General features: G+C 71.6%; 115 protein-coding genes, 1 pseudogene and 2 riboswitches (2 of these 118 running past the window's edge). Of the genes and pseudogenes, 59 read left to right on the top strand and 57 right to left on the bottom strand.

Annotated elements, in window-relative coordinates:
• From KV100_RS13460 to lon, 8 genes are all read right to left on the bottom strand, one after another.
• On the bottom strand, window positions 1-210 hold the start of the coding sequence (locus KV100_RS13460) for a MarR family winged helix-turn-helix transcriptional regulator (RefSeq protein ID WP_220343537.1). Its footprint begins 324 nt before the window's first position; only the first 210 of its 534 coding nucleotides appear in the window; its start codon is at window positions 208-210; the stop codon falls past the left edge of the window.
• Window positions 211-383: 173 nt separating this feature from the next.
• The gene (locus KV100_RS13455; RefSeq protein WP_220343536.1) at window positions 384-1,196 is read right to left on the bottom strand and encodes a DUF3027 domain-containing protein; all 813 of its coding nucleotides are present in this window, start codon (window positions 1,194-1,196) and stop codon (window positions 384-386) included.
• Window positions 1,197-1,248: 52 nt separating this feature from the next.
• Entirely contained in the window at window positions 1,249-1,644 is a 396-nt protein-coding gene (locus tag KV100_RS13450; RefSeq protein WP_220343535.1) for a cold shock domain-containing protein, read from the bottom strand.
• A 54-nt stretch (window positions 1,645-1,698) separates the two neighbouring features.
• Window positions 1,699-2,340 carry an HAD family hydrolase gene (locus tag KV100_RS13445; RefSeq protein WP_308291437.1) on the bottom strand — a complete coding sequence of 214 codons (642 nt, stop codon included), beginning with the start codon at window positions 2,338-2,340 and terminating at the stop codon, window positions 1,699-1,701.
• Window positions 2,341-2,611: 271 nt separating this feature from the next.
• Window positions 2,612-5,233 (bottom strand): FtsX-like permease family protein, encoded by a 2,622-nt coding sequence (locus KV100_RS13440; RefSeq protein WP_220343534.1) that lies wholly within the window; start codon window positions 5,231-5,233, stop codon window positions 2,612-2,614.
• Entirely contained in the window at window positions 5,230-5,973 is a 744-nt protein-coding gene (locus KV100_RS13435; protein WP_220343533.1) for an ABC transporter ATP-binding protein, read from the bottom strand. The genes KV100_RS13440 and KV100_RS13435 overlap by 4 nt, the downstream gene beginning before the upstream one ends.
• Complete coding sequence (locus KV100_RS13430) at window positions 5,970-6,530, bottom strand: PadR family transcriptional regulator (protein ID WP_220343532.1); 561 nt, start codon at window positions 6,528-6,530, stop codon at window positions 5,970-5,972. The genes KV100_RS13435 and KV100_RS13430 overlap by 4 nt, the downstream gene beginning before the upstream one ends.
• Before the next feature lie 143 nt (window positions 6,531-6,673).
• The gene (gene lon, locus KV100_RS13425; RefSeq protein WP_220343531.1) at window positions 6,674-9,013 is read right to left on the bottom strand and encodes an endopeptidase La; all 2,340 of its coding nucleotides are present in this window, start codon (window positions 9,011-9,013) and stop codon (window positions 6,674-6,676) included.
• Between the two features lie 140 nt (window positions 9,014-9,153).
• Here lon and KV100_RS13420 point away from each other — a divergent pair, with 140 nt between their 5' ends.
• From KV100_RS13420 to KV100_RS13405, 4 genes are all read left to right on the top strand, one after another.
• The gene (locus tag KV100_RS13420) at window positions 9,154-9,744 is read left to right on the top strand and encodes a TetR/AcrR family transcriptional regulator (protein ID WP_220343530.1); all 591 of its coding nucleotides are present in this window, start codon (window positions 9,154-9,156) and stop codon (window positions 9,742-9,744) included.
• Between the two features lie 73 nt (window positions 9,745-9,817).
• Complete coding sequence (locus KV100_RS13415; protein WP_255560871.1) at window positions 9,818-10,867, top strand: ABC transporter permease; 1,050 nt, start codon at window positions 9,818-9,820, stop codon at window positions 10,865-10,867.
• Window positions 10,864-11,691, top strand: a complete 828-nt coding sequence (locus KV100_RS13410; RefSeq protein WP_220343528.1) for an ABC transporter ATP-binding protein — start codon at window positions 10,864-10,866, stop codon at window positions 11,689-11,691. The genes KV100_RS13415 and KV100_RS13410 overlap by 4 nt, the downstream gene beginning before the upstream one ends.
• Entirely contained in the window at window positions 11,688-12,551 is an 864-nt protein-coding gene (locus KV100_RS13405; protein ID WP_220343527.1) for an ABC transporter ATP-binding protein, read from the top strand. Before KV100_RS13410 ends, KV100_RS13405 begins: the two co-directional genes overlap by 4 nt.
• Before the next feature lie 7 nt (window positions 12,552-12,558).
• Here KV100_RS13405 and KV100_RS13400 read toward each other — a convergent pair whose 3' ends face one another.
• Together KV100_RS13400 and KV100_RS13395 are read right to left on the bottom strand one after the other, a co-directional pair.
• Window positions 12,559-13,593 (bottom strand): YihY/virulence factor BrkB family protein, encoded by a 1,035-nt coding sequence (locus KV100_RS13400; protein ID WP_220343526.1) that lies wholly within the window; start codon window positions 13,591-13,593, stop codon window positions 12,559-12,561.
• Window positions 13,594-13,665: 72 nt separating this feature from the next.
• Entirely contained in the window at window positions 13,666-14,049 is a 384-nt protein-coding gene (locus KV100_RS13395; protein ID WP_308291436.1) for a VOC family protein, read from the bottom strand.
• A gap of 201 nt (window positions 14,050-14,250) precedes the next feature.
• Here KV100_RS13395 and KV100_RS19665 point away from each other — a divergent pair, with 201 nt between their 5' ends.
• Window positions 14,251-14,727, top strand: a complete 477-nt coding sequence (locus tag KV100_RS19665) for a CGNR zinc finger domain-containing protein (RefSeq protein WP_255566139.1) — start codon at window positions 14,251-14,253, stop codon at window positions 14,725-14,727.
• Window positions 14,728-14,743: 16 nt separating this feature from the next.
• On the opposite strand, the gene KV100_RS13385 is transcribed toward KV100_RS19665, so the two are convergent.
• Window positions 14,744-15,232 carry a type II toxin-antitoxin system PemK/MazF family toxin gene (locus tag KV100_RS13385; RefSeq protein WP_255559642.1) on the bottom strand — a complete coding sequence of 163 codons (489 nt, stop codon included), beginning with the start codon at window positions 15,230-15,232 and terminating at the stop codon, window positions 14,744-14,746.
• 50 nt (window positions 15,233-15,282) lie between these two features.
• Between KV100_RS13385 and KV100_RS13380 the strand changes: the two genes are divergently transcribed.
• From KV100_RS13380 to KV100_RS13355, 6 genes are all read left to right on the top strand, one after another.
• Window positions 15,283-17,148: a helicase-associated domain-containing protein gene (locus KV100_RS13380; protein WP_220343524.1), complete on the top strand. Its 1,866-nt coding sequence runs from the start codon at window positions 15,283-15,285 to the stop codon at window positions 17,146-17,148.
• Window positions 17,145-17,993 (top strand): thioesterase family protein, encoded by an 849-nt coding sequence (locus KV100_RS13375; protein WP_308291435.1) that lies wholly within the window; start codon window positions 17,145-17,147, stop codon window positions 17,991-17,993. Before KV100_RS13380 ends, KV100_RS13375 begins: the two co-directional genes overlap by 4 nt.
• 176 nt (window positions 17,994-18,169) lie before the next feature.
• Window positions 18,170-18,760 (top strand): CGNR zinc finger domain-containing protein, encoded by a 591-nt coding sequence (locus KV100_RS13370; RefSeq protein WP_220343522.1) that lies wholly within the window; start codon window positions 18,170-18,172, stop codon window positions 18,758-18,760.
• Complete coding sequence (locus tag KV100_RS13365; RefSeq protein ID WP_220343521.1) at window positions 18,757-20,391, top strand: DNA repair helicase XPB; 1,635 nt, start codon at window positions 18,757-18,759, stop codon at window positions 20,389-20,391. The genes KV100_RS13370 and KV100_RS13365 overlap by 4 nt, the downstream gene beginning before the upstream one ends.
• A gap of 295 nt (window positions 20,392-20,686) precedes the next feature.
• Window positions 20,687-21,274, top strand: coding sequence for a TIGR03086 family metal-binding protein (locus KV100_RS13360; RefSeq protein ID WP_301022139.1), 588 nt, complete (start codon window positions 20,687-20,689; stop codon window positions 21,272-21,274).
• Window positions 21,275-21,350: 76 nt separating this feature from the next.
• Complete coding sequence (locus KV100_RS13355) at window positions 21,351-21,920, top strand: calcium-binding protein (RefSeq protein WP_220343520.1); 570 nt, start codon at window positions 21,351-21,353, stop codon at window positions 21,918-21,920.
• 3 nt (window positions 21,921-21,923) lie between these two features.
• Here the strand turns inward: KV100_RS13355 and pflA are convergent, their stop codons facing one another.
• Window positions 21,924-22,733, bottom strand: a complete 810-nt coding sequence (gene pflA, locus KV100_RS13350; protein WP_220343519.1) for a pyruvate formate-lyase-activating protein — start codon at window positions 22,731-22,733, stop codon at window positions 21,924-21,926.
• On the bottom strand, window positions 22,733-25,000 hold the full coding sequence (pflB, locus tag KV100_RS13345; RefSeq protein WP_220343518.1) for a formate C-acetyltransferase: 2,268 nt from the start codon (window positions 24,998-25,000) through the stop codon (window positions 22,733-22,735). The genes pflA and pflB overlap by 1 nt, the downstream gene beginning before the upstream one ends.
• A 186-nt stretch (window positions 25,001-25,186) precedes the next feature.
• On the opposite strand from pflB, the gene KV100_RS13340 reads away from it, so the two are divergent.
• From KV100_RS13340 to KV100_RS13265, 16 genes are all read left to right on the top strand, one after another.
• Entirely contained in the window at window positions 25,187-25,876 is a 690-nt protein-coding gene (locus tag KV100_RS13340; protein WP_220343517.1) for a GntR family transcriptional regulator, read from the top strand.
• 107 nt (window positions 25,877-25,983) lie between these two features.
• On the top strand, window positions 25,984-27,165 hold the full coding sequence (locus KV100_RS13335; RefSeq protein ID WP_220343516.1) for a branched-chain amino acid ABC transporter substrate-binding protein: 1,182 nt from the start codon (window positions 25,984-25,986) through the stop codon (window positions 27,163-27,165).
• 67 nt (window positions 27,166-27,232) lie between these two features.
• Complete coding sequence (locus KV100_RS13330; protein WP_220343515.1) at window positions 27,233-28,126, top strand: branched-chain amino acid ABC transporter permease; 894 nt, start codon at window positions 27,233-27,235, stop codon at window positions 28,124-28,126.
• A 4-nt stretch (window positions 28,127-28,130) separates the two neighbouring features.
• Window positions 28,131-29,303 (top strand): branched-chain amino acid ABC transporter permease, encoded by a 1,173-nt coding sequence (locus KV100_RS13325; RefSeq protein ID WP_220343514.1) that lies wholly within the window; start codon window positions 28,131-28,133, stop codon window positions 29,301-29,303.
• Window positions 29,300-30,100, top strand: a complete 801-nt coding sequence (locus KV100_RS13320; RefSeq protein ID WP_220343513.1) for an ABC transporter ATP-binding protein — start codon at window positions 29,300-29,302, stop codon at window positions 30,098-30,100. The genes KV100_RS13325 and KV100_RS13320 overlap by 4 nt, the downstream gene beginning before the upstream one ends.
• Entirely contained in the window at window positions 30,097-30,807 is a 711-nt protein-coding gene (locus tag KV100_RS13315; protein ID WP_220343512.1) for an ABC transporter ATP-binding protein, read from the top strand. The genes KV100_RS13320 and KV100_RS13315 overlap by 4 nt, the downstream gene beginning before the upstream one ends.
• Before the next feature lie 104 nt (window positions 30,808-30,911).
• Window positions 30,912-32,090, top strand: coding sequence for an FAD-binding oxidoreductase (locus KV100_RS13310; protein ID WP_220343511.1), 1,179 nt, complete (start codon window positions 30,912-30,914; stop codon window positions 32,088-32,090).
• Window positions 32,087-32,416, top strand: a complete 330-nt coding sequence (locus KV100_RS13305; RefSeq protein ID WP_301022241.1) for a (2Fe-2S)-binding protein — start codon at window positions 32,087-32,089, stop codon at window positions 32,414-32,416. Before KV100_RS13310 ends, KV100_RS13305 begins: the two co-directional genes overlap by 4 nt.
• A 1-nt stretch (window position 32,417) precedes the next feature.
• A complete protein-coding gene (locus KV100_RS20195) occupies window positions 32,418-33,863 on the top strand; it encodes an FAD-dependent oxidoreductase (protein WP_220343510.1) in 1,446 nt (481 codons plus the stop codon).
• A complete protein-coding gene (locus tag KV100_RS13295; RefSeq protein ID WP_220343509.1) occupies window positions 33,860-34,774 on the top strand; it encodes a dihydrodipicolinate synthase family protein in 915 nt (304 codons plus the stop codon). The genes KV100_RS20195 and KV100_RS13295 overlap by 4 nt, the downstream gene beginning before the upstream one ends.
• Before the next feature lie 48 nt (window positions 34,775-34,822).
• Complete coding sequence (locus KV100_RS13290) at window positions 34,823-35,824, top strand: proline racemase family protein (RefSeq protein WP_220343508.1); 1,002 nt, start codon at window positions 34,823-34,825, stop codon at window positions 35,822-35,824.
• Window positions 35,825-35,832: 8 nt separating this feature from the next.
• Window positions 35,833-37,320 carry an aldehyde dehydrogenase (NADP(+)) gene (locus KV100_RS13285; RefSeq protein WP_255566138.1) on the top strand — a complete coding sequence of 496 codons (1,488 nt, stop codon included), beginning with the start codon at window positions 35,833-35,835 and terminating at the stop codon, window positions 37,318-37,320.
• Window positions 37,320-38,369 (top strand): proline racemase family protein, encoded by a 1,050-nt coding sequence (locus tag KV100_RS13280; RefSeq protein WP_220343506.1) that lies wholly within the window; start codon window positions 37,320-37,322, stop codon window positions 38,367-38,369. Before KV100_RS13285 ends, KV100_RS13280 begins: the two co-directional genes overlap by 1 nt.
• Window positions 38,366-39,346, top strand: a complete 981-nt coding sequence (locus KV100_RS13275; protein ID WP_220343505.1) for an ornithine cyclodeaminase family protein — start codon at window positions 38,366-38,368, stop codon at window positions 39,344-39,346. Before KV100_RS13280 ends, KV100_RS13275 begins: the two co-directional genes overlap by 4 nt.
• A 10-nt stretch (window positions 39,347-39,356) precedes the next feature.
• Window positions 39,357-39,929 (top strand): metal-dependent phosphohydrolase, encoded by a 573-nt coding sequence (locus tag KV100_RS13270; protein ID WP_220343504.1) that lies wholly within the window; start codon window positions 39,357-39,359, stop codon window positions 39,927-39,929.
• A 29-nt stretch (window positions 39,930-39,958) separates the two neighbouring features.
• Window positions 39,959-40,318 carry a hypothetical protein gene (locus KV100_RS13265; protein WP_220343503.1) on the top strand — a complete coding sequence of 120 codons (360 nt, stop codon included), beginning with the start codon at window positions 39,959-39,961 and terminating at the stop codon, window positions 40,316-40,318.
• An 8-nt stretch (window positions 40,319-40,326) separates the two neighbouring features.
• On the opposite strand, the gene KV100_RS13260 is transcribed toward KV100_RS13265, so the two are convergent.
• The 8 genes from KV100_RS13260 to KV100_RS13225 all read right to left on the bottom strand — a co-directional run bounded on the left by KV100_RS13260 (window position 40,327) and on the right by KV100_RS13225 (window position 48,957).
• Window positions 40,327-41,100, bottom strand: coding sequence for an SRPBCC family protein (locus tag KV100_RS13260; RefSeq protein ID WP_220343502.1), 774 nt, complete (start codon window positions 41,098-41,100; stop codon window positions 40,327-40,329).
• Entirely contained in the window at window positions 41,100-41,954 is an 855-nt protein-coding gene (locus tag KV100_RS13255; protein WP_220343501.1) for a xanthine dehydrogenase family protein subunit M, read from the bottom strand. Before KV100_RS13255 ends, KV100_RS13260 begins: the two co-directional genes overlap by 1 nt.
• Window positions 41,951-44,428 (bottom strand): xanthine dehydrogenase family protein molybdopterin-binding subunit, encoded by a 2,478-nt coding sequence (locus tag KV100_RS13250; RefSeq protein ID WP_220343500.1) that lies wholly within the window; start codon window positions 44,426-44,428, stop codon window positions 41,951-41,953. The genes KV100_RS13255 and KV100_RS13250 overlap by 4 nt, the downstream gene beginning before the upstream one ends.
• Window positions 44,425-44,934 carry a (2Fe-2S)-binding protein gene (locus KV100_RS13245; RefSeq protein ID WP_220343499.1) on the bottom strand — a complete coding sequence of 170 codons (510 nt, stop codon included), beginning with the start codon at window positions 44,932-44,934 and terminating at the stop codon, window positions 44,425-44,427. Before KV100_RS13245 ends, KV100_RS13250 begins: the two co-directional genes overlap by 4 nt.
• 222 nt (window positions 44,935-45,156) lie before the next feature.
• Window positions 45,157-46,290, bottom strand: a complete 1,134-nt coding sequence (locus KV100_RS13240; RefSeq protein WP_220343498.1) for an XdhC family protein — start codon at window positions 46,288-46,290, stop codon at window positions 45,157-45,159.
• Window positions 46,291-46,317: 27 nt separating this feature from the next.
• A complete protein-coding gene (locus tag KV100_RS13235; RefSeq protein ID WP_220343497.1) occupies window positions 46,318-47,412 on the bottom strand; it encodes a VWA domain-containing protein in 1,095 nt (364 codons plus the stop codon).
• A gap of 3 nt (window positions 47,413-47,415) precedes the next feature.
• Window positions 47,416-48,297, bottom strand: a complete 882-nt coding sequence (locus KV100_RS13230) for a MoxR family ATPase (RefSeq protein ID WP_301022390.1) — start codon at window positions 48,295-48,297, stop codon at window positions 47,416-47,418.
• Window positions 48,298-48,306: 9 nt separating this feature from the next.
• The gene (locus KV100_RS13225; protein WP_220343496.1) at window positions 48,307-48,957 is read right to left on the bottom strand and encodes an NTP transferase domain-containing protein; all 651 of its coding nucleotides are present in this window, start codon (window positions 48,955-48,957) and stop codon (window positions 48,307-48,309) included.
• Between the two features lie 57 nt (window positions 48,958-49,014).
• On the opposite strand from KV100_RS13225, the gene KV100_RS13220 reads away from it, so the two are divergent.
• Entirely contained in the window at window positions 49,015-50,277 is a 1,263-nt protein-coding gene (locus KV100_RS13220; protein WP_301022388.1) for an ArgE/DapE family deacylase, read from the top strand.
• A gap of 45 nt (window positions 50,278-50,322) precedes the next feature.
• On the opposite strand, the gene KV100_RS13215 is transcribed toward KV100_RS13220, so the two are convergent.
• Complete coding sequence (locus tag KV100_RS13215; RefSeq protein WP_220343494.1) at window positions 50,323-50,460, bottom strand: hypothetical protein; 138 nt, start codon at window positions 50,458-50,460, stop codon at window positions 50,323-50,325.
• A gap of 37 nt (window positions 50,461-50,497) precedes the next feature.
• Here KV100_RS13215 and KV100_RS13210 point away from each other — a divergent pair, with 37 nt between their 5' ends.
• The gene (locus KV100_RS13210) at window positions 50,498-51,310 is read left to right on the top strand and encodes an N-acetylmuramoyl-L-alanine amidase (protein WP_220343493.1); all 813 of its coding nucleotides are present in this window, start codon (window positions 50,498-50,500) and stop codon (window positions 51,308-51,310) included.
• Between the two features lie 2 nt (window positions 51,311-51,312).
• Window positions 51,313-52,185, top strand: a complete 873-nt coding sequence (locus KV100_RS13205; protein WP_301022386.1) for a metallophosphoesterase — start codon at window positions 51,313-51,315, stop codon at window positions 52,183-52,185.
• Here the strand turns inward: KV100_RS13205 and KV100_RS13200 are convergent.
• From KV100_RS13200 to KV100_RS13190, 3 genes are all read right to left on the bottom strand, one after another.
• Entirely contained in the window at window positions 52,140-52,799 is a 660-nt protein-coding gene (locus tag KV100_RS13200) for an FMN-binding negative transcriptional regulator (protein WP_220343491.1), read from the bottom strand. The two genes, KV100_RS13205 and KV100_RS13200, sit on opposite strands and share 46 nt — an antisense overlap.
• A gap of 86 nt (window positions 52,800-52,885) precedes the next feature.
• Window positions 52,886-54,517: a chaperonin GroEL gene (gene groL, locus KV100_RS13195; RefSeq protein WP_220343490.1), complete on the bottom strand. Its 1,632-nt coding sequence runs from the start codon at window positions 54,515-54,517 to the stop codon at window positions 52,886-52,888.
• A 225-nt stretch (window positions 54,518-54,742) separates the two neighbouring features.
• Window positions 54,743-55,660: a LysR family transcriptional regulator gene (locus KV100_RS13190; RefSeq protein WP_220343489.1), complete on the bottom strand. Its 918-nt coding sequence runs from the start codon at window positions 55,658-55,660 to the stop codon at window positions 54,743-54,745.
• 74 nt (window positions 55,661-55,734) lie between these two features.
• Here KV100_RS13190 and KV100_RS13185 point away from each other — a divergent pair, with 74 nt between their 5' ends.
• The 4 genes from KV100_RS13185 to KV100_RS13170 all read left to right on the top strand — a co-directional run bounded on the left by KV100_RS13185 (window position 55,735) and on the right by KV100_RS13170 (window position 58,886).
• The gene (locus tag KV100_RS13185; RefSeq protein ID WP_220343488.1) at window positions 55,735-56,625 is read left to right on the top strand and encodes an EamA family transporter; all 891 of its coding nucleotides are present in this window, start codon (window positions 55,735-55,737) and stop codon (window positions 56,623-56,625) included.
• A 22-nt stretch (window positions 56,626-56,647) separates the two neighbouring features.
• A riboswitch (TPP riboswitch) is annotated at window positions 56,648-56,732 on the top strand.
• Window positions 56,733-56,740: 8 nt separating this feature from the next.
• Window positions 56,741-57,898: a glycine oxidase ThiO gene (thiO, locus tag KV100_RS13180; RefSeq protein ID WP_220343487.1), complete on the top strand. Its 1,158-nt coding sequence runs from the start codon at window positions 56,741-56,743 to the stop codon at window positions 57,896-57,898.
• A complete protein-coding gene (gene thiS, locus KV100_RS13175; protein ID WP_220343486.1) occupies window positions 57,895-58,095 on the top strand; it encodes a sulfur carrier protein ThiS in 201 nt (66 codons plus the stop codon). The genes thiO and thiS overlap by 4 nt, the downstream gene beginning before the upstream one ends.
• A 5-nt stretch (window positions 58,096-58,100) precedes the next feature.
• Window positions 58,101-58,886 (top strand): thiazole synthase, encoded by a 786-nt coding sequence (locus KV100_RS13170; protein ID WP_308290291.1) that lies wholly within the window; start codon window positions 58,101-58,103, stop codon window positions 58,884-58,886.
• Between the two features lie 27 nt (window positions 58,887-58,913).
• Here KV100_RS13170 and KV100_RS13165 read toward each other — a convergent pair whose 3' ends face one another.
• The 5 genes from KV100_RS13165 to KV100_RS13145 all read right to left on the bottom strand — a co-directional run bounded on the left by KV100_RS13165 (window position 58,914) and on the right by KV100_RS13145 (window position 62,580).
• Window positions 58,914-59,189 carry a MoaD/ThiS family protein gene (locus KV100_RS13165; RefSeq protein ID WP_220343484.1) on the bottom strand — a complete coding sequence of 92 codons (276 nt, stop codon included), beginning with the start codon at window positions 59,187-59,189 and terminating at the stop codon, window positions 58,914-58,916.
• Between the two features lie 13 nt (window positions 59,190-59,202).
• Entirely contained in the window at window positions 59,203-60,477 is a 1,275-nt protein-coding gene (gene thrC / locus KV100_RS13160) for a threonine synthase (protein ID WP_220343483.1), read from the bottom strand.
• Between the two features lie 9 nt (window positions 60,478-60,486).
• Window positions 60,487-60,628: riboswitch (SAM riboswitch) on the bottom strand.
• 72 nt (window positions 60,629-60,700) lie between these two features.
• A complete protein-coding gene (otsB, locus tag KV100_RS13155; RefSeq protein WP_220343482.1) occupies window positions 60,701-61,549 on the bottom strand; it encodes a trehalose-phosphatase in 849 nt (282 codons plus the stop codon).
• A 119-nt stretch (window positions 61,550-61,668) separates the two neighbouring features.
• The gene (locus KV100_RS13150; protein ID WP_220343481.1) at window positions 61,669-62,217 is read right to left on the bottom strand and encodes a LytR C-terminal domain-containing protein; all 549 of its coding nucleotides are present in this window, start codon (window positions 62,215-62,217) and stop codon (window positions 61,669-61,671) included.
• 9 nt (window positions 62,218-62,226) lie between these two features.
• A complete protein-coding gene (locus KV100_RS13145) occupies window positions 62,227-62,580 on the bottom strand; it encodes a DUF3263 domain-containing protein (RefSeq protein ID WP_220343480.1) in 354 nt (117 codons plus the stop codon).
• An 89-nt stretch (window positions 62,581-62,669) separates the two neighbouring features.
• Here KV100_RS13145 and KV100_RS13140 point away from each other — a divergent pair, with 89 nt between their 5' ends.
• Genes KV100_RS13140 through KV100_RS13130 form a run of 3 tightly spaced genes read left to right on the top strand, consistent with a single transcriptional unit; the run spans window position 62,670 to window position 65,858 of the window.
• Window positions 62,670-63,686 carry a Gfo/Idh/MocA family protein gene (locus KV100_RS13140; RefSeq protein WP_220343479.1) on the top strand — a complete coding sequence of 339 codons (1,017 nt, stop codon included), beginning with the start codon at window positions 62,670-62,672 and terminating at the stop codon, window positions 63,684-63,686.
• 53 nt (window positions 63,687-63,739) lie between these two features.
• On the top strand, window positions 63,740-65,215 hold the full coding sequence (locus tag KV100_RS13135; RefSeq protein WP_220343478.1) for a trehalose-6-phosphate synthase: 1,476 nt from the start codon (window positions 63,740-63,742) through the stop codon (window positions 65,213-65,215).
• Window positions 65,216-65,267: 52 nt separating this feature from the next.
• Window positions 65,268-65,858 (top strand): GNAT family N-acetyltransferase, encoded by a 591-nt coding sequence (locus KV100_RS13130; protein ID WP_220343477.1) that lies wholly within the window; start codon window positions 65,268-65,270, stop codon window positions 65,856-65,858.
• A 4-nt stretch (window positions 65,859-65,862) separates the two neighbouring features.
• On the opposite strand, the gene KV100_RS13125 is transcribed toward KV100_RS13130, so the two are convergent.
• The 3 genes from KV100_RS13125 to KV100_RS13115 form a co-directional block, all read right to left on the bottom strand.
• Window positions 65,863-67,071, bottom strand: a complete 1,209-nt coding sequence (locus KV100_RS13125; protein WP_220343476.1) for an MFS transporter — start codon at window positions 67,069-67,071, stop codon at window positions 65,863-65,865.
• Between the two features lie 98 nt (window positions 67,072-67,169).
• Window positions 67,170-68,114: a hypothetical protein gene (locus KV100_RS13120; protein WP_220343475.1), complete on the bottom strand. Its 945-nt coding sequence runs from the start codon at window positions 68,112-68,114 to the stop codon at window positions 67,170-67,172.
• A complete protein-coding gene (locus KV100_RS13115) occupies window positions 68,111-68,617 on the bottom strand; it encodes an RNA polymerase sigma factor (protein ID WP_220343474.1) in 507 nt (168 codons plus the stop codon). Before KV100_RS13115 ends, KV100_RS13120 begins: the two co-directional genes overlap by 4 nt.
• A 152-nt stretch (window positions 68,618-68,769) precedes the next feature.
• Between KV100_RS13115 and KV100_RS13110 the strand changes: the two genes are divergently transcribed.
• The 5 genes from KV100_RS13110 to KV100_RS13090 all read left to right on the top strand — a co-directional run bounded on the left by KV100_RS13110 (window position 68,770) and on the right by KV100_RS13090 (window position 72,854).
• On the top strand, window positions 68,770-69,444 hold the full coding sequence (locus KV100_RS13110; RefSeq protein WP_308289437.1) for a uracil-DNA glycosylase: 675 nt from the start codon (window positions 68,770-68,772) through the stop codon (window positions 69,442-69,444).
• Between the two features lie 18 nt (window positions 69,445-69,462).
• On the top strand, window positions 69,463-70,638 hold the full coding sequence (locus tag KV100_RS13105; RefSeq protein ID WP_220343472.1) for an AI-2E family transporter: 1,176 nt from the start codon (window positions 69,463-69,465) through the stop codon (window positions 70,636-70,638).
• A gap of 346 nt (window positions 70,639-70,984) precedes the next feature.
• On the top strand, window positions 70,985-72,013 hold the full coding sequence (locus KV100_RS13100) for an iron-containing redox enzyme family protein (protein WP_220343471.1): 1,029 nt from the start codon (window positions 70,985-70,987) through the stop codon (window positions 72,011-72,013).
• A complete protein-coding gene (locus tag KV100_RS13095; RefSeq protein ID WP_220343470.1) occupies window positions 72,010-72,252 on the top strand; it encodes a CDGSH iron-sulfur domain-containing protein in 243 nt (80 codons plus the stop codon). Before KV100_RS13100 ends, KV100_RS13095 begins: the two co-directional genes overlap by 4 nt.
• 131 nt (window positions 72,253-72,383) lie before the next feature.
• Window positions 72,384-72,854 carry a DUF6328 family protein gene (locus tag KV100_RS13090; RefSeq protein ID WP_220343469.1) on the top strand — a complete coding sequence of 157 codons (471 nt, stop codon included), beginning with the start codon at window positions 72,384-72,386 and terminating at the stop codon, window positions 72,852-72,854.
• Here KV100_RS13090 and KV100_RS13085 read toward each other — a convergent pair.
• Window positions 72,810-73,544 (bottom strand): GAF and ANTAR domain-containing protein, encoded by a 735-nt coding sequence (locus KV100_RS13085; protein ID WP_220343468.1) that lies wholly within the window; start codon window positions 73,542-73,544, stop codon window positions 72,810-72,812. The genes KV100_RS13090 and KV100_RS13085 overlap by 45 nt on opposite strands.
• Before the next feature lie 102 nt (window positions 73,545-73,646).
• Window positions 73,647-74,567 (bottom strand): glycosyltransferase family 2 protein, encoded by a 921-nt coding sequence (locus KV100_RS13080; RefSeq protein WP_220343467.1) that lies wholly within the window; start codon window positions 74,565-74,567, stop codon window positions 73,647-73,649.
• Between the two features lie 138 nt (window positions 74,568-74,705).
• On the opposite strand from KV100_RS13080, the gene KV100_RS13075 reads away from it, so the two are divergent.
• From KV100_RS13075 to KV100_RS13045, 7 genes are read left to right on the top strand one after another with little or no spacing between them, the layout of a single operon-like run.
• Window positions 74,706-75,785, top strand: coding sequence for a glycosyltransferase family 9 protein (locus tag KV100_RS13075; RefSeq protein ID WP_220343466.1), 1,080 nt, complete (start codon window positions 74,706-74,708; stop codon window positions 75,783-75,785).
• Window positions 75,782-76,981: a glycosyltransferase gene (locus KV100_RS13070; protein WP_220343465.1), complete on the top strand. Its 1,200-nt coding sequence runs from the start codon at window positions 75,782-75,784 to the stop codon at window positions 76,979-76,981. Before KV100_RS13075 ends, KV100_RS13070 begins: the two co-directional genes overlap by 4 nt.
• A complete protein-coding gene (locus KV100_RS13065) occupies window positions 76,978-77,577 on the top strand; it encodes an SIS domain-containing protein (protein ID WP_220343464.1) in 600 nt (199 codons plus the stop codon). Before KV100_RS13070 ends, KV100_RS13065 begins: the two co-directional genes overlap by 4 nt.
• On the top strand, window positions 77,574-78,953 hold the full coding sequence (locus tag KV100_RS13060; protein WP_220343463.1) for a PfkB family carbohydrate kinase: 1,380 nt from the start codon (window positions 77,574-77,576) through the stop codon (window positions 78,951-78,953). The genes KV100_RS13065 and KV100_RS13060 overlap by 4 nt, the downstream gene beginning before the upstream one ends.
• Window positions 78,954-78,989: 36 nt before the next feature.
• On the top strand, window positions 78,990-79,673 hold the full coding sequence (locus KV100_RS13055) for an SDR family oxidoreductase (protein ID WP_220343462.1): 684 nt from the start codon (window positions 78,990-78,992) through the stop codon (window positions 79,671-79,673).
• Entirely contained in the window at window positions 79,670-80,671 is a 1,002-nt protein-coding gene (locus KV100_RS13050) for a glycosyltransferase family 9 protein (protein ID WP_220343461.1), read from the top strand. The genes KV100_RS13055 and KV100_RS13050 overlap by 4 nt, the downstream gene beginning before the upstream one ends.
• Window positions 80,668-81,744: an NAD-dependent epimerase/dehydratase family protein gene (locus tag KV100_RS13045; RefSeq protein ID WP_255566137.1), complete on the top strand. Its 1,077-nt coding sequence runs from the start codon at window positions 80,668-80,670 to the stop codon at window positions 81,742-81,744. Before KV100_RS13050 ends, KV100_RS13045 begins: the two co-directional genes overlap by 4 nt.
• On the opposite strand, the gene KV100_RS20190 is transcribed toward KV100_RS13045, so the two are convergent.
• Window positions 81,647-83,188, bottom strand: coding sequence for an HAD-IIIA family hydrolase (locus KV100_RS20190; RefSeq protein ID WP_308291434.1), 1,542 nt, complete (start codon window positions 83,186-83,188; stop codon window positions 81,647-81,649). The genes KV100_RS13045 and KV100_RS20190 overlap by 98 nt on opposite strands.
• Entirely contained in the window at window positions 83,185-84,840 is a 1,656-nt protein-coding gene (locus KV100_RS13035; RefSeq protein WP_220343460.1) for a carbamoyltransferase C-terminal domain-containing protein, read from the bottom strand. The genes KV100_RS20190 and KV100_RS13035 overlap by 4 nt, the downstream gene beginning before the upstream one ends.
• A gap of 78 nt (window positions 84,841-84,918) precedes the next feature.
• Between KV100_RS13035 and KV100_RS13030 the strand changes: the two genes are divergently transcribed.
• The gene (locus tag KV100_RS13030; RefSeq protein ID WP_220343459.1) at window positions 84,919-86,223 is read left to right on the top strand and encodes a UDP-glucose/GDP-mannose dehydrogenase family protein; all 1,305 of its coding nucleotides are present in this window, start codon (window positions 84,919-84,921) and stop codon (window positions 86,221-86,223) included.
• Complete coding sequence (locus KV100_RS13025; RefSeq protein ID WP_220343458.1) at window positions 86,211-87,194, top strand: glycosyltransferase; 984 nt, start codon at window positions 86,211-86,213, stop codon at window positions 87,192-87,194. The genes KV100_RS13030 and KV100_RS13025 overlap by 13 nt, the downstream gene beginning before the upstream one ends.
• Here the strand turns inward: KV100_RS13025 and KV100_RS13020 are convergent.
• The 8 genes from KV100_RS13020 to KV100_RS12985 form a co-directional block, all read right to left on the bottom strand.
• On the bottom strand, window positions 87,169-87,444 hold the full coding sequence (locus KV100_RS13020; RefSeq protein WP_220343457.1) for a DUF4235 domain-containing protein: 276 nt from the start codon (window positions 87,442-87,444) through the stop codon (window positions 87,169-87,171). The two genes, KV100_RS13025 and KV100_RS13020, sit on opposite strands and share 26 nt — an antisense overlap.
• Window positions 87,444-87,734, bottom strand: a complete 291-nt coding sequence (locus KV100_RS13015) for a hypothetical protein (protein ID WP_220343456.1) — start codon at window positions 87,732-87,734, stop codon at window positions 87,444-87,446. The genes KV100_RS13020 and KV100_RS13015 overlap by 1 nt, the downstream gene beginning before the upstream one ends.
• 39 nt (window positions 87,735-87,773) lie before the next feature.
• Window positions 87,774-88,199 (bottom strand): ChaB family protein, encoded by a 426-nt coding sequence (locus KV100_RS13010; protein WP_220343455.1) that lies wholly within the window; start codon window positions 88,197-88,199, stop codon window positions 87,774-87,776.
• 24 nt (window positions 88,200-88,223) lie between these two features.
• A complete protein-coding gene (locus tag KV100_RS13005) occupies window positions 88,224-89,237 on the bottom strand; it encodes a DNA topoisomerase IB (protein ID WP_220343454.1) in 1,014 nt (337 codons plus the stop codon).
• Between the two features lie 11 nt (window positions 89,238-89,248).
• Window positions 89,249-90,064, bottom strand: coding sequence for a sigma-70 family RNA polymerase sigma factor (locus KV100_RS13000; RefSeq protein WP_220343453.1), 816 nt, complete (start codon window positions 90,062-90,064; stop codon window positions 89,249-89,251).
• Window positions 90,065-90,189: 125 nt separating this feature from the next.
• On the bottom strand, window positions 90,190-90,948 hold the full coding sequence (locus KV100_RS12995; protein WP_220343452.1) for an MBL fold metallo-hydrolase: 759 nt from the start codon (window positions 90,946-90,948) through the stop codon (window positions 90,190-90,192).
• A 22-nt stretch (window positions 90,949-90,970) separates the two neighbouring features.
• Window positions 90,971-91,525, bottom strand: coding sequence for a hypothetical protein (locus KV100_RS12990; protein WP_220343451.1), 555 nt, complete (start codon window positions 91,523-91,525; stop codon window positions 90,971-90,973).
• A 162-nt stretch (window positions 91,526-91,687) separates the two neighbouring features.
• Window positions 91,688-92,221, bottom strand: a complete 534-nt coding sequence (locus tag KV100_RS12985; RefSeq protein WP_220343450.1) for a MarR family winged helix-turn-helix transcriptional regulator — start codon at window positions 92,219-92,221, stop codon at window positions 91,688-91,690.
• 56 nt (window positions 92,222-92,277) lie between these two features.
• Between KV100_RS12985 and icmF the strand changes: the two genes are divergently transcribed.
• From icmF to KV100_RS12960, 5 genes are all read left to right on the top strand, one after another.
• Window positions 92,278-95,499 carry a fused isobutyryl-CoA mutase/GTPase IcmF gene (gene icmF, locus KV100_RS12980; RefSeq protein ID WP_220343449.1) on the top strand — a complete coding sequence of 1,074 codons (3,222 nt, stop codon included), beginning with the start codon at window positions 92,278-92,280 and terminating at the stop codon, window positions 95,497-95,499.
• A gap of 95 nt (window positions 95,500-95,594) precedes the next feature.
• Window positions 95,595-96,344 carry an MSCRAMM family adhesin SdrC gene (locus KV100_RS12975; RefSeq protein ID WP_220343448.1) on the top strand — a complete coding sequence of 250 codons (750 nt, stop codon included), beginning with the start codon at window positions 95,595-95,597 and terminating at the stop codon, window positions 96,342-96,344.
• Entirely contained in the window at window positions 96,341-97,135 is a 795-nt protein-coding gene (locus KV100_RS12970) for a helical backbone metal receptor (RefSeq protein WP_220343749.1), read from the top strand. Before KV100_RS12975 ends, KV100_RS12970 begins: the two co-directional genes overlap by 4 nt.
• A gap of 58 nt (window positions 97,136-97,193) precedes the next feature.
• Window positions 97,194-98,528: a M20/M25/M40 family metallo-hydrolase gene (locus tag KV100_RS12965; protein ID WP_220343447.1), complete on the top strand. Its 1,335-nt coding sequence runs from the start codon at window positions 97,194-97,196 to the stop codon at window positions 98,526-98,528.
• A 48-nt stretch (window positions 98,529-98,576) separates the two neighbouring features.
• The gene (locus KV100_RS12960; RefSeq protein WP_220343446.1) at window positions 98,577-99,920 is read left to right on the top strand and encodes an anaerobic C4-dicarboxylate transporter family protein; all 1,344 of its coding nucleotides are present in this window, start codon (window positions 98,577-98,579) and stop codon (window positions 99,918-99,920) included.
• 3 nt (window positions 99,921-99,923) lie between these two features.
• On the opposite strand, the gene KV100_RS12955 is transcribed toward KV100_RS12960, so the two are convergent.
• The 4 genes from KV100_RS12955 to KV100_RS12940 are packed head-to-tail and all read right to left on the bottom strand — an operon-like array spanning window position 99,924 to window position 101,482.
• The gene (locus KV100_RS12955; protein ID WP_220343445.1) at window positions 99,924-100,244 is read right to left on the bottom strand and encodes a hypothetical protein; all 321 of its coding nucleotides are present in this window, start codon (window positions 100,242-100,244) and stop codon (window positions 99,924-99,926) included.
• Complete coding sequence (locus KV100_RS12950) at window positions 100,216-100,377, bottom strand: hypothetical protein (protein ID WP_220343444.1); 162 nt, start codon at window positions 100,375-100,377, stop codon at window positions 100,216-100,218. Before KV100_RS12950 ends, KV100_RS12955 begins: the two co-directional genes overlap by 29 nt.
• Window positions 100,374-100,535 carry a hypothetical protein gene (locus KV100_RS12945; protein WP_220343443.1) on the bottom strand — a complete coding sequence of 54 codons (162 nt, stop codon included), beginning with the start codon at window positions 100,533-100,535 and terminating at the stop codon, window positions 100,374-100,376. Before KV100_RS12945 ends, KV100_RS12950 begins: the two co-directional genes overlap by 4 nt.
• 14 nt (window positions 100,536-100,549) lie before the next feature.
• On the bottom strand, window positions 100,550-101,482 hold the full coding sequence (locus KV100_RS12940; protein WP_220343442.1) for a hypothetical protein: 933 nt from the start codon (window positions 101,480-101,482) through the stop codon (window positions 100,550-100,552).
• Window positions 101,483-101,628: 146 nt separating this feature from the next.
• Here KV100_RS12940 and KV100_RS12935 point away from each other — a divergent pair, with 146 nt between their 5' ends.
• The 3 genes from KV100_RS12935 to KV100_RS12925 are packed head-to-tail and all read left to right on the top strand — an operon-like array spanning window position 101,629 to window position 103,342.
• Window positions 101,629-102,099, top strand: a complete 471-nt coding sequence (locus KV100_RS12935; protein WP_220343441.1) for a MarR family winged helix-turn-helix transcriptional regulator — start codon at window positions 101,629-101,631, stop codon at window positions 102,097-102,099.
• Entirely contained in the window at window positions 102,096-102,437 is a 342-nt protein-coding gene (locus tag KV100_RS12930; protein ID WP_220343440.1) for a hypothetical protein, read from the top strand. Before KV100_RS12935 ends, KV100_RS12930 begins: the two co-directional genes overlap by 4 nt.
• Window positions 102,438-102,478: 41 nt before the next feature.
• Entirely contained in the window at window positions 102,479-103,342 is an 864-nt protein-coding gene (locus tag KV100_RS12925) for an SDR family oxidoreductase (protein WP_220343439.1), read from the top strand.
• A 6-nt stretch (window positions 103,343-103,348) separates the two neighbouring features.
• Here the strand turns inward: KV100_RS12925 and KV100_RS19640 are convergent, their stop codons facing one another.
• The 8 genes and pseudogenes from KV100_RS19640 to KV100_RS12890 all read right to left on the bottom strand — a co-directional run.
• Window positions 103,349-103,684: a P1 family peptidase gene (locus KV100_RS19640; protein WP_255566240.1), complete on the bottom strand. Its 336-nt coding sequence runs from the start codon at window positions 103,682-103,684 to the stop codon at window positions 103,349-103,351.
• Window positions 103,633-103,770, bottom strand: a pseudogene (locus KV100_RS20380) (hypothetical protein); the annotation flags it as partial. The gene KV100_RS19640 and the pseudogene KV100_RS20380, both read right to left, overlap by 52 nt.
• Window positions 103,771-104,099: 329 nt before the next feature.
• Entirely contained in the window at window positions 104,100-104,774 is a 675-nt protein-coding gene (locus tag KV100_RS12915) for a response regulator transcription factor (RefSeq protein WP_139105428.1), read from the bottom strand.
• Complete coding sequence (locus KV100_RS12910; protein WP_220343438.1) at window positions 104,771-105,850, bottom strand: sensor histidine kinase; 1,080 nt, start codon at window positions 105,848-105,850, stop codon at window positions 104,771-104,773. The genes KV100_RS12915 and KV100_RS12910 overlap by 4 nt, the downstream gene beginning before the upstream one ends.
• A 17-nt stretch (window positions 105,851-105,867) precedes the next feature.
• Window positions 105,868-106,677, bottom strand: coding sequence for an ABC transporter permease (locus tag KV100_RS12905; protein ID WP_220343437.1), 810 nt, complete (start codon window positions 106,675-106,677; stop codon window positions 105,868-105,870).
• The gene (locus KV100_RS12900) at window positions 106,674-107,654 is read right to left on the bottom strand and encodes an ABC transporter ATP-binding protein (protein ID WP_220343436.1); all 981 of its coding nucleotides are present in this window, start codon (window positions 107,652-107,654) and stop codon (window positions 106,674-106,676) included. Before KV100_RS12900 ends, KV100_RS12905 begins: the two co-directional genes overlap by 4 nt.
• A gap of 908 nt (window positions 107,655-108,562) precedes the next feature.
• On the bottom strand, window positions 108,563-109,201 hold the full coding sequence (locus KV100_RS12895) for a P1 family peptidase (RefSeq protein ID WP_308291433.1): 639 nt from the start codon (window positions 109,199-109,201) through the stop codon (window positions 108,563-108,565).
• Between the two features lie 44 nt (window positions 109,202-109,245).
• Window positions 109,246-110,958, bottom strand: partial view of an acyl-CoA dehydrogenase gene (locus KV100_RS12890; RefSeq protein WP_220343435.1) — the 3' portion only. Its footprint extends 90 nt past the window's final position; the window shows 1,713 of its 1,803 coding nt (coding positions 91-1,803); its start codon lies off the right edge, out of view; the stop codon is at window positions 109,246-109,248.

Genomic DNA, 110,958 nt, shown 5'->3' with positions numbered 1-110,958 from the left:
CTGCCGGCTGATGACCGAGGCTGTCACGCACTGGGCGTCGGCGAGATCACTCACGCGCTGCTCACCGTGCCGTTTGAGCCGTCGGAGCAGGGTCAGGTCGCTGCCCCGCATGCCGACAGCAAGCTCCCACCGATGGCTGGACGAGCGCAGCGCCCGGTTGAGCGTGCCGAGCACGCCGACCATCCGTTCCGCCGTCTCGACCGTGAGCATCCGCGTTCCACCTCAACGTTAGTTGGTTGTGAAAGGCAACCTTAATTCGGATGCTTTCGTCACGCAACTAAGTGACCTCAAACGTTGCCACATCGCCCGAAAGGTCACCTCAGACAGCGAGGACGGAGGTCAGCGGGACAGTGCCTGATCCCGCTCGACGTGTCAGGTGGGGGTCAGACCGACTCGACGTCGGACATGTCGTCCGTGAGGGTGTCGTGCACGGTGGGGGCGACCGGCACGGTCGCCTGCTTCACCCGAGCCGCCGAGTGCGCTCCGCAACCGTGGTCGAAGGAGACCACGCCGCCGTCGTCGTTCGCCATCGCGTTGGCGCAGACCCCGAACATGGTGCCGAGCGGCGGCGAGAGCCACACCATGAAGCCGCAGGTGCGGCATCGCCCCGGCGCCTGACGAGACATCGGTGTGTCGGGTCCGTGGTCACCGTCGTACCAGCGCTGGGCGGCATCGTCGCGGCCCTGGATCGACAGCACTTCCGTACGGCCGAGGCCGACCTCGGCGGCGATCGGCCGGACCGACGTCGGATCGATCTCGGCATCGACCGCGTCGTCCCCCACGAACCATGCCGGCGCCAGACGGGAGTCGTCCTCCTCCGGAGGCAGGACGTCACCGGGGGTCATGTCGCCGGACCGCACACGGTCCTTGTAGGGGGTCCAGTCGGGCGCGAGGATCGCGTCGTCGCCCGGCAGCAGCACGATCTCGTCGACCGTGACCTTCTTCTGGCGCGGTGCCCGGGCGACGGTCACCGACCAGTGCCAGCCGCGGTATCCGGCCTGAGCCGTCTCGAACAGGTGGGTCACGACCCGATCACCCTCGGCACGCACGCCGAGGTGCTCGCCCACCTGTCGCTCCCCCACCTCGTCGACGAGGGCGTCGCGGGCGACGTCGACCGCGGCGGCAGCGACGGCGTCCAGCTTGGGCGCGCGCCCTGAGGACGCGCGGGAGCCCGCGGCACGACTGATGGGAGGCATAGCCTCATTCTTCCGTACGAGGCAAGTCTTCACCAGGCCGGGGGCAGCTCCCTCAGGAGGACAGCTCGTCGGCCAGCGCCCGCAGGAGCGCGGCCGTCTGCTTGGACGTCCGCCCCTCAGGGAACCGGCCGGCGCGGAACGTGCCTTCGAGCTGGTCGAGCAGGCGGATGGTGTCCTCGACGATGACGACCATGTCCTCCGGAGGCTTGCGGCGAGCCTTCGCCTGCTGCTTGGCGACCGACGGCGTCGGGTCCAGCACCCGGACCTGCAACGCCTGGTCCCCTCGGCGCCCGGCAGCGATCCCGAACTCGACCCGGGTGCCCGGCTTCAGGGTGGTCACACCGGCCGGCAGCGCGTCGGCGCGTAGGAAGACGTCGTCACCGTCCTCGCGGCTCACGAACCCGAACCCCTTGTCGGAGTCGTACCACTTGACCTTGCCAACAGGCACGGCTTGACCTCACCTTCGTCACGGGCGGCGACACCACAGGGACAGATTCCCAGCCTAGGCCACGGCGCGCGGCGGCCACACGGCGTCCAGGACCGCGGGCAGCTCCTCGAGCGAGCCGACGACACGCGACGCCCCTGCAGCCGCCAGCTCAGCAGGGGTGCACGGGCCTGTCGACACGGCGAGACCGGGGACGCCGGCGAGCTGCGCCGCCTCCATGTCGTGCACGTGGTCGCCGACGTAGGCCACGGCCCCCAGCTCGCTCAGCGCGTCGGCCTTCCCCGACCGCCACGCCCTGCCTCGGACCTCGTCGGCACGGAGCCCGAGGTGATCGAGGTGTCGGGCTGCGTCGGCGGTGTTCTTCGCCGTGATCACGGCGAGCCGTCCCCCACGAGCACGCACCGCCTCGAACGCCACGGCTGCACCCGGGAGCGGCCTCACTCGCTCGATCGCCAGGTCCGGGTAGAGCGCGCGATAGAGATCGGCCATCGCGGGGACGTCGGACGCCGCGAACCAGTGGCCGAGCTCGACCTCCACGGGCGGACCGAGCCGCGACACGACGAGATCGGAGTCGATCGCCACCCCGGTGCGGGCGGAGAGCTCGTCATAGACCGCCTTGATCCCCGGACGCGAGTCGATCAGCGTCATGTCGAGGTCGAAGCCGATGAGCGGAGAGGTCCCGAGATCTGTGGTGGGCACTCCCGCAGGCTACGCGGTCAGGACGAGGACTTGACCTCCCTGGTGACCCGCTCCGCGCCATCGGCGGCTGCCCGCCGGAGTGCGACCAGCTGCGCGATGCGCAGCCGTGCGGCCCTTCTCTGTCGTTCTGCAAGATCGATGTGCGACATCAGTGCCCCCTACACCTTGTGCCGTACCTTATGAACACTGTAAACGCGGCAGGTACTCAGATGCTGTCCGTTCCGCGATAACGGTTCTGTAACACCAAGTGACAGCGACGTGAGTGCCGACCTCATTGAGCGAGCCTGCGGGTGAGCGGAACCCGGCCACGGGTGACGATCGCGGACGCCACCGCGGCGATCAGCGGGACCACAAAGACGAGGGTCGCGAGGATCCCCCAAGGAACGTCGATGACCGGCCCGCTGCCGGTTCCCTCAAGCGCTCCCCACCGCCCGGAGGTCAACGGCCAGGCCGCCGCGAGCCCGGGCGCGAAGCCCACAAGGACGCCGAGCAGTGCCCCGAGAGCGCCGAGCACCACTGCCTGGGCGGCAGCGACTCCCCGACGAGTCCGAGGCCCGGCACCGACCGCCGCGAGCGTGGCGAAGTCCGGACGGGCATCGGCGAGCGCCAGGCCGGTCGCGCTGAGCGTGCCGATCAGGACCGCGATCCCACCGGCGCCGACCAGGAGCAGCAGCTGGACGGTGAACGTCCCGTCGAACCCCTGCTCGGTCCATGTGCTCTGCTCCCCGGGCAGCTCACGCAGGGCCGCGCGGACGTCGCGGAGCTGCTGGGCCGTGAGGGTCGAGTCGGCGAGCGCCCTGCTCCGCTCGTACGGGATGGCCTGGGCCTGCGCGGTCTGCGGGGCGATCACGGCGAGCGCGACGACGGGTTCGCGCCCTTGCGGTACCGCCCCCATGCCGAGGTCGGCGGCCGAACCGTCGAGCGCGACCGTGCGCGGGTCCTCCGAGGCCCCGTCGGACGTTTCCTCGTACGTCCCCAGCGTGACCCGCCCGTCACCATCGAGCAGGGAGGGTCCGGCGACCAGCGCGCCCCCGGTGCGAAGGGTCTCGCCCTGTTCGGGTGTCAGCTCGATCCCCCACCCGGCAAGCTCCTCGGGTGTCGCGACGGCGACCTCACGGGTGTCCCACCGACCCCAGTCCTCGGTCTCCACCGCGACGTCGATCCATCCCTCGCCGGCCGCGTCGCTCCCTCGTTGCCCGGCCGTCCCGATCGGGGTGAAGGTGACGCGGGCAGCCTCGCCGGCCGCCTGCGCCGCCGTATCGACCGGCCCGCTTTCTTCGCTGAGCATGGTCGTCCCGAGCGGATAGGTGAACTCGTAAGACCGGCGGTCGTGCTCGAAGTCGCTCGCGTTCGCGATCGCGAGCGCGGTGAGACCGGCGACGGTCGCCATCACGGCCGCGATGGCAGGCGTGCTGCGGGAGCGCTGCCGGGCAGTGTCGCGCACCGCCAGGCGAAGCGTCAGCGGCATGCGTCCACCGACCCTGCCCACCAGCCCAATGACCAACGGCGTGAGGAACACTGTGCCGAGGACGATCGCGACCGTGCTGGCGGCGACCGCCGTCTCGCCACCAGGCTGGATCCCTGCGGTGAAGCAGACACCCAGCCCGACGGCCACCAGCACGAGACCGACGAGCGGCCACCCGTTGCGCCGGCTCGGCGCGGCGCGGCGCCCGACAAGGGCGGCGGTGACGTCCTGGTTCGCGACCTGCCGCGCAGGGACCAGCGCCGCCAGCAGCGAGGCCACGACACCGAGGACGACGGTCACGACGACCGCCGGCCACATCACGTCGTACGGCCCGAACCCCTCATCGAACCATCGCGGCAGGACCGCGATCACGAGCGGAGACAACGCGAGCCCGAGCGCGGCACCGACGACGGACGAGCCCGCGCCCAGGACCGCCGCCTGAGCGAGCACCGTACGGCGGACGTCGGCAGGCGTCCCGCCCGCAGCGGCCAGGAGTGCGAGGTCGCGGCGCTGGCGTCGCGCTCCGACAGCGAACGCCGGACCCGCGAGCAGCACGACCTGGAGGAGCACCGCGGTCACGATGATCACGAGGACGGCTTCCGCGGATGTGTCCCGCCCCCCGTCCCACGCGTCGAGGTCGTACCGGGCCGACGCGGGCGGCGGGTTCTCGAGAACGTGCCGCGAGATGACCCAGAAGCCCTCGCTGTTGAGGCGCTTCACGTCCTCCCAGGTGACGGGCGCGTCACGGTCGACGAGGTACTCGCGCTCCGCGCCGTCGCTCTCGCCGAGGTCAAACGTGCCCGGGAACCCGACAGCGCCGGACGCAAAGGGATTCGGGTCGACCGACCCGAACGTCCCCACGCCGACCACGGTCACGTCCCGACCGGCGACGTCGACCGTCTCGCCGAGGGCGGCGTCCAGGCGGTCGCGCACGTGCGGCGTGAGCACGATCTCGCCGACGCGCTCCGGCGTACGCCCCTCGGTGAGGTCGACGAGGCCGTCGGCCATCGGAGGCGTGGTGTCGACCTCGCGGAGCCGGCCGGTGCCGGCTCGCCCGACGAAGGTGACGTACGTCGACCGCACCTCGAGGATCTCGGCTCCCGGCAGGAGCGCGCGGACGCCGCCCGGGCCCGGGTCGGGCTCAGGGGCGCGGTCCTCAGCGCTCGAGCCGCCACCTTCCTGGCCGTCCGGCGACTGCTCGATCGGGTAGCCGTGCCACGACAACCGCGCATCGGACGAGCCGAGCTGAGCGGTCATGTCCTCAAGCGGTGTGACGTCGTCGGTGGCGTAGAGCGTCGAGAGCATCACCGCGAGCATGACCGGCGTCCCCACCATCACGGCGACGAGAGCGCTGCGACCCTTGGAGCGCCGGACGTCGCGTCGGGCCATGCGCAGCGCGAGCCGCCAACGGGCGAGTGCGGCGCTCATGCGGGTGCCACCTCGCCAAGACCGGACAGGCTGCCGCGCACGGAGCTGTCGTCGACGACCAGACCGTCGCGGAGGAACACGACGCGGTCGGCCCACGCGGCATGGCGTGGTTCGTGAGTGACCAGGAGCCCGCCCGCACCGGCGTCGACGCGGGCACGCAGCACCGCGAGCACCTCCTCTCCCGTCTCCGAGTCGAGGGCACCGGTCGGCTCGTCCGCGAGGAGCACGCGACGCGGTCCGACGAGGGCGCGCGCGATCGCGACTCGCTGCTGCTGACCTCCGGACATCTCGTCGGGAAACCGCTCGGCGCTCGATGCCAGGCCGACCTCGTCCAGCGACCGCAGCGCCTCGGTACGGGCGTCCTTCGCCCGGACGCCGTCGAGCTCGAGCGGCAGCGCGACGTTCTCCGCAGCCGACAGGGTCGGGATGAGGTTGAGATCCTGGAAGACGAACCCGAGGCGCCGGCGCCGTACGCGGGCCAGCTCGCTGCGTCCGTACGAGCGCAGCGGCGTCCCCTCGACGACGACCTCCCCCGAGGTCGGCGCGTCCAGACCGCCGGCGAGGTTGAGCAGCGTCGACTTGCCGGAGCCGGAGGGGCCCATCACGGCGACGAGCTCCCCGGCACGCAGCGTCAGGTCGACACCCCGCAGCGCATGGACCGCCGCAGCGCCGTCACCGTGGGTGCGGTGCACGTCGCGCAGCTCGAGCAGGGTCTCCGGGTGGTGGGCAGCGGCGGTCATCGGTGTGTCTCCTCTACGGCAGGCGGGGCGGTCGTACGGCGGCGGGCGCGGCGGATCCGGGACTCCATGTGGTCGAGCCAGCGGACCTGCGCCTCTGTCGCGAAGATGGAGCGCTCGACGACGAGCTCCCGGGCGAGGTCGTCCGTGGCGACCGCGTCGCGCTTGTCGCGCGTCAGGGCCTGGAGGTGGCGCAGAGAGTCGGCGCGTTGGGTCTGGACGACCTCTCCGACGTCGACGTCGGAGAGGGTCACGCCGAGCGCGACTTTGATCGTGAGCTCGTCGCGCGGCGCGGAGTCCGGCGACACCGACGAGGCGAACCACTCCCCCACGGAGGTCCGCCCAGCGTCGGTGAGCCCGTACGTGATCCGACCTTCGTCGTCGCCCTCGCCGTCAGCCTCGACGAGGCCGTCGCGCTGGAGCCGGCCCAACGTCGTGTAGACCTGCCCGACGTTGAGCGGCCACGTGCCCGCGGTGCGGCGCTCGAACTCCGACCGCAGCTGCGCGCCGTACATCGGCTGCTCCGAGAGCAGCGCGAGCATGGCTTGGCGTATCGACATCCTGGCCCCCTATACCGAGTATTCATCCAGGTAGAGAGATGTATACCGGGTATACACCGCAGCCCGCAAGCGGCGAGACAGAACGATGAGACGTTCCGACCACCGGGTGGTCGGAACGTCTCATCTCGTGGAGGGGTCAGGCGTCAGGCCGCGACCTGGGACGTCCCTTCGGCCGCAGGCTCGAGCGCCTGGGCGACGATCTCGGCCACGTCCGTCATCGGACGGACGTCGATCGCCTCACGGACCTCGGCCGGGACCTCGTCGAGGTCGGGCTCGTTGCGGTGCGGGACGAACACCGTCGTGAGCCCAGCCCGCTGGGCGGCGAGCAGCTTCTGCTTCACGCCGCCGATCGGCAGCACCCGCCCGTTGAGCGTCACCTCGCCGGTCATGCCGACCTCGGAGCGGACCTTGCGGCCCGTCGCGGCCGACACGAGCGCCGTCACCATCGTCACGCCGGCCGACGGCCCGTCCTTGGGGATGGCCCCCGCCGGGACGTGGATGTGGACGTGGTGGTCGAAGAACGCCGGGTCGACCCCGAGCGCCTCGGCGTGCGAGCGGACGTAGGAGTGGGCGATCTGCGCCGACTCCTTCATCACGTCACCGAGCTGACCCGTGAGCGTGATGCCGGGCTTGCCGTCGGTCGGTGTCGCCTCGATGTAGAGGACGTCACCACCGAACCCGGTGACCGCCAGTCCGGTCGCCACGCCGGGGACCGCCGTACGCTCGTCGGACTCCGGAGTGAACCGTGGACGACCGAGGTACTCCTTCAGATCCGGCTCGTCGACGACGACGGTCTCCTGTCCCGTCGCGCCGGCCAGCTTCGTGGCCACCTTGCGGAGGATCTTGGCCAGCAGCCGCTCGAGCTGGCGTACGCCCGGCTCGCGGGTGTAGTCGGCCACGATCTTCGCGAGCGCGGCGTCGGTCAGCGTGACCTCGTCGGCGTCGAGCGCCGCGCGCTCCAGCTGGCGGGGCCAGAGGAAGTCGCGGGCGATCGCGGCCTTGTCGTCGGCGGTGTAGCCGTCGAGGGTCACGAGCTCCATCCGGTCGAGCAGCGCCTGCGGGATCTGCTCGACGACGTTGGCCGTCGCGAGGAACAGCACGTCCGAGAGGTCCAGGTCGAGGTCCAGGTAGTGATCGCGGAACGTGTGGTTCTGCGCCGGGTCCAGGACCTCCAGCAGCGCCGCTGCCGGGTCTCCACGGAAGTCCGCTCCGAGCTTGTCGACCTCGTCGAGCAGCACGACCGGGTTCATCGAGCCGGCCTCGTTGATCGCGCGGACGATGCGGCCCGGAAGGGCACCGACGTACGTACGACGGTGGCCGCGGATCTCCGCCTCGTCACGGACGCCGCCGAGGGCGACGCGGACGAACGTCCGCCCGAGGGCGCGGGCGACGGACTCGCCGAGCGAGGTCTTGCCAACTCCCGGCGGCCCGGCGAGCACCATCACGGCACCGGATCCTCGTCCGCCGACGACCTGCAGACCGCGCTGCGCACGACGCGACCGCACGGCGAGGTACTCGACGATCCGGTCCTTGACGTCGTCCAGGCCGTGGTGGTCGGCGTCGAGCACCGCACGAGCCGCCTCGACGTCGTCGTTGTCGTCGGTCTTCACGCTCCACGGGATCTCGAGGACCGTGTCGAGCCAGGTACGGATGTAGCCCGTCTCCGGGTTCTGCTCCGAGGACCGCTCCAGCTTGTCGACCTCGCGCAGCGCGGCCGTCCGGACGCCGTCGGGCAGGTCGGCCGCCTCGACACGCTCGCGGTACGAGTCGGCGCCGTCCGGCTCGTCCTCGCCGAGCTCCTTGCGGATCGCGGCGAGCTGCTGGCGCAGCAGGAACTCGCGCTGCGTCTTGTCCATGCCCTCGCGGACGTCCTCGGCGATCTTCTCGGCCACGTCGGCCTCGGCGATGGTGGCCTTGGTCCACGCGAGCAGCACCTCGAGGCGCTCGGCCGTGTCCGGCGTCTCGAGCAGCTGGCGCTTCTGGACGTCGGTGAAGTAGGGGGCGTAGCCGGCCATGTCGGCCAGCGCCGACGGGTCGGTGACCTTGTTGACCATGTCGACGACCTGCCAGGCGTCACGGCGCTGCAGGTTGGCGATCACGAGCGACTTGTACTCCTTGGCGAGCTCGGGGATGCGCTCGTCGTCGAGATTCTCGTCGACCTCCTCGGCCTCCACCCAGAGGGCGGCACCGGGGCCGGTCACGCCGGTGCCGATCCGGGCACGGCGCTCCGCCTTGAGGACGGCGGCGGACTCGCCGGACTGCGTACGGCCGGTCTGCAGGATCTCGGCCACGACACCGAACGAGGCGTAGCGGTCCTCGAGCCGGGGAGCGACCAGGAGTCGGTCGCCGGAGCTGGCGCGCGCGGCGTCGACCGCGGCGCGGGCAGCCTCGTCGAGCTCGATCGGCACCACCATCCCAGGGAGGAGGACGGGCTCGGTCAGGAACAGGACGGGCAGCTGCTGGGGGGTGCGTGGCTCAGTCATGAGCAACCTTTCAAAGTTGAGCGTGCCCTACTCAACCTCGCGTCGGCCCGGGGTGTTCCCGTCCCGCGCGCCACGACGTTCGCCCCGCGCGAACAAGCGCGCGAACGCGGCAGAAGGCGACTGCGCCCTAGGCTCGGCGCATGACCTCAGAGGAACCGGCACCCGCTCCGCGCGAGCCGGGCCGCGGCGCCCCCGGCGCCGCACGGACGTCGATCCTGCAGTCGGCCCGTGCCGAGTTCGCGCGCGTCGGGTACGGCGCGGCGACCGTCCGTGCGATCGCCCGCGGCGCGTCCGTGGACCCGGCGCTCGTGATCCACTACTTCGGCAGCAAGGAAAACCTGTTCGCCGCCACCATCGCCGACGCCGGCTTCGTCGCCGACCAGGTCCGAGCGGCCGTCGACGGTCCGTCGGAGGCCTTCAGCGAGCGGTTCGCCCGCGCCTACTTCGGCGCCTGGGAGCACCCGGACACCTCCCTGGTCCTGCACAGCGTCGTGCGCTCCGCAGCGAGCTCGTCGACCGCGGCCCGAGTCGTCAGGACAACCATCGAGAGCGCACTGTCCGTGGACGGGACGTCGCACTGGGCCCCCGAACGCCTCAACCTGCTGGGAGCGCAGGTCTTCGGGATCGCGATGGCGCGCTACGTCCTCGGCACCGAGCCGCTCGCCTCGATGGCCCTGGAGGACCTGGTCGCGACGGTCTGCGCTCCGCTCCAGGCTCTCCTGAACGACTGACCAGGCATCTGACCTGCTTCAACACCTGTTGAGGATCTGATGAACCTGTCGTAACGTGTCGTGGGTGAGAGCCATGATCATCAAGGAGTTCCGCGAGCTCGTCCGGGACCACCGGACCCTTGCGCTGCTGGTCGCGATGCCGCTGCTGCTGCTCGTCGTCTTCGGCTACGCGGCCAACTTCTCCGTCGACAGGGTCGACACCGCTGTCGTCGGGCCCGAGGCAGAGCAGGTCGCCGGCACCTTGCCGGGCTTCTTCGACGTCTCGACGACGGAGCCGTCGGAGGGCGAGGACGATGCGCGGGACCTCCTGCGCGACGACATCGTCGACGTGGCGCTGGTGACCGGCGCGGGCGGCACCCGAGCGCTCGTCGACGGCTCGAACCTGTTCGCCGCCCAGTCCGCGGTGGCCGCGCTCAAGACCTCGGGCCAGGGAATGACGGTCGAGGTCCTCTACAACCCCGACCTGAAGACGTCGTGGGTCATGATCCCGGCGATCATCGGACTGATCCTGACGTTCATCGGCACGATCATCACGAGCATCGGACTGGTCCGCGAGCGCGAAGCAGGCACGCTGGAGCAGCTGGCCGTGATGCCGATCCGTCCGAGCACCGTCATCCTCGGGAAGGTCACCCCGTACTTCGTCCTCGCCGCGCTCGACATGGCGGTCGTCACCGTCCTCGGGATGCTGCTCTTCGACGTCCCGTTCAACGGGCACGTCCTCACCTTCGCCCTGGGCGCGGTGCTCTTCCTGCTGGTGGTCCTCGGGATCGGCATCTTCATCTCGACGATCTCCCAGACCGCGGGCCAGGCGATCCAGAGCGCGTTCTTCGTGCTGCTTCCCCAGATCCTGCTGTCGGGGATGATCTTCCCGCTCGAGGCGATGGCAGCCGGCGTCAGGTGGATCGGCTACCTGCTGCCGCTCACGTACTTCACGATGATCTCGCAGGGCGTCATGCTGCGCGGCGCACCGATCACTGCCCTGTGGTTGCCCCTGGTGGTCCTGGCCGTCATGGCACTGGTCGTGTTCACCGCGGCCACGCTGCGCTTCCGTCGAGACCTCGCACCCGAGCGCAAGGTCAAGGACCAACCCCGGTCCACCGACCGTTCCCGGAGCCCGGCATGACGTACGGATTGGACTCGGTCGACGTGTCGTTCGGAGGCGTGCCGGCCCTGCACGGCGTCACGGTGGAGATTCCCGCGGGCGAGGTCGTCGCGATCGTCGGGGGCGACGGTGCCGGCAAGACGACGCTCCTCCGCACGTTGGTACGCGAGGTGGCGCCCGAGGCCGGCGAGGTCGACGCACCGCCGAAGGCGGAGATCGGCTTCCTGCCCGCCTCGTCCGGCAGCTGGGCCGCCCTGACCGTGACGCAGAACCTCGACTTCGCCGGCGGCGCGTACGGCGTCCGTGGCGCGGAGCTCGACGAGCGACGGACGACCCTGCTCGCCGCGGCGGGGCTGAGTCAGGCCGCCGACCGGCTCGCCTCCCAGCTGTCCGGCGGCATGCGGCGCAAGCTCGGCGTGTGCATGGCGATCGTCCACCGCCCGCGGCTGCTGGTCCTCGACGAACCCAGCACCGGCGTCGACCCGGTCAGCCGCGTCGACCTCTGGCGGATGGTCTCCGAGACAGCGGCGACGGGCTCGGCGGTGGTGATGTCCACGACGTACCTCGACGAGGCCGAGCGGGCGAGCCGTCTGGTCGTCCTCGACGCGGGACACATACTCGTCCAGGGCTCGTACGACGAGGTCCGCGCCGGTTTCCAGGGGACGGTGACCCGGGCCGACCCCAGCGTCCGCCCCGAGTGGTCATGGCGGCGAGGCCGGGAGCGGCACGAGTACTGGCCCGACGGTGACGCCCCTCCTCACCTGCCGGTCGTCGAGCCCGATCTCGAGGACATCGTGATCGCGCTCTCGCTGGTACGTCGCGCCGACCGCGGAGCAGCGGCATGACCGCCACGGTGCTCGAAGCGCGTTCGGTCACGAGGCGGTTCGGGTCGTTCACGGCCGTGGACGACGTGACCATGGACGTGGCGCCGGGGGAGGTCGTGGGACTGCTGGGGGCGAACGGCGCCGGCAAGACGACGCTGATGCGGATGCTCCTCGGGCTGCTCCCCACGACGGAGGGAACCGTCCAGATGCTCGGCGGACCTCCTCGTCGCGAGCGGCGTCGTCGGCTCGGCTACGTCCCTCAGAACCTCGGGCTGTACCGCGACCTCACGCTGACCGAGAACCTCGCCTTCGTCGCCGACGCGTACGGCACCACCACCCCGGTCCTGCCCGACGGCATCTCCCGGTACGCCGACGAGCTCGTCGCCGACATGCCCCTCGGCGCTCAGCGTCAGGGCGCCTTCGTCGCCGCGTTGTCGCACCAGCCGGAGGCGGTGCTGCTCGACGAGCCGACCTCGGGCGTCGACGCACTCGCGCGGGCCACGTTGTGGGACACCATCCGGACACAGGCCGACCGAGGTGTGGGGGTCTTGATCACCACGCACTACATGCAGGAGGCGCAGCAGTGCGACCGGCTGCTGCTGATGTCGCAGGGCAGGCTCGTCGCACAGGGCAGCGAGACCGACATCATCGGACCCACCCGCGCCCTCGTCGTACGGACCGACGACTGGGCCGCCGCGTTCTCCGCGCTCAACGACGCCGGGGCCGCGGTGATCCTGGACGGACGCACCGTACGCGTCGCCGATGCCGGACGCGACGAGATCACCCGGATCCTCACCGCCGCACGCGTCGACGCGTCGGTCGAGCCCGTACCCGCAACCATCGAGGAACGCATGCTCGTCCTCGCTCGCGAGGCGCGCTAACGCGCCCTCACTCGCGGACGGCAGGCCGGTCCGCGCGCTTCACGGGCGGCGGGAGCTCGACCCGGGGCCACTCCTCTGGCCGACCGAACATCACGCGGATCGACTCGAACCCCTTGTGACGCTGCGCCTTCGCGTAGTCGGAGTACGCCCGCTGGTCGGCCTTGGTGAGGTTGACGTTGTCGGTGAACGGCGTGAGGAGCGCGCGTGGATAGAGGCGCTTGGTCCTGACCACGTTGATCTGGACGCCGATCATCGCCATCACCGCACCGATGTAGATCAGCCCCATCATCCCGAGGACGACGGCGAAGATCTGGTTGAGGTTGCTCGATCGCCCGATCACGTTCTGGACGTACGCCGTCCCGGCCAGCTGCAGGCCCTGCCACATGACCGCGACCGCGAAGGCGCCCGGAGCCGCCGACCGGAAGCTGTGCTTGCGCGCCGACGCCAGCAGGAACAGCACCGTGAACGCAGCGCCGCTCAGCACCAGCGTGCCGCCGCGCACCAGCCATCCCGCCCAGGAGTGCTGGTCGTCGAACCACGGGTTGGTCGACAGGAACCCGGTCAGTGCGGCGATCACGAGCAGCGCGAGCCCGGCGAACCCGAGCATCACCAGGCTCACGCCGCGCCCGATGAACGGGTTCGGTCGCGAGTTGCGCGGGACGGCCCACGCCACGTTCATCGCATACTGCGACGACTGGCCGAGCCCGAGCACGCCGTACAGAGCGACGAGGGCTCCGAACACCACCGCGGTCGTCGAGCCGTGCAGGCCCTCGGTGCTCTCGATCTGGTCGGCGATGATCGGGAAGCTGCCGATCGCGGTATCGAGCAGCTGCTCACGGAGCTTGCCGTCGTTCTGGAGGAAGAAGCCGAGGATGCTCGACCCGATGAGCAGCAGCGGGAAGATCGCGACGAACGCGTAGTAGGTGACGGCCGCGGCGAGGTAGTTGCTCGAGTCGTCGAAGAACTTGTAGATGACAGCGATCGGGAACCCGACGAACGGGTGACTCCGCTGGAAGCGGTCGATCCGCTCGACAACTGACACCTGGCAAAACTACCCGTTGCCGGGACCGCATGTGTCGGCAGCGCTCGACTGGCTCCCCGCTCGAGGCCCGCCTCAGTCGCAGGTGCAGAGACAGAAGGGATGCCCTGCAGGGTCGGCGTAGACGCGGAAACCGCGCGAGAAGGAGGGGGTCGGAGGCTCGACGGGATCGAGCGGCGTGGCGCCGAGCGAGATCGCCAGCGCGTGCGGCGCCTCGTACGAGTCCACCGCCAGGTCGAGGTGCGCGTGCTGCGGGAGACCGTCCGGCCACCGGGGCGGCTCGTAGTCGGCGACACGCTGGAACGCCAGTGTGGGGCCGTCACCGGTGAGCTCCACCCACCGGTCGGTGCTGTCGTCGGCGACCGGGAGGCCGAGCATGCTCCCGTAGAAGCGGGCCAGCGCGAGCGGGTCGGGGCAGTCGAGGACGTAGGCGCCGATCCGGACCTCCGTCCCGCTCACAGGGCGCACCCCCTGGCCCGGGCGTGCCGGGACGGCGCTCTGGTCTCCGCCCGCCGTCGACGCTCCTCGCGGGCGAGGTAGTCCTGACTGATCAGATATGCGGCCCACGGGTGCATGGTGTCCCCTCCGTTAGTAACTGTCATACGGACTTTGCCAGTTAGTCGGATAAGGCGCAACCAGTCAAGCAAGTACGGTGGTTGCATGAGCGAGTACGAGGATGCCGGCGACGATCCCGCCGACCAGGTGGTGGCCTTCCTCAACACGCTCGATGTCGAGGACGGGGTCGACCGGCTCGCGACGACGTCGGAGTACGCCGACTGGTCGGGCCGACCGCAGACCGACCGTGACCTCGAGGTCGCGCGGAGCCTGCGCGACCACCTCCGGGCCCTCGCTGCCGGAGAGCCGCCACCGGAGGACCCTCTGCGGGTCCCGATCGAGGTGACGGTGGACGCAGGCGCTCGGCTCAGCGGAGCCGGAGTCGTGGGCGAGGTCGCCGCGGTAGCGGCGCGGCTCGCGATCGAGGGGAGGCTCGGGCGCGTCAAGATCTGCCCGGCCGACGACTGCCGCTGGGCGTTCTACGACCGCTCCAAGAACCACTCCCGCCAGTGGTGCTCGATGGAGGTGTGCGGCAACCGCGCCAAGGTCCGCAACCACCGGGAGCGCAGCGCGTCCACCTGAGGGCCGCCGGCCGCAGTCAGCCCACGTCGGCGTACTGGCGGACACCCGCGACGACGGCGTCGAAGCGCGGCCGGTCGAGCACCGCACCCTCCCGCCGGACGCGGCTCGGATCGACCGTGATCAGGCGGTCGAGCCGCACCTCGCTGGGACGCCGCCGAGGGTCCCACCCGCCGGCCCCGATGTCGAGCCACTGGCGTCCCCACCGGGCCTCGTCGGCAGCATCCCGGTCGTGGTCCTTGCTGCTCAGCATCACGCCGACCAGCCCGGGTCCGCGCCGGCCGACGACCAGCACGGGGCGGTCCTTGCCCTGACTCGGGTCATCCTCGTACGCGACCCACGTCCAGACGATCTCGCCCGGGTCGGGCCGTCCGTCCGGCGTCGGCCCGTAGGTCATGTCGAGAGCGCCTGACGCTCCTGCCGTGCTCTGCGACGTCCGCGGAGACGACGCGCGACCACGAGTCAGCGTGGAGACGAGACGGGACAGGAGGTCGCGCGTACGAGGCATGGGGGAAGCGTAGTGCGGGACGCTCCCGCCCCCGGACTACCGTGGGAGGGATGACGATGTCCGACGCCCCACCGCGCACCCTCGCGGACGACCTCCGGGCCCGTAGCGACGAGGCGCTGGTCGTCCTGCTGCGCGCACGTCCGGACCTTGGGGCGACCCCGCCGGCCGATATCGGACAGCTCGCGTCTCGAGCCGCCTCGCGACCCTCGGTGCTGTGGGCCCTGGACCGGCTCGACACCGCTCACCTCTCGACGCTCGCCGCGATGGCGGCCCTCGAGCCGCCGGTGTCGCTGGACGGACTGCGCCGGCAGGTCGACGCCGACGACGCCCGCATCGCGGCGATGGTGGCCCGTCTGCACGCGAGCGCACTGGTCTGGGGGCGTGACGGCGCGTGGCACGTCGTCCGCGAGGCGCGAGAGGTGCTGCGGACCTACGGGCCACGAGGCCCCTACGACGGGCCGCCGCCGGTGCGTACCCGCGAGGTCGACGACCGCCGTCATCGCAACGCGAGCGCGGGCACGGTGATGGAGGTCCTGCAACGTCTCGAGCACCTGCTCGGGTCGTGGGGCGAGAGTCCTCCACCGGTCCTCCGCTCCGGCGGGCGAGGCGTCCGCGACGTCCGCAACGCCGCCACAGCACTCGGCGTCACGGTCGACCACGTCGAGTTCCTGCTCGACCTCACCGAGTCCGCCGGTCTGCTGGGCCGCGCACCGGATGACGGCGCCGGTGAGGTGTGGGCCCCCACGACACTGTTCGACACGTGGCGCGACAGCCCGCCCGCCGCCCGGTGGGTGGCGGTCGCCACGGCGTGGCTCGCCGGCCCTGGGCGCCGGGTGCGGACACAGGTGCTCCGCGTGCTGTCGTCGCTCGACGGGGCCGCCTACGTCGACGCCGAAGAGGTCGTCGAGGCAGTGGCGTGGGCCGTGCCTCGGGCCGACGCCGATCGCGACGACCTGGTGCGACGAACGCTCGTCGAGGCGACCCGGCTCGGTGTCGTCACCCTGGATGCGTTGAGTCCTGCCGGCGCCGGTCTCGGGCTCCCGGACGCCGCGGCGGTCGTGGAAGGGCTGCTGCCGTCCCGGGTCGACCACGTTCTCGTTCAGGCTGACCTCACCGCGGTCGCCCCTGGCCCGCTCGAGCCCGCCGTCCGTGACCGGCTCGAGGACGTCGCCGACGTCGAGTCGCGCGGCGGTGCGACCGTCTACCGCTTCACGGCCGACTCCGTACGCCGCGCTCTCGACCGCGGTTGGCCGGCCAGCGAGATCCACGCCTTCGTCGAGCAGGTGTCGGTGACGCCGATCCCGCAGCCGCTGACCTACCTCGTCGACGACACCGCACGGCAGCACGGCCGGCTGCGGATCGGCGACGCGTCGGCGTACCTCCGCTCCGACGACCCCGCGGAGCTCGAGGCGCTGCTCGCCGACCCGACCATCGGCCCGATGCTGCACCGGATCGCCCCGACCGTCGCCGTCAGCACGGTCCGGCACGAGGTGCTCGCCGACCGGCTCTCGACCGCAGGGCACCGACCTGTCGGCGAGGAGCCGGGCGGCGTCCTTCGGGTGCGTCGTCGCGACCAGCGCCGCGCCGAGGTGGTCGACGCCGGCGTCCGGAGGATGGGCGACCCGGCCGAGGCCGTACGCGCGATCCGCGCCGGTGAGCGTGCGGCCTCGTTGCGACCGGTCGGCGGCCGCGACGAGCACCAGGGCTCGCTCGCGACCATGGCCCAGCTGCGGGAGGCCGCGGACGCGCAGGAGCCGGTCTGGGTCGCCTACATGGACCAGGCGGGCACCCGGACCGAGCGGGTCGTGGAGCCGCTGCGGGTGGACGCGGGATGGCTCACCGCCTTCGATCACCGTTCCCAGCGCGTGCAGCGCTTCGCGGTCCACCGGATCGTGCAGGTAGCGTCCGCTCCGTGAGCGAACTCTCCACGTCGAGCACCACGGTGCCGCTGCCCGAGCTCCCCGCCGCGAGCTTCTACGAGCGCGAGGACGACCACGCCTTCCGATCGACCGCAGCCACCGAGAGCCCGTGGGATCCCCGTGCGCAGCACGGGGGACCGCCGTCGGCGCTGCTCGCCCGCGCCATCGAGCACGGCGTGGACGACGCGTCGATGGCCGTGGCCAAGATCGACGTCGACTTCCTCGGCCCGATCCCGCAGGGCGTCTGCGAGGTCGCCGTCACGACGCTCCGCCCGGGCCGCCGCGTGCGGCTGGTGGAGGCGACGCTGACGGCGGACAGGCGGGCCGCCGCCAGCGCCCGCGCGTGGCTGGTGTCCCACGAGGATGGGCGCGCCCCCGCCACCGGCGCCACCGCCGCCGTGCCCGGACTCCCTGCCCCGCAGCCTCATCCGCCGATGGTCGGGGTGCGGCCGGACTGGGGGTACGGGCGGGCGATCGAGTGGCGGTACGTCGTCGGCGCACCGGACGGACAGGCGTCGGCCGACGACGGCGCGACCAGCGTCTGGATGCGCGCGCGGGTCCCGCTCGTGGCGGGCGAGGACACCTCGGCCCTCGCGCGGCTGATGGTGGTCGCGGACTCCGCGAACGGTGTGAGCGCGAACCTGGACCTGCGTGACTGGCTCTTCATCCCGCCAGGTCTCGGCGTGACGCTCCAGCGGCCGCCGTCGTCGGAGTGGGTGCACCTCGAGGCGGCCTCGTGGTCGCAGCCGCGCGGCACCGGGGTCGCCCACGCGGTCGCCAGCGACACGGACGGGCTCTGCGGCTTCGTGATGCAGCCGCTCCTGGTCGCGCCACGGCGCTGACGCCCCCGACCCCCGCACACGACATCACCCTCGCCATGTCGGGGGGGTACATCGGCGAGGGTGACGGGTAACAGGCATCTCTGCCGCTACGTCTTACATACTACCGGGCGGTAGGTGAGGTCCAAAGCGGCTTCCAGGCCTTACCGCCGACGGGAGTGCGCCAGTAGGATGGAGGGATGGACTTCGTCGGGTACGCCGAGCGCGCCGCCGAGCTCGTGAACGCCCGCCTGGTCACCGTCGACGACGTCCGCGCCCACCTCCGCGAGCGCCAGTGGCTGGTCCGGCAGGCCACCGAGCGCGACGTCCGCGCGCTCCGACGCTTCCAGCGCCGGCTGCGCACGGTCTTCGAGCAGGGCAGCGCCGGACAGCCCGACGCGGTGGTCTACTCCCTCAACGCACTGCTCGCGTCGCACCGGATCACGCCTCTCATCGTCCCCACCGACGCAACCGCCACCGACACCGCCACCGACACCACGAAGGTCGCCGACGGCGCCGCGAGCGGATGGCGGCTGCACGTCGCCGACCGCGCGGCCTCGGTCGCGGAGCTGCTGGTGGCCGAGTCCCTCATGGGGCTCGCCACGCTCGTCTGTGACCTGACGCCGGCGAGGCTCGGCGTGTGCGCCGCCCATGCGTGCACCAACACCTATGTCGACCTCTCACCCAACCGCTCGCGGCGATTCTGCTCCGAGCGGTGCTCCTCCCGCGCGAACGTCGCGGCCTACCGGGCGCGCCAGAAGTCGCGCCCGATCCCTGGAGGTATCGCATGACCGACGGACCGCTGATCGTGCAGTCCGACAAGACGCTGCTGCTCGAGGTCGACCACGAGCAGGCTGCCGAGTGTCGTCGGGTCATCGCGCCCTTCGCCGAGCTGGAGCGCTCGCCCGAGCACATCCACACCTACCGGATCACCCCGCTCGGACTGTGGAACGCCCGGGCCGCCGGCCACGACGCCGAGCAGGTCGTGGACGCCTTGATGGACTACTCGCGCTATCCCGTCCCGCACGCGCTGCTGGTCGACGTCGCGGAGACCATGTCTCGCTACGGCCGCCTCCGACTCGAGAACCACCCGGTGCACGGCCTCGTTCTCTCCACCACCGACCGGCCCGTGCTCGAGGAGGTCGTCCGTGCCAAGCGCATCCAGGGCATGCTCGGCGACCGCATCGACGACGACACCGTCGTGGTCCACCCCAGCGAGCGCGGGTCCCTCAAGCAGGCGCTGCTCAAGGTGGGCTGGCCCGCGGAGGACCTCGCCGGGTACGTCGACGGCGAGGCTCACGCCATCAGCCTGTCCGACGGCGAGTGGCACCTGCGGCCGTACCAGTCGGAGGCGGTCGAGTCCTTCTGGCACGGCGGGTCCGGCGTCGTCGTGCTGCCGTGCGGTGCGGGCAAGACGATCGTCGGTGCCGCGGCGATGGCCCAGGCCAGCTCGACGACCTTGATCCTCGTGACCAACACGGTCTCGGCGCGGCAGTGGAAGGAGGAGCTGCTCCGCCGTACGACGTTGACCGAGGACGAGATCGGTGAGTACTCCGGCGCCAAGAAGGAGGTCCGCCCGGTCACCATCGCGACCTATCAGGTGATGACCACGCGGCGGAAGGGGGTCTATCCCCACCTCGAGCTGTTCGACGCGCGCGACTGGGGCCTGATCATCTATGACGAGGTCCACCTGCTGCCGGCTCCGATCTTCCGGATGACCGCCGACCTGCAGGCGCGCCGCCGCATCGGCCTCACGGCGACCCTGGTGCGCGAGGACGGTCACGAGGGTGACGTCTTCAGCCTGATCGGCCCGAAGCGGTACGACGCGCCGTGGAAGGACATCGAGGCGCAGGGCTACATCGCCCCCGCGGACTGCGTCGAGGTGCGGGTGACCCTGAGCGACTCCGAGCGGATCGTCTACGCCACGGCCGAGGCCGACGTGCGCTACCGGCTCGCGGCCTCGACCGACCGCAAGACCGACGTCGTCGAGCGACTCGTGGAGGAGCACCGCGGCGAGCCGACGCTGGTGATCGGCCAGTACATCGACCAGCTGGACGACCTCGCCGAGCGCCTGGGCGCTCCGCTGATCAAGGGCGAGACGTCGGTCAAGGAGCGCGAGGCGCTGTTCGCAGCCTTCCGTACCGGGGAGATCGGGCTCCTCGTCGTCTCCAAGGTCGCCAACTTCTCCGTCGACCTGCCCGAGGCGTCCGTCGCGATCCAGGTGTCGGGCTCGTTCGGGTCGCGGCAGGAGGAGGCGCAGCGTCTCGGGCGCCTGCTGCGCCCCAAGGGCGACGGCCGTACGGCGCGCTTCTACGCCGTCGTCGCCCGGGACACCGTCGACGCGGAGTTCGCCCAGCACCGGCAGCGGTTCCTCGCCGAGCAGGGCTACGCCTACCGGATCGTCGACGCCGCCGACGTCTGAGCCGGCTCGCGCAGGCGGGGAGACATGGACCGGATCCACCGACCCCGAGGCTGTGGTCTTCGACATGCTGGGCACGCTGGTCGACGAGCCGAGCGGTCGCAGCAGTACATCGCGCAAGGACGCCGTGGGTACGTCAGCACCGAGGTCGTCGATCGCGAGACCGCGCAGCTCGTCGCCGACCTGACGGGCTGAGGGACTGATGGGCTGACGGACTGATGGGTTGGCGTGCCGATGATTTTGGGAGGCTTGCCGAGTCGGGGATGTGACCGGACCCGAAACGACGAGAGGCTCACCCGTGCCTGATCTTCTGGACCTCGGCCCCGCCGCCCGTCGCGTCAGCGCTCTGCTCGAGGGCGTCGACGACGGCGAGCTCGGTCGACCGACCCCGTGCGAGTACGACGTCGCGACCCTGCTGGACCATCTCGACGGACTTGCCCTCGCCTTCACGCTCGCGGCCCGCAAGTCCGACGACCCGGCGCTCGCCGCCCCACCGCAACCGTCGGACGCAGGTCTCTCCCCGGGGTGGCGAGAGCGGATCCCGCAGCGCCTCGATGCGCTCGCCGAGGCCTGGCGATCTCCGGAGGCGTGGACAGGTGAGGCGACGGCGGGAGGCGTCACGATGCCTGCGGAGATCGCCGGCGTCGTGGCCCTGGACGAGATCGTGCTGCACGGTTGGGACCTCGCCCGCGCCACCGGCCAGCCGTACGAGGTCGACCCGGAAGCCCTCACCATCGTCCACCGCTTCGTCGAGGAGTCGGCGGCGCCGGAGCAGGCCGAGGCGCGCGAGGGGTTGTTCGGGCCTCCGCTGCCGGTGGCTGCGGACGCTCCCCTGCTCGACCGGGTCGTCGCGCTCGCCGGGCGCTCTCCCTCCTGGCCTGACTGAGCCGTTCGTGCAGAGCGGCCCGATCGGGGGTTGTCTGGAGGGACAGCGACCAGATCCCCTGCCGAAGGAGAGACCCATGACTCGCACCAGCATCCGCCGCCGGAGCGCGGCCCTCGGAGCGGCATCCGTGCTCGGGATCGCCGGCCTTGCCCTCACGGCCGGCTCCGCGGACGCTGCCCAGGCAGCCACCTGCGGTGGTCTCCGGGCCACGATCGTCGGCACCGCCGGCGACGACAACATCCGCGGCACCGGTGGGCGGGACGTGATCGCCGGGCTCGGCGGCGAGGACGACATCCGAGGGCTCGGCGGCAACGACGTCATCTGCGGCGGCGCCGGCGAGGACGACCTCGAGGGCGGCACCGGCAGCGACCGCCTGTACGGCGGCTCCCGAGGCGACGACATCGAGGGCGGCTCCGGCAACGACCGCATGTGGGGCGGCTCCGGCAACGACGACCTGCAGGGCGGCGTGGGCAACGACCGTCTCCGCGGCGGGTCGGGCAACGACGACATCGAGGGCAACCGTGGGCGCGACCGCCTGTGGGGTGGCCCGGGCAACGACACGCTCGAGGGTGGTCCAGGCAGGGACGTCCTGCGGGGCGGCCCGGGACGCGACCGCCTCTACCAGGGCAGCGAGCGCGACGACTGAGGGTCAGCCGACGTACGTCGGCAGACCGTGCGCCTCGAACTGGCGGCGGACCCGCGCGACCAGCTCGGGTGAGGGCGGCGCGACGTCGGCGAGCGCGTACGGGGTGTCGAGCCGCTCCCACTTCCCGCGGCCCAGCTGGTGGAAGGGGAGGATCTCGACGCGGGTGACGTTGGGCCAGCGCTCGACGATCCGCGCCACGTTCTCGACGTTGTCGACAGCGTCGGTCAGCCCGGGAACGAGCACGAACCGCACCCAGACCTCGGTTCCCCGCGCTGCCAGGCGGTCTCCGAAGTCGATCGTCGGTCGGAGGGTGCGGCCGGTCGCACGCCGGTAGGTCTCCTCGTCCCCGGCCTTGACGTCGAGCAGCACCAGGTCGACGTCGTCGAGCATCTCGTCGGTCGCGGCGGCACCGAGGAAGCCCGAGGTGTCGAGCGCCGTACGCACCCCCAGCTGCTTCACCCCGCGCAGGACACGGGCGACGAACCGCGGCTGCATCAACGGCTCACCGCCCGACAGCGTGAGGCCGCCGCCGGTCGCCTCGAACACCGGCCGGTAGCGCGCGACGCGGGCGACCAGGTCGTCGGCGCGCACCTCCGTGCCGTCACGCATCCTCCAGGTGTCGGGGTTCTGGCAGTAGAGGCAGCGCAACGGGCATCCGGTCAGGAACGTCGTCATCCGGGTCCCAGGCCCGTCGACCGCCGTCACGAGCTCCCAGGAGTGGACCGCCCCCACCTCGCCGGAGCGCATCGCCGCCAGCCGCTCCTCGCGGTCGAGCTCGACCGCGGGGAGGTCGGCGAGAACGGTGGCGGTCATCAGGCGACGGCCCCGTGGAACGTGCGCGACAGCACGTCGAGCTGCTGCTCGCGCGTGAGGCGGACGAAGTTCACTGCGTACCCCGACACCCGGACGGTGAGCTGCGGGTACTTCTCCGGGTGCTCCATCGCGTCCTCGAGGGTCTCGCGGTTCAGGACGTTGACGTTCATGTGGTAGCCGTCGGAGCCGGTGTAGGCGTCGAGGAGGCCGACGAGGTTCGTGACCTGCTCCTCCTTCGTGCGACCGAGTCCCGACGGCACCACGGTGTTCGTCAGCGAGATGCCGTCCTGCGCGTCGTCGTAGGCGAGCTTCGCCACCGACAGCGCGCTGGCGAGCATCCCGTGGGTGTCACGCCCGTTCATCGGGTTGGCGCCCGGCGCGAACGGCTCGCCCCGGCGGCGTCCGTCCGGGGTGTTGCCGGTGGCCTTGCCGTAGACGACGTTGGACGTGATGGTGAGGACCGACTGCGTGTGAAGCGCGTCCCGGTAGGTCGGGTAGGCGCGCAGCTTCTCCATGAACCGCTCAACGAGGTCGCGCGCGATGGCGTCGACACGGTCGTCGTCGTTGCCGAAGGTCGGGAAGTCGCCGGTGGTGTCGAAGTCCACGACGATCCCTCGCTCGTCGAAGACCGGGACCACGCGTGCGTACTTGATCGCCGACAACGAGTCCGCGGCCACCGACAGCCCTGCGATGCCGCACGCCATGGTCCGCAGCACGTCGGTGTCGTGCAGCGCCATCTCGAGCCGCTCGTAGGCGTACTTGTCGTGCATGTAGTGGATGACGTTGAGCGCCTCCACGTACGTCCCGGCGAGCCAGTCCATCTCGGCGTCGAAGCGCTTCATCACGTCGCGGTAGTCCAGCGGTCCCTCGTCGACCGGCGAGGCGGCCGGTCCGACCTGCTTGCCGGTGATCTCGTCGCGGCCGCCGTTGATGGCGTAGAGCAAGGTCTTGGCGAGGTTCACCCGCGCGCCGAAGAACTGCATCTGCTTGCCGACGCGCATCGGGGACACACAGCACGCGATGGCCGCGTCGTCACCCCACCACTCACGGATGTGGTGGTCGGACTCGTACTGGATGGCCGACGTGTCGATCGAGACCTGCGCGGCGAAGCGCTTGAATCCCTCGGGGAGCCGGTCGCTCCACAGCACGGTGAGGTTCGGCTCCGGCGCGGGACCGAGGTTGTAGAGGGTCTGGAGGTAGCGGAACGTCGTCTTGGTGACCAGAGGGCGCCCGTCGTCGCCCATGCCCGCGAGCGACTCCGTCACCCAGGTCGGGTCGCCGCTGAACAGGGCGTCGTACTCGGGCGTCCGAAGGAAGCGGACGATGCGCAGCTTGATGACGAAGTCGTCGATCAGCTCCTGCGCCTGAGACTCGGTCAGGTCGCCACGGGCCAGGTCGCGCTCGAGGTAGATGTCGAGGAAGGTCGCCGTGCGACCGAGCGACATCGCGGCACCGTTCTGCTCCTTCACGGCGCCGAGGTAGGCGAAGTAGGTCCACTGGACGGCCTCACGGGCGTTCGTCGCCGGCTGCGAGATGTCGAACCCGTACGAGGCGGCCATCTGCCCGAGCTCCTGGAGCGCGCGGATCTGCTCGCTGTTCTCCTCGCGGGCGCGGATGATGTCCTCCGACGCAGGCTGGCGGTCGAGGAGGGCCCGGTCGTTGCGCTTGTCGGCGATGAGGGCGTCGACCCCGTACAGCGCCACGCGGCGGTAGTCGCCGATGATGCGGCCTCGTCCGTAGGCGTCCGGGAGGCCGGTGATGACGTGCGACGAACGGGCCGCTCGCACCGAGGGCGGGTAGGCGTCGAAGACACCCTGGTTGTGGGTCTTGCGGTACTCGGTGAAGACCTTCTTGAGCATCGGGTCGACCGGGTAGCCGTACGTCTCGAGGGCGTTCTCGACCATGCGCCACCCACCGTTGGGCATCATCGCCCGCTTGAGCGGAGCATCGGTCTGAAGCCCGACGATGAGCTCGTTCGCCCGGTCGATGTAGCCGGGCGCGTGGGCGGTGATGCCGGCCGGAGTGTGCCAGTCGACGTCGTAGACGCCCTTCTCGCGCTCCTCGGGGAAGAGACTGCTGACCCGGCGCCAGAGCGCGCTGGTCCGTTCGGTCGGGCCGGCGAGGAACGTACTGTCGCCGTCGTACGGCGTGTAGTTGCGCTGGATGAAGTCCCGGACGTCGATGCGGGTCTGCCACGGCCCGTCGACGAAGCCCTCCCAGCCGCGGCCACGGCCGGTCTCGGTGCGCAGTTCGGTCGCGATGGTCATGCCCTTTCCCCTCGTCGCTGGTGGGATGCTCTCGCTATGTCCAACGCCGGACGAATTGTTGTTCGAGTCGCCAAACGGTGTGGTGTTCGCCATATCCGGCACCTCTCGTCGAGATACGAGGACCAAGGTGCCCACGGTGCAAGGGTCGGTACTATGTGACGCATCACTGATCGAGGAGTGGGTCCATTGCCGACCTGGACGTCCCGCCGGATCGAGCCCGGTCACAGCCTGCGCGAGCAGATCGAGGAGTCGCTGACCGCGGCGATCGTCACCGGCCTCGTGGAGCCGCACGAGCTGCTCACCGTCCCTGTGCTCGCGTCACAGTACGAGGTGTCGGCCACGCCGGTGCGCGAGGCGATGCTCAACCTCGCTCGTCGCGGTTTCGTCGTCCCCGTGCGCAACAAGGGCTTCCGCGTCCGCGAGGTCGGGCGTGACGAGCTCTCCAACCTCGTACGGACCAGGCGCCTGCTGGAGTGCCCCACGATGCTCGACGTCGCCGAGCGGTTCACCGCGGCGGACCGGCCCGCCTTCGACGCGCTCGTCGTCCGCGTCCGCGACGCGGCCGACGCGCGGGACTTCCCGACCTACGTCCGGGCCGACAAGGAGCTTCACCTCGGTCTCCTCGCGCTCCTGGGCAACCCGATCCTCGTCGAGGTCGTCGGCAACCTGCGCGACCAGACACGCACGGTGGGCATCGCCGCCAAGATCACCCGCGAGCAGCTCCGGGCGTCGATCGACGAGCACGAGGCCCTCCTCGACTTCCTGGAGGCCGGCGACGGGGCGGCGGCGAGCGAGCTGATGTCACGCCACATCGGTCACGTCCTCGGCTGGTGGAGCGGTGTGGCGGAGGACACCACGCCGTCGGCGACGTTGTAACCCAACTGTTTTCCCTATTTACTTCCGCGTAATCCGCGTCACGTGATATGTAATATGTCACATATCAAGGCACGGCGATGACCCGCGCCGACGAGGAAGGAACACGCATGAAGAGCACTCGGTCCGCGTCGGTCTGGCGGCGCGCCCGCTATCTGGCCGCCAGCGTCGCTCTCGCGACTGCCGTCGCAGGTTGCGGCGGTGGCGTTGGTGGAAGCGACGACGAGAAGTCCGGCGACACGATCAAGTTCGGCATGCTCGCCCCCTTCTCCGGTACGGAGAGCGCGTTCGGCGACTACATGAAGAACGGCGCCGCCCTCGCCGTCGAGGAGATCAACGCCGACGGCGGCATCGACGGCAAGGACATCGAGCTCGTGACCCAGGACGACGGGTGCGACGCCACGACCGCCGTCGCGGCCGCCAACAAGCTCGTCTCCCAGGGAGTCGTGGCGTCGGTGGGCGGCTACTGCTCGGGCGCGACGCTCCCGACGCTCCCGATCTTCCTGCAGGCCGAGGTGCCGATGGTCATCCCGGCGGCCAACTCCAACGCGCTCGTCGAGGCCGACCAGGAGAACGTCTTCCTCATCAACGGCACCGGCACCCAGCAGGCCGCCGCCGCCGTCGCGTTCGCGAAGAAGGAGGGTGCCTCCAAGATCGCGGTGATCGACGACTCGACCGACTACTCCGTCGACCTCGCCGACTCGTTCGTCGAGCAGGCCAAGTCCGCCGGTCTCGACGTCGTGCTGGACGCGACCATGACGCCGAAGGAGAAGGACTACTCCGCCGAGGCCAACAAGCTCGTGAAGTCCGGCGCCGACTTCGTCTACTGGACGGGCTACTACCAGGAGGGCGGCCTGCTGAACCGCCAGTCCAAGGACGCCGGCTACAAGGGCACGTTCCTCGCCGGTGACGGCTCGGTCGATGCCAGCTTCGCGGAGATCTCCGGCAAGGACTACACCGACAACGTCTACGCGACCTTCACCCAGACGCCCGACATGCTCGAGGGTGCCGAGGACTGGATCGCCGACTACACGAAGAAGTTCGGCGACGAGCCTGGCCCGTACTCGACGCAGTCCTACGACGCGGTCCGGGTGATGGCCGAGGCGATCAAGAACGCCGACTCCACCGAGATGAAGGACATCGACGCCGCGCTGCGCGACCTCGACGGGTTCCCCGCCTTCTCCGGTCCGATCACCTTCACCGAGGAAGGCACCCTCGCCGAGGGCGGCTTCGCGATCGTGACGATCGGCGACGACGGCTCGTTCGTCCTGCACGACGACCTGCAGGGCTGACGTCTGAGAGGGGTCCCGGCTCCTGTGGGGCCGGGACCCCGTATCGCTGGATCACGATCGGAGCCTCATGTCGCAGATCATCATCAACGGCCTGTTCGTCGGGTCGTTCTACGCCCTCATCGCGCTCGGCTACAGCATGGTGTACGGGATCATCAAGCTGCTCAACTTCGCCCACGGCGACGTCTACATGATCGGTGCCTTCGTCGGCTTCGTCCTGCTGACGTCCTTCGGTGGCCTCGCCGCAGCGGCCACCATCCCGACACTCGTCCTGCTCGTGCTGGTCGCGATGATCTTCACCGGGCTGCTCGGGGTGACGGTCGAGCGCGTGGCGTACAGACCGTTGAGATCGTCACCACGGTTGGCGGTCCTCATCACCGCGGTGGGCATGTCCTTCACCCTCGAGTACGCGGTCCGCCAGATCTTCGGCCCGTCCCCCAAGGCGTACCCCGTGCGGGTCAGTGGAGGCAGCGTCGAGTTCATCGGCGCTCGCATCTCCACCGCACAGCTGGTGCTGATGGCCCTCGCCGCACTCCTGATGGTCGTGCTCGCGTTCTACGTGAACCGCACGCGGGAGGGCCGCGCGATGCGCGCCATCGCCCTGGACCCCGCGGCCTCGACCCTGATGGGCATCAACGTCAACCGCGTCATCTCGCGGGTCTTCTTCATCGGCTCGGCACTGGCCGGCGCCGCAGGCGTCATGGCCGGCGCCTACTACGGCTCGATCGACTTCCTCATGGGGTTCGTGATCGGCATCAAGGCATTCACGGCCGCGGTGATCGGCGGCATCGGGAACCTGTACGGCGCGATGCTCGGCGGACTGACGCTCGGTCTGCTCGAGTCCTTCGGGACCGCCTGGCTCGGAGGGGAGTGGCGCGACGTGTTCTCGTTCGCCTGTCTGATCATCTTCTTGTCGTTCAAGCCGACCGGCATCCTCGGTGCCCGCGTCGTCGAGCGGATGTGACCCGATGAAGACTCAGGCCTCCATCACCGCGCCCGCCCCGACCCGCGCCCGTCCCGAGCGTTCCCGTGGTTGGCGCAGCGACGACAGCGTGCTGCGGCTGCTCGGCATCGCCGCGTTCGCCTTCGTGCTGCTCCTGCCGTTCATCAACGCGTCGCCGTACACGATCTCGATCATGACCACAGCACTCATCTACGTGATGCTCGCGCTCGGTCTCAACGTCGTGGTCGGCTATGCGGGCCTCCTCGACCTCGGTTACATCGCGTTCTTCGCGGTCGGCGCCTACACGTCGGGCATCCTGACCACCCACTTCGGCTGGTCGATGGTCTTCGCCGTGCCCGGCGTCATCGTCGCCTGCATCATCGCCGGCATCGTCATCGGCGGTCCGACGCTGCGGCTGCGCAGCGACTACCTCGCGATCGTCACGCTCGGGTTCGGCGAGATCATCCGCCTCACGGCCAACAACCTGGAGATCACCGGGGGCCCGTCCGGCATCCACGGGATCCCCTCGTGGCAGCTCTTCGGCTGGGACCTCGCCGACGGCGTCACCATCGCGGGCATCTTCTTCAACGGCAAGGTCGTCTTCTACTACTTCGTCGCCGTGATCGTCGGCCTCGTCGGAGTGGTAGCACTCGGGCGACTCGCCCGCGGCAAGATGGGCCGCGCGTGGAAGGCGGTCCGCGACGACGAGGACGCCGCCGAGGCGATGGGCATCAACACCTACGTCACCAAGATCACCGCCTACATCATCGGTGCGGTCTGGGCGGGACTCGCCGGGCAGCTGATGGGGACGCACCTCACCGCGATCTCCCCCAACAGCTTCTTGTTCCTCTACTCGGCGTTGATCCTCATGGCCGTCGTGCTCGGCGGGATGGGCTCGGTGCCCGGCGTCATCATCGGCGCGCTGTTCGTCTCGCTGGCGCCTGAGTTCCTGCGGGAGTTCGCGGAGTGGCGGTTCCTGCTCTTCGGTGTGCTGCTGGTCGTGACCATGATCTTCCGTCCGACGGGCATCTGGCCCGCGACGGCCGTCCTCCCGTGGTCCAAGGACAAGCACGTCGACGAGGACGTCGACGAGGTGGAGCAGGACTCGGCCCCTGAGACGCGCGACGAGGCTGAGCTGAACGAGGGCGAGGACACCGGCGGCGACCTGCTCGCCCGCCGGGAAGGAGAGAACCGATGACCGCGACCACCACGGAGACCGGAGAGGTCCTGCTCGAGGTCACCGACCTGCACCTGGCCTTCGGCGGCGTGAAGGCCGTGGACGGACTGTCGATGTCGGTGCGCTCGGGCGAGATCCTCTCGGTCATCGGTCCGAACGGGGCGGGCAAGACGTCCGCCTTCAACTGCATCTCCGGGTTCTACCGTCCCACCAGCGGATCGATCACGTTCAAGGGCCGCTCGATCGTACGGTCGCTGCCGTCGACGATCACGAAGGCGGGGATGGCACGCACCTTCCAGAACCTGCGGCTGTTCCGGGAGCTGTCGGTCCTCGACAACGTGAAGACCGCGATGCACGCTGCCCTGCGTCAGCGCTGGTACGACGCCATGCTGCACACCCCGCGTTACAAGCGCAGCGAGCGGCAGTGCCTCGAGGAGGCGCGTGGGTGGCTCGACTTCGTCGGCTTCACCGGCGACGAGGACCTCTACGTGACCCAGCTCCCGTACGGCGAGCAGCGTCGGGTGGAGATCGCTCGTGCCCTCGCCACGAAGCCCCGCCTGCTGCTGCTCGACGAGCCGGCCGCCGGCCTGAACCACAACGAGAAGCAGCAGCTGGTCGCCCTCATCCGGCGGATCCGCGACCTGGGGATCGGCATCGTCCTCATCGAGCACGACATGGGGCTGGTGATGGACATCTCCGAGCGCATCATCGTGCTCAACCACGGCAAGGAGATCGCCGACGGGACTCCCGCGGAGATCAAGAGCGACCCGAAGGTGATCGAGGCGTATCTCGGCTCCGAGGACGAGGAGGACGCATGAGCGGGCTGGTCGTCGAGGACGTCGACGTCTACTACGGACGGGTCCACGCGCTGCGTTCGCTGAGCTTCCACGTGGACCAGGGCGAGATCGTCGCGCTGCTCGGCAACAACGGCGCCGGCAAGACCACGACGATGAACCTCATCTCGGGACTGGTCAAGCCGTCGTCGGGGTCGGTGACCTGGGACGGGACCGACCTGCGGTCGGTGCCGGCACACGACCTCGTCCCTCGCGGCGTGGTCCACGTGCCCGAGGGCCGGCGGATCTTCAGCACGATGACGGTGCACGAGAACCTCATGCTCGGCGGCTACCGCGTGCGCGACACCTCGGTGATCGACGAGCGCGTCGAGCGGGTCTACGCCTTGATGCCGCGCCTGCTCGAGCGGCGGCGCCAGCAGGGCGGCACGCTGTCGGGCGGCGAGCAGCAGATGCTGGCGATCGGCCGCGCCCTCGTGGCCGATCCGCGGCTGCTCCTGCTCGACGAGCCGTCGATGGGCCTTGCTCCGCTGATCGTCAAGCAGGTCATGGAGATCATCGCCGAGGTCAACGCCCAGGGGACCACCGTGCTCCTGGTGGAGCAGAACGCGAAGGCGGCGCTGCGCATCGCCGACCGTGCGTACGTCGTCGAGACAGGGCGTGTGACGTTGTCGGGCGCCGCCGACGAGCTCGCGGGAGACGCGCGCGTCGTCGAGGCGTACCTCGGCTCCTGATCCCGCGACTCGACGTCACGCCAGAACACAGCCAGACCCCAGAGATCGCTCTGTCCCTACCAGTAATATGTGATATATTACTGGCTCCCGAACGAGGAGGCACCATGCGCGCCATCGTGGTCGGCGCCGGCATCGTCGGTGCCGCCTGTGCCCGGAGCCTCGCCCGGGCCGGGGTCGACGTTCTCGTCCTCGAGCGGGGCGCCGCCGTCGGAGGCACGTCGGCGGCCTGCGAGGGCAATCTCCTCGTCTCCGACAAGACACCCGGACCGGAGCTCGACCTCTCGCTGCTGGCGGCCGACCGGTGGGCCACGGTCGCCGCCGAGCTGCACGAGGAGCTCGGGGCGGCCTTCCCCTCGGTCGAGTACGAGCGCAAGGGCGGGCTCGTCGTCTCCACGACCGCCGACGGCGCCGACGCCCTGCGGGCGTTCGCCGCGACGCAGCGCGCGGCAGGTGTCGACGCGCAGGACGTCGACACCGCCGGGGCGCTGGCCCTCGAGCCGTACCTCACCCGCGACGTCACCGCAGGCGTGCTCTATCCGCAGGATGCCCAGGTGCAGCCGGTGACGGCGGCCGAGGCGCTGCTGGCCTCCGCCCGCCACGCGGGGGCGACCGTCCTCACCGAGACCGAGGTCGTCGGGGCCGTCCGCAGCCCCGACGGTCGTCTGATCGGTGTCTCGACACCCGCAGGCGACCACGGTGGAGACGTCGTCGTGAACGCGGCCGGCCCGTGGGCAGGCGACGTCGCCCGACGTCTCGGCGTCCACCTGCCGGTCCTCCCCCGGCGCGGGATGGTGCTCGTCACGACACGGATGCCGCACCGCGTGCTCCACAAGGTCTACGACGCCGACTACGTCGGTGCCACCCAGTCCGCGGACGCCGACCTCCAGACCTCGACCGTGGTGGAGTCCACCGCGGCCGGCACCGTCCTCATCGGTTCCTCTCGCCAGCGTGTCGGCTTCGACGACCGCCTCGACGTCGAGGTCGTCCGTGAGATCGCGGCGAAGTCGCTGCGCATCTTCCCGTTCCTCACCAGCGCGTCGGTGCTGCGCACGTACGGCGGCTTCCGCCCGTACATGCCCGACCACCTGCCGCTCGTCGGGGCTGATCCCCGCCTACCCGGGCTCCTCCACGTCACCGGCCACGAAGGCGCCGGCATCGGCCTCTCGGTGCCCTCGGCCGACCTGCTCCACGCGCTGGTGACCGGCTCCGCGGCCCCACTCGACCCGGCGGCGTTCGCGGTCGACCGCCCCACGCTCGCGCCCTACCTCGAGGAGGCATCGTGACCCCGCGTCCTGTCGACCCCGCCCGCGATCCCGCGGAGCCGGCCCTCGCCACGACGGTGACCATCGAGTTCGAGGGGCGCCGGTACGAGGGCGTGCGCGGCCAGACCGTCGCCGGCATCCTGCTCTCCCACGACGTCCTCGACTGGCGTACGACGTCGGTCTCCGGAGCGAGCCGGGGCCTCTTCTGCGGGATCGGCGTCTGCTTCGACTGCGTCGTGAGCGTCGACGGTGTCCGCGACGTCCGCGCGTGCCAGCGACGCGCCCGCGGCGGCGAGCTGGTCGAGCGCCAGCACGACCGGCTGCCCGAGCCCCGAGAGGAGCGATGACGTGGACGTCCTCGTGATCGGCGCCGGGCCCGCCGGCATGGCCGCGGCGCACGCAGCGCGAGCCGCCGGAGCGACCGTCCGCGTGCTCGACGCCTCCGACGGGACCGGCGGCCAGTACTGGCGCCACCTGCCGGCCAGCAGGCCCGCCGCACGCGAGCGCGTGCTCCACCACCAGTGGGACCGTTATCGGCGGCTCCACCAGAGCCTCCAGTCCGACCCCGGCGTCACGGTGAGCCTGGAGGCGCACGTGTGGGCGATCGGCCAGGACGACGCCGGTCTCACGGTGCACGTCTCCCACGGTGACGTCGACGGCACCGGACAGCGCACGGAGACGCTGCGACCCCAGCGGCTGGTCCTCGCCACCGGGGCGCACGACCGTACGCTGCCGGTCCCCGGCTGGACCCTGCCCGGCGTCGTGACCGCCGGCGCGGCCCAGGCCCTCGCCAAGGGCGAGCGGCTCGCGATCGGCGAGCGGGTCGTGGTCGCCGGATCCGGGCCGTTCCTGCTGCCGGTCACCGCCTCGCTGCTCCAGGCGGGCGCCTCCGTCGTCGGCGTCCACGAGGCCGCGCGTCCTCGACGCCTCGCCCGCGAGTGGCTCGCGCGACCGTGGGAGCTGGTCGGCACGACCCACAAGGTGAGCGAGCTCGCGGGGTACGCGGGACACCAGGTCCGCGGCCGCGTCCCGTACCGCACCGGCTCGGCGGTCGTCCGCATCCACGGAGAGGGCCGCGTCGAGGGCCTGACCGTCGCCGACGTCGACGACCGGTGGCAGCCCGTGGCCGGCACCGAGAGCGAGGTGTCGTGCGACGCCGTCTGCCTCGGCCACGGCTTCGTCCCGCGCCTCGAGCTCGCGATCGCCGCCGGCTGCGGGCTCACCGACCAGCGCTTCGTCGCCGTCGACGCCCACCAGCGCACCACGGTCGCGGGTGTGCTCGCAGCCGGTGAGCTGACGCAGATCGGCGGCGTGGACCTCGCCCTCGCCGAGGGCGAGATCGCCGGCTGGGTGGCCGGGGGCGGCGATCCGTCCGCGGCGCACCTGTCGCGCGCCCGCCGCGCCCGCAGCCGCTTCCGACGGTTCGCCGACCGCATCGAGGCCGCCCACGGCATCGGACCGGGATGGATGCGCTGGCTCGACGACGACACGGTCGTGTGCCGGTGCGAGGAGGTCGGCTACGGCACGCTGACCCGCGTCGCGTCCGACACCTCGTCCGTCGGACTGCGCTCACTCAAGCTGACCACCCGAGCCGGTCTCGGCCTCTGCCAGGGGAGGGTCTGCGGCCGCACGGTCGAGACCATCCTCTCCGCGGCGAGCGGACGAGGATCCGTCCCGTTCGCCGACCACACCTCCACCGACCGGCGGCCGATCGCCGTGCCGGTCCGGGTGGGCGACCTCGCCCGACCCGCATCCCCCGACGTTCCGTCCACCTCCCGAAAGGACCCAGCATGACCAGCACCATCGATCTCGGCGGCGTCGTCGTCGCGACCGCCCTCGCGTTCAAGGAGGACCCGTCGGCGCCCGCCGGGCTCGCGGTCGACTACGACAAGTTCGGCGAGCACGTCGACTTCCTCATGGCGAACGGGTGCCGCGGAGTCGGCCCCAACGGGTCGCTCGGCGAGTACTCCTCGCTGACCGACGAGGAACGCCGCAAGGTCGTCCAGGTCGCGGTCGACGCCGTCGACGGACGGGGCGTCGTCGTCGCCGGCGTACACGGTGTCGGCTGGCACCAGGCGCAGGAGTGGGCGCGCAACGCCCAGGCCGACGGGGCCGACGGCGTGCTCCTGCTCCCGCCGACCCTCTATCGCTCCAACCCCGACGAGGTTGTCGAGCACTTCCGCAAGGTGGCGGAGGTCGGGATGCCGATCATGGCCTACAACAACCCCTTCGACACCAAGGTCGACGTGACCCCCGACCTCGTCGCCCGACTCGCCGAGATCCCCGAGGTCGTCGCGATCAAGGAGTTCTCCGGTGACGTCCGCCGGGTCTACGAGATCAAGGAGAAGTGCAACATCGACGTCATCGCCGGCGCCGACGACGTGCTCTTCGAGCTCATGGTCAACGGTGCCGTCGGCTGGTTCGCCGGCTACCCCAACGCCTTCCCCAAGGAGGCCGTCGCGCTGTACGACCTCTGCGTGGCGGGCAAGTGGCAGGAGGCCCAGCAGCTCTACGCGCAGCTCGTCGCGGTCTTCCGGTGGGACTCCCGTACGGAGTTCGTGCAGGCGATCAAGCTCTCGATGGACATCTGCGGCAACTCGTACGGCGGGCCGACGCGACCGCCCCGCGGCCCGCTCAGCCCCGAGCAGGTCGCTGCGGTGACCGCTGACACCGAGCGCGCGCTCGCCGCGATCGCCGCACGCTGACGTCCGAGCGCCCACGCCACCGATCCATACTCGAGTCAGGAGGTCACCATGCGATCCACACGCATCTTCCATGCCGTCGACTCCCACACCGAAGGCATGCCCACCCGAGTGGTCACCGGCGGCGTGGGCGTGGTCCCGGGTGCGACGATGAACGAGCGCCGGCTCCACTTCATCGAGCACCTCGACCACATCCGTCGGCTGCTCATGAGCGAGCCCCGCGGGCACGCCTCGATGTCCGGGGCGATCCTGCAGCCACCCGCCCGGGACGACTGCGACTTCGGGATCATCTTCATCGAGGCCAGCGGCTGCCTGCCGATGTGCGGGCACGGCACGATCGGCGTCGCCACCGTGCTGGTCGAGACCGGGATGGTCGAGGCGACCGAGCCGGTGACCGAGATCCGGCTCGACACCCCCGCCGGTCTCGTCGTCGCCCGGGTCGCTGTGCAGGACGGGCGAGCCACGTCGGTGACCCTCGCCAACGTGGCGAGCTTCACCGAGCGACTCGACCAGAAGATCGAGGTGCCCGGCCTCGGCACGGTGCCGTACTCGGTGGCGTTCGGCGGCAACTTCTATGCGATGGTCGACCTCGACGACGTCGGCCTGCCGTTCGACCGGGCGCGTCAGAACGACATCGCCGCCGCCGGTCTGGCCATCATGGCGGCGATCAACGAGACCGCACCCCCGCACCACCCCACGATCGACGGGGTCGACCACGTCCACCACGTGGAGTTCATCGCTCCCGGCTCAGACGCCGTACGGTCCCGGCACGCGATGGCGATCTATCCCGGGTGGTTCGACCGGTCGCCCTGCGGCACCGGCACCTCCGCGCGGATGGCCGAGCTGTACACGCGGGGTGAGCTGGCGCTGCACACCGACTTCGTCAACGAGTCGTTCATCGGGTCGGAGTTCACCGGCCGGCTCGTCGCCACCACCACCGTCGGTGACCACGAGGCGGTGCTGCCGGAGATCACCGGCCGGGCCTGGATCACCGGGACGGCCCAGTACCTGCTCGACCCCCACGACCCGTTCCCCACCGGATTCGACTTCTGAGGATGGCGATGACCGACCTGTTCACCACGCTGGACGCCGCCGACGCGGCGGCCCCCCTCCTGGCCCGCACGACGCCGCGCGACCGCGCAGCCGCCCTGGTCTCGGTCGCTGATCGCCTCGAGCTCGCGGCCGACGAGATCGTCGCGCTCGGCACCGAGGAGACCGGCCTCACGGAGGGCCGGCTACGAGGAGAGCTGAACCGTACGACGCAGCAGCTGCGCCTGTTCGCCGAGGTCGTCGTCGAGGGGGCCTACCTCGACGCCCGGATCGATGCCGCCGACCCCGACTACGCGGTCGGTCCCCGGCCCGACGTGCGCAGGGTCAACGTCCCGGTCGGACCCGTGCTGAACTACGCCGCCTCCAACTTCCCGCTGGCCTTCTCCGTCGCCGGCGGTGACACCGCAGCCGCACTGGCCGCGGGCAACCCGGTCGTGGTCAAGGCCCACGACGGACACCCGCGGCTCAGCGCGCTCGTCGCGACGATCGTGACCGAGGCCCTCCGCGAGGCCGGGATGCCCCACGGGTCGTTCGCCGTGATCTTCGACCGTGAGGACGGGGTCGCGGCCCTCAAGGACGACCGCATCCGCGCGGCGGCGTTCACCGGCTCGACGACGGTCGGTCGGATGCTCGCCGACGTCGCCGCGGCCCGCCCGGTGCCGATCCCCTTCTACGGCGAGCTGGGCAGCGTCAACCCCGTCGTCGTGACCCCGGCTGCGCTCGCCGCCGGCGCCGATGCTCTCGCCGCCGCGTACGTCGGCAGCGTCTCGGGCTCGTGCGGTCAGCTGTGCACCAAGCCCGGTTTCCTCCTCGTCCCCGGCGTAGAGCCGCTGACCGATGCCCTCGTCACCGCGGCGGCGGAGGTGCCCGAGCACCGCCTGCTGACCGCCGGGATCACCGCCGGCTACCGCGAGCGCCGTGAGGCCGTCCTCGCTGCCGCCGGTGTCTCGGTGCTGGTCGAGGGAGAGGTCCGGGTCGGCGCCGACGGTCTCGGCTGGGCCACGCCCACGCTGGTGTCGATGTCCCTCGCCGACCTCGAGAAGGCCGGAGACACGGTCCTCGACGAGTCGTTCGGACCGTTGTCGGTCGTCGTCGAGTACGGCACCGCGGCGGAGCTCCCCGCTGCTTTCGAGCGCCTCTTCCCGGGCAACCTGACCGCGACGGTGCACCTCGCTCCGACCGAGGACACGGCAGCCCTCGAGCCTCTCCTCGACGCCCTGGCCCGCACGAGCGGACGCGTGCTCTTCGGGGCATGGCCCACCGGTGTCTCCGTGACGGCGGCGATGCAGCACGGTGGCCCGTACCCGGCGACCACGCACGACGCCACGTCGGTGGGGACCGCGGCGATCGGACGGTTCCTCCGCGCGGTGGCCTACCAGGGCGCGCCGCAGTCGGTCCTTCCTCCGCCGCTGCGCGACGACAACCCCTGGGGGGTGCCGCAGCGCCGCAGCCCGGCCGGACTGTCGCGGCAGTGGGGCGAGCTCACCGGGCGGTACTGATGGCGAGCACCCCGACGGCATCGGACACCGCCGAGTGGGAGGGCGTGACGACCGTCGACTACCACACCGGCGGCGAGCCCTTCCGGATCGTCGCCGACCCGTCCGTCGCGCTCCCCGGTGACGGGGTCGCCGACCGGCGGGTCAGGGCGGCGGCCGACCCCGACGTCCAGCACCTGCGTCGGGTGCTCTGCCACGAGCCGCGGGGCCACGCCGACATGTACGGCGGCTTCATCACCCCGCCCGACGACGACGGCGCCCACTTCGGTGTGCTGTTCTGGCACAAGGACGGCTTCTCGACCGCCTGCGGCCACGGCACGATCGCCCTCGGGACGTGGGCGGTGGAGTCGGGCCTCGTCCAGGCACCCGCCGACGGCGTCGTCGACGTCAGGATCGACGTCCCCTCGGGACGGGTGACCGCACGCGTGCACGTGGCGCAGGGCCGCGTCTCCCACACCGACTTCGTCAACGTGCCCAGCCATGCGATCGCCCGAGACGTGGAGGTCGCGACGTCACGGGGTCCGCTGCGCGTCGACGTCGGCTTCGGTGGCGCGATCTACGCGCAGCTCGACGCCCGGACCGCCGCGCTGGCCGTCGTGCCCGAGCAGGTCGACGACCTCATCGCCCTCGGTCGCGAGATCAAGTGGGCCCTGAACGACCACGCCGTGGCCCAGCACCCGACCGACACCCGCCTGAGCGGTGTCTACGGGACGACGATCTACGACGATCTCGGCACCACCGACGACGGCAGGGCGCACCAGCGCAACGTCACCGTCTTCGCCGACGGCGAGGTCGACCGATCCCCCTGCGGCTCCGGCACGTGTGCTCGCGTCGCGGTGCTGGACGCCCACGGCGATCTCCCCGACGGGCGCGACCTCGTGCACGACTCGCTGGTCGGCTCGCGCTTCCTCGCACGTGTGGAGGAGCGGACGGTCGTCGACGGGCACGAGGCCGTGGTGGTGTCGGTGAGCGGCACCGCGCACCGCACCGGCGAGCACCGCTTCGTGGTGGACCCGGCCGACTCCCTGACACCCGGGTTCGTGCTGCGATGACGACGCTGCCGTACCTCGACGCCTCCGCCGTCTCGGCGCTTCGCCCACGCGACGCCGTCGAGGCGCTCCTCACCGCGCTGCGCGACGGCCTGGACCCCACCCAGGGCACCCCGCGGACCTTCGTCCCGCTCACCCACGGCGAGTACATCGTGATGCCCGCCGAGAACGGCGCCGACACCGGCGTCAAGATCGTGACGGTCGCGCCCCGCAACCGCGAGCGAGGGCTGCCGCGGATCCAAGGGATCTACGTGCTCTTCGACGCCCGGACGCTCGCTCCGCGCGCGTTGCTCGACGGGATCGAGCTGACGGCGCTCCGCACCCCGGCGGTCTCTCTCGCCGGTGTCCGCCAGCACCTCCTCGCCGACACCGGCCCGCTGCACGTCGTCGCCTACGGCGTCGGCATCCAGGCCGTACGCCACGTGGCGACCGCCGCCGACGTCGTCGAGGGCGTGCGCACGGTCGCCTCGGTCACCTATGTCGCCCGCGATCCGCGTACGGCCGAGGTCCCCGAGCTCGTCGGCGTCCCCACCCGGGTCGTGGCCGTCGACAGCGCCGCCGCCGCCGAGGCCGTGGGTGCGGCAGGGCTGATCCTGTGCGCCACGTCGGCGCGCGAGCCCGTGTTCGACGGGACCCTCGTCGCCGACGACGCGATCGTCGTGGCCGTCGGGTCGCACGACCCGGACGCACGCGAGGTTGACGAGCACCTGGTCGGCCGGTCGAGGGTCGTGGTCGAGGATCGCCGGACGGCGCTCCGCGAGGCTGGCGACGTCGTGATGGCCGTCGCGGCCGGGACGCTCGACCCCTTGTCCCTCGTCACCCTGGCCGAGGTTTCGGCCGAGCCGGTGCACGCGGCCGGACGGCCGGTGTTCTTCAAGTCCGTCGGCATGGCGTGGGAGGACCTGGTCGTGGCGGCCGCGGCGCTCGACGCGGTGACAGGATTTTCCGCCACGCCTGCGGTCGTCGCGGAGGCCCCGTAGATTGGACCAGGTGCACCCCAGCATCCGGCTCGAGCTGGCGAAGCGCTGGTCGGAGCCTCACCGCGAACACCACGGGGCCGATCACCTGGCAGAGGTGGTCCGCGCCGTGGACCTGCTTGCAGCGCTGGGCCTGACGTTCGACGTGGAGACCGTCCGCACCGCCGCGTGGTTCCACGACGCGATCTACGACGTGCATCGCGCCGACAACGTCGAGCGGTCCGCCGCGCTCGCCCAGCGCTGGCTCGACCCGGGCACCGGGGACCGCGTGGCCGAGATTGTGATGGCCACCCGTGACCACGTCGCACCGCCGGGAGACCTCGAGGCAGCCGTCCTGTGCGACGCCGACCTGAGCGTCCTCGGGTCCGATCCCGAGCGCTACGACCGGTACGCCCGCGCGATCCGCGCCGAGAACCTGCACGTCCCCGACTCGGAGTACCGGCGGCTCCGCTCCCGGGTTCTCGCGCGCTACCAGGCGCGGCCCCACTTCTTCGCGACCCGACCCGCCCGTGCCCTCTGGGAGACGTGCGCGAGGTCCAACATCACGCGCGAGCTGAGGTCGCTCGGTCGTCCGGTCGCGGTCTAGGGTTTGCCCGGCCGCTTAACCTGGACGCCGTGACGGAGTTCCTCCTCGAGGCGCGGGCCCGCGTGCTGCACGACCTCGCCGCCTACCGCATGGCCGACGCCTCGGCGGTCTCCGTCCTGGAGGAGGCGCTCAGCCAGCGTGGCTGGTGGGTCGCCCAGTGGCCGGACGGTGCAGCGTTCCTCGCCGGCCTCATCGCGCAAGACGTCCAGGACGCCCTCTTCGACGCGGGCAGCCGGTGGCCCCGCTGCCGCGTCTGCGGGCCAGGCCCCGAGCACAGCCTCGGGGTCGAGCCGGAGCTCGGCGAGGACCCTCGTTGGGTGTGCACCGAGTCCGGCCTCGAGGTCGCACCGGTCGGGGCGCTGCGAGCGCTCGACCAGTCGACCGGCTGAGCGCCGAGTCAGCGCCTGCGGCGCACCAGCCACCAGGCGAGCGCCAGGGCGACCGTGCCGACGGCCACCGCCGGCCCGTAGCGACGGGCGAGCACGGGGACCACGGTCGACCCCAGGTCGAGCTCGGCCGCCGACTCGAGAGGATCTCCGTGAGGGCTGCTCGCCGTCCCGGACGAGGCACCACCGGACGAGACGTCTGACGACGGAGTAGCGGCGGGCTCGCGCACCGACGCGGCATGCCGTCCACCCTCGACCACGTCCGCCTCCTCGACCTCGGCCGGCGTCTGGGCGGTCTCCACGCCCTCCTGCCCCGGCCCGCGCTCCGGGGAAGGGGTCGAGCCCGCCGAGAGGCTGTCACTGATGCACCCGACGAACTGCGACAACAGCTTGTCGCTCACGTCCTGGATGACGCCGCGACCGAACTGCGCCGGTTTGCCGGTGATCGCGAGGTCGGTGCGCACCTCGACCCGCGTCCCCCCGTCCTCCGGCACGAGCCGGGCCGTCACCTTCGCCCCCGCCGTACCCTGACCGCGCTTGTCCTTCCCCTTCGCGTCGATCACGACCCGGCGGCCGGCCTCGTCGCGCTCGATGTACGTCCCCGAACCGGCATAGACCAGCGAGATCGGCCCCAGCTTGATCTTGATCGTGCCCGTGAAGTCGTTGTCGTCGACCACCGTGACGACGGCGCCCGGCATGCACGGAGCGATCGACTCGGGGTCGTTGAACGCCGCCCAGGTGGTCTCGATCGGCGCCGGGACGGAGAAGGTGTGCGTGAGCTCCATCAGGCACCAGCTGCCCGCACCACGGCCCGACGGGCCAGGACGCGCGCGAGGTGGCGACGGTAGTCCGCCGTCCCGTTGAGGTCGTCGGGTGGTGTCGTGCCTGCGGCAACGTCGGCGACGGCGCCCTCGACCGCCTCGCCCACGGGGGCGAGGCCGACCAGGTTCTGCTCCACGGCCGCGGGGCGGATCGGCGTCGAACCCATGTTGGTGAGCCCGAGGCGGGCATCGGCGATGACGCCGTCCTCGACACGGACGGTCGCGGCGACGGCCACGATCGACCACTGCTGGGCCACCCGGACGAACTTCTCGTAGGCCGCGGTCCAGCCGGTCCGCTTCGGCACCCGCACGGCGGTGAGGATCTCGTCCTCACCGACCGCGGTGGTGAACAGGTCGACGAAGAAGTCCTCCGCGGCGACCGTACGGACGCCGGCGGGCCCGGCGATCTCGAACGATGCCCCGAGCGCGAGCGCCGGCGCGGGCAGGTCGCCCGCGGGGTCGGCGTGCACCAGGGCGCCCCCGAAGGTGCCACGATGACGCACCTGCGGGTCGGCGACCGTGCCCGCAGCCTCGACCAGCAGCGCCGCGTGCTCACGCACCAGGGCGCTCGTCGCCACCTCGTGGTGCGGTGTGGTCGCCCCGATGACCAGCGCGTCCCCGTCCTCGCGGACGCCGCGCAGCCCTTCGATGCGGCCGAGGTCGACGATGAGCTCGGGCCCGGCGAGGCGGAGCTTGAGGACCGGGATGAGGCTCTGGCCCCCGGCGAGGACCTTGACGTCCTCACCTCCCTCGGCAAGGAGCCTCAGTGCATCCTCGACGGTAGTCGGCGACTCGTACTCGAAAGCTGTCGGAATCACTGCTGCTCCCCCTGGTCCGTACCCGTCTGGACCGCGCCGGTCGACGCGATGTCGCGGTCGGCGACCTCGGGGCTGTTCACCGTCGGTACGGCGGCTTCGGCCCCCCGGCCCTTGTCCGCGCCCTGCAGCGCCGCCCAGACACGGCCGGGCGAGCATGGCATGAGGATGTCATCGACTCCGAGATGTCGCACGGCGTCGATGACCCCGTTGACGATCGCCGGCGTCGAGGCGATGGTCCCCGCCTCACCGACGCCCTTGACCCCCAGGACGTTCGTCGTCGACGCGGTCTCGGTGCGATCGGTGATGAACGACGGCACGTCGGCCGCGCTCGGGACCAGGTAGTCCACGAAGGATCCCGTCACGAGCGTCCCGGACTCGTCGTGGACGGCTTCCTCGAAGAGCGCCTGGGCGATGCCCTGGACGAGCCCACCGTGGATCTGCCCCTCGACGATCAACGGGTTGATCACGGTGCCGACGTCGTCGACGCAGACGTACGAGCGGAGTGTGACCTGCCCGGTCTCGGTGTCGACCTCCATCGCGGCCAGGTGGGTGCCGTGCGGGAACGAGAAGTTCTCCGGGTCGAAGGTCGCGTCGGAGTCCAGGCTGGGCTCCACCCCGTCGGGCAGGTCGTGGGCCGCGAACGTCGCGAGCGCGACGTCACCGAGGGCGACCCCCTGGTCCGTGCCCCGCACCGTGAATCTCCCGTCGGTGAACTCGAGGTCATCGTCGGCGGCCTCGAGCATGTGGGCCGCGATGACCCTGGCCTTCGCGATCACCTTGTCGGCGGCGGCGACCACGGCCATGCCCCCGACGGCGAGCGAGCGGGAGCCGTACGTGTCGAGCCCGCGCTGGGCGATCGCCGTGTCGCCGTGGAGCACCTGGACGTCGTCGAACGGCACGCCGAGCCGGTCGGCGACGATCTGGCTCCACGCCGTCTCGTGGCCCTGGCCGTGCGCGCTGACCCCGGTCACGACCTCCACGTTGCCGGTCGGCAGCATCCGAACCTGCGCGTACTCCCAGCCGCCCGCGCCGTAGTCCAACGACCCGAGGACCCGCGACGGAGCGAGGCCGCACATCTCCGTGAACGTCGAGACACCGATCCCGAGCTGGACCGGGTCACCGTCGTCGCGGCGACGCCTCTGCTCGGCTCGCAGCTCGTCGTACCCGAAGAGCTCGAGCGCCCGCGCGGTCGCCGCCTCGTAGTTGCCGGTGTCGTACTCCAGCCCGCAGACGGTCGTGAACGGGAACTCCTCGTGGGCGATCCAGTTCTTGCGGCGCAGCTCGATCGGGTCCATGTCGAGCTCGGCGGCGAGGTCGTCCATGAGGCGCTCGATCGCGAACGTGGCCTCCGGGCGTCCCGCTCCGCGGTAGGCGTCGGTCCACGCCTTGTTGGTGAAGAGGTTGGTGCACTCGAACCGGTAGGACGGGAACTTGTAGATCGCCGGGAACATGAACGCGCCCAGGATCGGGACACCTGAGGTGACGAGACCGAGATAGGACCCCATGTCGGCGAGGAGCTGGACCTTGAGCCCTGTGACCGTGCCGTCACGGCGAGCGGACAGCGCCAGCCGCTGCACCTGCCCACGTCCGTGGTGGGCGGCCATGAGGGACTCCGAGCGGGTCTCGGTGAACTTGCACGGCTTGCCGGTCCGCCGTGCGGCCAGCATGGTGATGACCTCCTCAGGAGTCACCTGCAGCTTGCCGCCGAACCCGCCACCCACGTCCGGCGCGATCACCCGAACCTTGGACTCGGGGATGCCCAGCGTGAGGGCGAGCATGAGACGGAGGATGTGCGGCACCTGCGTCGACGACCACATCGTGATCTGGTCCGCGGTCGGGTCGACGACGGTGGAGCGCGGCTCCATGAACGCCGGGATCAGACGCTGCTGGTAGTAGGTCCGCTCGAGGAGGATCTGGTCGTCGGCGCCGGCGGCGGCGAGCGCGTCCTCCACGTCGCCGCCCGTCCCGGCCTCGGCGGAGTCGAAGACCCAGAAGGCCGACCGGTTGGTGCCGAGGTCGGGGTGCGCCAGGACGTCGTCCTTCTCGGCCTCTTCCAGGTCGAGGACCACCGGCAGCTCGTCGTAGTCGACGTCGACCAGGTCGGCGGCGTCCTGGGCCTCGTGCCGCGACCGCGCGACGACGACCGCGACGATCTCGCCGGCGAAGGTCACCCGGTCCACGGCGATGGCGGGGTGCGGCGGCGCAACCTGGTCGGGCGTGATGGGCCACGCGTTGGGCAGGCTGCCCTGGGTCTCGGCCACGTCGGCGCCGGTGAGCACGGTGACGACGCCGGGCGCGGCGACGGCCGCGGACGTGTCGACCCCGGTGATGCGCGCGTGCGCGAACGGGCTGCGTACGGCGGCGAGGTGCAGCATGCCCGGCAGCACCATGTTGTCGGTGTAGCGCGAGCGCCCGGTGATGAGGCGCTGGTCTTCCTTGCGCTTGCGAGGGCTGCCGATCTCCGTGACGGTCATGCCGCACCCGCCTCGGTCGCGTCCGGCGTGCCACCGGCCATCTGCCGCGCGCCGGCCTGCACCGCCTTGACGATGTTCTGGTAGCCCGTGCAGCGGCAGAGGTTGCCCTCGAGGTTCTCCCGCACCGTCGCCTCGTCCGGGTCGGGGTGCTCGGTGACGATGTCGAGGGACTGCATGATCATGCCGGGGGTGCAGAACCCGCACTGCAGCGCGTGCGAGTCGTGGAAGGCCTGCTGCATCGGATGGAGCGCCCCGTCGTCCGAGGCGATCCCCTCGATCGTCGTCACCTCGTGGCCGTCGGCCTGGACGGCGAACATCGTGCACGACTTCACGCTGCGACCATCGAGGTGGACGGTGCACGCGCCGCAGTTGGTGGTGTCGCAGCCGACGAGCGTCCCGGTCTTGCCGAGCTGGTCGCGAAGGTACTGGACGAGGAGGGTTCGGGGTTCGACGTCGTCGGTGCAGGACACTCCGTCGACGGTGACGGTGATCGGCTTCTTTGCCATGGACTGGACTCCACTCGGTCGGCGGCAGGCTCACCCGTGCTGGTTGAAGCCTTTCCTACACCGGAGTGACGTGGATCACAATGCGATGTCGTGGACTCGCCTCTCGCACCCGGCCACGGGACCTCCTGCGTTTGAGGTGCTCGCACCCCAGAGGTCGCGACCGCACCGCGAATACGAGGTGTGATCCGTACGGACGAGGTGCGAGCACCTCAAACGGGGAGGTCAGTCCGCCTCGTGGTGGATGCGGCCGTCGCGGGCGCTGAGCCGGTCGCCTCGGCCGCCCCACTGGAGCGCGATGATCTCGGCGGCGATGGAGACCGCGGTCTCCTCGGGCGTACGTGCGCCGAGGTCGAGGCCGATCGGGCTCGACAGCCGCGCGATCGCGTCCTCGCCGACTCCCGCCTCGCGCAGGCGCGCCAGCCGGTCGTCGTGCGTACGACGCGAGCCCATCGCCCCGACGAACGCGGGACGATGTGGCGGCTCGAGCTGCAGCGCGCGCTCGAGCAGCGGCACGTCGAACTTGGGGTCGTGGGTCAGCACGCAGATCACGGTGCGCTCGTCGATCGCGCCGGCCTCGACCTGCTTCGCGAGGTACTTGTGGGGCCAGGACACGACGACCTCGTGAGCGTCGGGGAAGCGTGCCGCGGTGGCGAACACCGGCCGGGCGTCGCACACGGTCACCTGATAGCCGAGGAAGGCCGCCTGCCGCGCGACGGCCGCCGCGAAGTCGATCGCACCGAAGACGAGCATCCGCGGCTTCGGAGCGTACGAGGCCACGAAGACGCGCATCCCCTCTCCGCGGCGTTCACCGTGAGGGCCGTACGTCAAGGTCGCCGTCCGACCCGCGGCGAGCAGCCCGCGGACGTCGTCGGCGACCGCGGCGTCGGCCCGGTCGGACCCCAGACCACCCGTCGTCCCCTCAGGTCGGACGACCAGGCGGCGCCCCACCCACGTGGTGTCGGGATGGGCGATCACGGTCGCCACCGCGACAGGGGTGCCCGCCTCGATGTCGGCCGCGACGTCGCCGAGCTCGGGGAACGTCGTCTTCGACACCGGCTCCACGAAGACGTCGAGGATGCCGCCGCAGGTGAGACCGACCGCGAACGCGTCGTCGTCGCTGACCCCGTAGCGGTGCAGCACCGCCTCCCCCGCGACCACGACCTCCTGCGCGAGCTCGTAGACCGCGCCCTCGACGCAGCCGCCCGACACCGAGCCGTACGCGCTGGCGTCGGGCGCGACGACCATCGACGCACCGGCCGGACGAGGCGCGGACCGGAAGGTCTGCACCACGGTGGCCACCCCGGCGGTCTCTCCCGCCTTCCACGTCTCCATCAGCTCATCGAGCACGTCGCGCATGTGATCCACGCTACGCGGTGCACGACCTCAGCGTCCCACCTCGTCGAGGAGCGCCTGGAACGCCGCGACCGAGTGACCGGCCACCAGCGCGTCCAGGTGCGGGTGGACCGCGGCGATCCCGCCCTGCACCGGCGCATAGCCGGCGCGGCCACGGTGCGGGTTGGCCCAGAGCACGCGGTGCGCGAGCCGTTGCAGGCGCGCGACCTGGTCACCGAGCAGCACCGGGTCACCCCGCTCCCACCCGTCCGACGCGATCACGACGACCGCCCCCCGCGCCATGCCTCTCTGCCCCCACCGGTCGACGAAGGCACGCAGCACCTCACCGAGCCGAGTCCCGCCCGACCAGTCCGGCACGGTCGCCCCGGCGGCGGTGAGCGCGTCCTCGGGGTCGCGCAGCCGCATCGCAGCAGTCACGCGGGTCAGCCGAGTGCCGAGCGTGAACACCTCGACCTGCCTCGGCGACGCGGCGGCCAGCCGGTGCGCCAGCCGAAGGAGGCTGTCGGCATAGGCGCTCATCGAGCCGGAGACGTCGACGAGCATCACCACGCGGCGGGGTCTGCGGCGGGGCGCGCGGAAGCGCAGCGGGCCGGGCTCTCCCGCCCTCCGGAGCTGGTCTCGCAGCGTCCGGGTCGGATCGAGGTCTCCGTGCCGGCGAGGCGTACGGCGAGGGCTGCGGCGCCTCGGCACCGTCACGTCGAGCCCCTCGAACATCCGCGCCACGACCGCGCGCTCGCCGACCGACAGCGAGGCGACATCACGGTGGCGCAGCGTCTCGGTCACGCTCGCGAGCATGGCGACCTGCTGGTCGTCGCCCGCCTCCGCCGACCCCCTCGGCGCCTCGTCGAGACCCGCCTGCACGACGACCTGCCGGTCCTGCCGGCTGCGCGTCCGCGCTCTCGGCTCCTCGGCTGAGAACCAGCTCGCGAAGACGGCGTCGTACGTCGCCAGGTCGTCCGGCTCGGCGCAGAGCGTCGCGCGGCCGGCCCAGTAGACGTCACGGCGCCGGTCGGGACCGACGAGGCTCACCGCCTCCAGGAACGTGCGGGTCCGGTCCGCGGTCACACCGGCCCCGGCCTCCCGCAGCGCCTTCGCGAAGCCGGCGAAGATCGCGACGTCGGACACGGCTCAGGCCAGCATCGACGAGAGCGCGTCGCGGACGCGGTCGATGTCCTCGCGGTACTTGCACACCGCGCCGATCGTGGCGGCTGCGGTCTCGAGGTCCAGGTCGTCGCACTCGAGCCGCACCAGGGCTGCCGTCCAGTCGAGCGTCTCGGCCACGCCCGGCGGCTTGAGCAGGTCACCTCGGGAGCGGAGGTCGGAGACCACGCCGGCGACCTGCTCGGCGAGGCGCTGGGAGACCTCGGGCATCCGGGTACGGACGATCTCGATCTCGCGGGCCAGGGCCGGGTGCTCGATCCAGTGGTAGAGGCAGCGGCGCTTGAGGGCGTCGTGGAGCTCGCGGGTCCGGTTGGACGTCAGCACGACGATCGGCGGAACGGTCGCCCGCACGGTCCCGAGCTCGGGGATCGTCACCTGGTTCGTCGACAGCACCTCGAGGAGGAACGCCTCGAACTCGTCGTCGGCACGGTCGATCTCATCGACCAGCAGGACGGCGGGCGCCTCCCGCAGCGCCCGGAGGATCGGCCGCGCGAGGAGGAAGCGCTCGTCGAACAGTGACTGCTCGACGGACTCCGCATCGACCTGCGACCGGTCGGCCGTGGCCTCCACCGTGCGCAGGTGGAGGATCTGCCGGGGGAAGTCCCAGTCGTAGAGCGCCTGGGTGGCGTCGATCCCCTCGTAGCACTGCAGCCGGATCAGCGGGAGGCCGTACGCGCGTGCGAGCGCCTCGGCGAGCGCGGTCTTGCCCGTCCCTGGCTCGCCCTCGAGGAGGAGCGGCCGCTGCATGGCCAGGGCGAGATATGCGATGGTCGCGAGCCCTTCGTCGGCGAGGTAACCGACCTCACCGAGGTCGCGCCCGAGCTCGTCGCTGCTTCGAGGCTGCTTCACGCCATCACCCTATTCCGGTCCGGGCGTACGGGTGGGCGTGTCCTGGTCCCGCCCGGTCGCGAGATCACCGCACTCGATCAGGGTCGCGCCGTGCTCGGCCAGGTAGTGGCGGCCGCCGTCGTCGCCGGAGAGCGTCGCCGCCATCGGGCCCCAGTGGTCGCGCCCGATCAGCACGGGGTGCCCCGGTCGCCCGTCGTACGTCGCGCGGGCGAGGACGGCACCCCGGGCCTCCGCCCCGTCGACGTGGTCGAGGACGCGGCGTACGACGTCGGGGCCGACGTCGGGAAGGTCGACGAGCATCACGAGGACAGCGTCGACGGACCCGTCACCAGGTCCTTGCTCGAGCACCGCTCGGAGCGACGCCCCCATCCCCTCACGCCAGTCCGTGGCCACGAGCACCTCTGGACCGCCTCCGCGGCGACGCCCGGGCGAGATCTCGCCGGCCGTACGGAGCTCTCCCTGGACGTGCGCCGCTCGGGCCCCGATGACCGCGACGAGGTCGTCGCACCCGCCGTCGGCCAGCGCGTCGAGCGTCCGACCCAACCACGTCCGCCCGTCCGCCGTGCGGACGAGCGCCTTCGGCATCCCCATCCGACGCCCCTCGCCGGCGGCGAGGACCACGCCCCGTACGTGGGCGTGCACCCTGCGCGGTCCGACCATGCCCGCGATCCTGCCATCCCGCCGCGGTCGGGGCGGGTCATGACGCACACTGAGGTCGTGACCGCTCTGGACCCCCGCGACGTCCTCGACCACCTCGACGAAGAGCAGATCGCCGCCGACCTCACGTCCCTCGTCGCACTCGCACCGCTCGACGGATCGCTCGGCGAGGTCGCCGCAAGCCACTGGTGCGCCGATCGGCTCGGTGACCTGGGCGCCGACGTCGACCACTGGGAGATCGACCTGCCGACTCTGCGCCAGGAGCCGGACTTCCCCGGCATGGAGGTCGAACGCGCCGAGGCCTGGGGCACCGTCGGGGTCGTCCCCGGCGAGGACGCCGGCGTGCCTGCGCTGGCACTGTCGGGCCACATCGACGTCGTGCCACCCGGTGACTCCGGCCTCTGGTCGGACAACGACCCGTTCACCCTGCGTGAACAGGGAGGGCGTTGGTACGGACGGGGCGCGTGCGACATGCTCGGCGGTGTCGCCGCGATCCTGGGGGCGGTGCACGCGATCCGTGCCAGCGGGGTGAGCCTCCGCCGTCCGCTCGCGATCCACACCGTCGTCGGGGAGGAGGACGGCGGTCTCGGCGCCTACGCCACTCTCCGCCGCGGCCACACCGCCGACGCCTGCGTGATCGCCGAGCCGACCGCGGGGACGGTCGTCACCGACAACGCCGGGGCCCTGACGTTCCGGATGGTGGTCCGTGGACGCGCTGCGCACGGATCGATGCGCACGAGCGGCATCAGCGCCCTGGATGCGCTCGACACCGTCCGCGCCGTGCTGAGGACGCTGGAGGATCAGCGCAACACTGACGTCGGGGAGCGCTTCGCGCATCTGCCGGTCCCGTTCCCGATCTCGATCGGGACGGTGCAGGCCGGCGACTGGGCGAGCACGGTCCCCGATCTGTGCATCGTCGAGGGCCGCTACGGCGTACGCCCCGGCGAGTCCGTCGCCGCCGCCCAGTCCGCCCTGCGTTCCGCGGTCGCGGGAGCGTCGAACGGCGACCTCTGGCTCCGGGACAACCCGGCGACGGTGTCGTTCCCCGGCGGCACGTTCGCCCCGGGGCGGCTTCCCGATCTCCACCCGCTCCTAGAGGTCGTGCAGGACGCCGCCGAGGCTTCCGGATCGCCCCGTCCAGCGGCGGCGGGAGCCCCGTACGGGTCCGACCTGCGCCTCTACAGCGCGGCGGGGGTCCCCACGGTGCAGTACGGCCCCGGGGACATCGCCCACGCCCACTCCGTCGACGAGAGCGTCCCGGTGGACGAGGTGATGCGGTGCGCCCGCGCGTACGTGCTCATGGCGCTGCGGCTGTGCCGCTGACCGGGATCGAGGAGCGGCTGGGCGGCGAGCCCGGAGGCTCGCGGACTAGCGGCGGTCGCCCTTGCGACGCTCGAGCATCCGACGGACACGCGTCTGGTCCTGTCCGAGCACCTTGGACAGGAGCTGGACCCGGTACACGTACGCGAGCACGACGACCCCGACGATGATCAGCAGCCAAAGCATGGGGACAGCCTACGCGTCCGCACGTTAGCCTCGTGCGATGCGTCGTCTCACCTGCCTGCTCGCCGCCGTCGCGCTCGCCGCGTCCGGCACCGCCGCCGCCGCGACCACGGGTGCCCCAGCCAGGTCCACCGCCCACGACGGTCCCGCGGCCGGAGTGCGTTCCAGCGCCGACGACGCCGGCCCGCTGGCCGGTCGCACGATCGTCATCGATCCCGGGCACCAGCTCGGCAACAGCCGCTTCCCCCGCCGCATCAACCGCCCTGTCGACGCCGGCGGTCTGCGCAAGGCGTGCAACACCACGGGGACGGCCACCGCGAGCGGCTTCGCGGAGGCGACGTTCGCCTGGCGGGTGGCCAGACGGCTGCGCGCGGAGCTGCGCGCAGCCGGCGCGACGGTGGTGATGACCCGCAGCCGCAACAGCCGGAAGCTCTGGGGGCCCTGCGTCGACGTCCGGGGACGGCTCGGCAACGCGGGCGTTCGCGGCCGCGAACGCGCGGCCGACCTCAAGATCAGCATCCACGGCGACGGGGCGGCGCGGTCGGGGCGCGGCTTCCACGTGATCGTCACCAAGAAGCGGGGCGCGGTGGCGCGGTCGCTGCGGCTGGGGCGCATCACCCGCGCAGAGCTGCAGAGGGTGGGGTTCCGGCGCTCGACCTACACCGGGGGCGGGCGCGGGCTGGTCAAGCGGGCCGACCTCGGCACGCTCAACCTCAGCCGCATCCCGACCGCGATGGTGGAGCTCGGCAACATGCGCAACCCTCGCGACGCCCGGGCGATGCGCTCCGCGGCAGGCCAGCGCCGGTACGCCACGGCCCTTGCAGCGGCCGCCACGCGCTATCTCAGGCGGTGACCGTGGCGCACCGGATCCTCCACCTCTCCGACACCCACGTCAGCCGGACCGGCCCCGACGAGGACGGCGTCGACGCCGTCAGCGCGCTCGAGCGGATCCTCCACGACGCGCGTCACGTCCCCGACCTCGACCTCGTGCTCGTCACCGGCGACATCGCCGACGACGGGTCGTATGAGGGTTGTGTCGCCGTCCGCGAGATGGTGGGCGCGTACGCCGCCGAGCGCGGCGTACCGCACGTCTACACGACGGGCAACCACGACGACCGGGCCGCGTTCACGCGGGCGCTCGGGTCCGGGCACCTCGACGCCGGCGGACGCGACGTCGGCAGGCTCGCGGGTGGGTCGGCGGGCAAGCGCGCCGCGGTCAGCGACGTCGGGGGCCTGCGGGTGATCACGCTCGACAGCCTCGTGCCGGGATCGGTGCACGGTGAGCTGGACGGCGGTCAGGTCGCGTGGCTCCGTGGCCAGCTCGCGACCCCCGCGCCGTACGGGTCTGTCGTCGCGCTCCACCATCCGCCTCTGCACGTCGACTGGGCGCCGTTCATGCGCAACGACGGTCTCCGCGACCGGAACCTGCTCGCCGACGCTGTGGCCGGGACGGACGTCCGAGCGGTCCTGTGCGGCCACTTCCACCTCCAGCTCTCCGGCACCATGAACGGCGTGCCGGTGTGGACGACCCCGGGTGTCGTCACCAGGAACGACCGCACGTGCCCACCAGACCGGATCCGCGGGGTTCTGGGCGCCGGAGCGACGGTTGTCGACCTCGGAGGGCCGTTCTCCCCGGTGTTCCTCACGCTGCACGCACGCGACCCGCGCGCGGGTGAGCAGGTCTACCTCGTCGACGCGGTCTCGTGGGACGACGTCGACGAGGACTGATCCATCGTGCCCGCGACAGCGTGCGCCTCGGCGTCGCCTTCGCGGCGCAGGCCGTGCACCACACCGTCGCGATCCTCTGCCGAGCGGTTCTGGCTGAGCTTGGCCTTGCCCTCGACCGAGGTCACGGCCACCTCGACGCCGACGATGCCGCGCAGCTGGCCGTCCACGAACGGCGCGGGCGCATCGGTCACCGCCCAGGGATCGGGCCGCGACCGCTCGTGGAGGTCGGTGAGACGGGTGACGGCGTCGCGGATCCACTCGGTCTCACGACGGACGCGCACCGTGCCGCGCAGCTCGACGCGGCTGTAGTTCCACGTCGGGACGACCCTGCCGTGCTGGGCCTTGGTCGCGTACCACGACGGCGAGACGTACGCCTGCGGTCCGCTCACCACGACCAGGGCCGGCGATCCGTCGCCGATCGTGCGCCAGTGCGGGTTGGCGAGGGCCACGTGCGCGATCACGCGACCCTCCTCGCGCAGCCACACCAGCGGCAGCCGGGTCGCGTACGGCATGCCGTCCGCGCCCACCGTGACGAGGTCGCCGGCACCGACGGCGGCGATGAGGCCGTCGATCGCCGCTGCGTCGTCGAGGGAGTTGAAGCGCGGCACGTACACCGGCCCACCGTACGACGACGCCCCGCCGGTCCGGAGACCGACGGGGCGCCGCGTGGTGCGTCGAGCGTGAGCTCAGGCGGGGTGGCTCAGAAGCCCATGCCGCCCATGTCGCCCATGTCGCCACCCGGCATGGCCGGGGGGTTCTTCTCGGGCTTGTCGGCGACGACGGCCTCGGTGGTGAGGAAGAGCGCCGCGATCGAGGCTGCGTTCTGCAGCGCCGAGCGGGTCACCTTGGCCGGGTCGAGGATGCCCTCGGCGATGAGGTCGACGTACTCGCCGGTCGCCGCGTTGAGGCCGTGACCCGCGGGAAGGCCCTGGACCTTCTCCGCCACGACGCCGCCCTCGAGGCCGGCGTTGATCGCGATCTGCTTCAGCGGGGCGGTCGAGGCGGAGCGCACGATCTGCGCACCGGTCGCCTCGTCACCGACGAGATCGAGCTTCTCGAACGCCGCGGCGGTCGCCTGGACGAGCGCGACGCCGCCACCGGCGACGATGCCCTCCTCGACGGCAGCCTTCGCGTTGCGAACGGCGTCCTCGATGCGGTGCTTGCGCTCCTTGAGCTCGACCTCCGTGGCCGCGCCGACCTTGATGACCGCAACGCCGCCGGCGAGCTTCGCCAGCCGCTCCTGCAGCTTCTCGCGGTCGTAGTCGGAGTCGGAGTTCTCGATCTCGGCGCGGATCTGGTTGACCCGGCCGGTGATCTGGTCCTCCGAGCCACCGCCGTCGACGATGGTCGTCTCGTCCTTGGTCACGACGACCTTGCGGGCCGTACCGAGCAGCGAGATGTCGGCGTTCTCGAGCTTGAGACCGAGCTCCTCGCTGATGACCTCGCCACCGGTGAGGATGGCGATGTCGGTCAGCATGGCCTTGCGGCGGTCGCCGAAGCCCGGAGCCTTGACGGCGACGGACTTGAACGTGCCCTTGACCTTGTTGACGATCAGGGTGGCCAGCGCCTCGCCCTCGATGTCCTCGGCGATGATCAGCAGCGGCTTGCCCGACTGGATGACCTTCTCGAGGACCGGCACGAGGTCCTTGACGGCGCTGATCTTGGAGTTGGCGATCAGGATGTAGGGATCCTCGAGCACCGCCTCCATGCGCTCGGGATCGGTGTAGAAGTACTGCGAGATGTAGCCCTTGTCGAAGCGCATGCCCTCGGTGAGCTCGAGCTCGAGCCCGAAGGTGTTGCTCTCCTCGACGGTGATGACGCCTTCCTTGCCGACCTTGTCCATCGCCTCGGCGATGATCTCGCCGACCGACGGATCAGCAGCGGAGATCGCGGCCGTGGACGCGATCTGCTCCTTGGTCTCGACGTCCTTGGCCATCCCGAGCAGCTGGGCGCTGACGGCCTCGACGGCCTTCTCGATGCCACGCTTGAGCGCGATCGGGTTGGCGCCGGCCGCGACGTTGCGCAGGCCCTCGCGCACGAGCGCCTGGGCGAGCACGGTGGCGGTGGTGGTGCCGTCGCCGGCGACGTCGTCGGTCTTCTTGGCGACCTCCTTGACGAGCTCGGCGCCGATCTTCTCGTAGGGATCCTCGAGCTCGATCTCCTTGGCGATGCTGACACCATCGTTGGTGATGGTGGGAGCGCCCCACTTCTTCTCGAGGACGACGTTGCGGCCCTTGGGACCGAGGGTCACCTTCACGGCGTCGGCGAGGATGTTCATCCCGCGCTCGAGGCCGCGACGGGCTTCCTCGTTGAATGCAATGGTCTTCGGCATATCTCCCGCGATTCCTCCGCGTAGAGGTGGATGGCCCAGGGGATGCCCGCGACGGACGACCCGCGTCCACGGCAAACCCTTCTCGCCGCGACCTTCGGACCTCATCGTCCTGGCCCGTTTGGAACGTTGGCACTCAGATGATCCGAGTGCTAACGCTCTCCTTTCTAGCACTCGGGCCTGGAGAGTGCAAAGAGTGGGCCGGTGCAGCGAGCGAGGGCGACACCCTCATCTCGCCTCGTCGGCGATCTCCAGGAGGGCGTCGAGGACGCATCGGACAGCCGCGCGTTCGGCACGGTCGGGCCTTGCGAGCGCGAACACGTGGCGCCCCGCCCGCACGCCGTCGAGCGGGAGCAGCGTGACGCCGCGTGCCTCCGCTGCTCTTCGCCACAGCCGCGGCAACAGCGCCACACCCTGCCCGGCCGCGACGAACGCGGCCGTGACGTGGTTGTCGAGGAACCGTTGCTCGACACGAGGGGACTGTCCGTCGACGGCGAGCATGGGGAGCAGCAGGTCGAAGGGATGGCCGACAGGGACGCCGATCCAGCGCTCTCCGACGAGGTCCTCGGGTCGCACCCGGTCGCGGCCGGCGAGGCGGTGATCCTGGGGCACGGCCACGTCCAGCGGCTCACGAAGGAGCGGCGTGACGTGCAGGCCCGTCGCCGCAGGGTCCGGCACCGCGACCACCGAGTGCCCGACGACCACGTCGTGGTCGGCGGTGGCCGCTCGGAGCTCGTACTCCGCGAGGTCGAGGTCGCTCAGCCGTACGGTCACGCCGGGCGCACGCGTCGCGAGCCGCGGCGCGAGCGGAGCCAGCAGCATCTCGGCGCCGCTCGGGAAGGCTGTCACGGCGACCTCGCCCGCCACCTCGCCGCGGAACTCCTCGAGGCGGGCCCGGGTGCGCGCGACGACCTGGGCGATCTCGACGGCGCCCTCGGCGAGCAGCCGGCCGGCCTCGGTGAGCCTGACCCCACGGCCCTCACGCTCGACGAGGACGGTCCCGAGGTCACGCTCGAGGGCCTTGATCGTCTGCGAGACCGCCGACGGCGTCCGGTACGTCGCCGCAGCGACCGCCGTGATGCTCCCCCGCTCGGCGAGCTCCCGCACGATCGCGAGCTTGTCGACGTCGATGCCAGCATCCTTCATTGAAGCAACGCTACATCGTAGTCGTAGGAGTATTCGATTGTGCTTCACCCAGGCGCAAGCGCACGCTGGCTCTCGTGACCACCCGCGACCGTCTCCTCGCCGTACTGGTGGCGATCACCTGGGGACTGAACTTCATCGCCATCCACGCCTCGCTCGAGCACTTCCCGCCGATGTTCTGCGTCGCGCTGCGCTTCGGGCTGCTCGCCGTCCCGACCGTGCTTCTCGTCCCGCGCCCGGACGTCAGGCTGCGCTGGTTGATCGGGTACGGCGCAGGCTTCGGGATCGCACAGTTCTTCTTCCTGTACGTAGGCATGCGTGCGGGCATGCCCGCAGGACTCGCCTCGTTGGTGCTCCAGGCCTCCGCGCCCTTCACGGTGGTGCTCGCCGGCGTCCTGCTGCGCGAACGGCTCAGCGGCCGGCAGATTCTCGGCATCGTGATCGCGATCGCCGGGCTCGCCGGCGTGGCGTGGCACCGGTCGCAGACGGCAGCCCTGCTCCCCGTGGTGCTCACGCTGCTGGCCGCGCTCGGCTGGGCGTTCGGCAACCTCGCGAACCGCCAGGCGCACCCCTCCAACCCGCTCCACCTCACGCTGTGGATGTCGGTGGTCCCCCCGATCCCGATGCTGGTGGTCTCGCTGCTCTTCGAGGGGCCGGGAGCCGTCGGAGAGTCGCTCGTGACCGCCTTCACCCCCGAGGCGGTGCCCGCCGTGCTGGGTCTCCTCTACACGGTCGTCATCGGGACCGTCGTGGGCTCGGGACTGTGGACGCTGCTGATGACGCGCTATCCGTCGAGCACCGTCGCGCCGTTCTCACTGCTCGTCCCGGTGGTGGGGATGAGCGCGAGCGCTCTTCTCCTGAGCGAACGCCTCGACCCGTTCGAGCTCGCATCCGGCGCGGTGGTCATCGCCGGCGTCCTTCTCGGCTCGACCCGCGGGCGCCGGGCCCGCTTGACGACGCCGTCGTAGCCCGCCTACGGTGCGGAGGTCCCCACGGGAGCCCGGGCACGGGCTGAGAGGGAGCCGATGCCGCTCCGACCGTCGAACCTGATCCGGGTCATGCCGGCGAAGGGAGGCAGGAGCAGTGTCGCGCTCTCACCGGCCAGCCGGCCGCGACGTCGCCGTCGTCGGTGGTGGAGTCGTCGGGCTCACCGTCGCGTGGTCGCTCGCACGTCGTGGTCACCGTGTCACGACGTACGACCCCACGCCCGCCCGTGGGGCCTCGTGGGCGGCCGCGGGGATGCTCTCCCCCGCAGGTGAGGCGTGGTACGGCGAGGAGGCGCTGCTGCGGGTCGGCGTCGCGTCGCTCGCACGGTGGCCGGACATGGCGGCCGCCCTCGAACGCGATGCCGGGCGAGCGTTGGAGGTCCGTGGGGAGGGCACGCTGCTCGCCGCCGCCACCGAGGACGATGCCCGCGAGCAGGAGCGGGTCACCGCGCTGCTCGACACCCACACGATCCCGTACCACCCGCTCACCCGGCGGGAGGTGCGCGCCCGGGAGCCGGCGCTGCACCCAGCGCTGCGCGCCGTCGTCGAGATCCCCGGTGACCGCAGCGTCCACAACCGCACTCTGCTCGCTGCTCTGCTGGCGGCATGCGCGCGTCGGCACGTGACCGCCGTCGACGACACGGTCGACCTGGTGCGAGACGGCGACACGCTGCGTGTCCGCACCAGGCAGGACGGGCGCGCGCGCGGCCACGACGTGGTGGTCCTCGCCAACGGTGTCGGGCTACGCACCACCGAGGGCGCACCCGAGTGGCTGCGCGACGCCGTGCGCCCGGTCAAGGGCGAGATCCTGCGGCTGCATGCCCCCCGGCCCATGCTGGCCCGGACGGTGCGCGCCGCGGTGCGCGGCCGACCCGTCTACCTGGTCCCGCGCAACGACGGCGAGATCGTGGTCGGCGCGACCATGCTCGAGCGGGGGTACGACACGACCGTCACCGTGGAGGGGGTGCACGACCTCCTTCACGACGCGGTCGAGGTCGTGCCGGAGCTGCGTGACTGCGCCTTCGTGGAGGCGGCAGCCGGCTTGCGTCCCTCGAGCTCGGACCACCTGCCGCTGGTCGGGGCCACCGGCATCCCCGGTCTCCTCGTCGCCGCCGGGCACCATCGTGGCGGCGTGCTCCTCGCGCCCTGGACCGCCGACGTGATCACCGCGCTCGTCGAGGAGTCCTCGCCACCTGAGGGGTCGGGTCACACCGACCCGCTTCGCCTGTCGCCGACACTCCAGGAGGCCCGATGACCATCCGTCTCAACGGCCAGGCCCACGCGCTCGCCGAGCCTCTCACGGTGCTCGCGCTGCTCCGCACGCTCGCGCTGCCACGTACCGACGTGGCAGTCGCCGTCGACGGCATCGTCGTGCCGCGCTCCCGATGGGAGGACCACCTCGTCCGCGACGGCGCCGAGGTCGACGTCGTCACCGCCGTCCAAGGAGGGTGAGAGTCGTGCTGACGACCACCGACCCGTCCCCGCTCACCGTGGCCGGAGTGCCGTTCACGAGCCGGCTGTTCCTCGGTACCGGAGGGGTTCCGAGCCCCGCTGTCCTCCGTCGGTGCCTGGAGATGAGCGGCACGGAGCTCGTCACCGTCTCGATGCGCCGGGTCGACCCGGGAGCGCCGAGCTCGATCCTCGACGTCGTCCGCGAGCACGGCGCACGGCTGCTCCCCAACACCGCGGGCTGTCGCACCGCGCGTGAGGCGGTCCTCACCGCGAACCTCGCGCGCGAGGCCCTCGGCACCGCCTGGGTGAAGCTGGAGGTCGTCGCCGACGACGTGACGCTGCTGCCCGACGTGGTCGAGCTCCTCGACGCCGCCGAGACCCTGGTGCGCGAGGGCTTCACGGTGCTCGCCTACACGAACACCGACCTCGTCACCGCCCGCCGCCTCGCCGACGTCGGCTGCGCGGCCGTGATGCCGCTCGGCTCGCCGATCGGCTCCGGCCTCGGTGTCACCGACCCTCGCGCGATCGCCGCGATCGCGGAGGCGGTCGCGGTCCCGGTGGTGCTCGACGCCGGCATCGGCACCGCCTCCGACGCCGCACTCGCGATGGAGCTCGGATGCGACGCCGTGCTCTGCGCGACCGCGATCACCCGTGCGGGCGACCCGCCCGCGATGGCGTCGGCCATGGCCGGCGCGGTGCGCGCCGGTCGCACGGCGTACGGGGCGGGCCGGATCCCCCGACGCGAGACGAGCCTGGCCTCCAGCCCGACAACCGGTCTCGTCGGCACCTGACGCCGGCGGGCCCCCGCCGGTCCGGCGTCAGCCGCCGGCGACCGCCGGGATGATCGAGACCTGCTGCCCGGCGGGCACCGAGGTCTCGAGCCCGTCGGCGAAGCGCACGTCCTCGGTGCCGACGTACACGTTCACGAACCGGCGGATCGCGCCGGTCTCGTCGACGACGCGCGCCTTGATCCCGGGGAACGACGCCTCCAGGGCCTCGATGACACCGGCGACGGTCTCGCCGTCGACGGTCACCTCCGAGTCGCCGTTGGTGTAGGTGCGCAGGATCGTGGGGATGCGGACGGAGACGCTCATGGTGTCCTCTCGGTCAGACGAGGTTCGCGGCGGTGAAGGCCGTGTAGGTCGGGTCGATGGTCGCGGCGGGGCCGACCCGGTCCGCGATGGCGTCGAGCGTCTTGAGCCCGTCGCCGGTGTTGAAGACGACCGTCTCCGCCTCGGGGTCGAGCCGGCCGTCGGCGAGCAGCTTCTTGAGCGTCGCGATCGTCACGCCTCCCGCGGTCTCGGCGAAGATGCCCTCCGTACGGGCGAGGAGCTGGATGCCGTCACGCACCTCGTCGTCGGAGACGTCCTCGACGGCACCACCGGTCCGCCGGCAGGTGTCGAGCACGTACGGCCCGTCGGCGGGGTTGCCGATCGCGAGGGACTTGGCGATCGTGTCGGGCTTGACCGGACGGACGACGTCGTTGCCCTCCCGGAACGCCTGCGCGACGGGCGAGCAGCCGGTCGCCTGCGCGCCGAAGATCTTGTACGGCGTCGGGTCGACCAGGCCGAGCCGGCCGAGCTCGGTGAATCCCTTGTCGACCTTGGTCAGCTGCGACCCGGAGGCGACCGGGATCACCACCTGCTCCGGCAGCCGCCAGCCGAGCTGCTCCGCGGTCTCGTACGCGAGCGTCTTGGAGCCCTCCGCGTAGTAGGGACGGACGTTGACGTTGACGAACGCCCAGCCCTCCTCCTCGCCGGCGATCTCGCTGGCGAGCTTGTTGACGTCGTCGTAGTTGCCGCGCACGGCGACCAGCGTGCCGCCGTACACGGCGGTCGTGAGGATCTTGGGGCGCTCGAGGTTCTCCGGGATGAAGACGACGCTCTTGATGCCGGCACGGGCCGCGGCCGCGGCGACGGCGTTGGCGAGGTTGCCCGTCGACGGGCACGCGAGGACCGTCATGCCGAGCTCGCGGGCGGCCGAGAGGGCGACGGCGACGACGCGGTCCTTGAAGGAGTGGGTCGGGTTGCCGGAGTCGTCCTTGACCCAGAGCGTCTTGATGCCGAGCTCACGGGCGAGGTTGTCCGCCTTCACGAGCCGGGTGAAGCCGGGGTCGGTGTTGGGGAAGGACGCGATATCGGCGGGGACTGGCAGCAGCGACTGGTAGCGCCAGATGCTCTTCGGGCCGCTCTCGATCTGCTCGCGCGTGATCGCCGGGAAGTCGTACGCGACCTCGAGCGGTCCGAAGCACTCGAGACAGGCGTAGTGGGGTCCGAGCTCCTGCCCGGCACCGCAGGCGCGGCACACCAGGCCGGTCGCGTTGCCGAAGGCGCCGTCACGGGCGTTCGTACGATCAGGGGTTTGCAGCGTGCTCGCGCTCACGAGGCCTCCTCGTCATCTTCCCTGCGCGCGACTGTCGCCACAGGACGGACTTGGCACCATGCCTGACGGCGGCCTCGCGGGGTCGCGAGCTCACGTCAGGTGGTTGCCGGGGCTTCGTCGGGCCGTGTCCCTCCGCCCCTCGTGATGAGCTGAGCCAAGCGTACGTGCGCGTCTCACATACTGTCCACTCGTTCCAATATGCGGACAGTGGTCTCCCGGCAGGTCAGCAGCCGAGAGCGTCCGCGAGCCGCTCGAGCCAGGCCGAGAGCTCCTCGGGCCCGTGGACGACGAGGTCGGCCCGGGGCGTCAGGGCCTGCTGCTCGTCGGAGGCGACGGCCACCAGCATGACCTCGGCCTCGCCGTGGTCGCGCATGGCCGTGAGCGCCGCGTAGGCCGGGATATCACCGAGGTCGTCGCCGGCGTAGACGATCGTCCGGAGTCCGGTCTCGGCGACCAGCGTCCGCAGGGCGGCCCCCTTGTCGACGGACGGGTCGCGCACCTCCACGACGTACCGTCCGGGTTCTGCGGCGAGGCCGTGCTCTCGCGCCAGCTCCGCGACCGGTCCCTCCAGGCGCTCGAGGGCCGCACCGGGATCGTCGAGGAGACGGGTGTGCACCACCACCGCGCGCCCCTTGTCCTCGATCCTGACGCCGGCAAGACCGAGCGAGTCGAGCAGCGCCGGCAGAGCCGCACGGACCTCGGCGACCGCGGCGGGCGGTGGCGGCACCGACTCCGCACCGGTGTCGGCGTCCCACCTCTCGGCCCCGTACTGGCCGAGGATCGTGAGGTGGCTCAGGCCGTCGTGGTCGCCGAAGCCACCCAGTCTGAGCGCGGTGCGCACGGGACGTCCGGTGACGACGGCCACCTTGCCGACGCACGGTCCGATGCGCTGGAGCGCGTGGACCGAGCGCTTGCTGGCGTGCGCATGCTCAGGGTCGTCGACGATCGGGGCCAGCGTGCCGTCGAAGTCGAATGCGAGCATCGCCTGCTCGGGGGCGGCCAGCAGCGCCGCCAGGGCGGCCGCTCCGGCTTCGGTGCGGGGCTGTGGCTCGAGCACCACGGGAAGGGACATGACCACCATCATCCCAGGCCGGCCTCAGGCGTCGGGAGGGGTTCCGCCTCACGACGAGCAGGTGACCTCGCGTCGCCCCGCCGGGCGGCCGTGAGTGAGACCAGGGAGTACGCGTGCGGCTACGGTGCGCCTGTCAGGATCAGGGTGAGCCGGTCGAACTTCATCGGCTCGACCGCCGGCCGGACCCGGTCGATCCTCAGGTCGGCGGCGAGGCGCTCGGCCTGCTCCTTGAGCTTCGCGGGGTAGTACACGGTGCTCTCGGGGATCCGTCCGTACCAGTTGTCGACCCCGACGACCTTCCAGCCGGCGTCCTCGACCCGCGCCGCGGTGGAGTCGGCGAGTCCGGTGGCGCCGGAGTTGTTGAAGACCTCGACGAACGCCCGAGGGACCTCCGCGGTCGCCGGCGCGGCCGAGGTCGGCGCTGCCGTGGCCACAGGCTCGGCCGTCGGCTCGGGCGTGGCCTCGGCGGTGGCGGTCGGAGACGGCGTGGTGGCGGTCGGAGTGTCGTCCCCGCCGTTGCCGACGAGAAGGCCGATCGCCGCGACGGCCACCAGGAGCAGCGCGCCCAGCAGCGCCACCGACGGGATCGACCGCGGTGCGACACGCGTGCGCTGGGCGACCCGCGGACGGGGCTCCGTCGAGGGTTCGTCCACGCGAGGCTCGGTCACGAGTCCTCCTCAGGCATCGGCGTCGAGGCGCCGGGCGGAGCGGGAACGACGCCGACTCGCCCTCATCCGCCGAAGCCGCTTGACCAGGAGGGGATCGTGGGCGAGCGCGTCCTCGCGGTCGATCAGCGCGTTGAGCACCTGGTAGTAGCGGGTCGCCGAGAGGCCGAACTCCGCTCGGATCGCCTGCTCCTTGACGCCCGCGTACTTCCACCACCCACGCTCGAAGGCGAGCACCCGCTCCTCTCGCGCGGTCAGCCCCGTAGCCCGGTCCGCGGTCTCGTCCGCGGTCTCGTCCGCGGTCTGGTCCGCGGTCTGGTCCGCAGAGGTGACGTGGGCATCGTGGGAGGAGAGAGCGGGATCCATGCCCCCATCGTAGGTCGCCGAATGACACCGTTGGGATTCCCCGCGCCCGGCGTGGCGGTCCGCCGGGCCTGCCCGCCATGATGGCGAGCATGACGTCTCCCGCCGAGCACCCGTCCGCCGAGTCCCCGGCGCCCGTGCGCTGGGGCATCCTCGCCACCGGTGACATCGCCCACTCGTTCGCCCGCGACCTGGCCCTCGTCGACGGCGCCGTCCTGCACGCGGTCGGCTCGCGCTCGCTGCCGCCGGCGCGCGCCTTCGCCGAGCAGTACACGGACGAGAAGGCCAGTCCGGTGTCCTACGGCTCGTACGCCGAGCTGCTCGCCGACGGCGACGTGGACGTGGTCTACGTCGCCACGCCGCACGGTCGCCACACCGAGGACGTGCTCGCGTGCTTCGAGGCCGGCAAGGCGGTGCTGTGCGAGAAGGCGCTGACGCTCGACGCCCCCTCGGCCCGGCTCCTGGTCGACGAGGCCCGGCGACGCGGGCTGTTCTTCGCCGAGGCGATGTGGATGCGGACCAACCCCAACATCCGGCGGCTTCGCGCGATGGCCGCCGAAGGAGCGTGCGGCACGGTCACGCACGTCCGGGCCGACCTCGGCTTCGTCGCCCCCCGCGACAAGGCGCGGCTGTGGGACCCCGCGCTCGGGGCCAGCGCTCTGCTGGACGTCGGCATCTACCCGCTGACGTTCGCGTACCTGATCCTCGGCCGGCCCGTCGAGGTCCGGGCGGTCGCCACGCTGAGCGACCTCGGCGTCGACCTCGCCGGGGGCGCGACCCTGCGCTTCGACGGTGGCGCGATCGCCTCGATCAGCTGGACCCAGACCGGGTGGCCCGACACCCGCGCCTCGGTGGCCGGGGACGGAGGGCGGCTGGAGCTCCCGTCGCCGTTCCACCACCCGCAGTCGTTCACCTACGCCCGGAACTGGGAGGCCGACGAGATCGCCGAGCCCCTCATCGGCGCGGGGTACGCCCACGAGATCATCGAGGTCGGCCGCTGCCTCCGCGAAGGTCTGACGGAGTCGCCGCTGCTGCCGCTCGACGAGACGGTGGACATCCTCGCGATCATGGACGAGATCCGGGAGCAGGTCGGCGCGACCACCGGGTGATCCCGGTGCCTGGTCGTCTGCCGCCCCTGCGGATTCGCCGATAGGGTCGTCCCATGAGTCACGCGCGCGGTTCGAGCCCGGTAGCGAAGAGCCTGCGAGGACACGAGGACTCAGCGTCGTTCGTCGTCGTCGCCAACCGCCTGCCGGTCGACCGCGTGCAGACGCCTGACGGGTCCACCACCTGGCGCACCTCCCCCGGCGGCCTCGTCACCGCGCTCGAGCCCGTCCTGCGCAAGCAGGGCGGAGCATGGATCGGCTGGACCGGTGCGGCCGACGAGGAGCTCGAGCCGTTCGACCTCGAAGGCATCCAGCTGGTTCCGCTCCCGATCAGGGCGCAGGAGGTCGAGGAGTACTACGAGGGGATGTCCAACGCCACCCTCTGGCCGCTCTACCACGACGTCATCGCGACCCCGGAGTTCCACCGTGAGTGGTGGGACTCCTACGTGGCCGTCAACCACCGCTTCGCGGAGTACGCGGCGGCGATCGCCGAGAAGGACGCGGTCGTCTGGGTTCAGGACTACCAGCTCCAGCTCGTCCCTCAGATGCTGCGTGAGCTGCGGCCGGACCTGCGGATCGGCTACTTCCTGCACGTGCCGTTCCCGCCGGCGGAGCTCTTCACCCAGCTCCCGTGGCGGCGACGGATCCTCGAAGGCCTGCTCGGCGCGGACCTGATCGGCTTCCAGACGACCGGCGCCGCCCAGAACTTCGTCCGCCTCGTCCGCATGCGCGTCGGCAACAAGACCCACCGCGACACGATCTATCTCGACGACGGCCGCACGGTCATGGCCAAGGCGTTCCCGATCTCGATCGATTCCAACGCCTACGAGGAGCTGGCCCGCCGTCCCTCGACCCAGGCGCGCGCCGACGAGATCCGAGCCAGCCTCGGCAACCCCAAGTTCGTGCTGCTCGGCGTCGACCGCCTCGACTACACCAAGGGCATGCCCCAGCGGCTCCGCGCCTTTGGCGAGCTGGCCCAGGAAGGACTCCTCGACCCGGCGGACGCGGTGTTCGTCCAGGTGGCACCGCCCTCGCGAGAGCGGGTCGACCAGTACCGCCGCCTCCGCGACGAGATCGACCGCCTGGTCGGACGCATCAACGGCGACGTCGGCCGCATCGGGCAGCCCCCGATCACCTACCTCCACTCCTCCTACCCGCGCGACGAGATGGCGGCGCTCTACCGCGCGGCCGACGTGATGGTCGTGACGCCTCTGCGCGACGGGATGAACCTGGTGGCGAAGGAGTACGTCGCCTGCCGGTACGAGGAGACCGGGGCGCTCGTGCTGAGTGAGTTCGCCGGAGCCGCCGCCGAGCTCAAGCAGGCCTACCTCGTCAACCCGTACGACATCAACGGCATGAAGGCCACCATGCTCAAGGCCATCACCGACCCGCCGAGGGAGAAGGCGAAGCGGATGCGTGCCATGCGCCGCCAGGTCATGGAGCACGACATCGACAAGTGGGCCCAGAACTTCCTCGAGGACCTGGAGACCATCCGCGAGCCTCACGGCAAGAGGACACGTCCGGTCGGCTGAGGACCAGACGTCGACCCGCCTCCCGAGGTGCGCTCTTCGTTAGGGTCGACGCATGCGACCGAGTCAGTGGTACGAAGCCCAGGACATGTTCGGCGATCACGTCACCCTCACGCAGCTGCGCCCGCACCACGCCCAGGGCGTGCTGGCAGCCGCCGATGACGACGACGTCTTCTCGTGGATGTCCTTCGACCGGCCTACGACGCAGGCTGAGGCCGCCGAGGTGATCGCGCGCTACCTCGCGACGCCCGACACGAACGCCTGGGCCCAGGTCGACACGAAGTCCGGGGAGCTGGCGGGGATTACGACGTACTACGAGATCAGCCCCGAGCGCAGGTCGCTGATCATCGGCGGCACCTGGCTCGGGGAGCGGTTTCAGCGCACCGGCATCAACACCGAGGCGAAGCTCATGCTGCTGACCCACGCCTTCGACACGCTGGGCGCGGTGCGCGTCGCGTGGGAGACCGACGACCGCAACGAGCAGTCCCAGACCGCGATCGCGCGACTGGGGGCGACCCGCGAAGGGCTCTTGCGCAAGCACAAGCGCCGCAAGGACGGGTCGTGGCGCAACACGGTGCTCTACAGCGTCGTCGACGACGATTGGCCCGAGGTCCGCGACACGCTCCGGAGCGCACTCACCCGCTGAGTCGTCAGCGGTGCGGGGCGGCGCCCAGGATGCGCTGTCCGGCGAGGGCGAGGATCAGCGCGAGCCACGCCGCGGTGATGGTGACGCCGAGCGCGGGCGCGTAGCCGCCGAGGTCCGCGAGCCTCCCGGCGACCGTCGACCCGATCGCGTACCCGATGCCGGTGGCACCGGCCAGCAGGGTCATCGCCTGGCCGACCCGGCTGAGGGGGACGATGCGCTCGCAGAGGGTGAAGTTGCTGATCATGTACGGGGCGACCGCGAAGCCGAGCACCAGCACGACGGCGACCATGCCGGCGATGCTCGAGACGAGCACGAGCGGCGCCGAGAGGACGGCGAGCGCCGCCGCCGCGACGAGGATGCGCTTGTCGAAGCCGATCCGGGCCGGCACCCACGCCATCGACAGACCCGCCATGACCGAACCCACCCCCAGCGTCGCGTGGATGAGCCCGGACACCCCGGGCAAGCCCTCGGCGGTCGCGAGCGCCGTCGCCCCGGTCTGGATCGACCCGAACAGCACGCCCACCAGGAGCTGCGCCCCGACCAGGATGACGAACGCCGCGGACACGATGCCGGCCTTCGCGGCGTGCCCGACCCTGGACCCGCGCACGAGCGCGGCCGTCGGATGCAGGGCGAACCATCCACCGAACACCACGAGCAGGCCGGCCGCCACGAGCAGAGCGCCGGCGGGGTCGATCAGCACCGCGACGGCACCGACGAGTGCCGGGCCGAGGACGAACGACGCCTCGTCGGCCGCACCCTCGTAGGAGAATGCCGCGTCCACGAGCTGAGGCGACTCGCGGCCCGCCCGGCCGGTGATGGGCCGCCAGCGGACACGCGCCAGCGGGCCGACCTGCGGCATCGCGGCGCCGGTGAGCCCGGCGACGGCGATCAGCCAGCCTCCGCCGGCTCCGCCCTGGGCGAGGATCACGATCGCGGCGAGGCCGGCGCTACCGACGAAGGACTGCGCAAGAACGACGGGACGCTGTCCGATGCGGTCGGCGAGGGCACCGGCGATCGGCGATCCGACGGCGTTGGCGACGGCCAGGGCGCCCGCGGCGAGCCCGCCGAGGGTGTAGGCGCCGGTCGCGGACGACACGAGCAGGAGCGTGCCCATCTGGCTCATGGCCAGCGGCAGCCGCCCCAGGAAGGCGACGAGGACGTACACGGGGCCGACGAGCGAGAAGAGTCGACGGTACGCGGTGATCGGGGACAACGGGTTCCTCAGGGTAGGGCGACACTGGCGCGCCTACCCTCCACCAGAACGCACCAGGAACCCTGAACCCGTCAAGTCTAACCGGCGGCCGCAGCGGGCTAACGCGGGACGCCCTCGAGCTCCACGAGCACCGAGGATCCGACGTCGACGACGGATCCCGCTCGTGGGGTGACCCGCGCCTGCGCGAAGCGCGTCGAGGTCGCGCCGTCCCGCGTCACCACGTCCAGCTCGAGGCCGACACGCGCGAGCCGGCGCCGCATCTCGCGCACGGTGGGCAGCGCGGAGTGACCGCCCGCCCCGCCACTGACTCCCGCGCCCAGCTGGGGGACGGCGACCTGGTCGGGCGGCAGCACGCGCAGCGTCGAGATCAGCAGCTCGACCGAGCCGGCGGGGCCGCGGACCGTGAGGCGGACGTCGTGCGCGGGCACGACCACGACGGCCGTCGTGACGCCCGCCCTGGTCGACCGTGCCACGCCGTAGGGGACTCCGTCGAGGCGCGACGTCGGCCGGGGGTCACGCGACGACCCGCCGGTCGCCACCAGCGAGTCGAGCTGCACTGTCGTGATGCCGGCAGGTCTGGACGAGTGACAGGCGCGGAAGACCCCGACGGTGAAGAAGTAGCCGTCGACGACGGGTTCGTCGCACTGCGGCTGCACCGACCTCCACGACACCGGGACGTCGATCACGATGCGGCCCCGTCCGACCGGACGGACCCCCTGGTCCATCATCTCCGCGAGCGGGAGAGCCGAGGGCGTCGCGACGGCCGACGGCACGGTGTCAGAACGCCCGGCGTCGGAGGGCCGCGACAGATCGTCGTCGCTCGCCGAGCCCCCGAGGAGCGACGGCACGAACGCGACCGCGAGGACCAGTGCCGCGCAGGCCGCCGCCGCGAGCAGCGGGGCGACCCTCCTGCTGCGGGTCGGCGGAGGACCGGGGAGCCGCCCGGTACGGCGTCGCGCGGCGATGCGGTCGAGCAGCTCGTCTCCGTCGGGAGCCCGGTCCGCCACGGCGTCGAGGCGTTGCCGAAGATCGTCGTCGTTCATGCCGTGGGCCCTTCGTCGGGGTCGGCGAGGTCGTCGCGCAACCGTGCGATGCCTCGCGCGAGCAGGCTGCGGACGGTCGCCGGTCGGCAGTCGAGCGCCTCGCCGATCGTCGCGTCGTCGAGGTCGACCCAGTAGCGGAGCACGATCGCCTTGCGTTGTCGATCGGTCAGCCGGTCGAGGCCGCGCCGCAGCGCGTCGACATCCTCGATGCCGACACCGCTGCCGGGATCGACGTGGAGGGCAGCGTCGTACGTGACCTCGTGCGGTCGGCGGCGCCGCCAACGGCTGCGCTGGAGGTTGGCCATGATCGTGGCGACGTACGCCTGCGGGTCGTCGGCGGCGGAGACCACCGGCCACGAGCGCCACAGCCTCTCGCACGTCTCCTGCGCGAGGTCGAGCGCGTCCTCGCGCGAGCCGGAGAGGAGGTAGGCGAGACGGACCAGCCACGTGGCGTGCTGGCGGACGAACGCGTCGGCGTCCGTCAGCGGAGGAGAGCCCGTCATGGTCACACATCATGGACGCTCATGGAGACCGATGTGTTGCAGGTGGAGCCGACCCGCGGCGAGACCCGCAACCTCGTCGTCGGCGGGGTCGTCCTGAGTCGGGACGGCGGTGCTCGTCCTGTCGTTGCGGTGACACCACTACGCTGGCGACCGTGCCAGCGCCCCTGACCGAGCTCGTCGCCCCCGACTGGGCCGAGGCCCTCGAACCCGTCGCCCCGCAGGTGACAGCGATGGGGCACTTCCTCCGGGCGGAGATCGCGGCCGGCCGAAGCTACCTCCCCGAGGGAAGCAAGGTGCTGCGCGCCTTCGCCGAGCCGATGGCCTCGGTCAAGGTGCTCGTCGTCGGACAGGACCCCTACCCGACACCGGGGCACGCCGTCGGGCTCTCGTTCTCGGTCGCTCCCCACGTACGGCCCGTGCCGCGCAGCCTGATGAACATCTTCGCCGAGATGCGGACCGACCTCGGCATCCCCGAGCCCACCTCCGGCGACCTGACACCGTGGGCGAAGCAGGGTGTCCTCCTCCTCAACAGGGTCCTGACCGTCGAGCCTGGTCGCCCCGCGAGTCACCGCGGCAAGGGCTGGGAGGCCGTCACCGAGCAGGCGATCAAGGCGCTCGTCGCGCGGGACCAGCCTCTGGTCGCGCTGCTGTGGGGCCGTGACGCCCAGTCCCTGCAACCGTGGCTCGGAGACACCCCCGTGGTTGCCTCCCCGCACCCGAGCCCGCTCTCGGCGTCACGAGGCTTCTTCGGCTCCCGTCCGTTCAGCCGGGTCAACGGGGCGCTCTCGTCTCTCGGCAGTGCGCCTGTCGACTGGCGACTGCCCTGATGCCCTAGCCTCGATCCCGTGACCCGAGACCGCTCCGCAGTCCTCGCCAGTGGCTACAGCACGCTCGCGCGATGGTCCTGGCAGCTGATCGCCATCGCGATCGGCTTGTACATCCTGGGCTGGATCGTCGGCAAGTTCTGGATGATCGGCTACCCGGTCATGCTCGCCCTCATCGTGACCACCCTCCTGGGGCCGCCGGCGGCCTGGCTGCGAGGGCGGGGGGTGCCCGCGGCGGTGGCAGCCGTGATCGTGGTGCTGAGCTTCCTCGCGGTCCTGACCGGCGTGGTCGCCGTCCTCGCGCCGCAGGTCGCGGGACAGGTCGGGGACATCGCCGCCGAGGGCGCGCGAGGTCTGCAGGCGATCCAGGACTGGGTCCAGGATGGCCCGCTCGGGGTCACTGAGAACCAGCTCGACAACGCGATCGAGTCGCTGCAGGACAAGCTCCGCGACAGCGCCGACGTCATCAGTGCCGGCGCGCTGTCCACCCTGGGCGCAGCGACCAACGTGCTCGTCAACACCGTCCTGGTGCTGATGCTGACGTTCTTCTTCGTCAAGGACGGCCACAAGTTCCTCCCCTGGATGCGCCGGACCCTGGGAGGACGCGCCGGGACCCACCTGAGCGAGGCCGGCAGCCGCGCCTGGGACACCCTCGGCGGGTTCATCCGCACCCAGGCGCTCGTCTCGTTCGTCGACGCGGTGTTCATCGGCATCGGGCTGGTGGTCCTCGACGTCCCCCTGGCGGTGCCGCTCGCCGTCATCGTGTTCTTCGGCGGGTTCATCCCGATCGTGGGTGCCTTCGTCACCGGCGCGCTCGCCGTGCTGGTCACGCTGGTGACCAACGACTTCCGCGACGCCGTCATCATGCTCCTGGTGATCGTCGCCGTCCAGCAGCTCGAGGGCAACGTGCTCTCGCCCTGGCTCCAGGGCAAGGCGATGGACCTGCAGGCGGCGATCGTGCTGCTGGCGATCACCGCCGGCAGCTCGTTGTTCGGGATCACCGGCGCGTTCCTCGCCGTACCGGCCGTGGCGACCGCCGCCGCGGTGCTCCGCTACGTCAACGAGCAGATCGCCCTGCGGTCGGGGGAGCCGTCGGATCCCCCGGACGACCCCGGTCCGGGGGATGCGACGCCCGGCGAGCCCGCCACCGGTGACCCGTCCCCGCGCGACCCGGGAGCGGAGCCGACACCGGCCTGAGCGTGGCCGAGGCGCCCGCGGCGGTCTGCGCACCCCTGCGGCGGGTGGGAGAATCGAGGGCGTGCTCGGTACGCGTACGACTCTCGTGGCGGTGACTTCTCCGTTCCTCCCACCCTGAGCGAGCACCCCCGCGAAGCGTTTGCGGGGAGCGGCTGCCGGGTACTTCAGGGCGCAGGAGGTGTGCCCATGTACGGATCCCGCGGAACTGCCGCGGCGAGCTCCAACCCGTCACCACGCACGGTTGCGCTCCGCTCCCGACGCTCGCCTCGGCCGTCACCACGGTGACCCCGTGACGCGACCCGAGTGACAGCGAACCCACACTGACAGCCACGCAGGAGACCGCCTGATGCTTCTTCCCCGACCCCGCGGGCCGCTGAGCGCCCGCCTGCGTCGCCTCCTCCTCGACGGGGTCGAGGAGATCGACGACCTCGAGACCGCTACGGAAGGTCACGCCTCGTCGGTTCCTCCCGACTCGGTGCTGCACGACGAGGACCTCCAGCTGAGCCTCTGGATGATCTACGAGCTGAGCTTCCGTGGCTTCGACGACGTCGATGACCGGTGGGAGTGGGCTCCCGAGATCGCGGGCCTCCGTACGGTGCTCGAGCGCCCGTTCGAGCAGTGGCTGCGTGACGTGACCGAGGGATGGGTGAGCCGGACCCTCGCGGTCGAGGGTGACGTCGCCGACAAGATCTTTGCTCTCACCGACGGCTTCGACGAGGGGCCGGACCTGTCCCGCTTCATCCGCAAGGAGGCGACGCCCGACCACGTGCGCGACTTCCTGCGTCAACGCAGCATCTACCACCTCAAGGAGTCCGACCCCCACACGTTCGTCATCCCCCGACTCACCGGTCCCGCCAAGGCTCACCTGGTGGAGCTGCAGTACGACGAGTACGGCGGCGGACGCCCCGGGTTCCTGCACCACGAGCTGTTCGCGGTCACCCTTCGTGAGGCCGGGCTCGACGACGCGTACGGCGCCTACATCGAGGAGGCCGACGGACCCACCCTCGCCGCCACGAACGCCATGTCGCTCTTGTGCCTCCACCGGCGCCTCCGCGGGGTGGCGATGGGCCATCTCGCCGCCTTCGAGGCGACGAGCTCCATCCCCTGCCGCAGGATCGCCGCTGGCCTCCGTCGTACGGGGTTCAGCGACGACGCTGCGCGCTACTACGACGAGCACGTCGAGGCCGACGCCGTCCACGAGCAGCTCGCCGCCCGCGAGATCTGCGGCACGCTCGTCGACTCCGGTGACGTCTCCGTGCGCGACGTCGTCTTCGGTGCGGCCGCGTGCCTCGTCCTCGACCGCTATCAGTCCGAGAGCCTGATGGCCCGCTGGGACGGCGCCCACACGCCCGACCAGCTGGAGGCGGCCCGGTGAGCGGCTCGCTCGGCCGGCCCCGTCCCGAGGTGGTGCTCTGCCCGGGAGGCCCTGCCCTCATCCGCAGCGACGTCCCTGCGGTCGACGTGGTCGTCACCGACGCGCAGCAGACGGTGGACAGGCCTGTGGTCGCCTTCTGCCGGTGCGGACGGACGGGACGCGAGCCCTGGTGCGACGGCACCCACAAGCTCGCGCGTGGCGCCGGCGCACCCAGGAAGCTGCCTCGATCGGATCGGTGAGACCTCGCGCACGACGAGGCCCGGCCGACTCGGCGCCGCAGCGCGTGCCGACAGTCATCGCGGCCCTTGCCGCCAACCGGTCGCGTCCCGCAGGGTGGAGGGAACCGACGATCCCGGAGACGAGGACCTCCATGCCTGAAGAGAGGCGCGTGCAGGGCGAGACGCTCGACGAGCGGCTGACCCGCAACTGGAGTGAGCTCCTCCAAGAGCTGAGAGTCGTGCAGACCGGTGTGCAGATCATCACCGCGTTCCTGCTCACGGTCGTGTTCACGAACCGCTTCGCCGAGCTGTCTCACGGCCAGGAGCTCGTCTACCTGGCGGTCCTGTCCGGCTCGGTCCTCGCCACGGCACTGCTCGTCGCGCCGGTGGCCATCCACCGCGCCCTGTTCCGGAAGGGGCAGCGGCTGTGGCTCGTGTCGGCGGCGCACGTGTGCGCGAGCCTGGGCCTGACGGCCTTCGCCTTCACCGTCTCCGGCGTGATGTGGCTGGTGTTCGACGTGGTCGTGGGACCGGTGTGGGCGTGGTGGGCGTTCGGCGCCTCCACGGTGGTGTTCGGATCACTCTGGGTGGGCCTGCCGCTGATCAACCGGCGTACGCGTTGACGCCTCGGGAGCAGGCGGCAGCCTGCGTGTGGCGACGAACCGCTCGGCGACGAACCGCAGCTTGAGGTTGTGGTGCTGGGAGTAGCGCTTGAGCACCTCGAACGCCCGTCGCTCGTCGAGGCCGAACCGCTCCATCAGGATGCCCTGCGCCTGGCCGACGAGCTTGCGTGCGTCGAGGGCGATGGTGAGGTTGACCTCCTGCTCGGCTCGTGCCAACGCGATCGCCGCATGCCGGGCGAGCAGGTGCGCGAGGGCCTCGTCGTCGTCGTCGAAGAACCGCGGCTTCTCGGAGTAGAGCGACACCATGCCGATGCGACGCCCGTCGTGGACCAGGCTGACCGCGAGAAGGCTCACAAGGTCCATCGCCGTGACCGCCGCGCACCACCGCGGCCACCGCGCCTCGTGCGCGAGATCGTTCGACCTGAGCGTCCGGTCTCGACTCGCGGAGTACCACGGCCCCTCGTCCAGCTCGCGCTGCAGCTCGTCGGCACGACGGACGACGTCGGCCGTGGCGGCGACCGTCTCGAAGTTTCCGCCGGCGCGGAGCATCTCGACCCCGGCGTGGTCCATCTCGAGGAGCTCGCAGAGGTACTTGACGACCTGCTCGGCGGTCGCCCGAGGGGAGTCCGCCGCGTGCAGCTCGACTGCGAGGTCGGTGAGCTCCTGAAGGTCGAGGACGTCGTCAGCCATACGGTCTCGCCATCTCCGGAAGGAAGACTGCTGAGACCCTCACACTAGTCCCGGGCGGTTGTCGGGATCAACGACGGCCGCTCGCTCGGCTCGCCGGCGGTGTCAGCGGGTCGGCGCCGGTGTCAGGTGCGGCCGTCGCAGGGCCGAGCGGTCGGCAAGGTCGAGGATCCGAGACTGCACCTCGACCTCGGGGCAGACAGGGCGGCGCAGGGCGAGGGCTTGAGGGAGTCGGGTGAGCGCGTCGACGACCCCCAGGACCTCTGCCCACCCGGCGCGCGAGTGCCGGACGATCCTCCGCGCCACGGTGCGCGCCGGAAGCCGCATGACCGCGGTGAGGACGTCGTTGCGGGCCAGGCGTCGCCGGCGGCCGCGGGTGTCCTTGGCCGGGGCCGGCACATGGCGGGCGACGACGTCGTCCAGGTAGCACAGACGGTGTCCGGCGTCGGCGAGGTCCAGCGCCACCCGTTCCTCCTCGCCGTAGATCTGCACCAAGGGATCGAAGCCGCCGACGTCGAGGAGCGCGTCGCGACGTACGACGGCGGCGCAGGCCATGAACCCGAGCACCGTCGTCCCGGGGTCGGAGGTCGTCCGCGGAAGGGGTGAGCGGGCCAGCGCGTCACAGAACGGATCAGGCGTCGCGTCCTCGCCGACGAGCACGCGGGCTGCGACGAGACCGATCGACGGGTGGGCGTCCATGACGTCGGCGGCGAGCGCCAACGAGCCCGGAGCCCACCACGAGTCGTCGTCGGCGAACGCCACGTAGCGCGACGTGGCCGCCCGCGTGCCGACGTTGCGCGCGACAGCGCCGGTGTTCTCGTCGAGCTCGATCACCCGTGCTTCGGGAACGAGCTCACGGGCCCTGTCGGAGGAACCGTCGGTCGAGCCGTTGTCGACGACGATGAGCGGGGGCTGGTTGTGGACGAGGGACCTCTCGAGTCGGGCTCGGCCGTCACGGGTGATTACGACGGTCGTGACCCGGTCGTCGGTCTCTGGGCGCTGCTGCGCTGCCGGTGACATGGTCATGGCTGGCCGGTGCCCATCGGTCACCACAGCAATCGATCCACGGGCGGTTGATCCGTGGATCATCTGCCGCGGACCACCGCGGAGAAGCGTTTGTCCGAGAACCGTTTCTCCGGTCGGCTTCCGGGGAACCGTGCCTCCATGGACAACAGCAGAGGCGGTTCCAGACTGCTCGCGGTCCGGCTCGACAGTGCGGGTGACGTCCTCCTCGCCGGGCCGGCCGTACGAGCGATGGCCGCCCGCGGAACCGTGGATCTGCTCACCGGTCCGGCCGGAGCCGACGCGGCTCGTCTCCTTCCCGGTGTGGACGAGGTCCACACCTGGTCCTGCCCGTGGATCGTCGCCGACCCGCCTGCAGTCGATCCGGCCTCGACCGACGCGCTCGTCACGATGCTCGCCGGTCGCTACGACCATGCGGTCGTGTTCACGTCCTTCCACCAGTCGGCCCTCCCGACCGCACTCCTGTTGAGGCTGGCCGGGGTGCGACGGATCAGTGCCTTCAGCGAGGACTACCCCGGCTCGCTCCTCGACGACCGGGTGGCGCCGCCCGGGGACGTGCCGGAGGCTGAGCGGGCGCTGCACCTGGCGACCCAGGCCGGCTTCGCGCTGCCCGTCGGGGACGACGGCCTGCTCAGCGTCCGCACGGCTGCGGCCCCCGAAGGACTCGACCGAGGCCGGTTCGTCGTCGTCCACCCTGGCACGAGTGCTCCCGCACGGGCGTGGCCCGCGCAGCGGTGGCGCGACTGCGTCCGAGCGCTCGACGAGGCGGGGCACCGTGTCCTCGTCTCGGGCAGCCCCTCCGAACGCGAGCTCACCGCCGTCGTCGCCGGGTCGCGCGGAGTCGACCTCGGTGGACGGACCACCCTCGCGCAGCTGGCAGCCCTGCTGTCACGTGCCGACGCTCTCGTGGTGGCCAACACCGGACCGGCCCACCTCGCAGCGGCGACCCGCACACCCGTCGTCTCGCTCTTCGCGCCGACGGTGCCGTTGCGCCGGTGGGCGCCGTACGGTGTCCCGCTCGCGGTCCTGGGTGAGCAGCAGGCGCCGTGCCGCGGGACGCGGGCTGTGCAGTGCCCGGTGCCGAACCACCCCTGCCTCGGGTCGGTGACGGCTACCGACGTCGTGGAGGCGCTCGAAGAGCTGCTGCGACGGACGAACGGCGGCGGCACCTCATCCGCCGCGACGAATCCCCCTCCTAGGAAAAACGAGGTACACGCATGAGGATCGCGATGGTCTCGGAGCATGCGAGTCCGCTGGCGACGCTGGGAGGCGTCGACGCCGGCGGTCAGAACGTTCACGTGGACGCCCTCGCGGCCGGGCTGGCGGCACGTGGCAACGACGTCGTCGTCTACACCCGCCGTGACTCGCCCCGTCTCGCCGACCGGGTCCTCACGCCCAGCGGCTACGTCGTGGAGCACGTCCCTGCCGGCCCGCCCACGGAGGTGCCGAAGGACGACCTGTGGCCGTTCATGGAGGACTTCGCCGCCTACCTGGCCCAGCGCTGGGACGAGGACCCGCCGGACGTGGTCCACGCGCACTTCTGGATGAGCGGCGCTGCCACCACGTGGGCCGCGCGACGTGTCGGCATCCCGGTGGCCCAGACCTTCCACGCGCTCGGCACGGTCAAACGTCGCCATCAGGGCAGCGCCGACACGAGCCCTCCCGCCCGCCTCGACATCGAGGCGGAGCTCTGCCGCTCGGTGGACCTCGTCGTCGCCACCTGCACCGACGAGGTGCGGGAGCTGGTGGCGATGGGGGCGGACCCGGCGCGTGTCCGCGTGGTCCCGTGCGGCGTCGACACCGGTCTCTTCCGACCCCGCCCGGCGGAGTCGCCGATCCGTCCGCGGATCCTCAGCGTCGGGCGGCTCGTCGAGCGCAAGGGAGTCGCTGACGTCGTCGCTGCCCTGGGTCGGCTCCCCGAGGTCGAGCTGCACGTCGTCGGAGGCCCGTCGCGCGACGGGCTGGACCTCGACCCGGAGGTCGAGCGACTTCGTTCCATCGCCGCCGAGCACCAGGTCGAGGACCGCGTCGTCTTCCACGGCGGCGTCGCTCGAGAGCGGATGCCCGAGGTGTTCGCCGCCGCCGACGTCGTGGTCTCGACACCCTGGTACGAGCCGTTCGGGATCGTGCCGCTCGAGGCCATGGCCTGCGGGCGCCCTGTCGTGGGCACGGCCGTGGGCGGCCTCCTCGACACGATCGAGCCCGGTGTCACCGGCGAGCTCGTCCCGCCGCGCGACCCGGCAGCGCTCGCCGAGGCGCTGGCGGGCCTCCTCGCCGACCCGGCCCGACGCAAGGCCTACGGCCACGCCGGTGCGGCGCGCGCCGCGGCGTACGCCTGGGAGGACGTCTCCCGGCGGACGGAGGAGGCGCTGCGGGCCCTGGTCGTCGCCGGCCGTGGAGAGGTGGTCCCGCGATGACGACCACCGATCACGTCGCCCACCTGCGAGAGGCGCTCGACACCTTCGACGAGGGCTGCGCGGTCCTGGAGTCCTGGGGCGCCGCGATGGTCCCGATGCTGACCTCCGGAGGGCGGCTCCTCGCGGTCGGCAACGGCGGGAGCGCCGCGCAGGCCCAGCACCTGACCGCTGAGCTCGTCGGCCGCTACCAGGGTGACCGCCGTCCGTTCTCGGCCATCTGCCTGAGCGCGGAGACGTCCAGCCTGACCGCCATCACCAACGACTACCCGCCCGAGGAGCTGTTCGCCCGACAGGTCGAGGCGCACGGTCGGCCGGGCGACATCCTGGTCGCGCTCTCGACCAGCGGCTCCAGCCCCAACGTCGTCGCGGCCGCTGAACGCGCCCGGGCCTGCGGTCTGGACGTCTGGGCCCTGACCGGGCCCGCCCCGAACCCCCTCGCCGAGGTGGCGGACGCGGTGGTGGCCATCGACGCGAAGTCGACCGCCACGGTCCAGGAGATGCACCTGGTCGCGCTGCACCTCCTCTGCGAGGCGTTCGATGAGCGCCTCGCGGAGAGCGACTCGTCGGGCCGGGTCGACGACGAGGCGCAGCGGTGACGCCGCGCGTGCTGGTCGTCGGGGAGGCCATGCTCGACGTCGACCTCGACGGACGGGCCTCGCGGTTGTCCCCCGACGCACCGGTGGCCGTCGTCGACGACCCGGTCGAGCGACCGCGCCCCGGCGGCGCCGCGCTTGCCGCGGCCCTCGCCGCCTCCGACGGTGCGCGCGTCGTCCTCGCGACACCGCTCGGCAACGACGCCGACGCCGACCGTCTTCGTGCCCTTCTCCCGCCGGAGGTGGAGGTCGTAGCCCTGCCGTCCGACGGGGGGACGCCCGTGAAGCGGCGCGTCCTGGCCGCCGGTCAGGTGCTCGTGCGGCTGGACACCGGCGGCACGAGCGGCAGCTGGGAGACGCCGCCCGCCGACCTGGAGGCCGCCGTGAGTGCCGCCGACGCCGTGCTCGTCGCCGACTACGGCCGCGGGCTGACATCCCTTCCCGCTCTGCGGGAGCTCGTCGCCCGGGCCGCCGAGCGGGTCCCGGTCGTCTGGGACCCGCACCCGCGTGGCGGGAGGCCGGCCGACAGCACGTGGCTGTGCCTGCCGAACCAGAGCGAGCTGGCACGGCTCGACGGCAGTGAGCCGACAGGGATCGGCGAGGTCGGAGACGCCGCCCGCCGGGTGCGCGAGCGGCTGGGCACCCGCGCGCTCGCCGTGACGCTCGGGGAGCGCGGCGCGCTCCTGGTCCAGGGCGACGCGCCGCCCGCGGTGTTCGTCGTCGACCCCGTCCGAGGCGAGGACACGTGCGGCGCTGGCGACAGGTTCGCTGCCTCGGCGACCGTACGGCTCGCGCGGGGTGACCTGATGTCCGAGGCCGTCGAGCACGCCGCCCGGGCGGCGGCAGGCTTCGTCGCCGCGGGCGGGGCGACGGCGTACGGCGCCACTCCGACACCCTCGGACGACGTCCCGTCCCACCACGACGGCTCCACGGCGCGCGACACCGTCGCCCGGGTCCGCGCAGGCGGCGGTGTCGTCGTCGCCACCGGCGGGTGCTTCGACCTGCTGCACGCCGGCCACGTGGCCACCCTCCAGGCTGCACGCCGGCTGGGTGACTGCCTCGTCGTGCTGCTCAACTCCGACGCCTCCGTCCGCGGGCTCAAGGGCCCGGGTCGACCACTGGTCCCGGCCCGCGACCGGGCGCGCGTGCTCGCGTCGCTGGCCTGCGTGGACGCCGTCGTCGTCTTCGAGGAGGACCGGCCGGACGCCGCGTTGCAGGAGATCCGACCCGACCTGTGGGTCAAGGGCGGCGACTACGCCGGCGGACCGCTGCCCGAGCAGCAGGTCCTGGACCGGTGGGGCGGTCGGAGCATGGTGCTCCCCTACCTGAGCGGGCGCTCCACGACCGGTCTGGTCGCGGCCGCCAACCGGAACGCCTGAGCGGCATCCGGACGAACGTCCACGAGAGGAGAAGCGATGAGTGTAGGAACCGTTCTCGTCACCGGAGGCGCCTCGGGCCTCGGAGCGGCGGTCGCCGTAGCGGTCGACAAGGCCGGCGGGCGACCGTACGTCCTCGACCGGGTCGCCCCCGACTCGCCGTACGACCACACCGTGGTCGACCTGGCTGACACCGGCGCCGCGACCCGGGCCGTGGAGGAGGCGATCGAGCGCACAGGCGGTCTGCACGGGGTCGTCACGTGCGCCGGCACCGACGCCTGCGGCAAGCTCGAGGACGTGCCGCTCGCGGACTGGGAGCGCGTGATCGCCGTGAACCTGCTCGGCACGGCAGCCGTCGTCCGAGCCGCCCTGCCGTCGCTGCGGACCGAGCGGGGTCGCATCGTGACGGTCGCCTCGACGCTCGGGCTGCGCGCCCTTCCCGATGCGACGGCGTACTGCGCGTCGAAGTTCGGCGTCGTCGGCTTCAGCCGAGCACTCGCCGCCGAGCTCGCCGGAGACGTCGGTGTGACGATGCTCGTCCCGGGCGGGATGCAGACGGCATTCTTCGACGGGCGCACCGAGCAGTACAAGCCTCCAGCCGACGCGATGCTCAACGCACCCGAGGACGTCGCGCGGGCCGTGCTCTTCGCGCTGGAGACGCCTGCCGGGTGCGAGGTCCGGGAGCTCGTCGTGACACCGTCGGTCGAGCCCTCGTGGCCATGACGCCGCCGCCCGCAGCACCCCACCCCACGCGGGTGGTGGTGCTGCGGGCACTCGGGCTCGGCGACCTCCTGGCCGCCGTACCCGCCCTCCGGGCACTGCGCGGCGCTCTCCCCGACGCCTCCGTCACCCTCCTCGGTCCCCGCGACGTCGGTCGGCTCCTCCTCGACGCGGGACTCGTCGACGCGGTCGTTGCCCACCAGGGGCTCGATCCGCTTCCCGAGGCGGTCCACGGCGCGGACCTGGCCGTGAACCTCCACGGGAAGGGCCCGCAGAGCCACCGGCTCCTCCGCGCGACGCGTCCGGGCCGCCTGGTCGGCTTCGCGGACGTGACCACCGGAACCGTGGGGCCGGTGTGGGACGACACGGAGCACGAGCGCGCGCGGTGGTGCCGCCTCGTCCGCGAGACGTTCGGGGTCAGCGCCGACCCCGACGACGCCCGCATCTCCCCAGAGCTGCCGGAGCCCTTGGCTCGCGCGGCGGTGGTCGTGCATCCCGGAGCCGCGGCCGGGTCCCGCCGGTGGCCCGCGGAACGCTGGGCGGAGGTCGCCGCGCGGGTGGCCGCCCACGGCGACGTGGTGGTCACCGGTTCCCCCGCCGAGCGCACGCTCGCCCGGGAGGTGGCCGCCGGCGCCTCCCTGCCGCCGGAGTCCGTGCTCGCCGGCACCACCGACGTACGCGACCTGGCCGCCCTGGTCGCCTCGGCCCGGCTGGTGCTCTCCTCCGACACCGGCGTGGCTCACCTCGCCCCGGCCTTCGGCACGCCGTCCGTCACGCTGTTCGGGCCCACGTCGCCGACGACATGGGGTCCGCCCCCCGGGCGTACGCACCGGGTCCTCTGGCGCGGAGACACCGTCGGCGCCTCCTACCAGGGGGATCCGCACGGTGTCCTGATCGACCCCGTGCTGGGCTCGATCGAGGTCGCCGAGGTCGTCGCGGCGGCGGAGGCCGCTCTCGCCCAGGGCATGCGCCCCCCGTCCGTGGGTACCCCGCAGGCATGAGGGAACCGATGACCCGGCAGCGCGACCTCGACGACGCACACGTGCTCGTCACCGGCGGAGCCGGCTTCCTCGGCTCCGCGCTGTGCGAGGCGATGCTGTCGCACGGCGCCCGGGTCACCTGCGTGGACGACGAGTCCACCGGGTCGGCGGCCAACGTCGCCGGTGCCGGCACGAACCCCCGCTTCCGTCTCCTCATCACCGACGTCGTCGAGGTCGACCTCCCTGCGATCCGTGCGGAGCAGGGTGCCGTGGACGTCGTCATGCACCTCGCGGCGACGGCGTCGCCCGTGCACTACCTGCGGATGCCGGTGCACACGCTGCGCACGGGCAGCGTCGGGACGCTTCGCGCGCTCGAGGCCGCAGCCGCCGACGGTGCGCGCTTCGTGCTGGCCTCGACGTCGGAGGTGTACGGCGACGCGCAGGTCAGCCCGCAGCACGAGGCCTACTGGGGCAACGTGAACCCGATCGGGCCACGCGCGGTGTACGACGAGGCCAAGCGCTTCTCGGAGGCTGCCGCGTTCGCGTTCCGGCGCTCGCTCGACCTCGACGTCGGCGTCGTCCGCATCTTCAACACCTACGGTCCTCGGATGGGGCTCGACGACGGCCGGGTGGTGTCGACGTTCCTGGCCCAGGCGCTGCGCGGCGAGCCGCTCACCATCCAGGGGGACGGCTCCCAGACGCGGTCGTTCTGCTACGTCGAGGACACCGTGCGTGCGCTCGTGGCGATGGCGACGGCGGACGAGCCCGGACCGGTCAACGTCGGCAACCCGCACGAGATCACGGTGCTGGAGCTGGCACAGCGCGTCCTCGCCGTGACCGGCTCCCGGTCGCCGGTCGTGCACGTCGGCCTCCCGGAGGACGACCCGGTGCGGCGCTGTCCCGACATCACGCGCGCCGGCGAGACCTTGGGCTGGAAGCCCGAGGTCGACCTCGACGACGGTCTCGCCCGGACCGCCGCCTGGGTCCGCGAGCAGGTCAGCGCACCTGCGCCACCCACTTCAGCACCTCGTCGACCGCGGAGCGAAGATCTGGTCGTACGAACGCTGCTGCCGCGACCTCCTCGGGACGCGTGACGTCGTTCGGGACCATGATCCCGCGCGCGCCCGCGGCCCGGGCCGCCTCGACGTCGGCACCGATGTCCCCGATCACGACGCACCGCTCGACGGGCACGCCCAGCGCTGCGCACGCCTCCAGCACCATCCGCGGCGCGGGTTTGCGGCACGCGCACCCGTCCTCCGGGGCGTGCGGGCAGATCTTCTCGACGTCGAACGGCCCGAGCAGCTGCTCGACCCGGCGGTTCACGGCGTCGACCTGCTCACGCTCGAGGAACCCCCGCCCGACGCCTGACTGGTTGGTGATGATCCCGACGTACGCGCCGGCGCCGCGCAGCCTCTGCAGGGCCTCGGCGGCCCCCTCGACCGGCTCGACCTTCTCGGGGTCCCCGTTGTAGGGGACGTCGTGCACCAGCGTCCCGTCGCGGTCGAAGAGGACCAGCCATCGACGCTCCGGCCAGGCCTCCACCCGACGGTGCAGGACCGCTCCGCGCAGGGCGTGCCAGCTCGCGGTCGGCGGGATGACGGCGCTGGTCCACAGCATGCGGACCGTCTCGGCGCGTGAACGCGACCCGGGGAGCCAGCGCGCCAGGAAGAGCTCGGACGTGCCCGCCGCCCATCCCGCGAGGGCGGCCACCGCTGTGCGTCGGCGCCCCGCTGCCAGGGCCAGCGCGCCGCCCGCGCCGAGCACCGTGATCGCGACGTGCCGGACGAGCCGCCCCGGTGGAGCCTCGGCGAGGGTGCGCCAACGCGGTCCGTGCAGCGCACGCATCAACCGGTCGTCGGCGTTGCCCCGCTGCGCACGCACGCTCACCCCTGCGCGCTCGGCGCGCACCGGGTGCACCACGGTGCGCGCACCACGCACGAGCTGCGCACCGTTCACCCTCATCCGCAGCGCCAGGTCGGCGTCCTCTCGGTAGGCCCGCGGGAAGCGCTCGTCGAATCCTCCGACGGCGACGAAGGCTGTGCGTCGGTAGGTCATGTCGGCGGTGATCCACCGCGCCGTCGCGAGGCCGGCCGTCGCGCGCGCGAAGTCGTCCGGCCGTCGGTCGGTCGGCAGCGGGACCTCGACCCGTCCTTGAGTTCCCGCCACGTCCGGGGCGAGGCCGTCGAGGTCCTCGACGAGGCGCGCGGTCCACGCCGCCTCCGGCTCGACGTCGTCGTCGAGGAAGGAGATCCACGTCGTCCGAGCCTCCGCTGCGCCGAGGTTGCGCGCCGCCGCGGGCCCACGACCGTACGAGCGGACGACGCTCAACCACGGCCGGCGCCCGTCCGGCGGGAGCGCCGCTACAACCTCCTGCAACGGACGGTCGTCGTCAGCCGGCCGATCATCCACCACCACGACGGCCGCCACACCCGGGCGCGGGGGCGCCAGGAACGTCGCGAGCACGCGCGCGAGCGACGGACGTCCGACGGTGGGGACGACGACCGTCGTGTCCACGACCGGTTGCCGCACGGCGCTCACCGATCCCTCTGTGCGGCGGTGTCCGGTGTCGGACGCGTGAGGACGTACGGGCCCATCACCAGCATCGAGACCGGGGCCGACCCGAACAGCTCCAGCGCGTCGCGCGGCGAGTCGACCATCGGCCGCCCGGCGGTGTTCAGGCTGGTGTTGACGAGCACGGGCACGCCGGTCCGTTCCTCGAAGGCCTCGAGCAGCGCGGCGAGGCGCGGCGTCCGCGTCCGGTCGACCGTCTGGACGCGTGCCGTGCCGTCGACGTGGACGACCGCCGGGATCCGCTCGCGCCACGGCGGCCGGACGTCGTGGACGAAGAGCATGTGCGGGGACGGCAGCGGGCCCCGGGTGAAGATGTCGGGCGCCCGGTCCTCCAGGACCATCGGCGCCACGGGGCGGAAGCTCTCCCTGCCCTTGACCGCGTTGAGACGGTCGAGGTTCTGCGGGTCGCGCGGGTCAGCGAGCAGCGAACGATGTCCGAGCGCCCGCGGGCCGAACTCGCTCGCCCCCTGGAACCATGCGACGATGCCGCCCTCGGCAAGCGTGTCGGCGACCATGCCCGCCAGGTCGTCGGGTCGCTCCGCCGGCCAGTGGGCAGCCCGCAGGGCCTGCTCGATCTCGTCGTCGTCGAACCGCCGCCCCAGATCGGCCCCGGGCACAGGTCGCGTCGGTCCGTGCTCGGCCGCGACGGTCAGCGCCGCCCCGAGAGCCGTGCCCGCGTCGCCCGCTGCCGGCTGCGGCAGCACGTGCTCGTACGGCGTCTCGGCGAAGATCCTGGTGTTGGCGACACAGTTGAGGGCGACACCGCCGGCGAGCGCCAGGCGGTCGCCGCCGGTCTGTCCGTGCAGCCACCGCGCGAGGTCGATCACCGTGTCCTCCAGCACGCGCTGGGCGCTCGCGGCGAGGTCGGCGTGGTCGCGGGTCCACGGCTCGTCGGCGGCACGCTGCTTCGCGATCGCCGACCAGTCGACACGCTCGGTGACGAACCCGCCCTCGCCGTCGGCGTGGACGCGCTCGCGCAGGGCGTCGGCGTGCCGCGGCGTGCCGTACGAGGCGAGGGCCATGACCTTGTACTCGTCGCTGCTGCGGAGGAAGCCGAGGTGCTCGGTGAGGTCCTCGTAGAGCAGGCCCAGCGAGTGCGGGAGCCGCTGCCCCGCGAGCGGGTGGAGGACCCCTCCCTCATACCGTCCGGCGAGGTGGCTGGTGGCCTCACCGCGCCCGTCGAGGACGAGCACGTCGGCGTGCCCGTCGGTCAGCGCCAGACCGGCCGATGCGGCGTGCGCGACGTGGTGCGGCACGAAGCGCACGTCGTCGGGGTCGAGCCCCGGGAGCGCGGCCGCCAGGAAGGCGGGGGCGCGGTCGGCGTACGTCTGGCGCAGGTCGTCCCACGGGTCGTGCAGACCGAGCGCGTCGATCGGCTCTGCCAGTGCCGGGTCGTAGGCGTAGGCGACGGCGTCCAGGTCGGACGGCTTCAGGCCCGCCTGGGCAAGGCACCAGCGCATCGCCTGCTCCGGCAGCTCCCACGCGGCGAACGGGACCGGGCGCTTGCCGTGCTTGCGGCGGCTGAACCTCTCCTCTTCCGCGGCGGCGACGACGGACCCGTCGACGACGAGGGCTGCCGAGGGGTCGTGGAAGAGGGCGTTCACTCCGAGGACCTTCATGGCGGTCGGGTTCCCCGAACCACGGCCGGGAAACGCTTCTCCACGCATAACCACCCGGGTGCCGGGAACCGCCTGGCCGTGAAGACATCGGTGATCGGGACGGGATACCTGGGCGCGACCCACGCCGCCTGCCTCGCGGCGGCGGGTCACGAGGTGGTGGCGTACGACGTCGATCGGGAGCGCCTCGCCGCACTGGCCGAGGGGCGCGTCCCGTTCCACGAGCCGGGCCTCGCCGACCTGCTCCGCTCCGGGGTCGCGAGCGGACGCCTCGTCTTCACCCACGACGTCGCCGACGTCGCGGACGCGGAGGTCCACTTCCTCTGCGTCGGCACACCCCAGGAGCGCGGGGGACGGGCCGCCGACCTGAGCGCCCTGCGTACGTCGGCGGTCGAGGTCGCCCGCCACGCGAGCCGCGAGTGCCTGGTGGTCGGACGCTCCACCGTCCCCGTCGGCACCGCCGACGACCTGGCCGGGCTGATGGCCGGCGAGGCTGACGTGCCGGTCTCCGTCGCGTGGAACCCCGAGTTCCTGCGCGAGGGGCACGCGGTCGACGACTCGCTCCACCCCGACCGGCTCGTCCTCGGCGTGCACGACGACGCGGCGTACGCGGTCCTCACCGAGGTCTACGCGCGGTGGGGGCGTCAAGGGACGCCGATCATCCGCACCGACCTGCGGACCGCCGAGCTCGCCAAGGTCTCGGCCAACGTCATGCTGGCGGCACGCATCTCCGTGGTGAACGTCCTCGCCGAGGTGTGCGAGCGTGCCGGCGCCGACGTCGACGACCTCGTCCGTGTGCTGGCGGCCGACCCCAGGATCGGCCCGGACGTCCTCCAGCCCGGTCTCGGCTACGGCGGGAGCTGCCTGCCCAAGGACACGCGCGCGTTCGTCGCGCGAGCGCACGAGCTCGACGTGGAGTCCGCCGCGCTCCTGCACCACGTCGACCTCGTCAACATGAGGCAGCGGGCCCGTACCGTCGACCTGGTGCGTGGCGTGTGGGGAGAGCGACGACGAGTCGCAGTCCTCGGGATCGCGTTCAAGCCCGGTTCCGACGACGTCCGGGACTCACCCGCCCTCGACGTCGCGACGACCCTCCACCGCCTCGGTGCCGAGGTCCGCGTGCACGACCCGCGTGCCGCCGCGCAGGCCGCACGCGTGGCCGACCACCTCACGTACGCGTCCTCCGTCGAGGAGGCCTGCGCCGACGCCGACGTCGTCACCGTGCTCACCGCCTGGGACGACTACACCGCGCTCGACCCGGTGGCGCTCCGCGAGGAGGTCACCGCTCCGGTGGTGGTCGACGGCCGGACCTGCCTCGACGCGGACAAGTGGCGAGCTGCGGGATGGGACTTCCACGGACTGGGGAGGCCGGCATGCGCGTCCTGATCTGGCACGTCCACGGCTCGTGGGCGACGTCGTTCCTCCAGGGGCCCCACGAGTACCTCGTCCCCGTCAACGCCGAGCGCGACGCCGACGGACGCGGGCGCGCACGCACGTGGGACTGGCCCGGCTCCGTCCGGGAGGTGACCGCCGACGAGCTCGCCACGACGCCGTTCGACCTCGTGGTCCTGCAACGACCGCACGAGGAGCAGCTGCTGCGGAGCTGGACCGGCCTGCGTGCCGGCGAGGACGTCCCGGCGGTCTACGTCGAGCACAACACTCCCCCTGGCGACGCCGTCCGGAGCGTCCACCCGCTCGCCGACCGTCCCGACGTGCCGATCGTCCATGTCACGCCCTTCAACCGTGCGTACTGGGACTGCGGCACGACACCGACGCACGTCGTCGAGCACGGCGTCGTCGATCCCGGGCACCGCTACACCGGGGAGTGGCCTCGCGCGGCGGTCGTCATGAACGAACCGGTGCGCCGCACGCGGGTGCTCGGGACCGACCTCCTCCCCACCATCGCCGAGTCGGTTCCTCTCGACGTGTTCGGGATGGGCGTCACGCCGCTCGCAGAGGCCGACTGGGCCCGCCGGGTCTGGACGTACGAGGACCTCCCGCAGGACATCATGCACGACGAGGTGGCCCGCCGGCGCGTGTACGTCCACACCGCGCGATGGACCTCTCTCGGCCTGTCGCTGATCGAGGCGATGTTCCTCGGGCTGCCGGTTGTCGCCTTCGCGGGCACGGAGGCACCCCGCGCGGTCGGCGACGGCGGCGTCACCTCCGCCGACCCGCGGGCGATGCGCGACGCGGCCGCCCGGTTCGTCGCCGAGCCGATGCTCGCCGAGGAGACCGGGGCGGCCGCGCGGGAACGTGCGCGCGCGAGGTTCGGCCTCGAACGGTTTCTCGCCGACTGGGAGGCCGTCCTGGACGACGTCGCGGACGGGGTCAGGAGCCCGGCCACGCTCCGGTGACCCGCTGGAACCCGCGGGCACCGGCCCGGTCGATGCTGGCCTTCACGACCGCGTAGATCATGCCCTGGATCGCCGACGCGAGCAGGAGCTCCCGCCAGCCGTAGGAGGACTCCGCGAGCGGGTCGGGCGTCTCGTCCTCGTCGGAGATCCGCTTCCAGACCTGCTTGAAGATCATCCCGGCGATCATGCCTCCGGCCATGCCGGAGATCAGTCCGATGGGGCGGTACGCCAGCTTCGCAGCGTTGGGCATCACGTGCTCCTCTCGTCGGACTCGCCTGGGGCGAGACCGGGCTCGTTCGGTTCTTCCGGCTGCGGCTCGTTGGGCCGCGGAGAACCGGGGTTCGTGCGCGGGTCGGTCCGGGGGTCGGTGACGGGGTCGTCGCCTTCGGGCTCGGTCTTCGGTCGTGCGCCCCCATCGTCACCGGTCTGAGCGGTCGCCACCACCCTCACCCCGCACCGCTGCTCGGGCAGTACCTGCTCCGACCGGCCGAGCAGCCCGAAGCCGGTCTCCTCCTGCACCTTCTCGATCGTGGCAGTCATGTGCAGCGGGTGCCCGGAAGCCCGGGAACCATGCGTGCGTCAGGATCCGGCCCGCGCGTCGGCGTTCGCCCGGTCGTTCGCCCGCTGGATCGCTGTGACGAGCTCGTCCTTGGTCATCTGGGAGCGACCGGACACGTCGAGGCGGCGCGCCAGGTCGTACAGGTGCTTCTTGCTGGCGTTGGCGTCGACACCCCCGGCGGTGGGACGGTTCGTGCCGCGCCCGCCGCGTGCCTGGGCGTCCGACGGCCCTCGGTCGTCCTTCGGCTCCCAGTGGTCGCCGACCTTCTCGAAGCTGTGCTTCAGCGCTGCGTACCCGACCTGGTGCGCCCGTCGGCCCTCTCCGTACTCCTCCGCGGCGGAGTCGTGCGCCTTGGCGAACGTCCGCTGCGCCTTGGCGCTCGATCGGCGGATCGGGGCGGGGAGCTCCTCCTTGCGGGGCTGTCCGTCCTTGCGTGTCTTCGGCATGGTGCGCTCCTCCTCGTTCGTCGGTCAGGCTTCGTCGGTCAGCAGGCTGAGGACGGCGCGTTCCAGCGTCGGGCGGTCGCGCTCCTCGTCGATCCGCGGTCCGAGCATGCTCAGCGTCGGTGCGACGGTCACGCCGTCCTCGAAGAGCTCGATCACGCGAGGGTTCACGTACGACGACCTCGCGACCGTGGGCGTGTTGCCGAGCACGTCGGAGACCTCACGCATGGTGGCGGCGACCGCGCGTCGCCGTGCAGCCGCCGTGCGCGACGCCTCGTCCTTCGACGCGAGGGACACCGCGGCGAGGACGGTGGCGTGCCAGGTGCGGAAGTCCTTCGCCGTCATGTCTGCACACACCCGCTCCTGCAGGTACGCGTTGACGTCGGGGCTGGAGAGCTCGGTCCAACGCCGTCTCTCCTGGAAGGCCAGCAACGTCTCCCCGCCTCGGCGGCGACGCATCGGCCCGACCACCTCGTAGGTGAGCGGGTCGGTGACCTGGATGCGTTGCGAGACGCCGGCCTTGCCCTGGTAGGCGAACTCCATCGTCGACCTGTCACGGCGGAGCGTGACGTGGTCCTTGCGCAGGGTGGCCAGTCCGTACCCGCCTCCGTTGGCGGCGTAGCGGTCGTTGCCCACCCGGAAGAGACCGCGGTCGAGGAGCCGGAAGGCCGCCCCCAGCGCCTTGTCGCGGGGCACGCCCGCCGCGTCGAGGTCGCGCAGCACCCGCTCACGGCCCTCGGGAAGGCGGTGCGCGACGTCGAGCACGCGCTCGTGCTTCTGCCGCTCCATGCGCTCGCGCCACAGCGGGTGGTACAGGTACTGGACCCGCCCGGCAGCATCGATGCCTGTGGCCTGCAGGTGCCCCGAGGGCCACCGGCAGATCCAGACGTCCTCCCACGCGGGCGGGATCGCGAGCGACTCGCAGCGGGCCCGGTCCTCCCCGCCAAGGGGGTGCCCCTGCTCATCGAGGTACCGAAACCCCTGACCCACCCGTCGGCGGCTCCATCCACGCTCGCTGCGCGAGACCGTACGGAACCTCATGCGATGGACGGCTACGCCGCCAGCGTGCCGTCGCCGAGCTGCTCGCGGAGCTGGGCGAGGATGCGACTGAGGATCCGGGAGACCTGCATCTGAGTGACGCCGAGCTGCCCCGCGATCTGCTCCTGGGTCCACTGGTGGAAGTAGCGCAACGCCAGCGTCTCGCGATCACGATCGCTCAGCCTGCGCACCAACGGCGCGAGCGAGGCCTTCTCCTCGGCCCGCGCGAACGCGTCGTCGGTCTCGCCGAGGACGTCGGCGAGCGAGCCCACGCCGTTGACGCCGGGCGAGTCCAGCGAGGAGGGGTGGTAGCAGCCGTCGGCCGCCATCGCCTCGTTGACCTCCTCGACCGGCAGCGCGAGGTGCTGTGCCACAGCCTCTGGGGTCGGGGTCTCGCCGAGCGTCTGGACCAGCTCTTCGACGCAGGCCACGACTTGGGCGCGGGTCTCCTGGACGCGCCGTACGGGACGCACCATCCAGCAGCTGTCTCGGAACCAGCGGCGCACTTCGCCGCGGATCGTCGGGACGGCGTAGGTGAGGAAGTCGTGTCCCCGCGCGGGGTCGAACCCGCGGGCGGCCTTGGCCAGGCCGACGTAGGCGACCTGCTCGAGATCGTCGAGGTCGACACCGCGGTTGCGGTACTGGGAGGCGACCGCACGGGCCACGCCCATGTTGACCTCGACCAGACGCGCCTGGAGCAGGTCGCGGTGGGCCTCGTTGCAGTCGGCAAGGGCTTCGCACAGCTCGGTGGTCACGGTCCGGCGCTCGTCGCGGCTCAGATCGCGAGGAAGAGCGTGCGGGCGGTCGAGGGTCGTTGCGATAACAGACATGCCACGCTCCGTTCACAAGTGCGAGAACGTGGCGCGCTGTTTGACCACTGAATAGGGCTGCCTGTCCTTTTTAACAGTCTTCTCGACTGCTGTCGACCTGAGCAGGCTGCGTAGATCCCCCGATGTCAGGGGCGCCAGGGCCCGGCGGTCGCCCGCGCCTGACCGGCTGCGTCCCGCATGCTCCCCGCCCATACGGCGCCGTGCCCGGGGAAGAGCGTGCCGGCATCGACGCTCGCGATCGCGTCGAGCGAGTCGACCGTCGCGTCGCGGTCGTGGGAGAACGGGCGGACGATCAGCTGTGGCCCCCGGAGCCGCGAGACGGGGTGACCTGTGATCAGCGCGTCACCACTCACCAGGACGCCCGAGCCGGGGATCAGGTACGAGGTGTGGCCGTCGGTGTGTCCGGGTGTCGGTACGGCCACCGGCGAGCCGGGCAGGTCGAGCCGGGATGCGTCGTAGGCGCCCACCTGGTCGATGCCGCCGCGGTCGGTGCCGCCGAGCCGGGTGATGTCGAGCAGCCACCCGAGGGCGCCCCGACGCCACAGCACCAGCGGGAGCCGCGCCGGTGACAGCTGCTGGAGGTAGTCGCGGCGCGCGTGCGGGACCTCGACGGGCCCGGTCCACGTGTCGATCGAGTGCCGGGAGGCGATACGCGCCGCGCCACCGAGGTGGTCGACGTGCGCGTGGGTGAGCAGGATCCCGCGGATGTCGCGCACCTGGTGCCCGATATCGCGGACGGAGCGCTCCACGTCGACGGTGTTCCCGGGATAGCCGCCGTCGATGAGCGTGAGGTCGTGCCCGTCCTCGACGAGCACCCAGTTCACGTCGCGCGTCGAGACGAGGTACGCGTCGCCGACGCGGGTGATCGTGTAGGGCGTCGTCATCGGCACTCTCCTCGCTCGTCGGTCACCGCCGTTCCCGGACCTGCCCGAGGCCCGGGGGGCGCAGGGCCCGCGCGCGGATCATCTCGAACCGAGACATGCCCCAGGCGACAGCATCACGCAACCACGACGCCGCCGCCGGGTCGCGCACCCCGATCCGCATCGAGCGCGCCGCACGCGTGGCCGACCAGAAGCACAGAGGGATCGGGCCGAAGGCGACGGCCAGGACGACGAGGATCAGTCCGAGCACGGCGCCGGGATCAAGGTCACCCACGAGCGCCACGGGGGCGAACCACAACGCCGCCGCGAACAGCCCGGAGGACACGAGCGCGATCTCCGGTCGCGTCCACCGGTCCTGCACCCGCACGACCAGTGCGGTGACGGCGACGACGGCCGCCGCTCCGGCGAGCAGGGAGACGGGCTGGAACGCCACCGGGACCAGCAGGAGCAAAAAGGCCGGTCCCGCGACGTAGAGCGAGGCGATGAGCACGCCGAGCGCCCATGGCGGCCCGATGACTGCGGTGGCGAAGGTGAGCGCCTCCAGCGGGGTCACAGGGTCGTTCTTTCGTGCAACCCTCACGTCGCCTCCGTCACCCCTACCTCGACCTCTCGTCGAGCCCCCGAACGGTGCGGCACCACGGCCGACCCGCGGCGAACCTAGTGCGTCACGGCATCAAGCGTCAACCTGCACTCGAGGGTGCTGGACAGCCCGGTCACGCGGGCTGTGGAGCGGGCCGGTCGCTCAGCCGCTGACTGACCTCTCCGGCGCCTTCTCCGGGAAGTCACCGGCGGCCGAACGCAGCCGCCGCAGCAGGGCGAACGCGTCGTCCTGCTCGCGTGCGGTGAGACCGTCGACGGCGAAGTCGATCGCTGTCAGGGCGGCCGTCGCTTCGATGACGAGCTCGCGACCGGCCGGCGTGAGGGAGGCCAGCGTCCGTCTCCGGTCGCTGGGGTCGGTCTGACGCAGGACGAGCCCCTGGGCCTCGAGCCGATCGATCGCGTTCGTCACCGAGGTCGGGTGCACCATCAGCCGCTCGCCGATCTTGCTCAGCGGCAGCGTGCCCGCCTGACTGAACGTCAGCAGCACCAGCACCTCGTAGCGCGCGAACGTGATGGCGTACGGCTTGAGTGCCGCGTCCAGCTCGGCGAGCAGCAGCTGCTGCACCCGCATCACCGAGGTCGCGAGCCGCATGGCGGTGGCGTCACCGAAGTGGCTCTCCCAGAGCTCGCCGGCGCGCTCGACGGGGTCGAACGGCAGTCGGGGTCGCCCTGGCATGGACCTCACCCTATCGAGACTCGACATTACTTGGAAGTCCAACTATTTTACGTCCTATGGAAACTGCGGATGCCCTGCGGGTACGGATCGTCACCGCCTCGAGCCTCTTCGACGGCCACGACGCCTCGATCAACATCATGCGCCGCATCCTGCAGTCGCAGGGGTGCGAGGTGATCCACCTCGGTCACAACCGTTCGGTCGTCGAGGTCGTGGACGCCGCGATCGAGGAGGACGCGCACGGAGTCGCGGTCTCCTCCTACCAGGGCGGCCACGTGGAGTACTTCGAGTACCTCGTACAGCTGCTCGCCGAGCGGGGCGCCGGGCACGTCAAGGTCTTCGGCGGCGGAGGCGGCGTCATCGTCCCCTCCGAGATCGCCCGCCTGCGTGAGAGCGGCGTCCTGATCTTCTCTCCCGAGGACGGGCAGCGCCTCGGCCTCCCCGGGATGATCGCCGAGGTGGTCGAGGCCTGCCGCGCCGACCTGTGGGACCAGCACCGTCCCGACCCCGAGGCCGTGCTCGCGGGTGACCGGGTGTCGCTCGCGCGCGCTGTCACCGGTGCCGAGCAGGGCCGGCTCGACGGTCCGCTCGCCCGCGCCGTCCGCGTCGCGGCCGAGGCGTCGAGCACGCCTGTGCTCGGCATCACCGGCACCGGCGGCTCGGGCAAGTCCTCGCTCACCGACGAGCTGGTCCGACGCCTGCGCATCGACCAGCAGGACAAGCTCCGCATCGCCGTGCTCGCGGTCGACCCGACCCGTCGTCGGGGCGGAGGGGCGCTGCTCGGTGACCGGATTCGGATGAACGCCCTCGACGGCGTCCACACGTTCTTCCGCTCGCTCGCGACGCGCGGGGCCCACGAGCTCCCCGACACGCTGAACGATGTCATCGCGGTCGTGAAGGCAGCGGGATACGACCTCGTGGTGCTCGAGACTCCAGGCATCGGCCAGGGCGACGCCGCGGTCGTGCCGTTCGTCGACACCTCCCTGTACGTCATGACGCCGGAGTTCGGCGCCGCGTCGCAGCTGGAGAAGATCGACATGCTCGACCTCGCCGACGTCGTGGCGATCAACAAGTACGAGCGCCGCGGCGCGGCCGACGCCCTGCGCGACGTCGGGCGGCAGATGGTGCGCAACCGTGAGGCGTTCGGCAGCCGACCCGACGACATGCCTGTGTTCGGGACGTCCGCGGCGACCTTCAACGACGACGGCGTGACCGCGCTGTTCCACGAGCTCGTGCGCCTCCTGGGCGAGCAAGGGCTCTCGCTCGAGGAGGGCGCGCTCCCCCGCGTCGACGTGCGGCACTCGACCAGGTTCGCCGCGATCGTCCCCCCGAACCGCTCTCGCTACCTGTCCGAGATCGCCGAGACCGTCCGCGACTACCACGCCGCCACCGAGCGCATCGCCGACACGGCCCGCCGCGCGCAGGCGCTCGAGTCGGCGGCACAGGACCTGGCAGCGGCGGGGCTCGGCTCGGACGACGCCCGCTCGCTCGCGGAGACGACCGTGGCGACACTGCCCGACGAGGTGCGAGCCCGGATACGTGACTGGCCGACGGTGGTGGCGTCGTACCAGGGCGACGAGCAGGTCGTCACCGTGCGCGGCCGCGAGCTCCGCACGCGACTGGCCCGTGAGTCCTTGTCCGGCACGCGGGTGCCGAGGGTGGCACTGCCCCGCACGACCGACCACGGAGACCTCGTGCGCTACTGGCGCAGCGAGAACCTGCCCGGCCACTTCCCCTACACCGCGGGCGTCTTCTCGTTCAAGCGCGACGGCGAGGACCCGGCACGCATGTTCGCCGGCGAGGGCGATCCGTTCCGTACCAACCGCCGGTTCAAGCTCCTGTCGTCCGACGGCGAGGCGACCCGGCTCTCGACCGCGTTCGACTCGGTCACGCTGTACGGACGCGATCCCGGCGAACGGCCCGACGTCTACGGCAAGGTCGGGACCTCGGGGGTGTCGGTCGCGACGCTGGACGACATGAAGGTGCTTTACGACGGGTTCGACCTCGTCTCCCCCTCCACGTCGGTGTCGATGACGATCAACGGCCCGGCCCCGACGGTGCTCGCGTTCTTCCTCAACACCGTCATCGACCAGCAGCGCGACAGCTTCCGCGACGAGAACGGGCGCGAACCGTCGCCGGAGGAGGACGCCGACCTCGTCGCGTACGCCGTCGGCAACGTCCGCGGCACGGTCCAGGCGGACATCCTCAAGGAGGACCAGGGCCAGAACACCTGCCTGTTCTCGACGGAGTTCAGCCTGCGGATGATGGCCGACATCCAGGAGTGGTTCATCCAGCACCAGGTCCGCAACTTCTACTCCGTGTCGATCTCCGGCTACCACATCGCCGAGGCCGGCGCGAACCCGCTGAGCCAGCTGGCGTTCACGCTCGCGAACGGCTTCACCTACGTCGAGGCCTACCTCGCCCGCGGGATGGACATCGACGACTTCGCACCCAACCTGTCGTTCTTCTTCTCCAACGGGATGGACCCGGAGTACTCCGTGATCGGCCGCGTGGCGCGCCGCATCTGGGCGGTCGCCATGCGCGAGCGGTACGGCGCCAACGAGCGTTCGCAGAAGCTGAAGTACCACGTGCAGACCTCGGGACGGTCCCTGCACGCGCAGGAGATGAGCTTCAACGACATCCGGACGACGCTCCAGGCGTTGATCGCGATCTACGACAACGCCAACAGCCTCCACACCAACGCCTACGACGAGGCGGTGACGACACCGACCGAGGAGTCCGTGCGCCGCGCGCTGGCGATCCAGATGATCATCAACAAGGAGTGGGGTCTCGCGATGAACGAGAACCCGCAGCAGGGGTCGTACGTGATCGAGGAGCTGACCGACCTCGTCGAGCAGGCCGTGCTCGAGGAGTTCGACCGGATCACCGAGCGCGGCGGCGTGCTCGGTGCGATGGAGACCGGATACCAGCGTGGCCGCATCCAGGACGAGTCCATGCTGTACGAGCACCGCAAGCACGACGGCTCCCTGCCGATCGTCGGTGTGAACACCTTCCGCAACCCGCGGGCCGGGGAGGAGCACGGACCGATCGAGCTCGCCCGCGCGACCGAGGACGAGAAGCGGTCGCAGCTCGCCCGCGTCCACGCGTTCCAGGAGACACACCGCGACGAGGCACAGGCAGCGTTGGCGCGGCTGAAGGACGCCGCGGCGTCGGACGAGAACGCGTTCGACGTGCTGATGGACGCGGCACGGGTGTGTTCGCTCCAGCAGGTCACGGAGGCGTTCTTCGAGGTCGGAGGCCAATACCGGCGCAACGTCTGAGCCTGCGCTCGCAACCGGTGAACGGGGGCAGAACTGGGTACTGTGCCGGACACGTACGGCCGCATCCCCGAGCGGCCCGGCTTGAGGAGTTCGACATGGATGACATTCCCTGGTGGGTCTGGGTCATCATCGCCGTCGTCGTGGTGGCGTTGATCGCACTGGCGGCCCTGGCCGCACAGCGCAAGAGCCGCGAGCGTGCAGCCGCACAGCGGCGCGAGGAGGCCAATGCCCTCCGCGCGCAGGCGCAGGACACCCAGCTGGAAGCCAGCCGTCGCGATGCCGAGGCGGCGCGAGCACGCGCCGATGCCGAGGAGGCACGGGTCGCGGCCGAGCAGCGCGAGCGTGAGGCGCGTGAGCACCAGGAGCACGCGCAGCGCACCCGCTCCGAGGTCGACGAGAAGCTCGCGAGGGCCGACGAGCTCGATCCCGACGGCGGTCGCGACGACCGCCCGGCCGGCGCCTACGCCGCGGGCGCGAGCGGGGACTACGTCGCTGACTCGAGCGGGGACTACACCACCGACTCGCAGGGCGACTACACCACCGGCACGGACACCGGCACGCACGCCGACGGCACGACCGACGCCGGTGCCTACACCACCGGCACGACTGAGCCCGGCACGCACGCCGACGGCACCGCCGACACCGGCACGCACGCCGACAGCACGACCGACGCCGGTGCCTACACCACCGGCACGACCGAGCCCGGCACGCACGCCGACGGCACGACCGACCCTCGCACCGATGCCGCGACCGACGAGACGGTCGAGGTGACCGAGACCTACGAGGTCCCGGCCGACGAGACCGAGCCGCGTCAGCGCGACGCCGACGGCCGGCACCAGGCCTGACCACGGACGCCCGGACCAGCGACGACCTCGGAACCCCGGTTGCGCACCCGCGCACCGCGTGCCGTGTCGTCTCACTGGTTCCGTCGCTCACCGAGGCGATCGCCGCGACCCGCGGCGACGCCTTGGTGGGCGCGACCGACTGGTGCACCCACCCCGCCGACCTCGACGTCGTCCGGGTTCGTGGCACCAAGAACCCTGACCTTCGGGCGGTCACCGACCTCTCTCCCGACCTGGTGGTCGCCAACCAGGAGGAGAACCGCGAGCTCGACGTCCGACGTCTGCGCGAGGCGGGCGTCGCCGTCTGGGTGACCAGGATCCAGACCGTCGACGAAGCGGTCGCGTCGATGCGGCGACTGTTCGCCGAGGCCCTGGGCTGGGGCGTCCCCGGCTGGCTCGACACTGTCGCAGCCGCGTGGGCGGCTCCCTCGCGGCCCACCACCGGCGCCCCCGCGCTCCGCGCGGCAGTCGCCGTCTGGCGCGACCCCTGGATGGTCGTCGGACGCGACACCTTCACCGGTGACCTGGTCTCCCGGCTCGGTTGGCAGCACGCGTACGCGCAAGCCGACGGCCGATACCCGCACGTCCCGCTCGAAGACCTCGACCGTGCCGACCTCGACGTCGTGCTGCTGCCCGACGAGCCGTACCCCTTCGGTCCGTCCGACGGTCCCGAGGCGTTCACCCGTGTGCCGACCGTGCTGGTGCCCGGTCGGCTCCTCACCTGGTACGGGCCGTCGCTGCTCGAGGCGCGTACGGCGCTGGCCGATCTCGTGACCCGCTCCGCGACCGCCTGACCCGCACCGCCGGAGCGCTCGACGCGCCGAGAGACGGGTCGCGGTTTACGTTCGCGCCATGGACGATTCTTCGCTGCGGACGACGATCGCCGCGCTGATGCCCGCCATCCGCGACGAGCTGGAGTCGATGGTCGCCATCCCCTCGTGCGCGTTCCCGGGCTTCCCGCCCGAGCCTGTGCACTCCATGGCGCAGTCCGTCGTCGACGCGTTCGGCCGGTACGGCGTGCCAGCGATGATCACCGAGATCCCCGGCGGTTACCCGGCGGTGACCGCGGAGATCCCGGCGCCCGAGGGACGGCCCACGGTCGTGCTCTACGCCCACTACGACGTCCAGCCGGCTCCCCCCGAGCAGGGCTGGGAGACCGACCCGTTCGCGCCGACGTGGCGCGACGGCCGGTTGTACGGCCGCGGCGCCGCCGACGACAAGTCGGGCATCGCGATCCACCTCGCGACTCTCGCCGCGTTCGACGGGAGACCGCCGGTCGGCGTCCGTCTCATCGTCGAGGGTGAGGAGGAGACCGTCAGCCACCTCGAGGCCTGGGTCACCGCCAATCCGGACAGGGTCGAGGCCGACGCCATGATCGTCGCCGACATGGGCAACCTCACCGTCGGCGAGCCGGTGCTGAGCGTGGGGCTGCGCGGTCATGTGAAGGCTGTGGTCGAGGTGCGGACGCTCGAGCAGCCGGTGCACTCGGGTCTCTTCGGCGGTGCAGCCCCCGACGCCTTGATGGCGCTGATCACCATGCTCGCGACGCTGGTCGACGAGGAGGGGAACTGTCTCGTGGAAGGCATCGCGTCCGGAGACTGGGAAGGCGCCGACTATCCCGAGGAGATGCTGCGCCGCAACGCCGGCGTCCTTGACGGCGTCGGGCTGGTAGGGACGGGCACGATCGCCTCGCGTCTGTGGGCCCGGCCGTCAGTCAGTGTGCTCGGCCTGGACGCGGTGCCGGTCGACCGGGCGTCGAACGTCCTGCAGCCGAGCGCGCGGGCGGTGGTGGGGATGCGCATCCCGCCCGGGCAGGACCCCCGCGACGCGGTCGACGCCCTGATGGCGCACCTGCGCTCCGTCGCACCCTGGAACGCGCGGGTCGACGTGCACGCGGACAAGGTGAGCCCTGCGTTCTCGCAGGGGACGGACGGGCGGGCTTTCGGCTTGATGCGCGAGGCGCTCGCCACCGCGTACGGCGCGGACGTCCAGACCGTCGGGTCGGGCGGGTCGATCCCGCTCCTCGAGACGCTGCACGAGGCCGTTCCGACGGCGGACTTCGTCCTGGTCGGAGCCCAGGACGCCGAGCACGCCCACATCCATGGCCCCGACGAGTCGGTCGACCCTTCGGAGATCGAGCGCATGGCGCTCGCGCAGGCCCTCCTCCTCGAAGCACTCGCCCACTAGCAGCTCGCCCGGCCGTACGAGAGCGGCAGAGGCTCGAAAGGGGACGCCGTGGACACCTTCCTCCTGATCCTGCAGGCGCTCGTGGTCGTCGGCGCCATCTACATGGGCGTGCGCCTCGGTGGTGTCGGCCTCGGCCTCTGGGGTGCGGTCGGCGTCCTGGTCCTCGTGTTCGTGTTCGGTGCGCCACCGGGCGAGATCCCGAGCGACGCCATCCTCGTCATCATCGCCGTGATCACGGCGGCATCGGCGATGCAGGCGGCCGGCGGCATCGACTACCTCGTCCACCTTGCCGAGAAGGTGATCCGCTCACGTCCGAGGCTCGTGAACTACCTCGCACCGCTGATCACGTTCGCGTTCTGCGCCGGGTCGGGCACGGGGAACATCATCTTCCCGCTGCTGCCGGTGATCTACGAGGTCTCTTACGAGCGCGGCATCCGTCCGGAGCGTCCGCTCGCCACGTCGGTCGCGGTGTCGGGCTTCGCGCTGGCAGCGAGCCCCGTCGCCGCAGCGATGGCAGCGTTCGTCGGCCTGACCGGCGACGAGGACGGCGCCCTGAGCCTGGGCGAGATCCTGCTCATCACCTTCCCCGCCGTGCTGCTCGGGACCATCGTGGCGGCGGTCGTGCAGAGCCGAGTCGGTCGCGATCTCGCCGACGACCCGGAGTTCCAGCGACGTCTCGCTGCCGGCCTCATCGAACCGCCGGCCTCCGAGACGGGCGAGGACAAGGGCGCCGACGTGCCTGCGACGGCCAAGCGCGCAGCCGGCGTCTTCTTCGCGGGAGTCCTCGCGGTCGTGCTCCTCGGCGCGTTCGACGAGCTGCTCCCCACGTACGAGGTCGACGGCACCACCGAGACGCTGTCGCTGACGACGCTGCTGATCATGGTGATGCTCGTCGTCGCGCTCGCGGTGATGGCCGTCGGCAAGGTGCGGCCCGGCGCCGTCCTGGACGCGCCGCTCACGAAGTCGGGCCTCACGGCGATCATCGCCCTGCTCGGCATCGCCTGGTTGGCGAACACGTTCATCACCGGGAACGAGGACACCGTGATCGGAGGCCTCACCGACATCGCCGAGGAGGCCCCGTGGTTCCTGGCGATCGGGTTGTTCCTGGTGGCCGCGGCGACCACCAGCCAGTCGGCCTCGGTGAACACGATGATCCCGCTCGGGATCAGCCTGGGCGTGCCGGTCGCGACGTTGGCCGCCTACCTCCCGGCGATGGGCGGCGTCATGACGCTCCCCGCCAACGGGTCGCAGCTCGCGGCGGTGGAGATCGACCAGACCGGCTCGACCACGATCGGCCGGTACGTCCTGAACCACTCGTTCATCCTGCCGACGCTGGTGATCGCCGTCGTGTCGGTGCCGACGGCGCTCCTGATCTCCAGGCTGTTCGTCTGACGGTCAGCGGTGACGGCGCCCGGACCTCTCCGAACGCGCCAGGCGTAGGAGGCGTTCGGCCTCGGGCAGTCCTCCGTCGACGGCCGTCGACGGAGCGGTCGAGGTGAGCGGGGTGATCTCGGTGGGTGGGCTCACCGTGGTGCCGAGCACGATCGGCCCCCCGGGATCGCTCGTCCCCGGTCCCGACGGCGGGGTGACGACGACCGTGGCGTCCAGCCGGAGCAGCCGTACGCCCAGCAGTCGCGCGACCACGTGAGCCCTGACGACCGCCCCGTCGGCGAGCGTCGGACCCCCGTCAGGAGACGCGTGACCCGCCTGCGCCATCAGGGTCCCCGTACTGCTCGATCCGTTGTCCGGCACGCCTGGCGGCCGCGACGATCTGCTCGTAGCGGTCACGGCCTGCCTTCGTCCCCAACACGTAGCCGATCCCGAACACCGCGAGCGTCCGGAGCTTCACCGGCTGCCCTGCCTGTCACGGATCGCGCTCACCGCGGCGCTGACCGCCGACAAGCCGATCAGCCCGGCAGCCGTGATGGCGCCACCTCGTACGGCGCTGCCCCCGGGAATCTTCTCGACAACGCGCTCCAAGGGCGTCTTGCGATGGAAGAACTTCACGTGGATCTCTCCGTTCAGTGGTTGCGCGAGGCGCGACGGATGGCGTTGACGAGCTGCGTCTTGGTCTTCTGAGACGTGTCCTCGACGCCGAGCGAGGTGGCGAGCTCGATGAGCTCGGCCTTGGTACGGCGCGGGAGGCTCGTCGGCAGCTCCTGGGTCTGCTCGGCACGCACCGCCCGCGCGGTCGTCGTGACGACGGCGTCCCGCGCGGCCGAGGCACGGGCTCGCGTCTGGTCGGCCGCACCGGCCTGCTCCTGCGCCTTGGCGACGAGACGGTCGGCTTCTTCGCGTGCTTTCCGTGCGGCCTCCTCGGCCGCCTCGGTGGCCTCGTCGGCGAGGCGGCGGGCCTCACTCATCGACGAGTGCGCCGCGTCGATCCGTGCCTGGGCGTCGGCAGCGGCACTGTCGGCCTTCGCGCGGATCCGCTCGACGTCGCGCTCCAACGCCTCACGGAGCTTCTCGTAGCGCTGTCGTGCCTCGTCCTGAGCCTCACGGCGTACGGACTCGACCATCTCGTCCGCACGGCGACGCGCCTCACGGACCCGCTGCCCGACGTGGTCGTCCGCCTCCTTCTTGGCGGCGCGGCTCCGGTCGCGCGCCTCCTTCTCCGCAGCACTCGCCTGCTCGGCGAGCTGCTTGGCCTCCTGGGCGTGGACAAGGGCGTCCTGCTCCTCGGAGCGAGCGCGCTCGACCGCCGAGTGCGCACGCGCGAGCCTCGACTCGACCGAGTCCGTCCCGGGGACCTTGTCAGCCACCGCGGCAGTCGCGCGGCGTGTCTGGTCCACCACCGCGTGCTTGGAGCCGTTGGCGACGCTGGTCGCGGTGTCCTGGACACCTCCACCCAGGTCGACGGTCTTCGACAGAATCCACGCGGCATTGCGCGGCAAATCCTTCAGGCCACCGGCCATGCGTACGGACGCACGGCGCAGGACTCCCTGGCTCGACATGTGATCTCCCCTCGGATGGTTCTACCCGTTTCTACCCCCATAAGGGTGATCCATGCCATATGAGACAAGATCGACGCAGATCAGACAGCGGGAACAGCGAGGCCTGCATTTTTGTGAGTGCGCTAACGGTTCGTACACTGATCACCATGGACGCGGACGACCCCCTCTCCCTCGAGCACCAGGTGTGCTTCGCGCTCGCGGTGGCCTCGCGCGCCGTCGTCGCGGCCTACCGGCCTGTGCTCGAGCCGCTCGGCCTCAGCCACCCCCAGTACCTCGTGATGCTGGCCCTCTGGGAACGCGACGGCCAATCGCTCAAAGAACTCAGCGCCGCCCTCCACCTCGAGCCGGCCACCACGTCGCCGCTGGTCAAGCGGCTCGAGGCCGTGGGCCTGGTGGCGCGTGAGCGGTCGCCGCACGACGAGCGCGCCCTGACGATCTCGCTCACGTCCGGAGGACGGGCGCTGCGCGCCCGGGCCGTCGACGTTCCCGGCACCATGCTCGAGCGTCTCGGCATGTCGACCGGCGAGCTCACCGAGGCCAACGCCTTCCTCCACCGCCTGATCAGCTCGGCGCACCGCGCGTCCGACCCCTTCCCCTCCAGGAGCACTCCCGCATGACCCAAGGTCCTCTGCCATCAGCCCCCACGCCGCGGAAGTCACGCGAGCAGCGTGACGCCGAGCAGCGCGCGCTGCGGGTCGTCCAGCGCCGCGTCGCGGCGATCGGGTTCTTCGCGATCACCGTGCACGGCGTCTTCGGCTGCATCGGTCTCGGCCTCGTCCTCGACAACCAGGGCCGCCACAGTGACGCCATCGCCATCACCGTGATGTCCGGGGTGATCGCCGCCATCACGTATGCCGGGGTACGGGTGATCCTCCAGCGCTCGCTGTGGTCGCCCGTGTGGATCGCCGTCGCTGCACTGCCCACGATCGCGGCACTCGTCTGGCTCCTGCGCTGAGGCTGAGGCATACCGACGCCACTCGCGGGTACGGGAGACCCATGAGCGACAACTCTTTCCCGGCCCAGCAGCAGGACCCTCCAGGCTCGACCGCGGCGATGGACCCGGTCCCGGACCACGGCGAGGAGTCCTACCGCGGCTCCGGTCGACTGAAGGGCCTGCGCGCCCTCATCACCGGCGGCGACTCCGGCATCGGGCGTGCCGTCGCCATCGCGTACGCCCGCGAGGGCGCCGACGTGGCGATCTCGTACCTGCCTGAGGAGAAGCAGGACGCCGAGGACACCGCGTCCTGGATCGAGCGCGAGGGACGGCGGGTGCAGCTCCTCCCAGGAGACATCACCGACAGCGAGACGGCGCGCAGCCTCCCGCAGCGGGTCGTCGACGAGCTCGGCTCCCTCGACGTGCTGGTCAACAACGCGGGCTTCCAGATGGCACGCCGGTCCGGCGACGACCTGGACGGCATCGCCGACGACGAGCTCGACCGTGTCTTCAAGACCAACCTCTATGCACTGTTCTGGATCACCCGCGCCGCCGTCCCGTTGATGCGAGAGGGGTCGAGCATCATCAACTGCACCTCGATCCAGGCGTACGACCCGTCGCCGGCGCTGCTCGACTACGCCGCGACGAAGGCGGCGATCAACAACGTCACCGCCAACCTCGCCTCGGCGCTCGGGCCGAAGGGCATCCGCGTCAACGCGGTCGCGCCGGGCCCGATCTGGACACCGCTCCAGCCGGCCACGCAGCCGACCGAGAAGATCGAGAGCTTCGGCGAGGACACGCCGCTGGGGCGCGCCGGCCAGCCCGCCGAGGTCGCACCGGCCTTCGTGTTCCTCGCCTCGCCGTCGGACGCGAGCTACGTGACAGGCACCGTCATCGGGGTGACCGGCGGCAAGCCGGTGTTCTGAGCGGCGTCACGCCACCACCACGCCGGCGCGGCGCAGCCGCTCCCGGACCGCACCACCGGGCACTCCGAGCACGGTGCGGCCGTGTCGTCCCTGCGTGGTGGTCGCCGCGAGGACCGAGTTCAGCAGCGCTTCCTCGACCGCGTCCATCGTCGACCCCAAGATCGGGTCGAGGGCCTCGTCGGCAGGGGGCTGGCCCGTGCCGACCGAGAACGCCAGGGCGTAGTCGCCACTCCCCTGGCGTAGTCCGCGCCGACCCGGGCCATCGCGAAGACGGCACGCCGGGCGACCCGCCCGAGCTGGCGCGCGTCGAGCGGTGCGTCGGTCGCGACCACGATCATGCAGGAGTTGCCGACGGTCTGGGCGGGAGGAGCGCCGACCAGGTCCGCGGACGGCATCCGCACGCCCGCGATGGTGAGCACGCCGTCCATGTCCCAGAGGACGGCCGCGGGCAGCCTCTGACCAGCTTCCTCGTGCTGACCTGCAGGTTCACGAGAAGACGCGGTGTTCAGAATGCCCTCCAACAAGCTCCATGCGACTAACGATGCGACTATGCACCCTAGGTGCGCCCCCTGCCCCATTGACGGGCATCCCGGTGAACGGCTGACATCCGGCGGGGTTGAGCCGCTTCACGTGGTCGACCGCTCACACCTGACTGCATGAGCAACCACACGATCGCCGCCCCGATCAGATGGGGAGCCTGACCTGCGCTAACCCCCCGTGCGGCGTAAAGCGGTACAGGCAGCGGCCAAGCCCAACCTCACCCGGAGCGGCGCCCCGGCTGGACCAGCCCGTGGTCGAAGGCGAAGACCACGGCGGCAGCGCGGTCGCGCAGGCCGAGCTTGGCGAAGATGTGCCCGATGTGGGTCTTGATCGTGCCCTCGCCGAGGAATAGGTTGGCGGCGATCTCGGTGTTGTTGAGACCGGCGCCGATCAGGGCGAGCACCTCTCGCTCCCGTGGCGTGAGCGTCTCGACAGCCGCGCCGGACACCGGTGGGGCCTGCGCTCCGCGGTAGGCGGTGAGCACCCGGCCGGTGACGGCCGGGTCCAGCCACGAGTCGCCGGCGGCGACCGCCCGGACAGCGCGCTGGAGGTCCTCGGCCGGGACAGACTTGAGCAGGAAGCCGGCCGCCCCGGCGCGGAGCGCCCCGGCGAGCACCTCCTCGTCCTCGAACGTCGTCAGCACCAGCACCGGTGGCGCATCGGGTACGTCGGCCAGCAACCGGGTCGCGGCGACGCCGTCGACCCGGGGCATCCGCACGTCCATCACCACCACGTCGGGGCGCAGGGACGCCACCGCGTCGACGATGCCCTCGCCGCTCGCCAGCTCACCGACGATCTCGAACCCGAACCGGGAGCGCAGGATCCCGCGCAGCCCTGTGCGGACGAGCTCCTGGTCATCGACCAGGAGCACCCGGACCACCTCCTGGGTCATGACGGCAGCACCGCCTCGACCAGCCAGCCCTGCGGGACCGGACCGGCGGCGAGTCGGCCACCGACGCTTTCGGCGCGCTCGCGCATGCCGTCGAGGCCGGAACCGGGGGTGGCCGCGGGGTCGGGCGTCCCGCCGTTGCGCACCGTCACCGTGACGTCTGCCTTGCCGGCGATCACGCAGACAGCGACTGGCTCGCCGGCGGCGTGCCGAGCGGCGTTGGTCAGTGCCTCCTGGACGATCCGGTAGGCAGCCAGTCCCCGGGTGGATCCCAAAGAGGAAAGGTCTCCCTCGACCTTGAGCTCGACGGCAGCGCCGGCTCGGCGGAACGAGTCCACGAGGTCGGCGATGTCACGGGCGTCGGGCAGCGGCGCCATCCGGACGGGGTCGTCGGTGCGCATCAGGCCGACGGTGGCGCGGACCTCCTCCAGGCTCTGTCGGGCCAACCTCTCCGCCTCGACCAGGGAGGCGCGCGCTTCCTCGGGCTCGTCGTCGAGTGCGAGCCGGGCGCTGCCGATGTGCAGCAGCGAGACGGTCAGGGCGTGGCCGATCACGTCGTGCACCTCATCGGCGATCCGGCTGCGCTCCTCGGCCCTGCTGCGCTCGGCCAGCTCGGCCCGGGTGCGGTTGAGCTCGACCACGGTCAGTCGCAGTCGCCGGGCGAACACGCAGGCGATGGTCGTGAACGCCGTACCGATGATCCAGGCACCCCATCCGGGTTCCGAGGGGTGGATCGCCCACTCCCCGACGGGTCCTGCGAGGAGTACGACGAGCGTGGTCAGGGCCACCGGCAACGCAGACGACAGCGCGGCCCAGGCGGCGATGACGCACAGCCCCATCCAGGACAGGTTGGAGGACTGCTCGTGACCGAGCACCACCAGCCCCGCGATCGGGATGACCAACCCCGCCGCGAGCCGCCAGCCCGACGGCGCCCACTTCGCCAGCGCCAGCGCCGCAGCGACGATGCCCGCGGCCGACCACAGCGCCACCGGGGTCGACTGGCGCGTCATCAGCACTCCCAGGAGCGCGAAGAACGCGAGCGCGGCAGGTGCCGCGGCTCGCGTTCCCCACTCCGTCATAGGAGCGACCCTAGACGTCACAGGGCGCTGCGCCGTGCCGCCAGGGCCATGGCGCCGACCGCGATCACGGTGACGGCCACCAGGGCGACCGTGGCGTCGCCGATCCCGAGCCACGGTTCCCGGATCGCCTGGTTGGCCAGCGACAGCGGCAGCCGCTCGGAGATCTCCCGCAGCGCATCCGACATCACCGCCGGCGGTGGGCCGCCGACACCGAGCAGGAAGGAGGGGAAGAACAGCAGCAGCCCGACGGCCTGTGCCGCCCGCGCCGAGGGCAGCATCGTCCCGAGCAGCACCCCGATGCTGGCGAACGCCACGGAGGCAACGACCACGCCGGCCACGACCCGCACCGGGTCCTCGACGCTCGGGATGCCGTAGACCGGTGCGGCGACGGCCAGCAGGAGCGCACCCGAGATCGCGATCGCGGTGAGGCCGACCATGAGCTGGGCCAACGCGAACGACCACCGTGGGAACCCCGACGCCGCGAACCGGCGCAGCACTCCTCGCTCCCGGTAGGTGGCGATGTGCACCGGCAGCATGATCAGTCCGGTCGCCCCGATCACCACGGTGAAGTAGGAAGCGACGTACCAGTGCGACGGGTTCACCGGGAAGGCGTCGTCGGGCTGGGTCCCGAACGAGCCGCCGATGATCAGCATGGAGACGATCGGGAACACCAGCACGAAGGTCAGGGCGAACGGCTCGCGGCTGAGCAGCCGGAGCTCGGTGGTGACGAGTCGGCGGGTGGCCGAGCGGTGCTTGGGCGCGGGCCCGGCGGTGGAGCGCGGATCGGCGCCGGCAGTGTCCGGCTGGATGGGGACGAACGTGCTCATGATGCGACCTTCCTGGTCTCGGGGAGATCGGTGGACTGGTCGAGCAGGGTCAGCAGCGCCGACTCGAGATCGGGGATGTCGACCCGGAGATCGACCGGCACGGGGTGTCCGCTCGCGACGAGCCAGGCCCCCACGTGGGCGATGGCCTCGCGCGCGCCCTCGATCGCGACCTGGTCGCGCTCCTGGCTCACCCGGTGTACGCCGGGAAGTCGATCGAGCTCGCCGCGGATCGCCGAACCCCCGGCACCCGGAAGGCCGAAGCGGACCGTGACTCCAGGGGCGTGGCGGGCGACCAGCTCGGCGGGCGTGCCCTGGTCGAGCACCCGCCCCTGCCGCATGGCGACGACACGCTCGCACAGTGCCTCCGCCTCGTCGAGCTCGTGCGTCACGAGCATGACGGTGGTGCCCTCGTCACGCAGCTGCGCAACAGCGGACCACACCTCACGCCGTGCGGCGGGGTCCAGGCCCTGGGTGAGCTCGTCGAGGATGACCAGGCGCGGCCGGTTGAGCAGCGCGAGCACGAGGAACAACCGCTGCCGCTCTCCCCCGCTCAGCCCCGCGAACGGGGAGCGACGCCGCCGCCCGAGGCCGAACTGCTCGAGCAGCCGGTCCCGGTCCTGGGCGTGCGGGCCGGCGAACAGGTCCACCGCCTCGGTGACCCGCAGCCGGTCGGGCAACCCAGAGCTCTGCAGCTGGCTGCCCACCTGCAGGCGCAGGCGATCGGCCTGCTTGACCGGGTCCAGGCCGAGGACCCGGATCACCCCGGAGTCGGGCGTCCGCAGGCCCTGCAGGCACTCGACGGTGGTGGTCTTGCCGGCACCGTTGGCGCCGATGAGACCGACGATCTCACCAGCCCCCACGTGCAGGTCGAGATTGTCGACGACGACTCGTCCGCCGTACGACTTGGTCAGTCCGCGCACGGTGACGACCGGCCCAGAGATGTGCTCGGTGGCGTGGCGCATGGGTGTTGGTTGCATGCCCCCATTCCATGTCGCGGGGACCCTCGGCACATCGGCCCGGAGGCAGAACCCGACCTCTGCCCCCGGGCAGAGGTCCCTGGAGACTGTAAGCAGTGCAGACGAACCCGACCAGGTCCCTGGACCGGCCCTGCGACGGCCACGCGACGGCCACGCCATGACCGTGGTGACCTTCGGCGCAGTCAGGTAGGTGCGCCCCAGGGCGATCCGCTGGAGCACCTGGGTGTGGTCGCGCAGATCCTCGCCCTGGCCGAACAGGTCCCGCCGGCCACGGCCTCGCGGGCGCAGCTGTGGCGGCGTACGGCGAAACCGTCGTCCGCCTCCTGTAGACCAAGATGGTCGGGCAGCTAACGCAGCCACAAGGTGGGTGCCGACACGGGTGTCTAAGGCGCGATGGCGGTAGCCGTTGCGCTGTGCGGCGCGGCCCGGGTTGGGCCGTCTCCATTCCGCGCCAACGACAGCGTCGGCAGCGTTCTCCTCGATGAGGTGTCAGGCAGTCAGCGCGGGCAGGTCATCAGCTCCGATCTCGGGTTCGGTCACTACGCGGGACTTGACCGGCGTCAGCTCGGCCCGCAACCTCTTCGGGGGCGTCCGGCGTATCGAGCAGGGCGGCTCGCCCGGGCTCGGCAAGCGACGCTAGACCCGCACTGGATCACCCGACGCGGGGTCACGATGCGACTATCGATGCGACGGTTCAGCGCTCAACGCATCAGTCAGGGATGTCGTGTGACCGGCTGGCAGGACGGGCGCCTCCACTCAGCCGACCAGCGGGAGGATGCATGACGTCGGGCCTTGAGCGCCATGCGACTATCCATGCGGCTATACGCTACAAATTCGAATGCGCCCCTATGCCTCTGAACGCCCGCTGAGGACGCCGACGGCCTACCTGACCTGCGCTAACGTGTAGGTCAACGCACCTGGAAGTACCCCAGAGCACCCGGCGTGCCGTCCATGTTGGACTGCACGAGCGCGCCGACCGTGACGGTGCGTCCCGCGAGCTCGACCAGGCGAGACGAGGTGCCGATCCCTCCCTTGTAGCCGAGCGCCGTCGTGCCCGTCCCGGCTCCGACGCACGCCTCGACGACGCGCCCACCACTCGCCGACGCGAGGGCCTCCTCGACGTGCTCGGCGCCGACCGCGCGGGCGCGGACATCGGAGAGGTGGCCGTCGTTCGTCTCGCCGACGACAGGGTTGAGCGTGGCGACGTCCTCGTAGCCGGGACGCGCCAGGACGTGGGCGACCAGCGCGTCGGCCACCCGGAACACCGAGAGCGTGCTGGTGAGCAGCACCGGCGTCTCGAGCGCCCCGAGCTCGACCAGCTGGGTCGCCCCGACGAGCTTGCCGAACCCGTTGCCCGCCGACAGCCCGGCGGGCAGCCGGCGACGCGACGGCCCGAGCGCGTCCGGCACGATCGCGGTCACCCCCGTCCGCAGGTCCCCGCGGGCGATCGTCGCGTGCCCGACGCGCACGCCCTCGACGTCGGTGATCGCTCCGTACCGGCCCCGTGGATGGGGGCCGAGGGTGAGCGGCAGCTCGTCGACGCGCACGATGTGGACGCTACCGCGTCAGAGCACGAATCGACGCGGCCGCGTCAGAGCGACGCGACGTCGAGGTCGAGCGTCGTACGGTCGCCCGAGGCGACGAGGTCGAGGCGCGGCCCGACCGTGGGCAGCTCGTAGGTGAAGAAGTAGCGGGCCGCGGCACGCTTCCCGTCGTAGAACACGTCCTGCCCATCACCGGCCGCGAGCAGCTGCTCCAGCCAGATCCAGGCCACGACGACGTGACCCGCCGCCTCCAGGTAGGCCGACGCGTTCGCCAACGCCACCGCAGGGTCGCCCTTGGCCCAGGCGGTGCGCGTCACCTCGACCAGCCGCCCGAGCACCGGCTCCAGGGCGTCGGCATACGAGGCGGCGTCTCCTCCCGCCTTGCGGGCCTGGGCAACCGACGCGCCGATCGTCGACGCGAGCAGAACGAGGCCCGCGCCGCCGTCGGCGACGACCTTGCGGCCGAGCAGGTCGAGCGCCTGGATGCCGTGGGTCCCCTCGTGGATCGGGTTGAGCCGGTTGTCGCGATAGAGCTGCTCCACCGGGTAGTCGCGGGTGTATCCGTAGCCCCCGTGCACCTGGATCGCGAGATCGTTGGCCGCGAGGCACCACTGCGACGGCCAGGACTTGGCGATGGGAGTCAGAACCTCCAGCAGCGTGTGCGCGCGTGCCCGCGCCTCGGCGTCGGGCCCGGTCGCCTCCTCGTCGACGAGCCGGGCGCAGTAGAGGACGAGGGCGAGCCCGCCCTCGACGTACGCCTTCGACGCAAGGAGCATGCGGCGGACGTCGGCGTGCTCGATGATCGGCACCGGCGGCGCGAGCGCGTCCTTGGCGCCGACCGGGCGCCCCTGGGTCCGCGTCTTCGCGTAGTCGAGCGCATGGAGGTAGCCGGTGTAGCCGAGCGCGACCGCACCGGCGCCGACACCGATCCGGGCGGCGTTCATCATGTGGAACATGGCGGCGAGGCCGCGGTGCTCCTCGCCCACGAGGAAGCCGATCGCCCCCGCCTGCCCGCCTGGCTCGGCGAAGCCCTCGCCGAAGTTCAGCAGCGTGTTGGTCGTGCCGCGGAAGCCCATCTTGTGGTTGAGGCCGACGAGCGCGACGTCGTTACGCTCGCCAGCCTCGCCCGCCGCGTCCGGAAGGTGCTTCGGGACGATGAAGAGGGAGATACCGCGGACGCCGGGCGGTGCCCCGGGTGTCTTGGCGAGGACCAGGTGCACGATGTTCTCGCCGAGCTCGTGGTCACCACCCGAGATCCACATCTTGGTCCCGGTGACCCGGTAGGAACCGTCGTCCTGCGGCACCGCACGGGTGGTGATGTCGGTGAGCGAGGAGCCGGCCTGCGGCTCCGACAGGCACATCGTCCCGTACCAGCGGCCCTCGATCACCGGCTTCGCGTACGTCTCGATCTGCTCGGGCGTGCCGTAGGTCAGGATCAGGTGCGCGTTGCCGGCCGCGAGCGAGGGGTACGAGTGGACGCCGACGCTCGCCGCCTGGAACCACATCGCCGACGCCCGCTGGAGGGTGAAGGGCAGCTGGAGACCACCGTGCTCGGCGTCGAAGGCCAGGCCCGGGAACCCGGCGGCGTTGTACGCCGAGAGGGCCTCCGCCACGCCGGGAAGCATCTCGACGTGGCCGTCCGCGCCGACGCGGGGCTCCTCGATGTCGAGAGCGCGGCTGAGCGGGGCGAACTTCTCCGTCGCGATCGTCTCCGACAGCGCGAGAACCGCGTCGAACGTGTCGCGGTCGTGCTCGGCGTA

The organism is Mumia sp. zg.B21 (assembly GCF_019550855.1).
Taxonomy (GTDB): Bacteria; Actinomycetota; Actinomycetes; order Propionibacteriales; family Nocardioidaceae; genus Mumia.
The sequence above is the reverse complement of the archived record's forward strand: the minus strand, read 5'-3'. Positions and strand labels throughout refer to the sequence as shown.

Excerpts from the sequence above, each read along its gene's own strand:
- KV100_RS13455 (WP_220343536.1), bottom strand. The coding sequence starts at position 1,196 with ATGCCTCCCATCAGTCGTGCCGCGGGCTCCCGCGCGTCCTCAGGGCGC.
- KV100_RS13440 (WP_220343534.1), bottom strand. The coding sequence starts at position 5,233 with ATGAGCGCCGCACTCGCCCGTTGGCGGCTCGCGCTGCGCATGGCCCGA.
- KV100_RS13435 (WP_220343533.1), bottom strand. The coding sequence starts at position 5,973 with ATGACCGCCGCTGCCCACCACCCGGAGACCCTGCTCGAGCTGCGCGAC.
- KV100_RS13430 (WP_220343532.1), bottom strand. The coding sequence starts at position 6,530 with ATGTCGATACGCCAAGCCATGCTCGCGCTGCTCTCGGAGCAGCCGATG.
- lon (WP_220343531.1), bottom strand. The coding sequence starts at position 9,013 with ATGACTGAGCCACGCACCCCCCAGCAGCTGCCCGTCCTGTTCCTGACC.
- KV100_RS13420 (WP_220343530.1), top strand. The coding sequence starts at position 9,154 with ATGACCTCAGAGGAACCGGCACCCGCTCCGCGCGAGCCGGGCCGCGGC.
- KV100_RS13415 (WP_255560871.1), top strand. The coding sequence starts at position 9,818 with ATGATCATCAAGGAGTTCCGCGAGCTCGTCCGGGACCACCGGACCCTT.
- KV100_RS13410 (WP_220343528.1), top strand. The coding sequence starts at position 10,864 with ATGACGTACGGATTGGACTCGGTCGACGTGTCGTTCGGAGGCGTGCCG.
- KV100_RS13405 (WP_220343527.1), top strand. The coding sequence starts at position 11,688 with ATGACCGCCACGGTGCTCGAAGCGCGTTCGGTCACGAGGCGGTTCGGG.
- KV100_RS19665 (WP_255566139.1), top strand. The coding sequence starts at position 14,251 with ATGAGCGAGTACGAGGATGCCGGCGACGATCCCGCCGACCAGGTGGTG.
- KV100_RS13385 (WP_255559642.1), bottom strand. The coding sequence starts at position 15,232 with ATGCCTCGTACGCGCGACCTCCTGTCCCGTCTCGTCTCCACGCTGACT.
- KV100_RS13380 (WP_220343524.1), top strand. The coding sequence starts at position 15,283 with ATGACGATGTCCGACGCCCCACCGCGCACCCTCGCGGACGACCTCCGG.
- KV100_RS13370 (WP_220343522.1), top strand. The coding sequence starts at position 18,170 with ATGGACTTCGTCGGGTACGCCGAGCGCGCCGCCGAGCTCGTGAACGCC.
- KV100_RS13365 (WP_220343521.1), top strand. The coding sequence starts at position 18,757 with ATGACCGACGGACCGCTGATCGTGCAGTCCGACAAGACGCTGCTGCTC.
- KV100_RS13355 (WP_220343520.1), top strand. The coding sequence starts at position 21,351 with ATGACTCGCACCAGCATCCGCCGCCGGAGCGCGGCCCTCGGAGCGGCA.
- pflA (WP_220343519.1), bottom strand. The coding sequence starts at position 22,733 with ATGACCGCCACCGTTCTCGCCGACCTCCCCGCGGTCGAGCTCGACCGC.
- pflB (WP_220343518.1), bottom strand. The coding sequence starts at position 25,000 with ATGACCATCGCGACCGAACTGCGCACCGAGACCGGCCGTGGCCGCGGC.
- KV100_RS13335 (WP_220343516.1), top strand. The coding sequence starts at position 25,984 with ATGAAGAGCACTCGGTCCGCGTCGGTCTGGCGGCGCGCCCGCTATCTG.
- KV100_RS13330 (WP_220343515.1), top strand. The coding sequence starts at position 27,233 with ATGTCGCAGATCATCATCAACGGCCTGTTCGTCGGGTCGTTCTACGCC.
- KV100_RS13325 (WP_220343514.1), top strand. The coding sequence starts at position 28,131 with ATGAAGACTCAGGCCTCCATCACCGCGCCCGCCCCGACCCGCGCCCGT.
- KV100_RS13320 (WP_220343513.1), top strand. The coding sequence starts at position 29,300 with ATGACCGCGACCACCACGGAGACCGGAGAGGTCCTGCTCGAGGTCACC.
- KV100_RS13315 (WP_220343512.1), top strand. The coding sequence starts at position 30,097 with ATGAGCGGGCTGGTCGTCGAGGACGTCGACGTCTACTACGGACGGGTC.
- KV100_RS13310 (WP_220343511.1), top strand. The coding sequence starts at position 30,912 with ATGCGCGCCATCGTGGTCGGCGCCGGCATCGTCGGTGCCGCCTGTGCC.
- KV100_RS13295 (WP_220343509.1), top strand. The coding sequence starts at position 33,860 with ATGACCAGCACCATCGATCTCGGCGGCGTCGTCGTCGCGACCGCCCTC.
- KV100_RS13290 (WP_220343508.1), top strand. The coding sequence starts at position 34,823 with ATGCGATCCACACGCATCTTCCATGCCGTCGACTCCCACACCGAAGGC.
- KV100_RS13285 (WP_255566138.1), top strand. The coding sequence starts at position 35,833 with ATGACCGACCTGTTCACCACGCTGGACGCCGCCGACGCGGCGGCCCCC.
- KV100_RS13280 (WP_220343506.1), top strand. The coding sequence starts at position 37,320 with ATGGCGAGCACCCCGACGGCATCGGACACCGCCGAGTGGGAGGGCGTG.
- KV100_RS13275 (WP_220343505.1), top strand. The coding sequence starts at position 38,366 with ATGACGACGCTGCCGTACCTCGACGCCTCCGCCGTCTCGGCGCTTCGC.
- KV100_RS13260 (WP_220343502.1), bottom strand. The coding sequence starts at position 41,100 with ATGGAGCTCACGCACACCTTCTCCGTCCCGGCGCCGATCGAGACCACC.
- KV100_RS13250 (WP_220343500.1), bottom strand. The coding sequence starts at position 44,428 with ATGACCGTCACGGAGATCGGCAGCCCTCGCAAGCGCAAGGAAGACCAG.
- KV100_RS13245 (WP_220343499.1), bottom strand. The coding sequence starts at position 44,934 with ATGGCAAAGAAGCCGATCACCGTCACCGTCGACGGAGTGTCCTGCACC.
- KV100_RS13240 (WP_220343498.1), bottom strand. The coding sequence starts at position 46,290 with ATGCGCGACGTGCTCGATGAGCTGATGGAGACGTGGAAGGCGGGAGAG.
- KV100_RS13225 (WP_220343496.1), bottom strand. The coding sequence starts at position 48,957 with ATGGTCGGACCGCGCAGGGTGCACGCCCACGTACGGGGCGTGGTCCTC.
- KV100_RS13215 (WP_220343494.1), bottom strand. The coding sequence starts at position 50,460 with ATGCTTTGGCTGCTGATCATCGTCGGGGTCGTCGTGCTCGCGTACGTG.
- KV100_RS13210 (WP_220343493.1), top strand. The coding sequence starts at position 50,498 with ATGCGTCGTCTCACCTGCCTGCTCGCCGCCGTCGCGCTCGCCGCGTCC.
- groL (WP_220343490.1), bottom strand. The coding sequence starts at position 54,517 with ATGCCGAAGACCATTGCATTCAACGAGGAAGCCCGTCGCGGCCTCGAG.
- KV100_RS13190 (WP_220343489.1), bottom strand. The coding sequence starts at position 55,660 with ATGAAGGATGCTGGCATCGACGTCGACAAGCTCGCGATCGTGCGGGAG.
- thiS (WP_220343486.1), top strand. The coding sequence starts at position 57,895 with ATGACCATCCGTCTCAACGGCCAGGCCCACGCGCTCGCCGAGCCTCTC.
- KV100_RS13165 (WP_220343484.1), bottom strand. The coding sequence starts at position 59,189 with ATGAGCGTCTCCGTCCGCATCCCCACGATCCTGCGCACCTACACCAAC.
- otsB (WP_220343482.1), bottom strand. The coding sequence starts at position 61,549 with ATGTCCCTTCCCGTGGTGCTCGAGCCACAGCCCCGCACCGAAGCCGGA.
- KV100_RS13145 (WP_220343480.1), bottom strand. The coding sequence starts at position 62,580 with ATGGATCCCGCTCTCTCCTCCCACGATGCCCACGTCACCTCTGCGGAC.
- KV100_RS13140 (WP_220343479.1), top strand. The coding sequence starts at position 62,670 with ATGACGTCTCCCGCCGAGCACCCGTCCGCCGAGTCCCCGGCGCCCGTG.
- KV100_RS13135 (WP_220343478.1), top strand. The coding sequence starts at position 63,740 with ATGAGTCACGCGCGCGGTTCGAGCCCGGTAGCGAAGAGCCTGCGAGGA.
- KV100_RS13130 (WP_220343477.1), top strand. The coding sequence starts at position 65,268 with ATGCGACCGAGTCAGTGGTACGAAGCCCAGGACATGTTCGGCGATCAC.
- KV100_RS13120 (WP_220343475.1), bottom strand. The coding sequence starts at position 68,114 with ATGAACGACGACGATCTTCGGCAACGCCTCGACGCCGTGGCGGACCGG.
- KV100_RS13115 (WP_220343474.1), bottom strand. The coding sequence starts at position 68,617 with ATGACGGGCTCTCCTCCGCTGACGGACGCCGACGCGTTCGTCCGCCAG.
- KV100_RS13100 (WP_220343471.1), top strand. The coding sequence starts at position 70,985 with ATGCTTCTTCCCCGACCCCGCGGGCCGCTGAGCGCCCGCCTGCGTCGC.
- KV100_RS13090 (WP_220343469.1), top strand. The coding sequence starts at position 72,384 with ATGCCTGAAGAGAGGCGCGTGCAGGGCGAGACGCTCGACGAGCGGCTG.
- KV100_RS13085 (WP_220343468.1), bottom strand. The coding sequence starts at position 73,544 with ATGGCTGACGACGTCCTCGACCTTCAGGAGCTCACCGACCTCGCAGTC.
- KV100_RS13080 (WP_220343467.1), bottom strand. The coding sequence starts at position 74,567 with ATGACCATGTCACCGGCAGCGCAGCAGCGCCCAGAGACCGACGACCGG.
- KV100_RS13075 (WP_220343466.1), top strand. The coding sequence starts at position 74,706 with ATGGACAACAGCAGAGGCGGTTCCAGACTGCTCGCGGTCCGGCTCGAC.
- KV100_RS13070 (WP_220343465.1), top strand. The coding sequence starts at position 75,782 with ATGAGGATCGCGATGGTCTCGGAGCATGCGAGTCCGCTGGCGACGCTG.
- KV100_RS13065 (WP_220343464.1), top strand. The coding sequence starts at position 76,978 with ATGACGACCACCGATCACGTCGCCCACCTGCGAGAGGCGCTCGACACC.
- KV100_RS13055 (WP_220343462.1), top strand. The coding sequence starts at position 78,990 with ATGAGTGTAGGAACCGTTCTCGTCACCGGAGGCGCCTCGGGCCTCGGA.
- KV100_RS13050 (WP_220343461.1), top strand. The coding sequence starts at position 79,670 with ATGACGCCGCCGCCCGCAGCACCCCACCCCACGCGGGTGGTGGTGCTG.
- KV100_RS13045 (WP_255566137.1), top strand. The coding sequence starts at position 80,668 with ATGAGGGAACCGATGACCCGGCAGCGCGACCTCGACGACGCACACGTG.
- KV100_RS13035 (WP_220343460.1), bottom strand. The coding sequence starts at position 84,840 with ATGAAGGTCCTCGGAGTGAACGCCCTCTTCCACGACCCCTCGGCAGCC.
- KV100_RS13025 (WP_220343458.1), top strand. The coding sequence starts at position 86,211 with ATGCGCGTCCTGATCTGGCACGTCCACGGCTCGTGGGCGACGTCGTTC.
- KV100_RS13020 (WP_220343457.1), bottom strand. The coding sequence starts at position 87,444 with ATGCCCAACGCTGCGAAGCTGGCGTACCGCCCCATCGGACTGATCTCC.
- KV100_RS13015 (WP_220343456.1), bottom strand. The coding sequence starts at position 87,734 with ATGACTGCCACGATCGAGAAGGTGCAGGAGGAGACCGGCTTCGGGCTG.
- KV100_RS13010 (WP_220343455.1), bottom strand. The coding sequence starts at position 88,199 with ATGCCGAAGACACGCAAGGACGGACAGCCCCGCAAGGAGGAGCTCCCC.
- KV100_RS13005 (WP_220343454.1), bottom strand. The coding sequence starts at position 89,237 with ATGAGGTTCCGTACGGTCTCGCGCAGCGAGCGTGGATGGAGCCGCCGA.
- KV100_RS13000 (WP_220343453.1), bottom strand. The coding sequence starts at position 90,064 with ATGTCTGTTATCGCAACGACCCTCGACCGCCCGCACGCTCTTCCTCGC.
- KV100_RS12995 (WP_220343452.1), bottom strand. The coding sequence starts at position 90,948 with ATGACGACGCCCTACACGATCACCCGCGTCGGCGACGCGTACCTCGTC.
- KV100_RS12985 (WP_220343450.1), bottom strand. The coding sequence starts at position 92,221 with ATGCCAGGGCGACCCCGACTGCCGTTCGACCCCGTCGAGCGCGCCGGC.
- icmF (WP_220343449.1), top strand. The coding sequence starts at position 92,278 with ATGGAAACTGCGGATGCCCTGCGGGTACGGATCGTCACCGCCTCGAGC.
- KV100_RS12975 (WP_220343448.1), top strand. The coding sequence starts at position 95,595 with ATGGATGACATTCCCTGGTGGGTCTGGGTCATCATCGCCGTCGTCGTG.
- KV100_RS12965 (WP_220343447.1), top strand. The coding sequence starts at position 97,194 with ATGGACGATTCTTCGCTGCGGACGACGATCGCCGCGCTGATGCCCGCC.
- KV100_RS12955 (WP_220343445.1), bottom strand. The coding sequence starts at position 100,244 with ATGGCGCAGGCGGGTCACGCGTCTCCTGACGGGGGTCCGACGCTCGCC.
- KV100_RS12940 (WP_220343442.1), bottom strand. The coding sequence starts at position 101,482 with ATGTCGAGCCAGGGAGTCCTGCGCCGTGCGTCCGTACGCATGGCCGGT.
- KV100_RS12935 (WP_220343441.1), top strand. The coding sequence starts at position 101,629 with ATGGACGCGGACGACCCCCTCTCCCTCGAGCACCAGGTGTGCTTCGCG.
- KV100_RS12930 (WP_220343440.1), top strand. The coding sequence starts at position 102,096 with ATGACCCAAGGTCCTCTGCCATCAGCCCCCACGCCGCGGAAGTCACGC.
- KV100_RS12925 (WP_220343439.1), top strand. The coding sequence starts at position 102,479 with ATGAGCGACAACTCTTTCCCGGCCCAGCAGCAGGACCCTCCAGGCTCG.
- KV100_RS12915 (WP_139105428.1), bottom strand. The coding sequence starts at position 104,774 with ATGACCCAGGAGGTGGTCCGGGTGCTCCTGGTCGATGACCAGGAGCTC.
- KV100_RS12910 (WP_220343438.1), bottom strand. The coding sequence starts at position 105,850 with ATGACGGAGTGGGGAACGCGAGCCGCGGCACCTGCCGCGCTCGCGTTC.
- KV100_RS12905 (WP_220343437.1), bottom strand. The coding sequence starts at position 106,677 with ATGAGCACGTTCGTCCCCATCCAGCCGGACACTGCCGGCGCCGATCCG.
- KV100_RS12900 (WP_220343436.1), bottom strand. The coding sequence starts at position 107,654 with ATGCAACCAACACCCATGCGCCACGCCACCGAGCACATCTCTGGGCCG.